The organism is uncultured Tateyamaria sp. (assembly GCF_947504105.1).
Classification (GTDB): Bacteria; Pseudomonadota; Alphaproteobacteria; order Rhodobacterales; family Rhodobacteraceae; genus Tateyamaria.
Genome location: NZ_CANNGP010000014.1, coordinates 1 through 92,264, shown reverse-complemented (window position 1 = coordinate 92,264; position 92,264 = coordinate 1). Strand labels below are relative to the sequence as shown.

General features: G+C 59.3%; 91 protein-coding genes and 3 pseudogenes. 50 read left to right on the top strand and 44 right to left on the bottom strand.

Annotated elements, in window-relative coordinates:
- Positions 1-75 precede the first annotated feature (75 nt).
- Positions 76-282, top strand: a pseudogene (locus Q1A75_RS11045) (transposase); the annotation flags it as partial.
- Here the strand turns inward: Q1A75_RS11045 and Q1A75_RS11040 are convergent.
- Positions 279-1,101 (bottom strand): annotated as a pseudogene (locus Q1A75_RS11040) (transposase). The pseudogenes Q1A75_RS11045 and Q1A75_RS11040 sit on opposite strands and share 4 nt — an antisense overlap.
- Positions 1,102-1,375: 274 nt before the next feature.
- On the opposite strand from Q1A75_RS11040, the gene Q1A75_RS11035 reads away from it, so the two are divergent.
- The 13 genes from Q1A75_RS11035 to folD all read left to right on the top strand — a co-directional run bounded on the left by Q1A75_RS11035 (position 1,376) and on the right by folD (position 14,339).
- Positions 1,376-1,768 (top strand): YbgC/FadM family acyl-CoA thioesterase, encoded by a 393-nt coding sequence (locus tag Q1A75_RS11035; RefSeq protein ID WP_299554352.1) that lies wholly within the window; start codon positions 1,376-1,378, stop codon positions 1,766-1,768.
- A 100-nt stretch (positions 1,769-1,868) separates the two neighbouring features.
- On the top strand, positions 1,869-2,564 hold the full coding sequence (gene tolQ / locus Q1A75_RS11030) for a protein TolQ (RefSeq protein ID WP_299554349.1): 696 nt from the start codon (positions 1,869-1,871) through the stop codon (positions 2,562-2,564).
- Positions 2,565-2,567: 3 nt separating this feature from the next.
- Positions 2,568-3,038 carry a protein TolR gene (gene tolR, locus Q1A75_RS11025; protein ID WP_299554346.1) on the top strand — a complete coding sequence of 157 codons (471 nt, stop codon included), beginning with the start codon at positions 2,568-2,570 and terminating at the stop codon, positions 3,036-3,038.
- A gap of 3 nt (positions 3,039-3,041) precedes the next feature.
- The gene (locus Q1A75_RS11020; RefSeq protein ID WP_299554343.1) at positions 3,042-4,145 is read left to right on the top strand and encodes an energy transducer TonB; all 1,104 of its coding nucleotides are present in this window, start codon (positions 3,042-3,044) and stop codon (positions 4,143-4,145) included.
- On the top strand, positions 4,142-5,458 hold the full coding sequence (tolB, locus tag Q1A75_RS11015; RefSeq protein ID WP_299554340.1) for a Tol-Pal system beta propeller repeat protein TolB: 1,317 nt from the start codon (positions 4,142-4,144) through the stop codon (positions 5,456-5,458). Before Q1A75_RS11020 ends, tolB begins: the two co-directional genes overlap by 4 nt.
- Positions 5,459-5,545: 87 nt before the next feature.
- A complete protein-coding gene (gene pal / locus Q1A75_RS11010; protein WP_299554337.1) occupies positions 5,546-6,061 on the top strand; it encodes a peptidoglycan-associated lipoprotein Pal in 516 nt (171 codons plus the stop codon).
- 16 nt (positions 6,062-6,077) lie between these two features.
- Complete coding sequence (locus Q1A75_RS11005; RefSeq protein ID WP_299554335.1) at positions 6,078-6,905, top strand: tetratricopeptide repeat protein; 828 nt, start codon at positions 6,078-6,080, stop codon at positions 6,903-6,905.
- Positions 6,906-6,908: 3 nt separating this feature from the next.
- Positions 6,909-8,156 (top strand): tRNA lysidine(34) synthetase TilS, encoded by a 1,248-nt coding sequence (tilS, locus tag Q1A75_RS11000; RefSeq protein ID WP_299554332.1) that lies wholly within the window; start codon positions 6,909-6,911, stop codon positions 8,154-8,156.
- 77 nt (positions 8,157-8,233) lie between these two features.
- Positions 8,234-10,153: an ATP-dependent zinc metalloprotease FtsH gene (ftsH, locus tag Q1A75_RS10995; protein WP_299554328.1), complete on the top strand. Its 1,920-nt coding sequence runs from the start codon at positions 8,234-8,236 to the stop codon at positions 10,151-10,153.
- Between the two features lie 168 nt (positions 10,154-10,321).
- Positions 10,322-10,921 carry a sulfurase gene (locus tag Q1A75_RS10990; protein ID WP_299554325.1) on the top strand — a complete coding sequence of 200 codons (600 nt, stop codon included), beginning with the start codon at positions 10,322-10,324 and terminating at the stop codon, positions 10,919-10,921.
- A 237-nt stretch (positions 10,922-11,158) separates the two neighbouring features.
- The gene (locus Q1A75_RS10985; RefSeq protein WP_299554322.1) at positions 11,159-12,835 is read left to right on the top strand and encodes a formate--tetrahydrofolate ligase; all 1,677 of its coding nucleotides are present in this window, start codon (positions 11,159-11,161) and stop codon (positions 12,833-12,835) included.
- A gap of 108 nt (positions 12,836-12,943) precedes the next feature.
- Positions 12,944-13,417, top strand: coding sequence for a hypothetical protein (locus Q1A75_RS10980; protein ID WP_299554319.1), 474 nt, complete (start codon positions 12,944-12,946; stop codon positions 13,415-13,417).
- A gap of 19 nt (positions 13,418-13,436) precedes the next feature.
- Positions 13,437-14,339: a bifunctional methylenetetrahydrofolate dehydrogenase/methenyltetrahydrofolate cyclohydrolase FolD gene (gene folD / locus Q1A75_RS10975; protein WP_299554316.1), complete on the top strand. Its 903-nt coding sequence runs from the start codon at positions 13,437-13,439 to the stop codon at positions 14,337-14,339.
- Positions 14,340-14,363: 24 nt separating this feature from the next.
- Here folD and Q1A75_RS10970 read toward each other — a convergent pair whose 3' ends face one another.
- The 18 genes from Q1A75_RS10970 to Q1A75_RS10885 form a co-directional block, all read right to left on the bottom strand.
- Complete coding sequence (locus Q1A75_RS10970) at positions 14,364-14,771, bottom strand: PaaI family thioesterase (RefSeq protein ID WP_299554313.1); 408 nt, start codon at positions 14,769-14,771, stop codon at positions 14,364-14,366.
- A complete protein-coding gene (gene pdeM, locus Q1A75_RS10965) occupies positions 14,768-15,439 on the bottom strand; it encodes a ligase-associated DNA damage response endonuclease PdeM (protein WP_299554310.1) in 672 nt (223 codons plus the stop codon). The genes Q1A75_RS10970 and pdeM overlap by 4 nt, the downstream gene beginning before the upstream one ends.
- 115 nt (positions 15,440-15,554) lie before the next feature.
- The gene (locus tag Q1A75_RS10960; protein WP_299554307.1) at positions 15,555-17,993 is read right to left on the bottom strand and encodes a ligase-associated DNA damage response DEXH box helicase; all 2,439 of its coding nucleotides are present in this window, start codon (positions 17,991-17,993) and stop codon (positions 15,555-15,557) included.
- 205 nt (positions 17,994-18,198) lie between these two features.
- On the bottom strand, positions 18,199-18,987 hold the full coding sequence (locus Q1A75_RS10955) for an NAD(P)-binding domain-containing protein (RefSeq protein WP_299554305.1): 789 nt from the start codon (positions 18,985-18,987) through the stop codon (positions 18,199-18,201).
- Complete coding sequence (locus tag Q1A75_RS10950; RefSeq protein ID WP_299554302.1) at positions 18,984-20,291, bottom strand: ATPase; 1,308 nt, start codon at positions 20,289-20,291, stop codon at positions 18,984-18,986. Before Q1A75_RS10950 ends, Q1A75_RS10955 begins: the two co-directional genes overlap by 4 nt.
- 77 nt (positions 20,292-20,368) lie before the next feature.
- Entirely contained in the window at positions 20,369-20,869 is a 501-nt protein-coding gene (locus tag Q1A75_RS10945; RefSeq protein WP_366142201.1) for a prepilin peptidase, read from the bottom strand.
- Positions 20,870-20,872: 3 nt separating this feature from the next.
- A complete protein-coding gene (locus tag Q1A75_RS10940) occupies positions 20,873-21,736 on the bottom strand; it encodes a tetratricopeptide repeat protein (RefSeq protein ID WP_299554300.1) in 864 nt (287 codons plus the stop codon).
- 106 nt (positions 21,737-21,842) lie between these two features.
- A complete protein-coding gene (locus tag Q1A75_RS10935) occupies positions 21,843-22,427 on the bottom strand; it encodes a tetratricopeptide repeat protein (protein WP_299554297.1) in 585 nt (194 codons plus the stop codon).
- A 76-nt stretch (positions 22,428-22,503) separates the two neighbouring features.
- Complete coding sequence (locus Q1A75_RS10930; RefSeq protein WP_299554294.1) at positions 22,504-23,484, bottom strand: type II secretion system F family protein; 981 nt, start codon at positions 23,482-23,484, stop codon at positions 22,504-22,506.
- A gap of 10 nt (positions 23,485-23,494) precedes the next feature.
- On the bottom strand, positions 23,495-24,460 hold the full coding sequence (locus tag Q1A75_RS10925; RefSeq protein ID WP_299554291.1) for a type II secretion system F family protein: 966 nt from the start codon (positions 24,458-24,460) through the stop codon (positions 23,495-23,497).
- Between the two features lie 14 nt (positions 24,461-24,474).
- Positions 24,475-25,905: a CpaF family protein gene (locus Q1A75_RS10920; protein ID WP_299554288.1), complete on the bottom strand. Its 1,431-nt coding sequence runs from the start codon at positions 25,903-25,905 to the stop codon at positions 24,475-24,477.
- A gap of 23 nt (positions 25,906-25,928) precedes the next feature.
- Complete coding sequence (locus Q1A75_RS10915) at positions 25,929-27,167, bottom strand: AAA family ATPase (protein WP_299554285.1); 1,239 nt, start codon at positions 27,165-27,167, stop codon at positions 25,929-25,931.
- A gap of 233 nt (positions 27,168-27,400) precedes the next feature.
- Positions 27,401-28,066 (bottom strand): OmpA family protein, encoded by a 666-nt coding sequence (locus Q1A75_RS10910; RefSeq protein ID WP_299554282.1) that lies wholly within the window; start codon positions 28,064-28,066, stop codon positions 27,401-27,403.
- A 10-nt stretch (positions 28,067-28,076) separates the two neighbouring features.
- Positions 28,077-29,504, bottom strand: coding sequence for a type II and III secretion system protein family protein (locus tag Q1A75_RS10905; RefSeq protein WP_299554279.1), 1,428 nt, complete (start codon positions 29,502-29,504; stop codon positions 28,077-28,079).
- A 198-nt stretch (positions 29,505-29,702) separates the two neighbouring features.
- Complete coding sequence (cpaB, locus tag Q1A75_RS10900) at positions 29,703-30,560, bottom strand: Flp pilus assembly protein CpaB (protein ID WP_299554276.1); 858 nt, start codon at positions 30,558-30,560, stop codon at positions 29,703-29,705.
- A gap of 195 nt (positions 30,561-30,755) precedes the next feature.
- On the bottom strand, positions 30,756-30,941 hold the full coding sequence (locus Q1A75_RS10895) for a hypothetical protein (protein WP_299554273.1): 186 nt from the start codon (positions 30,939-30,941) through the stop codon (positions 30,756-30,758).
- Between the two features lie 98 nt (positions 30,942-31,039).
- Positions 31,040-31,243 carry a hypothetical protein gene (locus Q1A75_RS10890; RefSeq protein WP_299554271.1) on the bottom strand — a complete coding sequence of 68 codons (204 nt, stop codon included), beginning with the start codon at positions 31,241-31,243 and terminating at the stop codon, positions 31,040-31,042.
- A 146-nt stretch (positions 31,244-31,389) separates the two neighbouring features.
- Positions 31,390-31,581 carry a hypothetical protein gene (locus tag Q1A75_RS10885; protein WP_299554268.1) on the bottom strand — a complete coding sequence of 64 codons (192 nt, stop codon included), beginning with the start codon at positions 31,579-31,581 and terminating at the stop codon, positions 31,390-31,392.
- A 29-nt stretch (positions 31,582-31,610) separates the two neighbouring features.
- On the opposite strand from Q1A75_RS10885, the gene Q1A75_RS10880 reads away from it, so the two are divergent.
- Positions 31,611-32,420 (top strand): lytic transglycosylase domain-containing protein, encoded by an 810-nt coding sequence (locus tag Q1A75_RS10880; RefSeq protein ID WP_299554265.1) that lies wholly within the window; start codon positions 31,611-31,613, stop codon positions 32,418-32,420.
- Positions 32,421-32,753: 333 nt separating this feature from the next.
- Here Q1A75_RS10880 and Q1A75_RS10875 read toward each other — a convergent pair whose 3' ends face one another.
- The 4 genes from Q1A75_RS10875 to Q1A75_RS10860 all read right to left on the bottom strand — a co-directional run bounded on the left by Q1A75_RS10875 (position 32,754) and on the right by Q1A75_RS10860 (position 35,529).
- The gene (locus tag Q1A75_RS10875; protein ID WP_299554262.1) at positions 32,754-33,380 is read right to left on the bottom strand and encodes a 3-oxoacid CoA-transferase subunit B; all 627 of its coding nucleotides are present in this window, start codon (positions 33,378-33,380) and stop codon (positions 32,754-32,756) included.
- A gap of 12 nt (positions 33,381-33,392) precedes the next feature.
- The gene (locus Q1A75_RS10870; protein WP_299554259.1) at positions 33,393-34,424 is read right to left on the bottom strand and encodes a PAS domain-containing protein; all 1,032 of its coding nucleotides are present in this window, start codon (positions 34,422-34,424) and stop codon (positions 33,393-33,395) included.
- A gap of 11 nt (positions 34,425-34,435) precedes the next feature.
- Positions 34,436-35,131 carry a CoA transferase subunit A gene (locus Q1A75_RS10865; protein ID WP_299554256.1) on the bottom strand — a complete coding sequence of 232 codons (696 nt, stop codon included), beginning with the start codon at positions 35,129-35,131 and terminating at the stop codon, positions 34,436-34,438.
- 230 nt (positions 35,132-35,361) lie between these two features.
- Positions 35,362-35,529, bottom strand: a complete 168-nt coding sequence (locus tag Q1A75_RS10860) for a hypothetical protein (protein ID WP_299554253.1) — start codon at positions 35,527-35,529, stop codon at positions 35,362-35,364.
- 101 nt (positions 35,530-35,630) lie between these two features.
- On the opposite strand from Q1A75_RS10860, the gene Q1A75_RS10855 reads away from it, so the two are divergent.
- Positions 35,631-36,077, top strand: a complete 447-nt coding sequence (locus Q1A75_RS10855) for a MarR family winged helix-turn-helix transcriptional regulator (RefSeq protein ID WP_299554250.1) — start codon at positions 35,631-35,633, stop codon at positions 36,075-36,077.
- 2 nt (positions 36,078-36,079) lie between these two features.
- Here the strand turns inward: Q1A75_RS10855 and topA are convergent, their stop codons facing one another.
- The 3 genes from topA to tldD all read right to left on the bottom strand — a co-directional run bounded on the left by topA (position 36,080) and on the right by tldD (position 41,557).
- Positions 36,080-38,647, bottom strand: a complete 2,568-nt coding sequence (topA, locus tag Q1A75_RS10850; protein WP_299554247.1) for a type I DNA topoisomerase — start codon at positions 38,645-38,647, stop codon at positions 36,080-36,082.
- 98 nt (positions 38,648-38,745) lie between these two features.
- The gene (dprA, locus tag Q1A75_RS10845; RefSeq protein ID WP_299554244.1) at positions 38,746-39,897 is read right to left on the bottom strand and encodes a DNA-processing protein DprA; all 1,152 of its coding nucleotides are present in this window, start codon (positions 39,895-39,897) and stop codon (positions 38,746-38,748) included.
- 238 nt (positions 39,898-40,135) lie between these two features.
- Complete coding sequence (gene tldD / locus Q1A75_RS10840; RefSeq protein WP_299554241.1) at positions 40,136-41,557, bottom strand: metalloprotease TldD; 1,422 nt, start codon at positions 41,555-41,557, stop codon at positions 40,136-40,138.
- A gap of 188 nt (positions 41,558-41,745) precedes the next feature.
- Here tldD and coxB point away from each other — a divergent pair, with 188 nt between their 5' ends.
- From coxB to Q1A75_RS10780, 12 genes are all read left to right on the top strand, one after another.
- Positions 41,746-42,627 (top strand): cytochrome c oxidase subunit II, encoded by an 882-nt coding sequence (coxB, locus tag Q1A75_RS10835; protein WP_299554238.1) that lies wholly within the window; start codon positions 41,746-41,748, stop codon positions 42,625-42,627.
- A 53-nt stretch (positions 42,628-42,680) separates the two neighbouring features.
- On the top strand, positions 42,681-43,619 hold the full coding sequence (gene cyoE / locus Q1A75_RS10830; protein ID WP_299554235.1) for a heme o synthase: 939 nt from the start codon (positions 42,681-42,683) through the stop codon (positions 43,617-43,619).
- On the top strand, positions 43,616-43,777 hold the full coding sequence (locus tag Q1A75_RS10825) for a cytochrome C oxidase assembly protein (RefSeq protein ID WP_299554232.1): 162 nt from the start codon (positions 43,616-43,618) through the stop codon (positions 43,775-43,777). Before cyoE ends, Q1A75_RS10825 begins: the two co-directional genes overlap by 4 nt.
- Entirely contained in the window at positions 43,777-44,355 is a 579-nt protein-coding gene (locus tag Q1A75_RS10820; RefSeq protein WP_299554229.1) for a cytochrome c oxidase assembly protein, read from the top strand. The genes Q1A75_RS10825 and Q1A75_RS10820 overlap by 1 nt, the downstream gene beginning before the upstream one ends.
- Before the next feature lie 10 nt (positions 44,356-44,365).
- Positions 44,366-45,223 carry a cytochrome c oxidase subunit 3 gene (locus tag Q1A75_RS10815; RefSeq protein ID WP_299554227.1) on the top strand — a complete coding sequence of 286 codons (858 nt, stop codon included), beginning with the start codon at positions 44,366-44,368 and terminating at the stop codon, positions 45,221-45,223.
- Between the two features lie 76 nt (positions 45,224-45,299).
- A complete protein-coding gene (locus tag Q1A75_RS10810; protein WP_299554224.1) occupies positions 45,300-45,974 on the top strand; it encodes an SURF1 family protein in 675 nt (224 codons plus the stop codon).
- A 13-nt stretch (positions 45,975-45,987) separates the two neighbouring features.
- The gene (gene thrC / locus Q1A75_RS10805; RefSeq protein ID WP_299554221.1) at positions 45,988-47,376 is read left to right on the top strand and encodes a threonine synthase; all 1,389 of its coding nucleotides are present in this window, start codon (positions 45,988-45,990) and stop codon (positions 47,374-47,376) included.
- A gap of 21 nt (positions 47,377-47,397) precedes the next feature.
- The gene (locus Q1A75_RS10800) at positions 47,398-48,660 is read left to right on the top strand and encodes a pitrilysin family protein (protein ID WP_299554218.1); all 1,263 of its coding nucleotides are present in this window, start codon (positions 47,398-47,400) and stop codon (positions 48,658-48,660) included.
- The gene (locus Q1A75_RS10795; RefSeq protein ID WP_299554215.1) at positions 48,660-49,244 is read left to right on the top strand and encodes a GNAT family protein; all 585 of its coding nucleotides are present in this window, start codon (positions 48,660-48,662) and stop codon (positions 49,242-49,244) included. Before Q1A75_RS10800 ends, Q1A75_RS10795 begins: the two co-directional genes overlap by 1 nt.
- Before the next feature lie 58 nt (positions 49,245-49,302).
- Complete coding sequence (locus tag Q1A75_RS10790; RefSeq protein WP_299554212.1) at positions 49,303-50,142, top strand: MBL fold metallo-hydrolase; 840 nt, start codon at positions 49,303-49,305, stop codon at positions 50,140-50,142.
- A 68-nt stretch (positions 50,143-50,210) separates the two neighbouring features.
- Positions 50,211-51,623 (top strand): FAD-binding oxidoreductase, encoded by a 1,413-nt coding sequence (locus tag Q1A75_RS10785; protein WP_299554209.1) that lies wholly within the window; start codon positions 50,211-50,213, stop codon positions 51,621-51,623.
- A 73-nt stretch (positions 51,624-51,696) separates the two neighbouring features.
- Positions 51,697-52,401, top strand: coding sequence for an SGNH/GDSL hydrolase family protein (locus Q1A75_RS10780; protein ID WP_299554207.1), 705 nt, complete (start codon positions 51,697-51,699; stop codon positions 52,399-52,401).
- A 28-nt stretch (positions 52,402-52,429) separates the two neighbouring features.
- Here Q1A75_RS10780 and Q1A75_RS10775 read toward each other — a convergent pair whose 3' ends face one another.
- The 3 genes from Q1A75_RS10775 to Q1A75_RS10765 all read right to left on the bottom strand — a co-directional run bounded on the left by Q1A75_RS10775 (position 52,430) and on the right by Q1A75_RS10765 (position 54,393).
- Positions 52,430-52,642: an SDR family oxidoreductase gene (locus tag Q1A75_RS10775; RefSeq protein ID WP_299554204.1), complete on the bottom strand. Its 213-nt coding sequence runs from the start codon at positions 52,640-52,642 to the stop codon at positions 52,430-52,432.
- A gap of 591 nt (positions 52,643-53,233) precedes the next feature.
- The gene (locus Q1A75_RS10770; RefSeq protein ID WP_299554201.1) at positions 53,234-53,764 is read right to left on the bottom strand and encodes an adenine phosphoribosyltransferase; all 531 of its coding nucleotides are present in this window, start codon (positions 53,762-53,764) and stop codon (positions 53,234-53,236) included.
- The gene (locus Q1A75_RS10765) at positions 53,761-54,393 is read right to left on the bottom strand and encodes a LysE family translocator (RefSeq protein WP_299554198.1); all 633 of its coding nucleotides are present in this window, start codon (positions 54,391-54,393) and stop codon (positions 53,761-53,763) included. The genes Q1A75_RS10770 and Q1A75_RS10765 overlap by 4 nt, the downstream gene beginning before the upstream one ends.
- A gap of 132 nt (positions 54,394-54,525) precedes the next feature.
- Here Q1A75_RS10765 and Q1A75_RS10760 point away from each other — a divergent pair, with 132 nt between their 5' ends.
- Positions 54,526-55,710, top strand: a complete 1,185-nt coding sequence (locus Q1A75_RS10760; RefSeq protein ID WP_299554196.1) for a pentapeptide repeat-containing protein — start codon at positions 54,526-54,528, stop codon at positions 55,708-55,710.
- Positions 55,711-55,720: 10 nt separating this feature from the next.
- On the opposite strand, the gene Q1A75_RS10755 is transcribed toward Q1A75_RS10760, so the two are convergent.
- From Q1A75_RS10755 to Q1A75_RS10745, 3 genes are all read right to left on the bottom strand, one after another.
- The gene (locus Q1A75_RS10755) at positions 55,721-56,593 is read right to left on the bottom strand and encodes an S-methyl-5'-thioadenosine phosphorylase (RefSeq protein ID WP_299554194.1); all 873 of its coding nucleotides are present in this window, start codon (positions 56,591-56,593) and stop codon (positions 55,721-55,723) included.
- A 141-nt stretch (positions 56,594-56,734) separates the two neighbouring features.
- Complete coding sequence (locus tag Q1A75_RS10750; protein ID WP_299554191.1) at positions 56,735-56,977, bottom strand: hypothetical protein; 243 nt, start codon at positions 56,975-56,977, stop codon at positions 56,735-56,737.
- A 51-nt stretch (positions 56,978-57,028) separates the two neighbouring features.
- Positions 57,029-58,621: a hypothetical protein gene (locus Q1A75_RS10745; protein ID WP_299554188.1), complete on the bottom strand. Its 1,593-nt coding sequence runs from the start codon at positions 58,619-58,621 to the stop codon at positions 57,029-57,031.
- A 208-nt stretch (positions 58,622-58,829) separates the two neighbouring features.
- Between Q1A75_RS10745 and Q1A75_RS10740 the strand changes: the two genes are divergently transcribed.
- Positions 58,830-60,455: a SulP family inorganic anion transporter gene (locus Q1A75_RS10740; protein WP_299554185.1), complete on the top strand. Its 1,626-nt coding sequence runs from the start codon at positions 58,830-58,832 to the stop codon at positions 60,453-60,455.
- Positions 60,456-60,465: 10 nt separating this feature from the next.
- Here the strand turns inward: Q1A75_RS10740 and Q1A75_RS10735 are convergent, their stop codons facing one another.
- The 4 genes from Q1A75_RS10735 to Q1A75_RS10720 all read right to left on the bottom strand — a co-directional run bounded on the left by Q1A75_RS10735 (position 60,466) and on the right by Q1A75_RS10720 (position 63,952).
- Positions 60,466-61,674, bottom strand: coding sequence for a calcium-binding protein (locus tag Q1A75_RS10735; protein ID WP_299554182.1), 1,209 nt, complete (start codon positions 61,672-61,674; stop codon positions 60,466-60,468).
- Positions 61,675-62,126: 452 nt separating this feature from the next.
- Complete coding sequence (locus Q1A75_RS10730) at positions 62,127-62,318, bottom strand: hypothetical protein (protein ID WP_299554179.1); 192 nt, start codon at positions 62,316-62,318, stop codon at positions 62,127-62,129.
- A gap of 399 nt (positions 62,319-62,717) precedes the next feature.
- Positions 62,718-63,350 carry a CatB-related O-acetyltransferase gene (locus Q1A75_RS10725; protein ID WP_299554176.1) on the bottom strand — a complete coding sequence of 211 codons (633 nt, stop codon included), beginning with the start codon at positions 63,348-63,350 and terminating at the stop codon, positions 62,718-62,720.
- Positions 63,347-63,952, bottom strand: coding sequence for a flavin reductase family protein (locus Q1A75_RS10720; protein WP_299554173.1), 606 nt, complete (start codon positions 63,950-63,952; stop codon positions 63,347-63,349). The genes Q1A75_RS10725 and Q1A75_RS10720 overlap by 4 nt, the downstream gene beginning before the upstream one ends.
- A gap of 89 nt (positions 63,953-64,041) precedes the next feature.
- Between Q1A75_RS10720 and Q1A75_RS10715 the strand changes: the two genes are divergently transcribed.
- Together Q1A75_RS10715 and Q1A75_RS10710 are read left to right on the top strand one after the other, a co-directional pair.
- Complete coding sequence (locus tag Q1A75_RS10715) at positions 64,042-64,527, top strand: N-acetyltransferase (protein ID WP_299554170.1); 486 nt, start codon at positions 64,042-64,044, stop codon at positions 64,525-64,527.
- A 31-nt stretch (positions 64,528-64,558) separates the two neighbouring features.
- Complete coding sequence (locus Q1A75_RS10710; protein WP_299554167.1) at positions 64,559-65,317, top strand: EcsC family protein; 759 nt, start codon at positions 64,559-64,561, stop codon at positions 65,315-65,317.
- Here Q1A75_RS10710 and modC read toward each other — a convergent pair.
- From modC to modA, 3 genes are read right to left on the bottom strand one after another with little or no spacing between them, the layout of a single operon-like run.
- Positions 65,310-66,377: a molybdenum ABC transporter ATP-binding protein gene (gene modC / locus Q1A75_RS10705; RefSeq protein WP_299554164.1), complete on the bottom strand. Its 1,068-nt coding sequence runs from the start codon at positions 66,375-66,377 to the stop codon at positions 65,310-65,312. The two genes, Q1A75_RS10710 and modC, sit on opposite strands and share 8 nt — an antisense overlap.
- Positions 66,374-67,066 carry a molybdate ABC transporter permease subunit gene (gene modB / locus Q1A75_RS10700; protein ID WP_299554161.1) on the bottom strand — a complete coding sequence of 231 codons (693 nt, stop codon included), beginning with the start codon at positions 67,064-67,066 and terminating at the stop codon, positions 66,374-66,376. Before modB ends, modC begins: the two co-directional genes overlap by 4 nt.
- Positions 67,063-67,794 carry a molybdate ABC transporter substrate-binding protein gene (gene modA, locus Q1A75_RS10695; RefSeq protein WP_299554158.1) on the bottom strand — a complete coding sequence of 244 codons (732 nt, stop codon included), beginning with the start codon at positions 67,792-67,794 and terminating at the stop codon, positions 67,063-67,065. Before modA ends, modB begins: the two co-directional genes overlap by 4 nt.
- A gap of 189 nt (positions 67,795-67,983) precedes the next feature.
- On the opposite strand from modA, the gene Q1A75_RS10690 reads away from it, so the two are divergent.
- From Q1A75_RS10690 to ptsP, 6 genes are all read left to right on the top strand, one after another.
- Complete coding sequence (locus Q1A75_RS10690) at positions 67,984-68,445, top strand: NUDIX hydrolase (RefSeq protein ID WP_299554155.1); 462 nt, start codon at positions 67,984-67,986, stop codon at positions 68,443-68,445.
- A 55-nt stretch (positions 68,446-68,500) separates the two neighbouring features.
- Positions 68,501-68,941, top strand: coding sequence for a DUF1178 family protein (locus Q1A75_RS10685; RefSeq protein ID WP_299554152.1), 441 nt, complete (start codon positions 68,501-68,503; stop codon positions 68,939-68,941).
- 5 nt (positions 68,942-68,946) lie between these two features.
- Positions 68,947-69,588, top strand: coding sequence for an SDR family NAD(P)-dependent oxidoreductase (locus tag Q1A75_RS10680; protein ID WP_299554149.1), 642 nt, complete (start codon positions 68,947-68,949; stop codon positions 69,586-69,588).
- Between the two features lie 263 nt (positions 69,589-69,851).
- Positions 69,852-71,090 carry an aspartate kinase gene (locus Q1A75_RS10675; RefSeq protein ID WP_299554146.1) on the top strand — a complete coding sequence of 413 codons (1,239 nt, stop codon included), beginning with the start codon at positions 69,852-69,854 and terminating at the stop codon, positions 71,088-71,090.
- A gap of 45 nt (positions 71,091-71,135) precedes the next feature.
- Positions 71,136-71,849 carry a DUF4344 domain-containing metallopeptidase gene (locus Q1A75_RS10670; protein ID WP_299554143.1) on the top strand — a complete coding sequence of 238 codons (714 nt, stop codon included), beginning with the start codon at positions 71,136-71,138 and terminating at the stop codon, positions 71,847-71,849.
- 144 nt (positions 71,850-71,993) lie between these two features.
- The gene (gene ptsP / locus Q1A75_RS10665) at positions 71,994-74,231 is read left to right on the top strand and encodes a phosphoenolpyruvate--protein phosphotransferase (protein ID WP_299554141.1); all 2,238 of its coding nucleotides are present in this window, start codon (positions 71,994-71,996) and stop codon (positions 74,229-74,231) included.
- 302 nt (positions 74,232-74,533) lie between these two features.
- Here ptsP and ugpC read toward each other — a convergent pair whose 3' ends face one another.
- The gene (gene ugpC, locus Q1A75_RS10660) at positions 74,534-75,595 is read right to left on the bottom strand and encodes a sn-glycerol-3-phosphate ABC transporter ATP-binding protein UgpC (RefSeq protein WP_299554138.1); all 1,062 of its coding nucleotides are present in this window, start codon (positions 75,593-75,595) and stop codon (positions 74,534-74,536) included.
- Between the two features lie 12 nt (positions 75,596-75,607).
- Positions 75,608-76,396, bottom strand: a complete 789-nt coding sequence (locus tag Q1A75_RS10655; protein ID WP_299554135.1) for an IclR family transcriptional regulator — start codon at positions 76,394-76,396, stop codon at positions 75,608-75,610.
- A gap of 203 nt (positions 76,397-76,599) precedes the next feature.
- Between Q1A75_RS10655 and Q1A75_RS10650 the strand changes: the two genes are divergently transcribed.
- The 12 genes from Q1A75_RS10650 (at position 76,600) to arsJ (ending at position 90,073) form a co-directional block, all read left to right on the top strand.
- Positions 76,600-77,829 (top strand): extracellular solute-binding protein, encoded by a 1,230-nt coding sequence (locus Q1A75_RS10650; RefSeq protein ID WP_299554131.1) that lies wholly within the window; start codon positions 76,600-76,602, stop codon positions 77,827-77,829.
- Between the two features lie 143 nt (positions 77,830-77,972).
- A complete protein-coding gene (locus Q1A75_RS10645; protein ID WP_299554128.1) occupies positions 77,973-78,968 on the top strand; it encodes a sugar ABC transporter permease in 996 nt (331 codons plus the stop codon).
- A gap of 1 nt (position 78,969) precedes the next feature.
- A complete protein-coding gene (locus tag Q1A75_RS10640) occupies positions 78,970-79,818 on the top strand; it encodes a carbohydrate ABC transporter permease (protein ID WP_299554126.1) in 849 nt (282 codons plus the stop codon).
- Positions 79,815-81,899 carry an alpha-galactosidase gene (locus Q1A75_RS10635; protein ID WP_299554123.1) on the top strand — a complete coding sequence of 695 codons (2,085 nt, stop codon included), beginning with the start codon at positions 79,815-79,817 and terminating at the stop codon, positions 81,897-81,899. The genes Q1A75_RS10640 and Q1A75_RS10635 overlap by 4 nt, the downstream gene beginning before the upstream one ends.
- A gap of 23 nt (positions 81,900-81,922) precedes the next feature.
- Positions 81,923-82,693: an SDR family oxidoreductase gene (locus Q1A75_RS10630; RefSeq protein ID WP_299554120.1), complete on the top strand. Its 771-nt coding sequence runs from the start codon at positions 81,923-81,925 to the stop codon at positions 82,691-82,693.
- Complete coding sequence (locus Q1A75_RS10625) at positions 82,693-83,583, top strand: 2-dehydro-3-deoxygalactonokinase (RefSeq protein ID WP_299554117.1); 891 nt, start codon at positions 82,693-82,695, stop codon at positions 83,581-83,583. The genes Q1A75_RS10630 and Q1A75_RS10625 overlap by 1 nt, the downstream gene beginning before the upstream one ends.
- Positions 83,580-84,182, top strand: a complete 603-nt coding sequence (locus Q1A75_RS10620; RefSeq protein ID WP_299554114.1) for a 2-dehydro-3-deoxy-6-phosphogalactonate aldolase — start codon at positions 83,580-83,582, stop codon at positions 84,180-84,182. The genes Q1A75_RS10625 and Q1A75_RS10620 overlap by 4 nt, the downstream gene beginning before the upstream one ends.
- Entirely contained in the window at positions 84,182-85,015 is an 834-nt protein-coding gene (locus Q1A75_RS10615; RefSeq protein ID WP_299554111.1) for an SMP-30/gluconolactonase/LRE family protein, read from the top strand. The genes Q1A75_RS10620 and Q1A75_RS10615 overlap by 1 nt, the downstream gene beginning before the upstream one ends.
- On the top strand, positions 85,012-86,925 hold the full coding sequence (locus tag Q1A75_RS10610) for a beta-galactosidase (protein WP_299554108.1): 1,914 nt from the start codon (positions 85,012-85,014) through the stop codon (positions 86,923-86,925). Before Q1A75_RS10615 ends, Q1A75_RS10610 begins: the two co-directional genes overlap by 4 nt.
- A 60-nt stretch (positions 86,926-86,985) precedes the next feature.
- Positions 86,986-87,825, top strand: coding sequence for a helix-turn-helix domain-containing protein (locus Q1A75_RS10605; protein ID WP_299554357.1), 840 nt, complete (start codon positions 86,986-86,988; stop codon positions 87,823-87,825).
- Entirely contained in the window at positions 87,822-88,814 is a 993-nt protein-coding gene (locus tag Q1A75_RS10600; protein ID WP_299554106.1) for an ArsJ-associated glyceraldehyde-3-phosphate dehydrogenase, read from the top strand. The genes Q1A75_RS10605 and Q1A75_RS10600 overlap by 4 nt, the downstream gene beginning before the upstream one ends.
- Positions 88,811-90,073: an organoarsenical effux MFS transporter ArsJ gene (gene arsJ / locus Q1A75_RS10595; RefSeq protein ID WP_299554103.1), complete on the top strand. Its 1,263-nt coding sequence runs from the start codon at positions 88,811-88,813 to the stop codon at positions 90,071-90,073. Before Q1A75_RS10600 ends, arsJ begins: the two co-directional genes overlap by 4 nt.
- Here arsJ and Q1A75_RS10590 read toward each other — a convergent pair.
- The 3 genes and pseudogenes from Q1A75_RS10590 to Q1A75_RS10580 all read right to left on the bottom strand — a co-directional run.
- Positions 90,042-90,788, bottom strand: a complete 747-nt coding sequence (locus tag Q1A75_RS10590; RefSeq protein WP_299554100.1) for a TIM barrel protein — start codon at positions 90,786-90,788, stop codon at positions 90,042-90,044. The two genes, arsJ and Q1A75_RS10590, sit on opposite strands and share 32 nt — an antisense overlap.
- Positions 90,785-91,684, bottom strand: coding sequence for an L-threonate dehydrogenase (gene ltnD / locus Q1A75_RS10585; RefSeq protein ID WP_299554097.1), 900 nt, complete (start codon positions 91,682-91,684; stop codon positions 90,785-90,787). The genes Q1A75_RS10590 and ltnD overlap by 4 nt, the downstream gene beginning before the upstream one ends.
- Before the next feature lie 96 nt (positions 91,685-91,780).
- A pseudogene (locus Q1A75_RS10580) lies at positions 91,781-92,188 on the bottom strand (molybdopterin cofactor-binding domain-containing protein); the annotation flags it as partial.
- Positions 92,189-92,264 lie beyond the last annotated feature (76 nt).

The following is a 92,264-nucleotide window of genomic DNA, read 5'->3' as shown; positions in this document are numbered from 1 at the left end:
GATGCCCAAAGGTCTTCCTCTCAGCAATCGCACTCGCCGCAATCGTTACTTACTGGTTATGAGTCCTGAGCCTAGGAGCATAGCTATTGCGAGAGCTTCAACGGGCGCATGCGCGACGAACTGCTGAACGGAGAGGTCTTCTACTCGCTGCACGAAGCCCAGATCATCATCGAAAGGTGGAGGAAACACTACAATACCAAACGACCCCACAGTGCTCCGGGTTACCGCCCACCGGCGCCAGAGTTCATCGTAGCAATAGACCAAAGGCCAACCATGCACTAACACTCAAACTCAACCACACAGGTGGGGCTGCTCACTAGCGAGGGGGCGGTTGCGGCGAGGAGGAATTTGTCGTTTGTGCCACATGGACCGTGTAACCGGAGCCGTCCCAGGCCGAGGATGCGTTTGAGGTGGGCAAAGAGCATCTCGACCTTTTTCCTGAGCTTCATCGAGATGTCGAATTGGCGGGTCTTGGCGATGTCGCGCGCGACCTGGCGGGTGTCTTCATGTTCTTCACGGGTGATCTTGCGAGCATTAGCGTTGGGGCAGTATTTGGATTTGGATGGAAAGGCCAAGCAGACCTCTTTCAGGGCACGATAGCAGGCCGCGCCTTTGTAGGTCGGCCTCCGGTTTGGGTCTGAGTAATTTCGGCAGAGCTAAGGCATGACCCTCTGGGCAGATGTATTGATCATTCTCGGCATCCCACTCGAAGTCAGCGAGGATCCAGGTCCCATCGTTGCGACCAGACTTGTCGAAGACAGGGACGTGCGGCACGATCTTGCGGTCGACCAGCCAGCCCAGAAGTGGCCCGGTGCCGTAGGCGGTGTCGGCGATCAGCCGCTCGGATCGAGACGGCAGAACCAGCGGTAGGCGAGGTTCAGGTGTACCTCCTCGCAAAGTTGCCGCTCGGACCGGATGCCAAAGCAATATCCCACCAAGAGCATGCGGATCAGCAGTTCGGGATCGACCGACGGGCGGCCAGTGTGACTGTAGAAATCAGTTAGATACTGGCGGATGTCGCTCAGATCGACAAACCAACCAATTGATCGCAGCAGGTGATCATTTGGCACATGATCCTCGAAAGAGAACTCTTAACAACAGCGCAGCTTGTGCCTCCTACCGCGGTCTCATCATCGCCAATCCCTCCTTGCAGGCCGAATTGAATCAGCGACTTACCATTCGATCAAGTCAGGATTTTCCAACAAAATACGCCCGAAAGCAGACAACCTGCAACGCGCGCTGATGTCCGCTTCGAGCTTAACACAACTCGTATTCGGTTGCTATCCAAGCAAGTGCCTCGTCTCTCGTCCGACATGGGCTTGCACGCCCTCCGTTGGTCAGTATCTATGACCTCACCCAATCCGAGCAGGTGCCCATGACCCCCCATCGATTTCCGATCATCGTCTACTACGAAGACACCGACATGGCCGGTGTTGTCTATTACGCCAACTACCTGCGGTATATCGAGCGTGCCCGTTCAACGATTGTCGAGGAGATGGGGCTGGATCAGAACGCGATGCGCGAGAAAGACATCGTTTTTGTCATCACGCGGGTGGAGGCTGACTATATCGCGCCCGCGCGCATGGCAGACCGGTTGGAGGTGGTGACCACGCATCAGGCCGCCAGCCCGGTTCGCTGGACGTTTGATCAGGAAGTACAGCGGGATGGTCAGGTGCTGTTTCGTGCGCATGTTGTCGCTGTCACCATGACGACAGAGGGAAAATCGATGCGTTTGCCTGCGGAAATCCGCGCAGCAATCGCAAAATAAGGGCGTTCTGACGCTGAAGTGATAGCATTCCCCTTGGGTTTGCCCTAATCTTTGCGCCAGACAAGAGCCGAACAAGCGGCCAAACAAAAGAGCAGGCAGTATGGAAGCAGAAACGCTCGCCCTGGCGCACGAGGTTGATTTCTCGATGTGGGGGCTTTTCTTGCGCGCGACCTTTACGGTGAAACTGGTGATGATCGTGCTGATCGTTGCATCGTTCTGGGCGTGGGGCATCATCATTCAGAAATTGCTGGTCTATCGCAGCGCGCGGGCCGAAGCTGACCGCTTTGACCGGGCGTTCTGGTCGGGCGAGCCGCTTGACGGTTTGTTCGAGAAGATCGGGTCGGACCCGAATGGGCCGGCAGAAAAGGTTTTTGCCTCGGGCATGATCGAATGGCAGCGGTCCCATCGCGAGGATGGCGGGCTGATTGCCGGAGCCACCAGCCGGATTGATCGCAGCATGGACGTTGCGATTGCCAAGGAGGCCGAGAAGCTGCAGGGCGGGCTGACCGTGCTGGCGACTGTGGGGTCCTCCGCCCCGTTCATTGGTCTGTTTGGCACCGTGATCGGTATCATGAACGCGTTTATCGAGATTGCCGAACAGCAGAACACCAACCTTGCGGTCGTGGCCCCCGGTATTGCCGAGGCGCTGCTTGCCACCGGACTGGGCCTGCTGGCCGCTATTCCGGCGGTGATTTTCTACAACAAGCTGAGCGCGGACAGTGACCGGATCGTGGCGGGGTACGAGGCGTTCTCGGACGAGTTTGCCACCATCCTGAGCCGCCAGTTGGACGGCTGAGCCATGGGCGCGGGTGTCATGCAGAAGGACGAAGGCGCGTCGCGGCGGCGCAAGCGCAGCCGGGCGCGTCCGATGTCAGAGATCAACGTCACGCCGTTTGTCGACGTGATGCTGGTGTTGCTCATCATCTTCATGGTGGCGGCGCCACTCCTGACTGTAGGCGTGCCGGTCAACCTGCCGGAAACGGCGGCCAATGCGCTGCCGACGGATCAGGAGGAACCGCTGACCATCACCGTGACATCAGCGGGTGAGGTGCAGATCCAGACCACGGCGGTGGCACGGGATGAGCTGATCGGCCGTCTGCGTGCCATTGCGTCTGAACGGGACAGTGATCGTGTGTTCCTGCGTGCCGACGGGGCCGTGCCCTATGAGCAGGTCATGCAGGTCATGGGCGCCCTCAATGCGGGTGGTTTTTCCAACATTGGCCTTGTGACGGATATTGGCGGTCCGACGCTGGATGGCGAGGGGGAGTAACCCTTGAACACCGGGCAGGTCATATCGGGCATCGGGCATGCGGGCCTGATCGGCTGGATGCTGTTTGGCGGATCCTTTCAGTCCGAGCCGTTGCCCTTCGAGGTGACGGAAGTGTCCGTGATCTCGTCTGACGCGTTCGAGGCCATGTTGCCGAGCGGGTCGGTGCCGGACCCATCGGTTGATGTGGCGCTGCCGGTCGAGCCCGAAGTTACACCAGACCCAGTGGAGACGCCCGTGCCGGACGAGGCGGTAGAGGTCGAGCCACCAGAGCCGACTCCTGCGCCGGAACCTGAAGTGGTGCCGGAGCCCCCGGCGCCAGACCCGGAACCCGAAGTTGTCGATGACGCGCCCGTGCAACCCGCTCCGCAGGATCAGGCCGTCGTTGTGCCCGAGGTCGCTCCGCGTCCCATCCCGCGTCCGTCAGAGCGTGTTGCACCCGACCCTGTTGCCCCGCCCGAACCGGAGGCAGCACCTGATGATGTACAGCAAGACGCAGTGACCGAAAGTGAGACAGGCGAGACGCAGGTCGAGGAGCAGGAGGCAACGGCCCCCGAAGAAGCCACGACCGAGATTGTCACCGAGGCCGAAGAGCCAGCAAGCGCGCCCACCGCATCCCTGCGCCCGCCTGCCCGGCGGCCCAGCCCGCCCGTGCAGACGGCGGAGCCTGCACCGGAACCGGAGACACCCAGTACGCCGACGGCCGAACCGGCTGACACCACCGACGATGTGAACGATGCGCTGCGCGAAGCGTTGGGGGGCGCCGAGGAAGAAGTGCCGCAAGGACCGCCCCTGTCTGCGGGCGAGAAAGATGCCTTGCGCGTGGCCGTTTCGAATTGCTGGAATGTGGGTTCGCTGTCGTCCGATGCATTGCAGACCACCGTGGTTGTCACCGTGGACATGTCGCAGGATGGTAAGCCAGTGGTGCCGTCGATCCGCCTGGCCTCAAGCTCGGGCGGCAGCCAGGCCGCGGCGCAGCAGGCATTTGAAGCCGCGCGCCGCGCGATTATTCGCTGTACACGCGATGGATATGACCTGCCCGCCGAGAAGTACGGGCAGTGGCAGGAAATTGAGATGACGTTCAATCCCGAAAGGATGCGTATCAAATGATGGTTCGAGCGCTTTTTCTGATCCTTATGTGTCTGATCCCTGCATGGGCTCTGGCGCAGAACGGTCCCTTGCGGATCGAGATCACGGAGGGGGTCATTGAACCCTTGCCCGTTGCCATACCTGATCTTGTGCTCGAAGGCGGCGCTGCGGGCGATTTGGGCCAGCGCATTGCGCGCGTCGTGGCCGAAGACCTGACAGGTACAGGCCTGTTCCGGGAGATCCCGTCGAGTGCATTCATCAGCCAGGTCAGTGATTTCGCGGCACCGGTTCAATACGCCGACTGGAAGGCGATCAATGCGCAGGCGCTGGTTGCCGGTGCCGTCAGTGTGAACGGTGATCAGATTTCGGTGAAGTTCCGTTTGTATGACGTTTTCTCTGGTGCGGAGCTGGGCGAGGGCCTGCAACTGGCGGGGACCACGGACGGATGGCGCCGCATCGCGCACAAGATGGCGGATGTTGTCTATAGCCGGATCACGGGTGAGACGGGATACTTTGACAGCCGCGTCGTTTTTGTCAGCGAAACGGGCCCCAAGGACAGCCGCCGCAAGCGTCTGGCCGTCATGGATTATGATGGGGCCAACGTGCAGTACCTGACAGGATCCGAAGATATCGTGCTGGCCCCCCGCTTTTCGGTGGCCGGGGATCGTGTGCTTTACACCAGTTACGAGACCGGCTTTCCCCGCATCTATGTGCTGGACGTCGGCAGCGTGCAGCGCCGCGTGCTGGAAAGCCAGCAGGGCACAATGAGCTTTGCGCCCCGCTTTGCCCCGAATGGGCAGACGGTGGTCTATTCCCTGACCCAAGGGGCCAACACGGACATCTGGGCGATGAATGTTGCGTCGGGCCAGTCGCAGCGCCTGACCTCTACCCCGGCAATCGAGACGGCCCCAAGCTTTAGCCCGGATGGAGGCCAGATCGTGTTCGAAAGCGATCGGTCCGGCACCCAGCAGCTTTATGTCATGCCCGCAGGTGGGGGCGAAGCACGTCGCATTTCCTTTGGAGAAGGCCGCTATGGCACGCCGGTCTGGTCGCCGCGTGGTGACCTGATTGCATTTACCAAGCAGTCGAAGGGCCGCTTTCATATTGGTGTGATGCGCACGGATGGCAGCGAAGAGCGGCTTTTGACCGCGTCCTTCCTCGATGAGGGGCCGACATGGTCCCCCAATGGCCGCGTCATCATGTTTGCGCGTGAAACCCAGGGTGCGGCTGGGCGATCGACGCTCTATTCGGTTGACATCACCGGTCGTAACCTGCGCCCTGTGCGCACGCCCGACGGCGGGTCGGACCCGTCATGGGGACCGCTACAACGATAAAGGCCCACGTTTTCTTGTGTGCAAGAACGTGGTAAACAAACCGAAAGACGCCAAACAGACGGCGCGACAAACAGAGAGACACAGGCCATGAAACTGAAATCTTCGATCATGATGATCTGTGCGGCCCTGAGCGTGGCCGCATGTACCAATCCGGCCCGTTTTGGCGGCGCGGATGGGGCAACCGATCCGCTGGCCAATAGCGGCGGTGTGGTCCCGGGCAGCGCATCTGATCCCGCATCCCCTGCTTACTTCCAGCAGGCCGTAGGCGACCGTGTGCTGTTTGCCGTGGACCAGTCCACGCTGACGCCCGAAGGTCGTGCCACGCTGGACGGACAGGCCGTTTGGCTGTTGCAGAACGCCGACTTCACGGCCGTTATTGAAGGTCACGCTGACGAGCAGGGCACACGCGAATACAACCTCGCCCTTGGCGCGCGTCGCGCCGATGCCGCCCGCGCCTACCTGGTCGGCCAGGGCGTGCAGTCCAGCCGACTGCAAGTGGTGAGCTTCGGGAAAGAGCGTCCGATCGAAGTATGCAGCGAAGAAGCCTGCTATGCCAAGAACCGTCGGGCTGTTACGGTGCTGGCGGGTGGCTTGACCAGCTAGGCAAACACGACGGGGAATGTTTTTGGTGAAACGGTATTTTGTCGCATTGGCGCTGGCGGTTGGTCTGACAGGGCCAGCGCTGGCGCAGGACCAGACCCTGGCCGATATCCGGCAGGAGCTTGTGGTGCTCAACACCGAGGTGCAGCGCCTGAAACGCGAGTTGTCGACAACCGGCGGCGTTGGTGGCGGTGCGGCTGGCGGGTCTGTTCTGGACCGTGTGAACACGATCGAGGTCGAGTTGCGGCGCCTGACCGACAAGACCGAGCAGCTGGAGTTTCGCATCAGCAGCGTCGTGACCGATGGCACCAACCGGGTCGGCGATCTGGAGTTCCGTTTGTGTGAGCTGGAAGAGGGCTGTGATATCTCTGCCCTCGGTGACACTTCGACATTGGGCGGGGGCGAGGCGCCGCCCACAGCCGCGCCCGTCGTCCAGCAACCCGCGACGGATGCGCCACAACTGGCAACACAGGAAAAAGCAGACTTCGAGCGGGCGCAGGAGGCGCTCGCAGCCAGTGACTTTCGCACCGCCGCAGACCAGTTTGCGACCTTTAATGAGACCTACCCCGGCGGACCGCTCGCAATAGAGGCGGAGCTGCGCCGCGGAGATGCGCTTGAGGGGCTTGGCGACGTGCGGGAGGGTGCTCGCGCCTTTCTGTCCGCCTTCACGCTGGCGCCGGAAGGTCCGCTTGCACCCGAGGCGTTGTTCAAGCTGGGTGCGGCCTTGGGCCGTTTGGGCCAGACCCAGGAGGCGTGCGTGACGCTGGCCGAGGTCGGTGTTCGCTTTCCCGGCGCGGCTGTCATCACCGACGCCCAGAACGCGATGCGCAATATCGGCTGCTCCTGATCAATGATTGCCCCCCTGATCGCGGCGATTGAGGCGCAGATGGGGGCGAATCCTCCCGAACGTGTGGCTGTTGCCGTGTCGGGCGGCGGAGATTCGGTCGCGTTGCTGGCAACCTTTGTCGAGTATTGCCGTGACCATGATGTCCAGCTTCATGTGATCTCGGTCAATCATGGTTTGCGCGAGGAGGCCCGGGACGAGATCGCCCTTGTCACTGACCTGTGCGTTCGCTGGAACCTGCCACATCACGTCGAGTATTGGACGGGATGGGATGGGCAGGGCAATCTTCAGGCTGCCGCCCGCGAGGCGCGATACGAGATCATGGCTGATTGGGCCTATGCCAACGGCATCGGCTATGTTGCCTTGGGTCATACTGCGGACGACCAGGCAGAAACCTTTGTCATGCGTCTGGCCCGGGGATCGGGGGTGGATGGGTTGAGTGCCATGGCACCACGGCGCGTTCATCATGGCATCACTTGGATCCGTCCCTTTCTTGAGATCGAACGTGCGACGTTGCGCGACTACCTGCGGGCGGCTCGGATCAATTGGTGCGACGACCCCAGCAACAGCTCGCATGATTTTGAGCGTGTGCGTGTGCGCGAGGCGCTCACGGTTCTGGATAAGCTGGGCGTGACCACCTCGAAACTGGTCGAGGTGGCCGACCACATGGCACGTGCCCGCGAAGCACTGGATTGGCAGACCTTTCTGGCCGCCCGAGACATGGCAGAGTTTGTGCACGGCGTCGTTGCTATTGATTTGGCCAAGTTTCGGTTGCTGCCACAGGAAACCGCACGCCGGTTGATGTTGCACACCCTCAACTGGACGTCGCAACACATCTATCCCCCGCGCAAGGATCCGGTGGCGCGTACTATTGCGGCGGTGCGTGCAGGGCAGTCGGCGACCCTGGATGGCTGCCATATCTGCGTCGAAAACGGGATGATCTGGGTGTTCCGCGAGTTAAATGCGGTCAAGGACATTGTGTGCGAAGTGGGCGACATGTGGGACGATCGATGGATGATCACGGGCCCCGAGGACGACCCGGATCTGGAAGTCCGTCCGCTTGGTTACGACGCGCTTGCCGACATTGAAGGCTGGCGCGACATTGGTCTTCCGCGCGCTGCGTTGGCAGCCTCTCCGGCCGTTTGGTATGAGGAACGCCTGGTGGCGGCGCCCTTTGTAGGCCTTGATGATGAGTGGAGCGCTGAGTTGGACGGCGGGAAGGACGCCTTTTTTGCTGCACTTTTATCGCATTGAACATGTGCGCAGCATCTCTATCTTAGAGGAAACGGTGCGTGTGAAGTCCGCGTGCCGGTATTATCAGGAGATTTTCCTTGGGAAACGCACGTAATATCGCCTTCTGGGTTGTTCTGTTTCTGCTGATCCTCGCGCTGTTCAACCTGTTCGGCGGGTCGGGCAACACGCTGCAAAGCCGCGAGATCACTTATTCCGAGTTCGTGGCGGCCGTTCAAGACGGATCCGTCACCCAGGTCACACTGGATGGCGAGCAGGTGCGCTTTCGCCGTGGAACCGAAGATTATGTGACCATAAAACCCGAAGATGCGTCCATCACCGAACTGCTGATCGCCAACCAGGTGCCTGTGCAGGTTGAGCCGCAACAACAGTCGGGTTTCCAGACCTTTATCTTGTCACTGCTGCCCTTCCTACTGCTGATCGGCGTCTGGATCTACTTCATGAACCGGATGCAGGGTGGTGGCAAAGGCGGCGCAATGGGCTTTGGCAAATCCAAGGCCAAGATGCTGACTGAAAAGCAGGGTCGTGTCACGTTCGACGACGTCGCGGGCATTGACGAGGCCAAGGACGAGCTTGACGAGATCGTAGAGTTCCTGCGCAACCCTCAGAAATTCTCGCGTCTTGGCGGCAAGATCCCCAAGGGCGCGCTGCTCGTTGGCCCTCCCGGTACCGGTAAGACTTTGCTGGCCCGTGCTGTGGCCGGTGAGGCAGGCGTGCCGTTCTTCACCATTTCCGGCTCGGACTTTGTTGAAATGTTCGTGGGTGTGGGTGCCTCCCGCGTCCGTGACATGTTCGAACAGGCCAAGAAAAACGCGCCTTGCATCGTCTTCATCGACGAGATTGACGCGGTAGGCCGCCATCGGGGCGCCGGCTATGGCGGCGGTAACGACGAGCGCGAGCAGACCCTCAATCAGCTGCTGGTCGAGATGGACGGTTTTGAAGCGAACGAAGGCGTGATCATCATCGCCGCGACCAACCGTAAGGATGTTTTGGACCCTGCGCTGCTGCGCCCGGGCCGCTTTGACCGTCAGGTCACTGTGGGCAACCCAGACATCAAGGGCCGCGAGAAAATTCTGGGCGTGCACGCCCGCAAGACCCCGCTGGGTCCTGATGTTGATCTGCGGATCATCGCGCGCGGTACGCCTGGCTTCTCGGGGGCTGATCTGGCGAACCTTGTGAACGAGGCGGCGCTGATGGCAGCGCGGATCGGACGGCGTTTCGTGACGATGCTGGATTTCGAAAGTGCCAAGGACAAGGTCATGATGGGCCCCGAGCGCCGCAGCATGGTGATGACGCCGGAGCAAAAGGAAATGACCGCGTATCACGAGGCCGGTCACGCGCTGGTGGGACATCTGCTGCCCAAATGTGACCCGGTCTACAAGGCGACGATCATTCCGCGTGGTGGTGCCTTGGGCATGGTGATGAGCCTGCCCGAGATGGACCGTCTGAACATGTTCAAGGACGAATGCCACCAGCGTCTGGCCATGGCCATGGCGGGCAAGGCGGCGGAAATTCACAAATACGGCCCGGATTCGGTGTCGAATGGGCCCGCTGGCGATATCCAGCAAGCCTCGGCTCTGGCCCGCGCCATGGTCCTGCAATGGGGCATGTCGGACAAGGTCGGCAATATCGACTATTCCGAAGCCGCCCAGGGTTATCAGGGCAACACTGCCGGTTTCTCTGTCTCGGCCAACACCAAGGAGTTGGTGGAACAGGAAGTTCAGAAGTTCATTCAGGACGGCTATGACTGGGCACTGAATGTCATCACCGAGAACGATGACAAGTTCGAGCGTCTGGCTCAGGGCCTGCTGGAATACGAGACCCTAACCGGGGAAGAGATCGAACGCGTCATGAACGGCGACCCACCGCATGCGCCCGACGACGAAGATGGTGGATCGGCGGTCGAGGACAAGAAGCCCAGCCTGACAGCCATTCCCAAGGCCAAGAAAAAGCCGGGTCCGTCCGGTGACGGGGGCATGGAGCCTGAGCCGACGGGCTGACCGGCATTTAAACATGATGAGGCCCGCCTTTGAGCGGGCCTTTTTCTTTGAAACTATCGTCAGCCACTATGTCATCAGGGTTTGTGTGCAACAGTGAGTAAAGCGTCATTGGCCAAGGGCACGGCGCGCTGGTACGACCAGTGTAAATCACTTGCCTGAGAGGTTGAGATGCCCGCGCTGAAACCAACATCTTTTACCGCCAGAATCACATGGTTGGGCCATGTCCCAAGCCGGGTAGCCAGCTTGCGCGCTGTGTCGGCGCAGGCCGTTGAAGTCACATTGAATGGCTTTCCGGACGAGGATCACGGTGGGCCGCCGCGCCCCTCGTGTGTGCGCGTACGGTCGCAATACACACCTGGCACTGAAATCCGCAATACCCGCCAATTGTCGATCCTGAGCGCGGAAGAGCTTGCACAGACGGCGGCGTCCATGGGGCTGGACGGTATCGATCCGGCGTGGGTCGGGGCGTCGATCGTGATCAAGGGTATTCCCGACTTCACCCAGGTACCACCGGCCTCGCGCCTGATGTCTGAACGTGGCGTTGGCATAGCCATCGACATTGAAAACCGGCCCTGTATCTTTCCAGGCAAAGAGATCGAGGAAGAGGCACATGGGTTTGGCAAGCTGTACAAGCCAGCTGCAAAGGGGCGACGCGGCGTAACAGCATGGGTAGAACATGGCGGGCAATTGGCTGTGGGTGATGTGTTGACACTGCATGTCCCGGACCAACCGGTCTGGCCCCATCTGGAGGCCGCGCGCGCAGGCTAAGCGGGCGCGGTGCAGGGCACCTGCGCCTTACGTGCGTCTTTCCGATCCGTAAGGTGGAGGTGTCCTCCGCCCCGCGTCAGGTTTCGCGTTCCCGCCTACCGTTTCCGAAATGAAACCGCTGACTGCGATTGGGCCGCTGTAACGTCCCAAAATGTCGGAATCGCGCGCATGGCCCCTAGGCATGCGGCTGTATGCAGGCCACGAAAGACGTACCCATTCAGGACTGCGGGGAGCATCATGGCCTATAAATCCGATATCGAAATTGCGCGCGAGGCGCAGAAGAAGCCGATCCAGGAGATCGGGGCCAAGCTGGGCATCGAAAGTGCCGATCTGCTGCCCTACGGCCACGACAAGGCCAAGGTAAGCCAGAACTTCATCAACTCGGTCCAGGACCGCGAGAACGGCAAGCTGATCCTCGTCACGGCCATCAACCCTACGCCTGCGGGCGAGGGCAAGACGACCACCACTGTGGGTCTAGGCGATGGCCTGAACCGCATCGGCAAGAACGCTTGCGTTTGCATCCGCGAAGCATCCCTTGGCCCGAACTTCGGCATGAAGGGCGGCGCCGCGGGTGGCGGCTATGCCCAGGTTGTGCCTATGGAAGAGATGAACCTGCACTTCACCGGTGACTTCCACGCCATCACCTCGGCCCACTCGTTGCTGTCGGCCATGATCGACAACCACATTTACTGGGGCAACGCCCTTGAGATCGACACCCGCCGCGTCGTGTGGCGTCGCGTGGTTGACATGAATGACCGGGCCCTGCGCCAGATCACTGCCTCGCTTGGCGGCGTGGCCAACGGCTTCCCGCGTGAGGCAGGCTTTGACATCACCGTGGCATCCGAAGTCATGGCGATCCTGTGTCTGGCGAAGGATCTAAAGGACTTGCAGAAGCGCTTGGGCGACATGATTGTGGCGTACCGCCGCGACCGCTCACCAGTATTCGCGCGCGACATCAAGGCTGACGGTGCGATGACGGTGCTGTTGAAGGATGCAATGCAGCCAAACATCGTGCAGACACTGGAAAACAACCCGGCCTTCGTGCACGGCGGCCCGTTTGCCAACATCGCACACGGTTGTAATTCGGTCATCGCAACGACCACTGCCCTCAAGCTGGCTGACTACGTTGTCACCGAGGCAGGCTTTGGTGCCGATCTGGGCGCCGAGAAATTCATGAACATCAAGTGCCGCAAGGCGGGTCTTGCCCCGTCCGTCGTCGTCTGCGTGGCGACTGTGCGCGCGATGAAGATGAACGGTGGCGTGGCCAAGGCTGATCTGGGTGCCGAAAATGTCGACGCGGTCAAGGCAGGCTGCCCGAACCTGGGTCGTCACATCGAGAACCTGAAATCCTTTGGTGTTCCCGTCGTTGTGGCGATCAACCACTTCGTCACCGACACGGATGCAGAAATTCAGGCGGTCAAGGACTTCGTGGCCGAGCAGGGCGCCGAAGCCATCTTGTCGCGTCACTGGGAGCTGGGCTCGGAGGGTTCGGCTGATCTGGCGACCAAAGTGGCGGAACTGGCTGATGCGGACACCGCGAACTTCGCGCCGATCTATCCCGATGACATGCCGCTGGCCGAAAAAATCCAGACCATCGCCAAGCGCATCTACCGCGCGGACGAGGCATTGATGGACCAGAAGATCCGCGATCAGTTGAAGCTGTGGGAAGAGCAGGGCTATGGCCACTTGCCGGTTTGCATGGCGAAGACACAGTATTCGTTCTCGACCGATCCGAATCTGCGTGGCGCGCCCACGGGCCACTCGGTGCCGGTGCGCGAAGTGCGTCTGAGTGCGGGTGCGGGGTTTGTCGTCGCTGTCTGTGGTGAGATCATGACCATGCCGGGTTTGCCACGCGTGCCATCGGCTGAAAACATCATGCTGAATGATGAAGGTCAGATTGAAGGTCTGTTCTGATCCAACACCTGTTTCAGCCCCGTCACAAAGCGATGACGAGGCTGAAATCCCATTGACCGATGGTCGTCTTGGCAGTCAGCGTGCGAGCTATCATTCGGAGGATTGTTCATGACCAGATTGCTTGCCTTGATTGCTACCGTCGTTTTCACCGCCATGACGGCCCACGCACAGGAGCGTTACGAGGGGTATTACTATCCCGACGTGACATCGAACGAGGATTTCACCCGCGTGATCCGACAGGCGCCTGATTCAAGCAAGGGCGTGCGAGTCGAGTTCGTGACCAACCTGACCGTGGCTCAGCTTGCGGCCCCGGAAAGTCCGCGCTTCGTCTTCTTTGCCAAGGGGGCGGATGCCAAGCATCTGACCGTCATCGCATTGGATGACGAGGTGTTTTCCACACTGTTCCGTGCCCGCGCGGTACTGGCGCAAATGACGTCCAACATGCGCAACAACGACTTCTTTCGTGCGCAAGAGCTGCAATTTGTAGCGACCTTTTTTGACCTGCTGCAACTGATGGAATTCGACACGCTGGTGATCAGCGATGGCGAAACCTGGGCGCATCAGGTGAACTTCATCCGATAAGTGAGGAGATCCAACCGACATGACCGCGACTGTAATTGATGGCAAGGCCTTTGCGGCCAAAGTGCGGGGCCAGGTGGCCGACCATGTGGCCCGCCTGAAAGAAGCGCACGGGGTCACGCCCGGTCTTGCGGTCGTGTTGGTGGGCGAAGACCCGGCAAGCCAGGTCTATGTCCGGTCCAAGGGCAAGATGACTGTCGAGGTCGGTATGAAGAGTGTCGAGCACAAGCTTGATGCCGACACATCCGAGGCTGATCTGCTGGCTGTCGTCAAATCGCTAAACGAAGACCCGGAGATTCACGGTATCCTCGTTCAGTTGCCGCTGCCTGGGCATTTGAACGAGGATCTTGTGATCAACTCCATCGATCCGGCCAAGGATGTTGACGGGTTCCACATCTCGAACGTGGGTCTGTTGGGCACAGGGCAGAAGTCGATGGTGCCTTGCACTCCGCTGGGCTGTTTGATGATGTTGCGGGATCATCATGGATCTTTGTCGGGTCTGAATGCTGTGGTGATTGGCCGGTCGAACATCGTGGGCAAGCCGATGGCGCAGTTGCTGCTGGGTGACAGCTGTACCGTGACGATCGCCCATTCGCGCACCAAAGACATTCAGGATGTCGTGCGCGCTGCGGACGTGGTTGTGGCTGCCGTGGGACGGCCCGAGATGGTGACCGGTGAGTGGATCAAACCTGGGGCGACCGTGATCGACGTGGGCATCAACCGTATCGATGCGCCTGAAAAGGGCGAGGGCAAGACACGCCTCGTGGGCGACTGTCACTATGACAGCTGCGCCGAGGTGGCGGGTGCCATCACCCCTGTTCCCGGTGGTGTGGGGCCGATGACCATCGCATGTCTGCTGGCGAACACTGTGACCGCTTGCTGCCGCGCGAATGGCTTGGCGGAACCGGAAGGGCTGACAGCCTGATGGAGGGCGGAGGACACCTCCGCCTTACAGGTTGACTGGGACCATCGTGCCTTGAAGCACGGCGACCAGCGTCTCGGTACCATTTGTCATGGTGAAGACCTCTGAACTGACAACGATGAGGCGACGGCCGGGTTTGATCACCCGGCCTTTCGCGATCAACCGCTCTCCGTTGGCGGGGGTGGTGAGGTTGATCTTGATTTCCGCCGTCACGACCTCCTGATCCTCGGGGAGCGTGGTGAGGGCCGCGTAGCTTGCCGCGCTGTCGCCAAGGCCAAAGGTAAGGGCGGCATGGGCAAACCCTTGTTGTTGACGGCTGCCGGGCAGGATGGGCGCGGAGAGGATCACGCGCCCTTCCCTGACCTCGTCCAACTTGGCACCGAAGGTTTTCATCATGCTTTGCCGGGCAAAGCTGGTTGCGATCCGGTCCTTCATGTGACCCCGCGTGGCATTGGCACCCGCACCGGTTTCGGTCCGGTGAGGATGGCGTTGGCATCGGGGCGCATCAGCTTGCTGAGGGTCTGGCCATCACTGCGCAGCCCACCGGTATAGGTGCCGTAGGCGGGCAGGATTAGCTTGTCGCTATCGATCAGAAAGGCAGGGCGCGAGATGGCCCGTGCGCGTGTCTGGAGCGTTGCCTTTGGGTGGTAATGTCCGGACACTTCGCCGCTCGCGCCGGGTTTGGCGATGTGGCGAAAGGTCAGTGCGCCAATGGGCAGTTCGGCCAGGTGTGTGCCGCCGAACTCGATGGGGCCGGGGTCGTGGTTGCCTTCGATCCAGACCCAGCGACGGCCCGCCTGCAGCTTCGTGATCCAGAGCCGTTCCTCCTCGGGCAGGCTGCGGGCGGCGGTCAGATCATCGAAGCTGTCACCGAGGCAGATGACCGTGCGCGCGCTTGTCGCGTCGAGGTCGGTAGCGAGGCGGGTGAGGGTATCGCGCGTCTCGTAGGGAGGCAGCTGCATACCGATGCGTCGGGCGATACGTTCGGCCTTGCCTAGATGCAGGTCCGAGATGCAGAGCAGGTGTTGGTCAGGCCAGTAGAGTGCGCCGGAGCCAAGCGCCTTAAGCGCTGCGCCGGCGAGGGAGACGTCGCAGGTGTTCATTTTTTGTTCATAGCCTTGGGGACAGGGCGCATCAAGATATGCCTTACTGTTGGGGCTCTGCCCCCGGCGCGGAGCGCCTCCCCCGTCGTATTTTCCGTCAGAAGAAGCAGGCGGGTTAGAAGGGAACGCGCCATTCCCTTTTCTTGGGTTCAGGTGGTAATCCGGCGGTGGTCATCAGGCGTTCGGCCTCTTCCGCGAGCAGTTTTTCTTCGGCGAGACCCTTGATGGGTACGCGGCCGACCTCGAGCATCAGGGGGGCGGCGAGTGGTGTAATGCGATCATATTCGGTCAGGTCGATGCGGTCGCCGATACGGGCGCACATTTCCTCAATGCGACCAAAGTCGACAAGGCCGCGCATGGCCTCTTCGCGTGTGATCTGCAGCATGAGGTGATCGGGATCATACTTGGCAAGCGTGTCATAGAGGATGTCGGAGCTGAAGGTGGCCTGCCGCCCGGTCTTGCGGTTGGAGGGCAAGTTGCGTTCGATCAGCCCGGCGATGGTCGCGGAAGCGCGAAAGGTGCGTTTCATCACGGCGTTGCCAGCCAGCCACCGGTCGAGCCCGTCGCGAAGCGCTTCGATATCAAAAAGAGGGGCTGGATCCGTGATCTTGTTGAGACCCCAGATGAGAGTGGCGTAGTCTGTGGCAAGGAAGCCGAGCGGGTTAAGGCCTGTTTCCTCCATCCGCTTGGTCAGTAGAAGCCCCAGTGTTTGCATGGCGTTACGGCCTGCAAAACCGTAGACGGCGGTGTGGATACGGCTGTCGTAAGGGAAGCTTTCGATCAGCAGGCGACCGGGTTCGGGCAGGCGGCTGACGCCTCGTTGGAGGCTGAGCCATTCAGCGGTGTGTTGGGGCAGGGACGGCCACGTGTCCTGTTGAAACATGTCGATGATGCGGTGGCTGAGCTGTGTGGATGTGGCGAATTTGGTGCCGAGGAAGGTGGCGATCTTGGGCTTCTTGGCGGCGTCGCGGGTCACCTGGACGGTCATTTCGCGCAGTGAATCGTAGCGTACGATCTGGCCGCCGATGAGGAAGGTGTCGCCTGGGGTCAACGAGGCCGCAAAGCCTTCTTCGATCTCGCCGAGTGGTTTGCCGCCGCGGCCCTTGAACCGCACCTTGAGCGTATCGGTATCTTGAATCGTGCCGATGTTCATACGGATCCGTTGGGCACTGCGGGGATCGCGCAATTGCCATTGGCCGTCGGGTCGTTGTTGCAGTCGCTTCCATTGATCGTAAGCGCGTAGGGCGTAGCCGCCGGTGGCGCAGAAATCGAGGCAGGCATCAAATTCCGCACGCGACAACGACGTATACGCGCCCGTGGTTGATATTTCGTCAAAAAGCGCATCTGCATCGAATGGACCGGCGCAGGCGGCAATCAGAATGTGTTGGCAAAGCACATCGCGGGGGCCGGGGCCGCGTGGGTCGCCGTCGAGCGCGCCCTCCTTCACCGCATCGAGCGCGGCGACGCATTCAACCACTTCGAAGCGGTTGGCGGGCACGAGCAACGCCTTTGATGGGGCGTTGTAGCGGTGGTTGGCGCGACCGATCCGTTGAACCAGCCGTTTGACGTTTTTCGGCGCACCGACCTGAATGATGAGGTCAACGTCACCCCAATCGATCCCAAGGTCGAGCGTCCCGGTACAGACGATCGCCTTGAGCTGGCCGTCGACCATCGCCTGTTCGACCTTTTCGCGTTGCTGGCGGTCGAGGGACCCATGGTGAATGCCGATGGGTAACTGGTCTTCGTTGGCGAGCCAGATGTTGTGGAAATACAGTTCGGCCTGGGCGCGGGTGTTGTGGAAGATGAGGGTGGTCTTGTGTTTCTTGACCTCTTCCAGCACCGCGGGGATGGCGTATTTGCCGCCCGAACCGGACCATGGAGGCGGTTCGTCCGTCACCAACATCTTGATGTCTGGGGGTGGCCCGGGGTCTGCATGGAGTATGTCGCAGGGATCGGGATGCTTGGCGAGGAGGTGGGCGATGGCGTGCGGATCTTCGACCGTCGCCGAGAGGCCCACACGCTTGAGGTCAGGGCGGAGTGCTTGCAGGCGTGAGAGGGCCAGAAACATCTGGTCGCCGCGTTTGCTTTCGGCCAGCGCATGGATTTCGTCGACAATGACCCGTTTTAGGCCTGCAAACATGCGCGGTGCATCCTCGTAAGAGGTGAGCAGCGCGAGGCTTTCGGGCGTCGTCAGCAGGATATGGGGCGGGTCGGCACGCTGGCGTTTTTTCTGGGTTTGGGAGGTGTCGCCGGTGCGGTCCTCGATCCTGATGTCGAGACCTATCTCAGCAACCGGCGTGCGGAGATTCCTTTTGATATCAGCGGCTAATGCTTTGAGGGGCGAGATGTAGAGAGTATGCAGACCCTCGTGATCATTCTCTGCAAGGTCGGCCAGCGTGGGCAGGAAACCGGCCAGTGTTTTACCGCCACCCGTGGGTGCAATGAGAAGAAGGGCGGGGTCGTCTGCGCGGTCCAGCATCTGCTGCTGATGGGGGTGGATGCTCCAGCCTTTGGAGGCGAACCAACCGGTGAAGATGCAGGGGAGGGAGGTCATGGCCGACACTGTAGCGGATGGTGTGCTTGTGGGAAGTGCGGGAGCCTCCGGCGGGAGTTTTTTTGGCAAAGTGAAGAGAGTCGTGTGTCGCGCAGAATCCCCCCAGAATTCAGTGAGTTTAAGGGCGTATGGCTTGGTGTCACCATCCGTACACCTCCTGTGCATCTGGGGCGGTCGTTCGGTGGTTAACGCAGCGCGCGGTGAGTCATTTGCGCGGGGTGAGCGCGCGGATGCTGTTCTGGATTGCTTGGGGCAAGGTTGTATCCGCCCCATCGGGCGCTGCGTCCAGTGCGGCAGCGACATCCTTGACCAGGATGCCGATGGAGTTGTCGGGGGCATAGCCGTGTTTGGCAAACTCGATGGTGTCGAAGCCTGAGGCCAACCAGTTCTGGCCCGATGACGTTTCGATCAGTTCCAGTAAGTGCTGTGTATCCAGCCCGGCCCCGTCCGCCCAATCCAGCACAAGCCGTGTCATGGCGGTGTGGGATGCCGCAAGCAGGTTGTTGAGCACCTTGGCTTGCATGCCTGCGCCGTAGCGGCCCATGTGATGGAAGTGCTGCCCCATGAGGGCAAGCAACGGCTTGGCGTCGTCGATGTCAGTATCTGTGCCCCCCAGCATGAAGCTGAGCGTTCGATTTTCGGCAGCGATGACGGCGCCCGACATGGGCGCGTCTATCAGGGTGATGTGATCTGGCACCCGGTCCCGCAGGCCCTTGACGTAGCGGGGCGAGAGCGTGGAGCAGACGAAGATGCGCCGCAGTTTGGATGCGGTGCCCATCAGGTTCTGCGTATCGAAGAGGAGGGCGTTTGTCTCATCTTCGTCCCTGACAACAGAAAACAGGGTTTCGAGATCGGGGGCGAAGGCCATGATGTTGGTTGTGATATGCGGAATGCCTTTGTCCACCACGTCAAAGCCGTTGGCACGCACGCCCCCGTCGCGCAGAGCGGTCAGCATCGGCAACCCCATGCGTCCGCAGCCCGCGAGCCCGATCATTTGACGATATGTTCGTCCTTGACGAACATGTTGGCCCAGGCCCGGTCAATCAGTTCGGGCGTCATTTGCAAGGGGATGCCTTCGAAATTGCAGGTCGCCGCCATCTGATCCACCAGGAAGTTCGGCTGGTAGTTGGCATAGATGTTGTCGATCGTCGGGTATTTGACCTTGAGAAGATAAACGAGCGCCTCTTCGTTCAGGGTCATCCCTTTCTTCTTGGCCACCATGGCAAAGATTTTCAGGAAGTTCGCCTGATTGGGTCCGTCGATCTTGATCTTGAAGAAGATCCGGCGCAGAGCCGCTTGGTCGAAGATTTCATTCGGGTGGAAGTTGGTCGAGAAGACGACCAGCGTGTCGAAGGGGACTTCGAATTTTTCACCTGATTGCAGGGCAAGGATGTCCTTGCTTTCTTCGAGCGGAACGATCCAGCGGTTGACCAGCGCCTGCGGCGGTTCGGCCTGGCGGCCAAGGTCGTCCACGATGAAGATGCCGCCGGTGGATTTCAGCTGCAGTGGAGCTTGGTAGGTGCGCGCGGTCGGGTTGTAGACGAGGTCCAGCATGTCGAGCGACAATTCACCCCCGGTGATCACGGTTGGGCGTTCGCATTTGACGTAGCGTTTGTCATAAGGCGTCTTGCGCCGCAATGCAGTCGGATCTTGCGCCTCTTCCGGGGCGATGACGTGTACGATCGGGTCATAGACGGTGATGACCTGACCGGCATATTCGATGGCGCGGGGGACATAGACGTTGTCGCCAAGCGCGTCGCGGATGCCGTTGGAGATCGAGGATTTACCGTTGCCCGGCGGGCCATACATCAGGATCGACCGGCCGGCCGATACGGCAGGGCCAAGCTGACCCAGGAGATCATCGGGCAGCACGAGGTGCCCCATGGCGCCGATCAGTTGCTGTCGGGTGACCATGATGTTGCGGATGGACTGGCGTTTGACCTGTTCGCGATAGACCTCAAGCGGGACTGGCATGGCCCCAAAATATTCGGACTGCGCCAGCGCATCCAGTGCGCGCGCCTTGCCGCCATCGGTCAGCTGATAGCCCATTTCATTGCCATTGTTGGCGTTAAGGGTACCTGTCGCCTCCATCAGCCGCTGGTCGCGGCACATGTCGATCAATTCCTGCACAACAGGGATTGGAAGGCACATCGCCACACTGAGGTCCGAGACCATGTCCAGCGTCTTGCGGAACATGGTTTTCAGCAGAATATCCCGCATCATCACAACGGGCAGTTTCATGTCCTGAATCCGCTTGGGAGCCGGGGGTGCAATCACGTCTGACACTTGCATGTTCATGGGGCAGAGCCTGTTTTATCTGCGTTTGTTTCGGCTGTTTTAGCGCAGCTATTCGGCCAAATTGTGGCTTTAACGGGTCAAGAGCCGTACAGCGCAGCTAGTCCGAGGTAGATTACAAGCGTGGGGCCAAGAGCAAAGCCCATTGGGAATTTGCGCCCTTCCTGGCGCCAGCTGGCCCAGTTGGGGGCAAAGCTGTGCAGGGGGGTGCGTTTTGCGATGGTGTGGGCAGCATAGGCCGCCAACAGGACCGCGGCAAAGAGCGCCATCAGCAAGTGGATATCGCCAAGGGCAACATAAGGTGCTGCAGCGGCGAGGAATTTGGCATCACCGGCACCCATGGCGCCGGCTGCGTTCAGACAGATTCCGACCACAAGCACGATAGCCAGATGAGCGAGTTGCCACAGATAGGCGTCCATCGGATAGAGAAACGGCCCCATAACCGCGAAGATCGCGGCCATTGTCACCACCGTCGGGTTGGTGATCCGCATCTCTGCCAGGTCGGTATAGGCGACGTAAAGGCAGATCGGCACCAGAAGCGGTAGGAACCACAGGGCCACCGTGGCCGAAAGCGCCATCATATCTTACCCGTTCGAGACGTTGTTTTCGAGCGCGCGCAGCGAACGCACTGCCGCTTCGAAATGCTGTGGGTGGGTGTCGATTGCATCGCGCAACAAGCCTTTGCCCGTCTCAAGGTTGCCTTGTTTCACAGCCGCGAGGCCAAGCGTATGCAGCAATTGTGCGCGTTCCGTCTGGTCCATGGGGATGACGGGCAGGCTGTAGTTGCCTTGGGCGCCGCGGGCCAGGATCAAGTTGTTCTTGGCGGTAAACAGGCTTGGGTCCTGCCGGATCGCATCGGTGAACAGACGTTCGGCATCGTCAAAGTCACCGCGCGTCAGCTTGGAATAACCCCAGTTGTTCAGCACACCGGAGGGGCGCGTCGTCAGGCCAACGGCTGTTTCATAGAAGCTGTCGGCCTTCTTCCATTCCTTGTTGCTGTCGGCAACCAATGCTTCGAGCCGGTAACGCTTGAATGTCTCTACTGTGGGCGGAACCTTGTCCAATTGCTCTTCGGCCTGGGCCCAGTCGCCCGAACGCAACAGCGCATCGGCAAAATCAACACGATCATCATTGGTGACACCGTCGAGCTTCACCAGTTTAGCGTAGGCAGAGCTTGCTTCGGTATAGCGTTTGGCACGTACGAGACTGATAGCAAGACCGCGTTGCGCGTCGATGCGGCCAGGATTGTCCTTGGCCGTGCGGCTGAAATAGGTGACAGCTTCGTTGGGATCCGCGACCGTGAGCATCACGTCGTTCAGGTCGCTTTCATCCACGACATTTACGTCCTGAAAGGCCCGTTCGACGGTTTCTTCGGCGTTTTTCTGATCGCAAGCGGCAAGGGCCATAGCGCCCGAAAGAGCGACAGCCAGAATGACGGGGTGGCGCATGTTTGCGTCCTTTTTCCTGCTCGTTCGCGCCGCGCTTTTTGCTGCACGGTCGCATCCTTCGCGCTGATGACAGCGCACCCTCAAACCCACCGGAAGGGCGGGCAAATTAAGATGCAGTGCGGATCAAAAAGTCACTGCTGCCTCGACGGACCAGTTTATACTGGCTCTCATTGGGTTCCACGGTAGCAGGATTTTCAGATTTTGCGAGGGCCAAGCGCAAATTATCCCGGATAAGTGTGCTTTCTCCGTCATCCAGCGCAAAGGCGCGGCGAAAGATCTGCACCGCTTCGGCCGTTTCGCCCTGTTCCATCAGCGCGACGCCAAGGTTGTTGAGGTCTGAGGGAACCGGGTCGTATTCGGTGGTGGCGCGGCGCAAGAGCTTTTCGGCCTGGTTCAACCGCCCGAGTCCGAGGTTCGCGGTGCCAAGGCCGGACAGAATTTCGGCATCCAGCCCGCCCTGGTCGAGGGCGGCGCGGTTGAAGGCTTTGATGGCCAGTTCAAATTCACCCGCGGCAATCAGGCGGTGCCCCACCTCAATGCCGTCGACCCCGTCGGCCCGGCGGTCGATGCCGGGAGCAAAGGGCCCGGTCTGCGAGGCATCAATCCCCTTTTGTCCGCAGGCGGTCAGGGCAAATGCGAGGGGAAGAGCGAGAAACGCCCGGATGCCTGTGATCATGGTGGTCTTTGCCACGTCTACTTATTGACTGCACCGCCCGCCCAGAATGGGCGCGCGGTGCAAGTGTTGTAACACGGGTTAGACCGTTGGCCTAGTTGCCGAGTGCATTCATGTTGCCAAGTTGTGTGATGCCGTGTGCGGATGGCCCCACGAGGATCAGAAGCAATGGTGGCACCGTCAGCATCATGGTGGCAAGCGTCATCTTGGTCGGCAGTTTGTTGGCGGCCTCTTCGGCGCGCATGACACGCTTGTCGCGCATCTCTTCTGCATAGACCCGCAACGCTTCGGCGATCGACGTACCGAAACTGGTCGACTGCACCAGCACGGTCACGAAGCTGGCGACATCCTGTACGCCGCAGCGTTCACCCATGTCATTCAAAACGGTCACCTTGTCCTTACCGGCCTTCATTTCGTAGCTGATGACCGAGAATTCGTCGGCGAGGGCAGGGTAGGACGCATGCAGTTCCGAGGCGACACGGTTGATCGCCTGATCAAGCGACTGACCCGCCTCAACGCAGACCAGCAGCATGTCGAGCGCGTCTGGAAAGCCTTGCGTGATCTCTTCCTGTCGCATCGCGACCCGCCGGGTCACCCAGTATTGGGGCAGGTAGTAGCCGGCGCCACCGGGACCGATGGTGAACATAATGATCTTCTGGGTGGTCATGTTGTCGGTGCCAACGACGAAGTTGGTATAGACAACACCCAATGCCAGGCCGACAACGCCCAAGACAAACTGCGCGGCGTGGAACATGCGCACCGCGTCACGGGACTGGTAACCGGCTTGGCGCAAGGTCAGCTGGCGCTTGGAGAGTTCGGCCACGTCCTCGGGTTCAAGGAACTTCGAGAACCGTTCGAGCTGTTCATTCCGGGCACCCTGCCGCAGACGTTCCTTGCTTGGACCGCCTGCAGTCGCTGTCTGTCTGGATTTTTTCAATTTGGTCAGCGGATCCTCGGGCTGCCGCAGCATCATGATGAGGACGATGGCGACCATCATCACGCCAAGTACGCCGGCGAGCACGATAAAGCCAAGCGGGCCGAGCATGTCCGTTATGGGTTGCAATAGGGCGTCCATGTTAGCCTCCTTACACCTTGATGTTGGTCAGGACGCGCATCACCATCAGGTTCGCGGCCAGGAAAATGCCCACGGCAAAGCAGGCAGGAATGAAGTATGCGTGATCGCGGACGTCGTCGTAGTAGTGCGGGTCGGTCACGTTGATCACGATCAGCGCCACGATGGGGAAAGCGGACAGGAACTTGCCTGACCATTTGGCTTCGGCCGTGATCGCCTTGACCCGGCGGAACAGGCGGAAGCGCGCGCGGATCACCTTGGCCAGACCGGCGAGGATTTCGGCGAGGTTACCACCTGATTGCTGCTGGATCGTCACAGCGACAGCCAAAAAGCGCATATCCTGCATATCGAGACGTTCAGCCATATCCTTGAGGCTTTCGCCCACATCCCGCCCAAAAGCGCTTTCATCCGCGATAAGTCCGAATTCCGAAGCCAGGGGGTCCTTGACCTCTTTCGACACGATCTGGATGGCCGAGCTGAAGGGGTGCCCCACGCGTAAGGAGCGCACCATGAGCTCAACGGCGTCTGGCAATTGTTCTTCGATCATGCTCAGCCGTTTGTTGGCCTTGGAAGATACCCAGAAGTAAACCGCGCCGATGCCAATGCCGATGGACATCAGGATGCGGACGGGCGTGTCCGTTTCGGTGCCTACGCTGAGGCCGACAAAGGCGACGACCGATAGGCCACCCATGATCATCATCAGCTGTTTGGGGGTGAATGCGATGGCCGCCTTCTGTGCCTTGTCCGCCAGAAGTGAATAAAGCGGGATCGACCGCGCGCCCATGTGCTGCTGCATTTCCTTGCGAAGCTGGTCCAGCACTTCCTCGCGTCGGCCACCGGCCTTGTTCAGCATTTCGAGGCGGCGATTCACGCGGCTGTTGAGGCTGATGGATTTACCAAAGGCCACAAGGTACAGGCCCTCGACCAGCACCAGCACGCCGATAAAGATCAGCCCGTAAATAATTGGTTCTGCGCTCATAATCCCTGCTCCTCTTATTGGGCCGCGACGGGTTCGTAGATGGATGCGGGCAAATCATATCCCCACAGACGGAAGCGTTCGGAATAGTGCGAGCGCACGCCGGTTGCTGTGAAGTGACCGATAATCTTGTTGTCAGGCGTCAGGCCCACGCGCTGGAAGCGGAAGATTTCCTGCATCGAGATCACGTCGCCTTCCATCCCGGTGATTTCGGTGATCGACGTCATCCGGCGCGACCCGTCCTGAAGGCGACTGGCCTGTACGATCAGGTTCACAGCGGACGAGATCTGGGACCGGACTGCCTTGATCGGCATCTCGATCCCGGCCATGGCAATCATGTTTTCCAGACGTGAGACACCATCGCGGGCAGAGTTGGCGTGAATTGTCGTCATTGACCCGTCGTGACCTGTGTTCATGGCCTGAAGCATATCGATGACTTCCTCGCCCCGTGTCTCACCCACGATGATGCGGTCGGGGCGCATACGCAGCGCGTTTTTCAGACAGTCACGGGGGCTCACCTCGCCCTTGCCTTCCACGTTTGGCGGTCGGCTTTCCATCCGGCCCACGTGGGTCTGTTGGAGCTGGAGTTCGGCGGTGTCTTCGATTGTCAGGATGCGTTCGGCATTGTCGATGAAGGAGGACAGGGCGTTGAGTGTGGTCGTTTTACCGGACCCAGTACCGCCCGACACGATGACATTGAGGCGCGTGGCGACCGCGGCCTGCAAGTATGCGGCCATCTCCTCGGTAAAGGCGCCGAAATTCACCAGGTCATCGATGCCCAGTTTGTCCTTTTTGAACTTACGAATGGACACAAGGCTGCCGTCTACCGCAATGGGAGGCACCATGGCGTTGAAACGCGAGCCATCCTGCAAACGGGCGTCCACATAGGGGTTCGATTCATCGACACGACGGCCCACGGCGCTCACGATCTTGTCGATGATGCGCAGAAGGTGGCGTTCGTCCTTGAACGTAACGTCGGTCAGTTCCAGTTTGCCGGATCGTTCGACAAATATCTGTTGGGGGCCGTTCACGAGAATATCGTTGACGCTTTCGTCTTTCAAAAGCGTTTCAAGGGGGCCGAGCCCCGTCACTTCGTCAAACAGCTCCTGGTTGAGGGTCTGACGATCCTCGCGGTTCAGGATGATGTTCTTTTCCGTCAGAACCTCGGACGAAATGGCGCTGATTTCCTGGCGCAGGTCAGCTTCGCTCGCGTGTTCGAGGGCTGCGAGGTTGAGGTTGTCCAGAAGCGCACTGTGCAGTTCGAGCTTGATCTCTCCCATGCGTTCCTTGCGCTTGCGCTCCTTGTCCATTGGCGTGACGGTTGCAGCCTTGGATGGGTTCGCCTTGCGCGTGACTTTCTTGGACGCATCCGCCGCAGGCATCTCGGTGACCTTTTCCGCAGGTGCGGCGACTGGCTTGGCTTCGGCTTTTTTGTACTTGGAAAACATCGAGGGACCCCCGGGTTATCGGATCACGCCGCCTTGGCGTGGTCCTCGCTGAGTTCGTGGATGGAGGCCGCCAGCTTCGCGATTTCACGGCGCAGCGGGTTCTTGGTGGCCGAGCTTGCCAACGGCATGCCATGATCAGCACCCTGGCTGATCGGCTTGCCGCCGTCTGGAAGTTGCACTTCGACTGCGATATCAAGGCTTTCTGAGAGGCGCTTGACCCTTGCCTTACCCCCCAGATCGGTGAACTTCGGTGCGCGGTTCAGTACGTAACGCAGTTTTTCGATGGGGAGGTCTTCGGCTTGCAGGGCGCGTTTGAAGCGCAACGTGTTCTGAGCCGAGCGCATATCCATCTCGAGCGTTGTGAAATAAAGATGCGACGCGTTCAGCACGGTTTCGGTCCACTGAACAAGGGTCGAGGGCATGTCGACGACAACGTAGTCGAAATGCGCGCGGGCCATTTCGACGATCCGGCTGATGTCTTCAGGCGTGACAAGGTCCAGTGGGATCATGTCCGCAGGTGCGGTCAGAACCTGCAGCTTGTCTTCGAATGTCAGAAGGGACTGACCAAAGATCTCGTCATCCATGCTTTCGGTGTCGGACAGCATCTCAAACACTGCTTCGCGCCTTGGCAGGTCGAGATAAGTCGACGCCGAGCCAAACTGGAGATCAAGGTCCAAAAGGCAGACTGAGGGTGTTTCGCTCTCGCAAAGAAGTGCCAATTCCCAAGCGAGGTTTACAGCCAGTGTCGTGGCACCTGTGCCACCTGCCGCGCCATGGCTCACGAAAATGGCGCCTTGCTTGTCTGTTCCCGATCTCAGATTGGCAGTCCGCTCATCGCTGGCTGGTTGTGGTCTATCACTGGCTTGCAAACGATCAATAGCTTGCTGCAATTCGCCTTCGGGAAGCGGGTAGGGGACGAATTCGTCGGCCCCCTGACGCAACAACTGGTGCAAGGATGCGGGCGTGACGTCCTCGGCTATCAGGATGACCTTGATGCCGTGGGTCTTGGCCTGAGTGATGATCTCGCCCAGAAGAACAAGGTTGTCTTCATCTTCTTCGTTTAGCGCCAGCGCCACAAATTCCATGGCTTCTGCATCGGGCTGACTGAAAAAAGCCAAGGCTTCTGCAAAGCCAAGATCGCCCCAGGCTTCGCCCAGGGCCTGTTCCATGTCCTCGATCAGCAGATCGAAGTTCTGCACGTCGCGGCTGATGGTACAGGCCGTGATTGGTGCAGTTTCCGGTTGCGGCATTACGCTGCTCATTGCCCACTCGTCCTTTGCTCATTGGGCGTAGCATCCGGTTTGCTGTTTCAGCAGGTGGATGCGTCGACCCTCGCCCGGTGCTCTTTTGCCGGGCATACGTGTCCTCAGGGGGAGTTGTCGCAATGAATTCAGGCGAGATTTGGGCCAAAAAACTCCAATTGTTGGGTATCTCAGAACGATAAAGGGCCCGGAGACAGGATTGTCTGCGGGCCCTTGGCTAAATTTGAGCTGATTTACTGCTCGGTTTGGAAGTCAGCGCCGGTGGTTCCGGTCAGAGTACTGGTTGCCTCGGCTGATTGAACGTAGTCGCGATATACGATCTGGGCGTATTTCCCATCCAGCACAGATGGGTGTGTTTTGACGAACCCGCTGACTTCAGTCACGGTACGGCGGTTGCGCCGCTCGCGGCCCTGCGTAACGATCAGCGGCTGGGTTTCCCCAAATGAGGCCACAGCCTCGAGGCGCGAGCGGCTGATCCCCTGCGTTGTCAGGAATTGTACGGCCGCATTCGCGCGGGCAAGGCCCAAGCGCTTGTTGTAGGCGGCGGACCCAACCGCATCGGTATGGCCGTAGACACGGAAGCGGATTTCTGGGAACTGACGGATCCAAACCGCCTGTTCCCGCAGTGCATCGCGGGCCCCTGCATCAAGTTGTGCGGAGTTGAAGGCGAAATTGACCGTTGTACCAACTTCTGTTGCGAAACGCTGGGCGAGATCGAAGGTGTATTGCCGTTCGCCCGTCAAAAGCAGGGTGTTGTTTGCCGTCGCGTTGCCAAACTGCCCCGTATCGACCAGAGCGCCGGCTTCCCGGTAGAACTGTGTATAGACAGGATCATTGGATGGGCCACAGGCGCCAAGGGCCAAACTGCTTGCCAATGCGACGGTGAAGATCGGTTTCATGACCCTGTCCTTAGTCCAACACGTAGCCATATGAGCCGGAGAAGTCCTGTTTGGCAACCTCGCCCGCACCGCCTTGTTTGGGTGTGCGTGTACCGGCGGCAGTCCGACCAAACAGGAACAAGTCCCGCTCGCTTGGAGGTTTGATCCGATCCGTTGGCAGCGCCAGCGTGTCGCCCCGGACCGGGGAAACGAGATGTGCTGTGATGATGATCACCAGTTCGGATTGGTCGCGCTGATAAGAGGCGGACCGAAACAGGGCGCCCAGTACGGGCACATCACCGAGCCATGGCAGTTGCTGGTTCTCGTCGATGAAGTTGTCTTCGAGCAGACCAGCGATTGCAAAGCTTTCGCCATCGCGCAACTCAACGGTTGTGGCTGTTTCGCGGCGGCTGAAGGCATCGATGGTGAAGCCATCAAACGTCAGGCCGTTGTTCGTATCGATATCGGACACGGCAGCCTCAAGCTCGAGGTTGATCAGATCCTTGTCGACAACTCGGGGGATAAAGTTCAACTGGATACCGAAGGGTTTGAATTCAACGGTGATAACGCCGTCTTCTTGTGCAATCGGAACCGGGTATTCACCACCTGCGAGAAAACGCGCCTCTTGACCCGATAGGGCAACGAGATTTGGTTCGGCCAAAGTGCGCACAACCCCTTTGGTTTCAAGGGCTTCAAGCAAAAGACCGACGCGCGTGCTGCCGGCATTGAAGCCAAAGACGATTGCGCCATTATTTTCGTTTGCGGCGGGTACGTTGTTGTCCAGCGATCTTTGAAGCGCGCCCGAACCTACAGTTGTCCCGCTGCCACCGTTCACATCAATGTCGCCAGAGAACAGCGAACCGTTCAGTGACAGTGACGAGCTGAGTGACTTCGAGACGCTGCGATTCATTTCTGCGAAGCGCACTTTCAACATGACTTGCTGAATGCCACCAACGCTCATCAGGTTGCTGACGCGCCCTTCGGCGTAGCGCTCAGCCAGATCCAGCGCCCGCTGCAAACGTGCGCTGGAGGATACAATACCTGACAGCACGATACCGTCATTGGCGGTCCGCACCTCAATCTTTTCACCGGGTAGGATCTGGCGCAGCCGTTCCTTGAACTCCGAGATGTCAGCCGACACGCGGACATTCACGTTGGTGATCAACCGACCATTTGCATCGAGCAAGGTCAGTGTGGTCAAGCCAGGTGCTTTGCCCAAGACATAGATCGTTCTGTCGCTGAGCGATGAGATGTCTGCGATGGCCGGGTTGGCGATGCTCAGTTCGGCAAATGGTGTATCGCTTTCCACCACAACCGCGCGGTTCATGGGAACGCCCAGTGTCGATTCCGTCGATTTGCGAACCACCCGCAAGTTTTCTGCCTGCGCCATTTCCGCGATGGGGCCTGCTACAAAACACAGCCCCAAGAGGGCCGCTTTGAAAAATCCGTCAATTTTCATGTGACCTGCCTTTTTGATCACGCCTCGGTGCCGGGTCTTGGTGCCCGTGATGCGATGCACAATGCGTCAGTTTGGATTTTTTTGCAAGAATCAATGGGTTCAGGTGATTCTTTTATGTGGAGAACTGGCAACAGAGGACAAAATCAAAACCGGTGCCAAATAACGCGACACCGGTCTAAGTGCTTGAAATGGAGGCAATCAGTTGGTGCAGGGGATCGGGATCTGCACAACCTCTGCGCCGCGTCGCGTGCGGATGGAACAGGTCTTTTTCTCTTCTACTTCGGCTTTGACCTCCTTGGTTTCAATACCAAGCAAGGACCGCTGATCGACTTCGATGGCGGCTGCGACGGTGTCGTCCTCGGCTCCGACGAGCGACAGGGACAGACGTCCGGTAGATTGGGCCTGGGCCAGTTTGGCTACTTGCGCAGGTGCGACCGCGACAGTCACGGTTTGTGCGATAACGGTTCCATCAAGGTCGCCAGCGGCGTTCTGGTCGATGGCGATCAGTTGGATGGCGGGTTGGATCAACTTGGTCACCTCGCCGCGGCTTTGATCAAGTGCCTTGTTCACACGACCGGTCCAGTAGACATCTACGCGATCACCCGGGCGCAAGAAGCCCGACACGCCGGATGCCACGTCGACGCGGATGGCAAAGGCACGCATACCACGCTCGAGCCGCGAGGTCAGGCCGGCTTCCTCGCCGGGCTCGGTTACCTTGACGGCGAGGATCGCCTCGTCCTTTTCCATCGTACGGAGAACGACGCGATGATCGATCACGCCTTCTGGGAATAGCGGATTGTCTGCTGTGAAGGCGCCTTCGGGGATCGCGTTTTCCGGCCAATCAACCGTTCGCACGTCGACAGTACCGAGCGCTTCACCGTATTTTAGCTGTCGCTCCGCAACGTAGACGGGAATGGTCGGTACGACCTTTTCGCGTTGGGCACGTTCGGTGGCCAATGCGACCTGATACTTCCCGATGTAATTCTTGGCCATATAAACGGCTCCGCCAGCCAGGGCGATCCCGGCGAGCAAAACCAATCCGAATACCATTCGCATTTCAGTACCTCATTGCTTGGGCTCCTGCTCCGGAACGGGCGGAACCTCTTGCGATAATAATGGCACTGGAATGTGGCGATTTCGGGGAACAGATGAGGAAGGTCCGGGGCATTCAGAACCGCGCTGACCAGAAAGCAAAAAGACCCGGCGCGATCAGCGGTCGGGTCTTTTGGAGAAAGATCTGTGACGCTGGCGCTATTCGTCGGCGAAGAAATGTGTATCGAAGAAGGTTCCGACATTGTCAGCGAGTGTCAACGCGCCGGACTGCATGGTGGTGACGATCACAATGGCCAGACCAACGATGGCCGCACATAGTACAACCCAGTCGACTGTCACTGCGCCGCATTCACTGCGGTGAAAGTTTTTCAGGAAGCGGATCATCTTCGACCTCTATACATGCTCGAATGCCATAATGTGAAAATAGGGGCCGCGCCCGGTTGCGGTCACGGCCCCTGTGTTCAGACGATTACGCCCGAATATTATTCGCCAGCAGGTGCGCCGATCGAACCAACAGTTTGCTCACCCAGGAACGTCTCGGTGGCTGCGGTCAGGTCTGTGGCACCGGATTGGATCGAACCATAGGCTGCGATCGCCAGGCCAACAACGGCTGCGGTCAGAACAACCCAGTCAACTGTTACGGCGCCGTCTTCGTCGTTGCGGAAGTTTTTGATGAACTTGATCATGATAGTGTCCCTCCAAAGGATCAGTAGATTTACATTAACCTCGCCGTCCTTTGTGAGCCGCTCTCTCTCATTGGCCCGTGTCCGACTTGGTATGCCGCTATATAGTCGGGGGATTGGGGCACGAATTTGGCGTCAAATTGAGGATTTCACGTCTGGGCTGGATTTTTTTGAAGAGATTTTTCAAGTCTTTGTTTTTTATATATTAATTCGGGTGGTTGGGTTTGGATTGGTGTAATTTTCGTTAATCGGCATGTTAAATGTGGCAGCTTTGCCATTTTTTGCACGCGCAGGCTGGCCTGAAATCCCTTTTTTTGCGATAATTTGGGAAAGTCTGCCATAGAGCAGGCGTCAAGATGAGAGCAGTTTCATGGTTCGTTTGTCTGTTGCGCTCCTGACAGCGCTGACTTTGATGTGCGGCGGTGGCTTTGCCGATGAGCCGCCACCCTTCAAGGATTTTTCTGCGAAACGTGTAAAGCCGCCGCAGCCGGGATCGAAGAAATTGATCACGGTGCAGATTGAACCTGAAGCCCCGGCGACAGAAGTAAGTGTGCCTGAAGCATCCGATGTGGCAGCGGCTCCCAAAGCGCCTGTGACGCGCTTTGATTGGTTCTGGCAAGATGTTTCGCCCGAGATAGACCAAGCCGGGCCTGGGCGATTGGATCTGGCGTTGAGGGCATTGGCTCGAGCCGAGCCGCCTGTGCCGGTGCCACGCCTGCAACAAATGCAGGCGCTGGCGCAAGCACAGGGTATCGACATCCTTAAGGCCACCATAGGTACGGATGTATCGCCTGCATTGGTGTTGGCAGTCATGATGGTGGAGTCTGCAGGTAAGGCAGATGCGTTAAGCGGCGCAGGTGCGCAAGGGCTGATGCAATTGATGCCTGACACGGCTGCGCGTTTTGGCGTGCAAGACAGCTTTGCCCCGGCCGAGAATATTGCAGGTGGTGTCAAATACCTGGATTGGCTGATGGATACGTTCGAGCGCGACCCCGTTCTTGTTCTGGCCGGGTATAATGCGGGAGAGGGGTCTGTGCGCACCCACAATGGTGTCCCGCCCTTTGCTGAGACGCGAGATTACGTACCCAAGGTTCTGGCGACATTCCAGGTGGCGAAGGGTTTGTGTGTTACGCCGCCCGAACTTGTCACGGACGGGTGTGTCTTTGCCGCATTGAATTGATGGCAGTGCACTTCGGAAGAAATTCCAGGCCGTACTCAACATCGGAAGATGCTCTGTTCATACGTTGAATGCGTCGGCCCGATCCGGTTGCATCGCCCGCTGGGCATTCACGGAAGGGCACAATGGCACAATCTTCCATCCTTCTGCCCGCGCGCCTTCCGCAAGCTGCTTCAAGAGTATTTGTAGGGCGCGAATGCTGCGCATCACATCCCTTATGATCCGCGATGCACGTATGCGCTTATAGGACCGAATAGGCTGGTTCGGTTTCGGCCCGATGACGGTTCAGGATATATAATGCTTTTCGACCCGTCCGCTTCTCGATGAATGTCAAATTCAAACAAGAGTGGCTTGGGTGGCCGCGCGCAACTTGTCTTCTGTCACACCGTCCGCGACTTCGACAATCTTCAGGCCGCCATCGACGACATCGAGCACGCCAAGATTCGTGATGATGCGATCAACCACGCCTTTGCCCGTCAGGGGCAGGGTACATTCCTTGAGTACCTTGCTGTCACCATGCTTGTTCGTATGGTCCATGACGACCACCACGCGACCCACGCCAGCCACGAGGTCCATAGCGCCGCCCATGCCCTTGACCAGTTTGCCGGGGATCATCCAGTTGGCCAGGTCACCGTTCTCTGCCACTTCCATCGCACCCAGAATGGCCATGGCGATCTTGCCGCCGCGGATCATACCGAAGCTTTGTGCGCTGTCGAAATAAGCAGTCTGAGGCAGTTCTGTAATTGTTTGTTTGCCGGCGTTGATCAGGTCCGCGTCCTCTTTGCCCTCAATGGGAAAGGGGCCCATGCCGAGCATGCCGTTCTCGGATTGCAGCGTCACTTCGATCCCCTCGGGGATATAGTTCGATACCAGCGTAGGGATTCCAATCCCGAGGTTCACATACCAGCCGTCTTCAAGTTCCTGTGCGGCACGCGCCGCCATTTGGTTGCGATCCCAGGGCATCGATTGTCCTTATTAATATTCGTCGGTGAGTGCCGCGCCGGCAGGCACGTCAATGGTAATGAAGCTTCCTGCGGCGCCACGGCCCAGGTGCAATGTGCCTTCGAGGCCCTCGATCAGGCCAGAAACTATACGCCCGCCAACGGTTTTGCTGTCGGGCCATTCCATATCTGGCGGGACGCCTACACCATCATCAGCAACGATAAGGCGCAGGCCACCTGCGCTGAGCCGACTCATTCGTACTTCAACCAGCCCCATATCGATGCGGTCAAAGGCGTGCTGGAAGGCATTTGTAAGAAGTTCGGAAAGTACCAGTCCGACACGCGTCGCCGTTTCGATAGGGACTTCCAGAGATTCAATCTGAAGCGACACGCGGATACCCGAGCGACCTTCAATGTGAGCAATCGCCGCCGCCAATCGAGAAAGGTAGCTGCCCATCTGGATACTGTCGCGGTTGGATTGCTGATCGCTCAGCTTCATTTCTTCATAGAGTAGTTGAAGCGTTTCGATCCGGCGGCTTAGTGCTACGAAGTCTTCCGGCACTGACGTGGTACCTGATTGCTGCCGGATCATACCGATGATCATCGACAGGTCAGAGGCAACACGGTTCTGAATCTCGATCAGTTGCGCGTTTACGTCCTCGGCGCTGGTTGTCATTTCGCTTTGGCGCAGCTCTTTCTGAATACCCACGAAATACTGTGTTTCGCCGCGTGAGTCCTGGACCGGTGCAACAATCAGACGGTTTGTGAATGGTTCGCCATTCGCACGGTAGTTCAGAATGTCGACCGTCACGCTTTCCTCGGTTTCGACTCCACCGCGCAGTTTGTCTACATCGGACTTGCGCGTCCCTTCACCTTGAAGGAACCGGCAATTGCGCCCGATAGATGCAGATCGCGCGTACCCGGTGGAGCGTGTGAACGCCTGGTTTACGTACACTATTGGATTGTCTTCGAGATGCGGATTGGTCACCACCATGGCGACCTGTGCACGCGAAAATCCGTCAAAGGATTTGTCGTCCTGCAGAAGTTCTTCGATGGTGTCAGGCATGGCCTGGCTCCTCACGCGGCGCGCGTTGTCCGTTGTTCGATGCGCTTTTCATGTTCGCCCTGAATCAGGCGGTGGACGTAGATACCAGGTAGGTGGATTACGTCAGGGTCAAGGCTGCCGGTCGGAACAATCTCTTCCACCTCTGCGATACAGACCTTGCCACACATTGCAGCGGGCGGGTTGAAGTTACGGGCCGTTTTGCGGAACACTAGGTTACCCGTTTCATCGGCTTTCCAGGCTTTGACGATGGAAAGGTCGGCAAAGATGCCTTCTTCCATGATGTAAGTCTCGCCGCGGAAATCCTTATGCTCTTTGCCGTCGGCGATCACGGTTCCAACGCCGGTTTTCGTGTAGAAACCAGGGATGCCGCAGCCGCCAGCGCGCATGCGTTCTGCCAATGTGCCTTGGGGGTTGAATTCAAGCTCAAGCTCGCCGGACAGGTATTGGCGCATAAACTCAGCGTTTTCGCCCACATAGGACGAAATCATCTTTTTAACCTGGCGTGTTTGCAACAGGATGCCAATGCCGAAATCATCCACACCAGCGTTGTTCGATGCAAAAGTCAGGTCCTTGGTGCCTGCATCCTTGATCGCATCCAGAAGCAGCTCGGGAATGCCGCACAGGCCAAATCCCCCGGCCGCAATGAACATGCCGTCAAACAAAAGCCCATCCAACGCTTCGGAAGCTGAGCCGTAAATCTTCTTCATGTTATTCCCCAAGAGGGCCCGTGGGAGGGCAGTCGCACTGAGTTCAGTATGTGAATGTATGCACTGTCAAAGTCAACGAAGAGGACAGCGTGCGCGTTATATCACACCATACCTGCCGATACCGGTACGGACGGTGTGGAATAATTCATATTTGTGGCGAGCGGGGCTGAATTTCTTGGGTCATCAATGACGGTTAGCGCGTCCGACTGGCGGCCGGACGCGCTAAGTCTTTACTTTTTCTTGGAGCTTTTGAAGCCGCGGTTGGTCAGAGGATCGCTGTCCGTATCACTCTGAACAGCGATATCTGGTGGGAACGTGTACGTCATCGCTGCGGAAGACGTGATAGCCACAAATGTCAGGGCAAGGGCGACACCAGTTGCAATGATCGAGCGTTTCATGGTCAATTCCTTTTTATACGATTTTCGCAGTTGTTGCTGCGAATATCGTAGTATTTAAGAAGCCCTCTTGCAGGTTCAAGGGGTCTGCGCGATTTTTAGGGATGACTAAGAAACATGACCTTCTGCGCCACGTGAAAACGGTGATGCGCGTGATGCTGATCAGTGAACGGACTGGACCCGAGCACCAGCACATCATCAAATTCAATCCACTGGATTTTCATACACTGGGCATGGTGCGCACCGATCCGGGTGTGCGTGCATCTGTCGTGGCTGGATCACTCGGTATCGCCGCGACGACGGCCAGCAGTGTAATAGGACGTCTGATCAACAGAGGGTGGATCGAACGCAGGCAATGCACCGGTGATAGACGCGCCTATCAATTGACCTTGACGCCGGAGGGACAGCGGATCGCGGATGCTATCCACGATCAGGACTTGAACGACATGCAGGTGTTTCTGTCCGCGTTGACCGTGACCGAGCAGGATGAATTGATCAGACTGCTCGGTAAAGTTGCCGACCGTGTCGAGGCGTTGGAGGTCAACGACTGAATTCAGGCGCTTTTCTTGGCTGCCTTTTTCGGAGCAGCCTTTTTGCGCGTGGTTTTTTTCTTGGGCGCCTTTTCCGCGATCAATTGAACGGCCATGTCCATCGTCACGTTTTCGGGTTCCGTTCCCTTGGGGATCGTTGCGTTGACCTTGCCCCATTTGACGTAAGGCCCGTACTTGCCTTTCATCACGTTGACCGGTCCGCCTTCATCCGGGTGTTCACCCAATTCGTGCAGCGGCTTGGCGGCTGCACCGCGTCCGCCCCGGCTTGCCACCTTTTCGGCCAACAATTGGACGGCACGGTTCATGCCGACGGTCCACACTTCATCAATGCTTTCGAGATTTGCATTGGTGCCGCCGCGATCAGACGTGCTTTCCGCATGTTTCAAATACGGGCCGTAGCGTCCGATATTGGCCCAGACCATGACCCCATCTTCGGGGTGCGGCCCCAGTTCGCGGGGCAGGGACAGCAGCATGACTGCCCTGTCCAGCTCCAGTTCCTCGGGGGTCCAATCCTTGGGGATCGACTGGCGTGGTGGTTTTTTGTTCTCTTCGGTGACCGCGCCGCGTTGTACGTAAGGACCGAAGCGACCTTTGAATATGCGGATTTCGTCGCCGTGATCCTCGCCCAGCAGCTTGCCCTCGGGCGGGATGGCACTGGCTTCGGCTTCTGGATCCGGCGGGCCGAAGGGGCGAGTGTAACGGCATTCGGGATAGTTCGAACAGCCGATAAACGCACCACCCGAACGGGCAGTTCGCATCGAAAGACGGCCAAGTCCGCAATTCGGACACAGGCGTGGATCGCCGCCATCTTCCAATGGCGGGAACAGATGCGGTTCCAGCACCTCGTTGATCTTTTCCAGCACGTCCGTGATGCGCAGCTCGGATGTCTCCGCAATCGCAGCCGAGAAATCCTGCCAGAAGCGACCCAGAACATCCTTGTAGTTGCGGTCACCCGCGCTGACGTCGTCCAGCTCTTCCTCAAGCCCTGCGGTGAAGTTGTAGCCGACATATTTGCGGAAGTAGTTTTCGAGGAAGGCGATCACCAGCCGCCCCTTGTCTTCGGGGATCAGGCGGTTGCGATCCTTGCGGACATAGCCGCGGTCCTGAATGGTCGTGACGATGCTGGCATAGGTCGAGGGACGCCCGATGCCCAACTCTTCCATCCGCTTGACCAGCGTCGCCTCGGTATAGCGGGGCGGAGGCTGGGTGAAATGCTGCTCGGGTGTGACCGAGCGCTTGTCGGCGGCTTCACCTTCGCTCACTTGCGGCAGGCGTTTGTCATCGTCATCGACGACAACGTCATCGCGGCCTTCCTCGTAAACGCGCAGGAACCCGTCGAACAGAACGACCTGACCCGTGGCACGCAGACCGACCTGGCCGTCGTCGCTGCCAATCTCGACCGTGGTGCGTTCCAGCCGCGCGCCTTCCATCTGGCAGGCGAGGGTCCGTTTCCAGATCAGGTCATAGAGCTTGCGCTGATCGTCGTCTGTGATTTTCAGGCTGGCCGCATCGCGTGCCATATCCGTGGGGCGGATACACTCGTGGGCTTCCTGAGCGTTCTTGGCCTTGTTTTTGTACATGCGCGGCTGGCCGGGGACGTATTCGGCGCCATAGCGGTCCTTGATTGCATCCCGGGCATTTTGAACGGCCTCGGGTGCCATATCAATGCCATCGGTCCGCATGTATGTAATATAGCCAGCTTCATACAGCCGTTGGGCCGATGACATACACTGTCGTGCGCCCATGCCGAATTTGCGGCTGGCTTCCTGTTGCAGGGTCGACGTCATGAACGGGGCTGACGGGTTGCGGGAGGCGGGTTTTGCCTCGACCGACTGGATCTTCAGGTCGCGGCTGGTGATAGCCTGCTGGGCCATTTCCGCCTGTGTCTGGTTCTCCAGATCATATTTCTCAAGCTTCTTGCCTGCCAGGTTGACGAGGCGCGCCTCGTATTCCTGTCCCCGCGGGGACGCAAGAACGGCTTTGACGGACCAGTATTCGCGGGCACGAAATGCTTCGATTTCCATCTCGCGTTCGGTGATGAGGCGCAGGCAAACAGATTGAACGCGCCCAGCGGATTTGGCACCGGGCAGCTTGCGCCACAGAACCGGCGACAGGTTGAAGCCGACCAGATAGTCGAGCGCGCGGCGCGCCAGATACGCTTCTACCAGTGGCATATCGACCTGACGCGCATTCTGCATCGCTTCGGTCACGGCGGTCTTTGTGATGGCGTTGAACGTGACGCGTTTAACGTCCGTGTCCTTCTTGATCGACTTGCGCTTGGTCAGCGCCTCTTGCAGGTGCCAACTGATTGCTTCGCCTTCGCGGTCGGGGTCTGTCGCGAGGATCAGGGCGTTGTCATCTTTCAGTGCGTCCGCGATAGCTTTCATGTGCTTTTTGCTGTCGCTTGCCACTTCCCACAGCATTTCGAATTCATTGTCCGGGTCGACTGATCCGTCTTTGGGCGGCAGATCGCGCACGTGCCCGTAACTGGCAAGAACGGTATAGTTGTCGCCCAGATACTTGTTGATCGTCTTGGCTTTGGCAGGGGATTCTACAACGACGACAGGCATGTACTGGGGTGACCTCAAACGGGATAATTTGCTGCTCTATGGCGGCGCAACATGTGGGGCGCAAGGCCCGAATGTCAACATGGCACAGCGGGGTGCGGTCAACTGGCGCGGGTCAGAAGACCGCCCGGGGCACGGTCGATGCTGCCGTCAAGCTCTAGTTCCACCAGTACCGGCGCCACTGCGGCAGTGGGCGCACCGAGATCGCGGATCAACTGATCTTCGGCCAGGGGCGAGGGACCCAGACGTGAAAGGATCTGTTGGTGTAGCGCGGCGGTTTCCTTAAGGTTGCGGCGATCTTTGGGCGCGCTTGATGGAGTTTCTAGCGGCAATTCTGGCGTTTTGGCGCGCGCGATCGGTGCCAGTGCCTCAAGCACATCCGAAGCATCACGTACCAGGGTGGCTCCGTCGCGGATCAGCATGTTACACCCGGATGCACGGGCATCCATGGGGTGGCCCGGGACCGCAAGGACATCGCGACCCAGATCGAGCGCATCGCGTGCAGTGATCAGGCTACCGGATTTCGCCGCCGCCTCAACCACGATTGTGGCTTGGGCCAGACCCGAGATGATGCGGTTGCGCGCAGGAAAATGCCGGGCCATCGGTTGCAAGCCCATGGGTTGTTCACTGATCCTCGCGCCTTTGGCTGCGATGTCTTCGGCCAGAGTGGTATTTTCCGCGGGATAGATTGTATCAACCCCGCCAGCCTGTACCGCAACGGTACCCGTCTCAAGCGCTGCGAGATGTGCGGCGGCATCGACACCGCGCGCCAGCCCCGAAACAACAATATAACCTTCCGCTCCAAGATCACGCGCAAGCGAGCGCGCCATGCGCGTACCCAGCGATGACGCATTGCGCGCACCCACGAGTGCAATCATTGGTTTGCGCAATAGAGACGTTTTGCCGAGTACCCACAGAAACGGCGGCGCGTCGCTGAGTTCCGCCAACGGGGCGGGGTAGTCTGCGTCACCGAGCGGAACGAGTCGTGCGCCGGTGGCACGCCCGGCTTTCAGCTCGGCGTGCACTACGCCTTCTGGGCATATCTGGTAATTCTGAACGCCGGCGGCGCGCGCTACCTCAGGCAGCGCGGCCAGCGCGTTTTGCGCGGTGCCGTGTTCGATCAGCAGGCGTTTATACGTAGAAATGCCGACCCGGCGTGAGCGCAACAGACGGAGACGAGCAAACTGGTCATCTTCCGAGGTGGGTGGGAGTGGGGGGTGAGTGGAAGAAGGATGGGTATCCTTTTCAGTCATCCGAGGCTCCGTCCGTTGCTGAGAATGTTGTAGAATAGGCAAGGTTAACAACGCATGAAGACTTGCCACATTCATATCAATGTGCCCGCTTCTTATTTGATTTTGTTGCGAAATTTCTGATCAGGAATCTTTTCTGTTCCGGTGCCCAAAAAAACGCGCGTTGCGTGCGCTCCCCGTGTAAAACCACGGAGAAACGCTAAATCTTCATGCATTTTAAACAATTGGAATCAGTGCCTGTTCAGGCCGCAGATCCGCCAACGGTCAGCCCACCGATCATCAGGGTTGGCTGACCAACGCCGACAGGCACCCACTGACCTGCCTTGCCGCAATTGCCCATGCCGGGATCAAGCGCCATGTCATTTCCGATTCCTCGGATTTGTTTGAGCGCTGTGGCTCCGTCGCCAATCAGCGTTGCCCCCTTGACCGGTGCGCCGACCTTGCCGTTTTCCACGCGGTAGGCCTCGGTACAGGAAAACACGAACTTGCCATTGGTGATATCGACCTGCCCGCCTCCAAAGCCCACGGCATAAATCCCATCCTTGAGGTCGGCCACGATGTCTTCTGGCGTGCTGTCACCGCCCAACATGTACGTATTGGTCATGCGCGGCATCGGTGCGTGTGCGTAGCTTTGTCGCCGCCCGTTGCCAGTTGCTTTCACGCCCATCAGCCGAGCGTTTTGGCGATCCTGCATGTAGCCAACAAGGATGCCATCCTCGATCAGTGTATTCTTGGCCGAAGGTGTGCCTTCATCATCCACGGTGATCGACCCGCGTCGGTCTGGAATTGTGCCATCGTCCAGCACCGTTACACCGGGCGCAGCAATCCTTTCGCCCATCAAGCCGGCAAAGGCCGAGCTGCCTTTACGATTGAAGTCTCCTTCGAGCCCGTGGCCAATCGCTTCGTGCAGAAGAATGCCGGGCCAGCCGGGACCAAGAACGACGTCCATAACACCAGCAGGGGCGGGTACCGCATCAAGGTTCACCACTGCGACCCGAAGTGCCTCACGTGCCTTGGCCTGCCAATCACTGCGGTCGATCAGGCCATCCAGGCCCACGCGCCCACCGCCACCAGCGCTGCCACTTTCGCGGCGTCCATTCTGTTCGACGATGACGGAGATGTTCAGCCGGGTCATCGGGCGGATATCACGCACCGAATGACCCTCGGGACGCAAAATCTCGACCTCCTGAATCGAAGCGGCGAGGGAGGCTGACACTTGAACGACGCGCGAATCAAGATCGCGGACATAGGCGTCGATTTCCTTCAGCGTCTCCAGCTTGATCGGAAAGCTGGCCCCGGCGATCGGATCGTCCGAAGTATAGAGTTGCGAGTTGGTTGATCGTGGCGCGTCTGCCAGTGTACCGCCGCCGTCCCCTACAGCGAGGCGCGCAGTCTCTGACGCGCGGCGCAGCGCGGATTCAGAAATTTCGGTGGAATGCGCGTAACCAGCCACTTCTCCTCTTACTGCGCGCAGGCCAAAACCCTGCGCTGCATCATAGCTGGCTGTCTTGAGGCGACCGTCATCGTACACCAGTGCCTCTGATCGGCGGCGTTCAAGGAACAATTCGCCGTCGTCCGCGCCAGCTGTGGCGTCGCGCAACACCTGCAAGGCCACTGTGCGGTCAATATCCCGATCCAGCGGTGCAAAAGGGGCGTCGGTCATATGGTATACTCCGGTGTGCTGTGGGGCATTTCGCCACGGCAAGCGTCCGTTTGACGCGCCCCTTATGTCTTTATCTTGCAGCCAAGATATGATTGTAAGTCGCGACAATACAACGGGAGGCGAACGCAGCGTGTACTGCGGCCTTTCTCCGAACCAAAATATTGATCACTCAAGATCAGGACGACCAGATGAAAAAGCTTTTCTCGATTTCGGGTGTGCTGAGCGCCCTTGCTGCCGCCCCGGCCTGGGCCCAAGACGGCCTTGAGGTGATTGGCCGCCCCGTGGATGGTGCGATGGGCTTTCAGCCTGCAGCCACGGAAATCGCCCGTCGCCTGCAGTGGCTGGACGGCATGATCCTTGTCATCATCACCTTGATCACTCTGTTCGTGACCGGTCTGATGGCTTGGGTGATTGTGCGGTATAACCGCAAGCGCAACCCGGAGCCTGCCAGCTTCACCCACAACACCTCGGTCGAGATTGCTTGGACAGTTATCCCGATCGTTGTTTTGGTGTTCATCGGTGCGTTTTCGCTGCCCACGCTGTTCCACCAGCAAGAAATCCCCGAAGCAGACGTGACCATCAAAGCGACTGGCTACCAGTGGTTCTGGGGATACGAGTACGTGGACGAAGGGTTTGCGTTTGACAGCTACATGATCGGCGCACCCGCAACTGGTGGTGACAATTCCCTGACGCCCGATACTGAGCAGGCGCTTGTTGATGCAGGGTACAGCCGCGAAGACTTCCTGCTGGCAACTGACAACGCTGTCGTTGTGCCGGTTGGCAAAACCATCGTTGTACAGGTGACTGGCGCTGACGTGATCCACGCCTGGACCATTCCCGCCTTTGGTGTGAAGCAGGACGCCGTACCTGGCCGCCTGGCTGAACTGTGGTTCACGGCAGAGAAGGAAGGCATTTACTTCGGTCAGTGTTCTGAGCTGTGCAGTATTGCGCACGCTTACATGCCAATCACCGTCAAAGTGGTGAGCGAGGAAGCATACGCCGAGTGGTTGTCCGGTGCGAAGGCAGAATTCGCCGGCACACCGCAAGATTTCCAAGTCGCATCAAACTAATCGGGTAGGGCGGAGGACACCTCCGCCTTACGATTTTTCAGGCAGAGACGCATATGACGGACGTCAGCTACCAGCATCAGACCCACGAGGCCGAAGCAAGCCTTGGTGACTATTTCGCGCTGCTAAAGCCGCGCGTTATGTCGCTTGTGGTGTTTACGGCTTTGGTCGGTTTGCTTGCTGCGCCTAGTTCAGTGCACCCTGTCATCGCATTTGCATCCATTTTGTTTGTTGCCATCGGAGCCGGGGCGTCGGGTGCGCTAAACATGTGGTGGGACGCGGATATCGACGCCGTGATGAAGCGGACCGTCAAGCGCCCCATTCCTGCGGGCAAAGTCACACCGGACGAGGCCAAGGTTCTGGGCGTGGCCCTGTCGGGCATGTCGGTCGTGATGCTGGCGCTCAGCGCCAATCTGCTGGCCGCAGGTCTTCTGGCATTCACCATCTTCTTTTACGCCGTGATCTATTCGATGTGGTTGAAGCGGTCGACACCGCAGAACATCGTGATCGGTGGCGCTGCTGGTGCATTCCCTCCGGTCATCGGTTGGGTCATTGCAACTGGCTCCATGTCGGTCGAGGCATGGTTGATGTTCGCCCTGATCTTCATGTGGACGCCGCCGCACTTCTGGGCGCTGGCGTTGTTCATGAAGTCAGACTACGACGACGCAGGCGTGCCGATGCTGACCGTCACGCATGGGCGCAAGGCAACCCGTCTGCATATTTTGATCTATACGGTACTGTTGGTCGCGCTTGCGGTTGGCACTGCATTTACGGCCATTGGTGGTCCAGTCTATCTGACCGTGGCTGTGGTTCTGAATGTACTGTTCCTCAAGGGGGCTTTCGATATCTGGCGCCGGGATGAGGGGCAGGCCGAGGCCGATGGCTATGCTGTAGAAAAATCGTTCTTCAAACTGTCGCTGCTGTATCTGTTCCTGCACTTTGGCGCGATCTTGGTCGAAGCGATGCTGCCAGCGGTCTGGGGAATCTGGGCATGAGCATCAAGGCTGAGCATGAGATCCACCAACGTCGCAAAGGACGCAATGTAGGCGTAGGCCTGATGCTGGCGGCGTTCGTTGTTTTGGTACTGGCTTTGACATTTGTAAAAATTACGGGCGGCGCGTTCGAGCTGCCCAGGAACGAGGAGACACAGTAATGCGCCACCTCTCTGGGCCACAAAAGACGGTTTTTCAGACATTGGGTCTGGTCATGTTCATGGGCGGCCTCGCTTGGGCCTCCGTCCCATTCTACGACTGGTTCTGTCGCGTCACAGGTTTCGGTGGCACGCCGGGCATATCCGAAGTCGCCAGCGACGACATTCTGGAGCAAACGATCAAGGTACGCTTTGACGCGTCGCTTGAGCGATCCATGCCGTGGCAGTTCAAACCGGAAGTCCGCGAGATGGAGTTGCGCATCGGCGAGACAGGGCTTGCCTTCTACGAAGCCTATAACCCGACGGACAAACCCATCGCAGGCTCGGCCAGCTACAATGTGGCGCCGTATGAGGCGGGTGGCTTTTTCTCCAAGATCGACTGCTTCTGCTTTGAAGAGCAGGTGCTGCAACCGGGTGAACGCGTGATGATGCCGGTCACGTTCTATGTCGACCCCGAGATCGTTACTGATCGCGATGCAAAATACGTGCACACCATCACGCTGAGCTACACTTTTTACCAAATCGACCTGCCCGAAGGCTTTGCCACCCTTGAGCAAGAGAACGATACAAACCTGAACTGAGGGACGGACAATGGCCCACGCAAAAAACCACGACTACCACATTCTTGCGCCATCGACCTGGCCCCTGCTGGGTGCCTTGGCCGGTTTCACCATGCTGTTTGGCGCTGTCGCCTGGATGTCCGGCGGCATGACCATCTTTTTCAAGTCGATCGAACTGAGCGGCCCCTGGCTGTTCCTGATCGGCTTCGTCGCGGTCCTTTACACCATGTTCGGCTGGTGGACTGATGTGGTTGCAGAAAGTAAGGTCGGGGATCATACGCCCGTGGTTCGTATCGGCCTGCGCTATGGCTTCATCCTGTTCATCATGTCCGAAGTGATGTTCTTTGCTGCGTGGTTCTGGTCGTTCTTCAAGAACGCCATGTACCCTATGAGCGAATATGTCGGCACGGAATATGTACAGCCCGAGATTTACCACGTGGACGCGTTCCACCTGCCGCTGATCAATACGCTGATCCTGTTGTTGTCGGGATGTGCCGTGACATGGGCGCACCACGCGCTGGTGCATGGCGGCGCACGCAAGGCTGTGATCAACGGTCTGGCCATCTCTGTTGTACTCGGTGTGGCGTTCACCGCGCTGCAAGCCTACGAATATTCCTACCTGCTGTATCAAGGTTGGGAATTCGGCGGCGACAAGTTCTTCTCGAACTTCTTCATGGCCACCGGTTTTCACGGCGCGCATGTGATCATCGGAACGATCTTCCTGTTCGTGTGCCTGTTGCGCGCGATGAAGGGCCACTTCTCCGCTGAGAAACACATCGGGTTCGAGGCGGCAGCTTGGTACTGGCACTTCGTGGATGTTGTCTGGCTCTTCCTGTTCTTCGCCGTTTACATCTGGGGCGTGGGTACAATGCCGGGCCTTGACCACTAGACCGCGTCTTACGCAAGAATGATCAAAGCGCGCGGTCTCCGCGCGCTTTTCACTTTAGGGCAGGGCAAACGGACGCATGCGTCGCTTACTCTTTCTGATGACATTCGGGTTGATGGGGGCGGGAATCCTGATCAGTCTTGGCACCTGGCAAGTTCAGAGGTTGTCGTGGAAGCAAGACTTGCTTGCGCGGATCGAGGCGCAGATTTCTGCGCAGCCCGTTCCACTTAAAGAGGCTCTGGAACCCTCCTTTCAACGGTATGCACCTGTTGAAGTGACAGGTGCATTCGGCTCAGAACATATCCGTATGCTCGCCTCCCGTAGAACGACGGGCGCCGTACACCGCATTATTCGCCCGTTTGACGTTGAGGGCTTTGGCCCGGTGCTTGTTGATACTGGCTGGCAGATGGACGAGCTCGACGTGCGAGGCGCGCCACAGATGCGCCTTACGCTTATTGGCAACCTTGATGCACCGAACGAAGCCGACAAGTTCACACCGGCGCCCGACATTGAAGCAAAGCTCTGGTTTGCCCGTGATGTGCCTGCAATGGCCGAGGTGCTGAATACACAGCCCATCATGGTAGTTCTGCGCGACGCGCCGGAAACAGACCTTGGCGTGACGCCTTGGCCTGTAGACACCGCTGGCATTCCGAACGATCACCTGCAATACGCAATCACCTGGTTTTCGCTTGCGGCGATCTGGGTGCTGATGACCGCCTACTTCGTGCTGCGCACCAACCGCAGCCCGCGCTGAGAAAGACGAACCCATGCGCTATATCTCCACCCGTGGACAGGCCCCGGTGCTGACCTTCGAAGACACGATGCTGACCGGTCTTGCCCGTGATGGTGGTCTGTACGTTCCCGAGGCGATTCCGACCTTGGATGCGGCAAAAATTAACGAGATGGAGGGGCATCCTTACGAAGAGATCGCCTACACCGTCATGCGCCCGTTTGTGGGTGACACCTTCACCGATGACGAGTTTCGGTCCTGCATTGATCGCGCCTATGCAGGTTTTGACCATGCAGCGCGTGCGCCAATGGTGCAACTGGATCAGGGGCATTTCCTGCTTGAACTGTTCCACGGGCCAACCTTGGCGTTCAAGGATTTTGCCATGCAGCTGATTGGTCAGCTGTTCCAGACGGCGCTGAAACGTCGCGGACAGAGGGTGACAATCGTCGGGGCGACAAGCGGTGACACTGGCTCCGCCGCTATCGAAGCATTCCGTGGCCTCGACAACGTCGATGTGTTCATTCTTTACCCACATGGTCGCGTGTCTGAAGTGCAGCGCCGCCAAATGACGACGCCGACGGAAAGCAATGTGCACGCGCTTGCGCTGGACGGCGACTTTGATGACTGCCAGGCGCGGCTGAAAGACATGTTCAACGATTTCGAGTTCCGGGATGGTGTTGGCCTTGCCGGCGTAAACTCCATCAACTGGGCGCGCGTGCTGGCGCAGGTCGTATACTATTTCTCATCCGCTGTGGCCCTTGGTACACCGCATCGCAAAGTCAGCTTCACAGTTCCCACCGGCAACTTCGGCGACATCTTTGCGGGCTATATCGCCAAGCGTATGGGACTGCCCATTGAGCGTCTGGTCGTTGCAACAAACCAGAACGACATCCTGCACCGGTGTCTGAGCGGGCAGGGCTATCACAAGGGCGAAACCATCCCGTCGATCAGCCCGTCCATGGACATTCAGGTCAGCTCGAATTTCGAACGCGCGCTGTTCGATGCCTATGACCGCGACGGGGCGGCTGTGTCGCAGTTGATGGATGAGCTGAAGGCGGGTGGCTTTGACATCAGCCAAGGTGCAATGCAGGTGCTGCAGGAACACTACGCGTCGGGCCGGGTGTCCGAGGATGAAACGAGTGCCCAGATCGCCACCTCGCTTAAAGCAAGCGGCGAGCTGTTGTGCCCGCACAGCGCAGTTGGCGTACATGTCGCTGACATCGAGCGGCAGGTGGGTACGCCCATGATCACGCTCGCCACCGCACACCCAGCCAAATTCCCCGCGGCGGTTGAGGCAGCGACAGGAATCATGCCCCCCCTTCCACCCAGGATGGCAGACCTGTATGAACGCCCGGAACGGCTGACACGCGTGCCGAATGATCTTGAGGCGCTCAAGGCCCACATAATGACGCACCGCGCGCAGTAACAACATAATAGCGAGACGAATTTGACCACGCAGACCCATCGCCTGAGCAACGGCTTTCGCATCGTCACTGAACACATGCCGGGGCTGGCTTCGGCCTCTATCGGCATCTGGGTGGGCGCAGGCGCCCGCCATGAAACTCCCGAACAGAACGGCATTGCCCATTTCCTCGAACACATGGCGTTCAAGGGAACCAAGCGGCGTAGCGCGTTGCAGATCGCCGAGGCGATCGAGGATGTGGGCGGCTACATCAACGCCTATACCAGCCGCGAGGTGACTGCTTACTATGCCCGCGTTCTGGAAAACGATGTGCCGCTGGCACTGGATGTTCTGGCGGATATTCTGCTGAACCCGGTCTTTGATCAGAGCGAGATCGAGGTCGAGCGCGGTGTGATACTGCAAGAGATCGGGCAGGCACTGGATACGCCCGACGACGTGATCTTTGATTGGCTGCAGGAACAGGCCTATCCCGAACAGCCGTTGGGCCGTACCATCCTTGGCCCGTCCGAACGGGTATCGTCCTTCGGGCGCGCTGATCTATCCCGTTTCGTTGACGAGCATTATGGCCCGGAACAGATGATCTTGTCGGCGGCCGGTGCGGTGGATCACGACGCCATTGTGCGATTGGCCGAGGAGCTGTTCGGTCATCTCAGCCCACGGCTAAAGCGCGTTGCCGACTTTGCCACTTTTGCCGGCGGCGAAGAACGGCGCAGCAAGGCGCTGGAACAGGCGCATTTCGCGATGGCGTTTGAATCGCCCGGCTATCGCGATGATGCGATCTATACTGCACAAATCTACGCCAGCGCTTTGGGCGGCGGAATGTCCAGCCGGCTTTTCCAAGAGGTGCGCGAGAACCGAGGTCTTTGCTATACCATCTTCGCGCAAGCAGGGGCATATGCAGACACCGGCATGACGACGGTGTACGCCGGTACGTCAGCAGAACAGGTTGCCGACCTGGCCACCATCACTGTGGACGAAATCAAGCGTGCGGCTGATGACATGACAGTCGCCGAAGTCGATCGGGCACGTGCCCAGATGAAGGCCGGTTTACTGATGGGCCTCGAAAGCCCGTCGAACCGGGCAGAACGGCTGGCGCGACTGGTGCAGATCTGGGATCGGGTGCCTGCGCTAACCGAAACCGTTGCATTAATCGACAGCGTTACGGTGGAGGATGTCCGCGCATTCGCGGAGCATATGGCAACACAAGCCCCAATGGCGCTTGCGCTTTATGGTCCGATTGACGCTGCACCGACACGCTTTGCCCTGCAGGAGCAGCGCGCCGCCTGATGATCCTGAACAAGCGGAAATTGCGGATCGAGACGGAGCGCATGACGCTGCGCCCGCCCACGCATTCCGACTTTCGGGACTGGGCCACGCTTCGTGCTACAAGTGCGACGCACCTGACCCCTTGGGAACCAAGCTGGGCAGGGGATCACCTGACACGCAAGGCCTTTACCAATAGGGTCTATTGGGCACAGCGGTCGGTGACCAGCGGAACCGCGATGCCATTGTTTCTTTATCGGCGTAGCGATGACACGCTGCTTGGCGCAATCACGCTGGACAATATTCGACGGGGCCCTGCACAGGCTGGAACTCTCGGCTACTGGACCGGGGCTGCGCATGCGCGCCAAGGTTACATGCGCGAGGCGATCCTTGCCGTCGTGCACCATGCGTTCACGCGCCTGGATCTCAGTCGGATCGAGGCAGCGTGCTTGCCCGAAAACGTAGCGTCGCGCGGATTGTTGGAAACCTGTGGGTTCAAGTACGAGGGGGTGGCGCAAAGCTATCTTCAGATCGACGGGCGCTGGCGGACGCATGTGCTCTATGCTGCTTTGCGTATGGATCGTCGTGGCCGCACTGACGCGGGATAAAAGCCTCATACGATTTCTTGCGAAGGTTTTTGCAAAAAATCTGTACAACACTAAGCTGATGTACATGCGCTTCATATTTTTTGCCCTCGCTTTTGTGATCGCGCCCGCGATAGCCGTTTCACAAGATGTGCGAACGCCCAGCCATTGCATTGCCTTGGCTGATCAGATTGACGGCGCCACTTACATACAAAAGGCCAGTTACAACGTCGAAGTGGCTCCTGAGACGGTGCGGATTCACTACATCGCGCACGCGTCCTTCCTGATCCGAACGGCGGGTGGGCTGAACATGGTGACCGACTTCACAGGCTTTGTCGGAAGCTCTCCGATGATCCCCGATGTCGTCACGATGAACCACGCACACGAGACGCATTGGACTGCATTTCCGGACCCGGCTATTCCGCATGTTTTACAGGGTTGGAGCGAGGAGTTCGGTCAAGGCATTGATCACCATGTCGATCTGGGGGAGGTGCTTGTCCGCAATGTCTCGACCGACATCCGCTCGCAATGGTCCGGTGTCGAAGAAAACGGCAACTCCATCTTTATCTTCGAAGTGGCAGGCCTGTGCATTGGGCACCTTGGTCATCTGCATCATGAACCCAGTGCAGAACAATACGCTGCCATTGGGCGGCTGGATGTTGTGATGGCGGCGGTCGATGGCGGTATGACCGTGGATTTGCCCACGATGATGCGCATCGTGTCCCGGCTGAAATCCTCGATCGTGATCCCGATGCATTGGTTTGGAGACTTCACACTGGATGCATTTCTTACCGGCATGAGTGACGAATTCCAGGTGGTCGAAGTTGGGGGACCTTCCCTTGGTGTGTCGCTGGAGCGTTTACCCCGCCGCCCCACGATCATGGTCCTGCGGCCCGAATGGTTGCGAGAGGGTGGTGAGTAAGCGGGGCTTTCCCGTTGTCGTCGCTACAGGTTTCTGGCACCAAACATATGCACTGGCAGGGGACGGGCATGTTGAATTCATTGACAGCGGATCGGGTGGAAGCGATGCGCGCCACCTTGCCGGAGGATCGCTTTGCGGCGGCTGATGCCGCACATTTGCAAGAGCCACGCGGCCGCTATTCCGGGCAGGCGGGGCTGCTTGCGTTGCCCCGCACTACTGACGACGTCGCAACCCTGGTGCGCAAAGCCTCGGATATGCGGATCCCGGTTGTTCCCTATGGCGGTGGCACCGGCCTGGTTGGTGGGCAAGTGGTCGAGAATGGCCCTGTTCCGCTGATCCTTTCCCTTGAGAAGATGACTGATATTCGCACCGTCTTGCCCGAGGAAAATGTGCTCATTGCCGACGCTGGTGTCATCCTCGCGGATATACAGTCCGCGGCCGAGAAGGTGGACCGGCTCTTTCCTCTGTCGCTTGCCGCCGAAGGGTCTGCGCGGATTGGCGGCAATCTCAGCACGAACGCAGGCGGCACGGGGGTGTTGCGTTATGGCAATGCGCGGGATCTGTGCCTGGGGGTCGAGGCCGTTTTGCCCAGTGGCGAGATTTATCGTGGCCTCAGCCGCTTGCGCAAAGACAACACCGGGTATGATCTGAGGCATCTTCTGATCGGGGCGGAAGGGACGCTTGGGATTATCACTGCGGCTGCTCTCAAGCTTTTGCCGCGCCCCTTTGCCGCTGGCACCGCGCTGATGCAGGTGGTGTCTCCGTCTGCTGCTCTGTCGTTACTTGCCTTGGTGCGAGACCATGTCGGCGAAGGTGTGTCCGCTTTTGAATTAATCCATGCGCAGGGCTTTGCCTTTCTGGCGGAAACCTTGCCCCACGTTCGAAACCCGTGGGCCCAGACGCCAGAATGGTCTGTCTTGATCGAACTGGGTTTGTCGCGTGGTCAAAACCCGTCCGCTGCATTGGAAGAGATCTTTGTTACTGCGTCAGAGGTTGGACTGGTGCGGGACGGTATGATCGCGCAAAGCGCCCAACAGGCGTCAGACTTCTGGGCAATCCGCGAAAGCATCCCTGAAGCAAACCGCCGGATCGGATCCATCAGCTCTCACGATATTTCGGTGCCGTTGGGCGCACTTGCGGATTTCATTGCCGAAGGGGGGCGGCGCATTGCCCGACTTGGTGATTTCCGCGTCAACTGTTTTGGACATGTTGGGGATGGCAACCTGCACTACAATGTCTTTCCGGTTCCTGGCAAAAGCCGTACGGATCACGAGGCGGAGCGTGCTGAGATCAAGCGAACGGTCCATGATCTTGTGCACGAGATGGGCGGATCGGTGAGCGCCGAACACGGCGTCGGCCGGTTGAAGGTTGAAGACCTTGAACGCTATGGCGATCCGGCGAAGCTGGCGGCGATGCGTGCGATCAAGAATGCACTGGATCCCCACGGTATCATGAACCCCGGTGCCGTGCTGCGGGCATGACGTCGCTAGGCGGTTCTGTTCCGCGGGCTGCGCCCGCGAAAGGCGCCCGCCCACCGACCCAGCTGCGCGCTTGATGTCCCGTCTGTCAACATACGCCCTAGCCCCGATCCTGTTGCCGCAGGCGATCTGGGTTGCGGCGCGGGCCATGCGCTTGCCTGAGGCGGACGGACCGCGGAGCGGGCAGGCTGGGGCCGGTCCGCCGTTGCGGATACTCATACTGGGTGACAGTTCGGCAGCGGGTGTGGGTGTTCCCCATCAAGAGGAGGCGTTGGTTGGTCGTCTGGTCGCGCATTTGCACGCCGACTACGCCGTGCAGTGGACGCTGTGGGCACGGTCCGGCTTGACCACATCTGGCATGCTACGACTGCTCAGTGCAAAGTCCGCGCACGTATTTGACGTGGCGGTGATTGCGCTGGGGGTGAACGATACCAAAAACGGGATGCATCCAACCCGCTGGCAAGCCAACTACACGAAGCTTCTGAAGCAATTGCGCGCCCGGCACGGCGTGGGGCGGATCTATGCGTCCGGTGTGCCGCCGCTCGGAGCCTTTCCACTTTTGCCGCGCCCCTTGCGTGATGTGCTGGCCGCGCGTGCGGCACGGTTTGACGCCATGCTGTCTGGTATATGCGTCGACCAAGACGGGGTGAAACATATGCCTTTTGACCTGCCGGTGGAGCCAGAGCTGATGGCGGCTGATGGGTTTCACCCCGGTGTGCAGGTCTATGACATCTGGGCCCGGCGGATCGTGGATGCGCTAAGAGTCGACCCTCCCGGATGATCCGGATCTGATGTTGGCGCCATGGCCGTCAGGACGCCATGAAGCCCCCATCGACACATAGCACATGTCCCACCACATAGGCGGTCGCGTCAAAGGTCCGCCAGAGCACCGCATCGACGACCCCGTTGGGCGTACCCATGTGAGGCAGGGGTAGGGTTGCGGCAACCGCATCGAGGTCGAGCCCCGTTTCCATTGCCATGTCGCGCACCACGCGCCCGGCTGAGACCAGGTTGAGGCGCACTCTGTGTCTATCGCGGCGCTACGGGTCATCGAGATCACGGCGACCTCGGATACGGAGTAGTGCCTAAATCCCGGATGGGGCTTACGCAGACCGCTGATCTAGGGGGTGACCACGATGGCGCCCGCACCTTGCGTGCGCGCCGCGGCAATCTGGTGATGTCGGCAAGCCAACACCCCGCGGACATTGATGTCGAAAACGCGGGTGTAAGTGTTGAGCGATGGACGCGCGACCCTTGCGGTAGCCTGAGTTGATAAAGGCGATATCAAGCCAACAATGTTCTGTCAGAATTTCCGTGTACAGAGCTGTCACCGCATAAGTATCGGTTACGTCGTTTAGGATGGCATGAGCACTGTCTCCCCGTGCTGCGATGTCCGCCACAACACTGTCGGGTATAAAGGCGCGACGCCCCGTCAGGAGCAAATGCGCGCCTGCGGCCGCAGCGCCGTTGCTTTGCCGCCGCCGAGTGCGGTTTCGTGGCGCGTTTCCTGTTTCGGCATGTGGTCCGATCAGCGTGGCCCGTCCGGCTTACGCAGACATACGGGATGTGGGTGCTTTCAATAGCCTCGGCCATAGATACCCGATTTCGCGACGCTAGTCGCCGTCAAAGGCGCACAGTGCGTGCACGTCCATGCCCATTGCCTTGAGCCGCGCGCGCCCGCCCAGATCCGGTAGATCAATGACAAAGGCGCAGGACACGATCTCACCCCCGAGACGTTCCACCAGCTTGATCCCGGCTTCGGCCGTGCCGCCCGTCGCCAACAAGTCATCGACGAGCAGGATTTTCTCGCCTGCCTTGATTGCGTCGTCATGCACTTCGACAATCGCTTCGCCATATTCCAGAGTGTAGGCTTGGGAAATGGTAGCCCCGGGCAGCTTTCCTTTCTTACGGATTGGTACAAAGCCCACAGAAAGCTGGTGCGCGATTGCCCCACCAAGGATGAAACCGCGCGCCTCAAGTCCTACGACCTTGTCGATTTCGAGCCCCGCATAGGGATGAAGCATCTGGTCAACGGCAATACGGAACCCGCGCGGATCAGCAAAAAGTGTGGTCACATCGCGAAACATGATCCCTTCATGGGGGAAGTCGACGATGGTGCGAATGTAATCTCGAATGGTCTTCATGTGGCTCTCCGAAGGGTGGCTGTCAGCAGGCCCATGCCCACAAGCGTGGCGCCGCCTGCGCGGGTCAGCCACATCTGGACAATGGGGCGCGTGATGCGGGTACGCATGGCATTCGCCGCCAGCGCAAAGATCAGCGCATTGATACCTGCGATCATGACAAAAGTTGTAATCAGGAGTGTGGCCTGCGGGGCAAATGCGACGCCCGGGTCTATGAACTGCGGCATGAAGGCCACGAAGAACGTGTTCGACTTCGGGTTCAGCGCTGTAACAGTGGTCAGATCGCGAAACACGCGCCGCGCACTTTGGCCTTCGGGTTTGTTCATTAGTGTGGTTTGGATCGGCCCGCGCGCACTAAGCAACATGCGTATGCCAAGATAGACAAGGTATACGGCGCCTACCCATTTCAGCACGGTAAACGCCAATGCTGAAGTCAGGAACAGCGCGCCCAGCCCGATGACAGAAAGCGTCATGGCAATCAGGTCCCCGGTCGCGACCCCGAGGGCCGAGGCGATGGCAACCCGCCGTCCCTGGGTCATCGCGTAGCTCAATACCATCATAAGCGTGGGGCCGGGAATGACCAGCAGTGCGGTAGAGGCGACAACGAATGTCAGCCAGACATCAAAAGGCATCAAGAGGCTCCGGTTGTCGCTGTCCGTTGTGACAGAACACTAACTTTGGAACGGGGAAAAGACCCCACCGTACGATATCTGTCATTTGTGGTACCCTCATGCCGCAACAGATGCTGAGGGGCGAGGGCGCGTATGAATCAGCAGCGCGATGAAAAAGGGGATGGGTCACCTGCTGACAATGCCCAACGCGAGGCCTTTGCAAAGCAGTTCGGGCACATGCCGACCGACGCAGAGCTTGCTGCATTTCTGTCCGACTGGCGAGAGGTGATTTCGAATCCTGATGTGTGGCAGCATCTGCATGAACGGGCGATATCGGAAGATGTCGATCCAAGTGAGCGGTACGAAGCCCGCCGAGCGATCCTGGTCCATCGCAAGGCCATTCGCATGCAGCGTCCGGACAACTATGTTGCACCAGAGAGCTTTGCGGAAGTTCAGAGCCGCATGGCCGCAGGTGAAGCATATTTCAAAGGTGCATCCTTCGAAGGGCTGCACTATTCGCCATATCAAAATACAGAACCGCCCATAGTTGATCTGGAAGAGTGTAATTTCAGCGACGTAAAGCTCAACGGTGTATATTTTCCGCCATCTACAATGGCCGGAGGCGCCGTGTTTGGCGCGGCAAAGCTCTACGGATGCCACGCATATGCGAGTGCCGATTTCGAACGTGCAGACTTTTCGCGAGCAGTGTTCCACAAAACATCGTTCTTTTCAGGCGTCCGGCTCGAAGATGCGTCATTCGAGGACGCGCGGTTTCACTATTACTGCTCGATTGAATTTGACCGGAACCGTGTGCGGTGTGCTGATTTGCAAAAGGTGCGCAGTAAATGGATGGCGCTAAAGCGCGCGTTTACCGGGATCGAGCAATTTCTCAATGTCGCGTTCTGCCTTGCCTACTTCACGCTGCTTCTGGCTAAGGTTTACGTGCTGAGCACGGTGGGCGACATACAGACCGCGGTTCTGAAAAGACAAGCGGAGCTTGGTCTTGGAGAGGGAGCGGTTCTGTTCGAGGAGGGCGTATCCGTCTGGCAGATGGTGTTTGCCGGCGGCACGCCCACAGCCTATTCGTTGGGCGTTGCCGTCATCATCCTACTTTATCAGATCGGGCGTTACCGATTGACGCGCAAAATAGGTCCAATGATCGAAGATCAGCGCACGGACGGCCGGACGCCCGCCTTTCGCGACTATGCCAGCCTGTTCACCTGGCATCGACGTGTGCAGGTGTTGGGGTTCGTCGCGTTGGCGGTCTTTGTGATCGACCTGTACTATGCGCTTTCAAACACGGTGTACCCGGTGAACTGGTCTGCCCTGACGCGTTGACTCCAAGCGTTCAGAGCACTCGACCCGCAACTGCGTCCAGTTTGGCGATCATTGCGGGATCGCGGGCTTCCGGGGCGGTGAGGATAGCGTGTTCCAGTGCGCGGTCACAGCCATGGGGGCAGGGTGCACGGTCTGCACCCAGCAGGGTCGGGAGGCGCTTGACCAATGCGCGACCTTTGTCCGCATTTCCCATAAGTGTTTGAATGATTTTGGTAACATCGACTTCGCCATGGTCGGGATGCCAGCTGTCATAGTCGGTGATCATCGCGACAGAGCCGTAGCATAGCTCGGCCTCGCGGGCGAGTTTTGCCTCGGGCATATTGGTCATGCCAATCACATCCGCACCCCAGCTTTCCCGGTACATTTTTGACTCGGCCAGAGTGGAGAATTGCGGCCCTTCCATCGCCAGATAGGTTCCATCACGGTGCACATTGATGCCAGCGTCTTTCGCGGCTCTTTCGCAGGCATCCGACAGACGCGGGCATGTTGGGTGGGCAACCGAGACATGGGCTACGCAGCCCGTACCGAAGAAGGACTTCTCGCGGGCAAAGGTCCGGTCAATAAATTGATCTACAATGACAAAATCGCCTGGCGCCATCTCTTCGCGGAACGACCCGCATGCCGAGACCGAGATCACGTCCGTCACACCCAGCCGCTTGAGCGCATCGATATTGGCGCAGTAGGGTACGGTGGTTGGCGAATGCACATGACCCCGCCCATGACGCGGTAGAAATGCCATGTCGACACCGTCCAACGTGCCGGTCAGGATCTGGTCCGATGGTGCCCCCCACGGCGTATCGACCTGTACCCATTCAGCGCCTTCAAGCCCGTCGATATCATAGATGCCTGAGCCGCCGATTACGGCGATTTTGGTGTGCGTCATGAGGGTCTTTCTTGCCGGAACAGAAGAAAATTTTCGAGCCAAAACAGGCCGTCACCACCCGTACACCAGCCGTGCACCATGCGTACACCCCCTATGCAGCGCCACCGCGCGCAGAGGTGGAGAAGGGCGCAACGGGTGCCTTTATTCGCGGCGGATGATTCCGGTGATGGCGGCGGCGCCGAGGGCGGTGACGATCCAGCCCATCACGCTCAGCACCCAGCGTCCCCACCACAGATGCCAGCCCCAAAGTCCGCGATTGGTGGAGGGTGCCCATGCGTCAGTCTGACCGAAATCGATGATTGGGATGACCACATCGAAACCGTAAGCATATCGGTTGAAGGTCTCCCAATCGCGACCCGGCGCAACGGCTTTCCATTCGGGCAACGTAAGGTTGGTGTCCTTGGGCAGTTTGTCGCCCGACCAAACAGTGGCGGGTTAGCTTTCGGTGCTGGCGAGAGTGGTCCAATGTTCTGAGACGAGGACAGGCGCAGCGTTCGGGGCAAAGCTGCCTTCCTCCCATGCATAGTGAGCTGGGATAACGGTGCAGCAAATGAGCATCGCCAGCGCGGCAACACTGCGGAACGGGTGGTGACCGTAGCCAACCACTAGGCGCAACAAGATGTCCCAGAAACCGGCCCAGAGGTTTAGCGGTCCGGCAAAGCTGTGACCGGATGCATTGAGTTGCGCGCGCGTGCTGGCGCGGCGCTTGCGTTCACGCGTGTAAAGGACGTGCCGCGCATCTTCGTCATGGCCAGTGTCGCGCAGGAACTTGGCATATTGGGAGTAGGGCTGCGGGCGAAACTCGTCGCCGAAGTAGCTACCGCTCTTTAACCAATCCATGCGCGCGGGTGAGGTGGAAACCGTGCCCTTGATCCGATCGTAGGTAAACCCGTCTAGAAACAGTCTGTCGCTGTTTGGCCAGTTGTCTGGGTGATCGTCCAGTTCTGTGACATGCGCGCCGTTAAGGCTGACGGCACCTGAGTGATGTTCGACCTTTTTCCAGACAAAAGAGTGTTCAACCCGCATGGCTTGCCCGTTGAAGGCGTGGCCGTTGTCGTTTCGGAGTTTGAGCCGTTCGCAGGTCAACCGGCCCGAGATTCGAGACCCCGCCAGAAGGATTTCGCCGGTTGTACTGCATCCATCAAGCCGTACCGAGCCATTCACAGTCGCGCCGCCCAGGGACAGCGATTGACCCGTTGATGTTGCAACAAGTGTTGTTTGTTGCGCATAAAGACCGCCGATGGTCGCACCATTTAGCTGGATCTCTCCAGTACTACGAAATGGCGTCTGAACTACGCCTTTGTCCTCTTGTGATCTGGGATGCAGAATTACTCCACCGTCTATTTGTGCGTCAGACGCGATCACTGAGTAAGCGCTTTGCGACTTTACAAATGCGCCAACGCAAACGAGCGTTCCGCCAATGGTTGCGCCGCGTAGATCAACAGTACCGGTGGCCTGGACGTTTTGGAGTGTGGTGGTGCCGCCAATCTCAGCTGAATGAAATGTGAGTGCTACGTCCTTCGTAGCAGTAAGTTCCGCGCCTTCGCAGGCAAGCTGCCCGCCAATCGTGGAACTGTTTAGACGAATGGTATCTGAGTTAGAGGTGTCCCGGAGAAAGACTGAGCCTTCGATCTTGGCGCCTTGGGCAAACAAACCATTCAAGTGGCTGCCGCTGAGATTGAACAATTGGAATTGGGTTTGAACGCTGTCAAAACGGGAGGCAAAGAAGCACTTCTCAAGCATCGTTGCCCCATGAGCTGCCGCAAAGCTGGTGTCGAGTGAACCGATTATGTAACCACCGACGAGGTGCACGCCTCGTTCGCCCACCTGACATTTCTCACATCCACCTACAATCAGATACCGCAAGATGTCCGCACGGATGGTGCGGGCACTGTCGGGCGTGTCGGGACGATCCGGGCCCAGGGTGCACTGTTCCCCCGCTTTGCAGGCATCTATCAACTGTTGCTCGGCCTCCGTAGGCCCACCATCGAACGCCAAAACATCCTCGTAGGTGCGCAGAACCGCCATACCCATACACTCCCGTTCCCCGAGAGAAACCATACCAACACGTGACGCCAAATAAAGTCAGTTTCTGCATACTCAGAAATACCGTGCCATTCCCGTACAACCTGCTATGTGCAGCGCTCATGACAGCCCCGCGTCCGGTGCAATGGCTATTAACCTTCTGATGGTTTAGATGCCACCGATCGCGCCCCTACGAGCAGACGGATTCCGCATGGCCTTTCTTGAGAACCTCAACACCAAGACTCGCTTCGGCGATTTTTCTATCGCGCCGGGCGACACCAAGCTGACCCCAGGCCAGATCAAAACCGACCTGTTGTCGGGCCTGACCGTGGCGCTGGCACTGGTGCCCGAGGCTGTGGCCTTTGCCTTTGTCGCTGGAGTGCATCCACTTGTCGGCCTTTATGCCGCGTTCATGGTGGGTCTGATCACCGCCCTTTTCGGAGGTCGCCCGGGTATGATTTCGGGTGCAACGGGCGCTTTGGCGGTTGTCATGGTTGCCCTCGTTGCGCAACACGGGGTCGAGTATCTGTTTGCCACTGTCGTTCTCATGGGGCTGTTGCAAATCTTTGCCGGTGTGATGCAGTGGGGCAAGTTCATCCGGCTGGTACCGCACCCCGTGATGCTTGGTTTCGTGAACGGTCTGGCCATCGTGATCTTCCTGGCCCAGTTGACGCAGTTCAAGGTGCCCGGGTCCGCCGAGGCATCGGGCCATGGTATGGCCGGGGGCGAGTGGCTGACAGGCCTGCCGCTTTACCTGATGCTGGGCCTTGTAGGGCTGACCATGGCAATCATCTGGCTTGCCCCGCGCGTAACGCGTGCCATCCCGGCGCCGCTTGCTGGCATCGGGATTGTCGCTGCCATCGTGATCTTCTTTGGCCTTGATGTGCCGCGTGTGGGTGATCTTGCCTCGATCGAGGGGGGCTTGCCGCCGTTCCACATTCCGTCCGTTCCGCTGACATGGGAAACGCTCGAGATCATTCTGCCCTACGCCGTGATCCTTGCAGCGATTGGCCTTATCGAAAGCTTGCTGACCCTGAACCTTGTGGGTGACTTGACCGGCCAGCGCGGCGGGGCCAGCCAAGAGTGCATCGCGCAGGGTGTTGCCAACACCGCCACCGGCTTTTTCGGAGGCATGGGCGGGTGCGCCATGATCGGTCAGTCGATGATCAACGTGAAGTCCGGCGGGCGGACGCGCATCGCTGGTGTAGCCGCCGCGCTGTTCCTGCTGGCCTTCATCCTTGTGGGGTCATCCATCATCGAACTGATCCCGCTGGCCGCTCTGGTTGGCGTGATGTTCATGGTGGTGATCGGGACCTTCGCCTGGAACAGCCTCAAGATCCTGCGCAAGGTGCCGTTGACTGATGCCTTTGTCATCGTGCTGGTGACCGTCGTGACGGTGATGGAGGACCTTGCCGTGGCCGTTGTCGTGGGCGTCATTGTGTCGGCGCTGGCCTATGCGTGGAACAACGCGCGCCGCATCCATGCCAAGACCTATGCCACGCCTGAGGGCGCGCGTGTCTATCAGGTGCAGGGGCCGCTGTTCTTTGGTTCGGCGACCGGATTTATCGAGATGTTCAAGGTCGAAACGGATCCGCGCGAGGTGATCATCGATTTCGCCGACAGTCGTGTAGTCGATCAATCCGCGCTGCAGGCGATCGAGGCGGTGGCGGCGAAGTATCAAGAGGCTGGCAAGCGCGTGCAGCTTCGCCATCTGACGCATGACTGCCACAAGCTGCTGACCAAGGCGGGACACCTGATTGTCGACAGCGACGATGACCCCGACTACGAGATTGCAACAGATTACGGAGTGCGGACGGGTATTCTGGGAGGGCACTGACCGAGGATGGTCAGGCGAGGCCGAAAAAGTCCTCGCGGCTCATGACCACTACATCGTCGATCGTCAAATCCTCTGCTCTTGGCCCGTTCACCTGAATAGAGTTGCCGTCGCCGTATCTAATGTAGTTGCCATCCAAGATGAAATCAGTGCCATCCAGTAGAACGATCTGATCAACAGAGCGGTCGTAGTCCAAGAGGTGGTCAAGCTGGTCGTTGTCGGTGAAGTAAAATACGAAGACATCGGCACCTTGTCCGCCGACCACAATGTCGCTGCCCTTGCCGCCTATGATGGTATCGTTTCCCGCCTCGCCGACCAGCACATCGTCGTGCAGACGACCATCGAGGAAATCGTCGTCCTGACCTCCGAAAATCGTATCTCGTCCGTCGAATCCAATAAGTGTGTCATTGCCCGCCTCACCGCGCATGTGGTCCCGGCCTGACCCTCCTTGCGCCAGATCATCGCCGACCCCGGCACGGATTACATCGTCGCCCGTCTTGCCAAGAATTGTGTCGTTTCCGGTGCCGCCGATGAGCGTATCGTAGCCGTAATTGCCTTCGATATGATCATCGCCCGCCCCGCCATAGATAAGGTCGAACCCGTCATTGCCCCGCAGGCGATCGTTTCCCGCCCCACCGTCGATCGTGTCGTTCTGCCGCCCGCTGTTTACGATGTCATCGCCATCCCCCGCAAACACCTGGTCCCGCCCAAAGAAGGTGTTGATGCGGTTGTCGCCTGACAAATCCGCCGACACACCATCCGCCGTCGTCGCCGTGTCGAGAATGAGATCGGCGGCAGAGTTTCCGTTGTATTCCCAAGGCAATCGGTAGGCGAAGTCTTCCATCGCGTCTGTCAGGCCACCGAGTTCATCAATAGCGGCTTGCAAAAGCGTCGAGACATCGAAATTCAATTGCGAAAATGTCACGGCATAGCTGGACTGCAAGGTCCACGTAATATCGGTGATGATCCCACCAGCAAGTACGGGCAGGCTGCCGTCTGTGCTGTAGGTCAGGCCTATGCCCCGCACAGTAAAAGCCGGAGTTTGTCCGCTGGGCAAAGGTGTGTCTACTTGCAGAATTGCCGTCGTAATCGGATTCGGCGTTCCGCCTGTGACCGAGCTGAGCAGCGTGGTCTCCAGCATCATGCTTTCCAGCAGGTTGCCGATGATGCCCTGATCCGTGGACAGGCCTTCAGAGATGGTAACAACGGGTCTGGGCGGCATGATTGGTTTCGTGCTCCGGTAGATACGAAATATCTTCGCGTGCCGTACCCTGTTGCGTCAATGGCTTCGTTTTTGGTTGGATTGGTGGCGCGTTGTTTGATGGAGATGCGCGGAGGATCTCCATATTTGTCTTCCGTCGGTCCTCGTATGCCGATGATATAGGTGTATGGGGTGGTGAGGTGCGGCCGGACCAACGGGCTGAATTATGTCAGGGCATAACGTGTCTCTGGCCCGACGAAATGGCGGTACCGCAATATGTTAGAGATGACGTCACCACTTGAGTGCAGGGAAGTTTGCCTCTCACTCTATCATGATGATCCGGGTTGTGCGTTTGTAACAGGCTTGTCTAGACGCACGTGCGTAACGAGGTGGGAAAGACTTCTACGGAAAATGACTCGGGCCGGTATCATCCGGCCCGTACCTTGTTCTGCTTTGTAGCACTGTCGTGCGCTTTAGTTGGTGATCACACCAACGCCGGCACCGACTACAGCGCCTTCGACGCAACGGCCATCGGCCAGAACTTCACCAGCGGCACATCCGATTGCGCCCCCAATGGCGGCCCGTTGCAGGCCATTGTCCACATCTCCACAGGCTGCGAGCCCTGTAATGGACACAACTGCAGTGAGGGTAAGAAATCTTCGCATGGGCCGAACTCCTGAGCCATTAGTATTATGTTACGCTAGCACGAGGTTTGGCGCCGTTCGAAAGGTTTGCGACCGGTGCGATGAATTGCGCGCCAAATCGCCGATCGGATGCGCATGGTTTCACGACGCCTGCGTTTCCCCGCCCTCCGAAAGATCATTCATTGTCGAATGGACGCGCCGTATGAATTAGACGCCAAGGCGCAATACGAGCCGCAAAAGGCACTTGGACCCGCGCTGCAACTCAGGCTGGAGAACGTCTAACGGCAAATCGGCCTGTCGTTACGCGACGCCGTTCTGTCTGCGCGTGTTGCGTCCACCCAGCCCGGCATTGCGGCAGGGGGGTGGTTCCGGGTGGGCGGTACTGCGCACCAAACCAAGGGCGCGCACCATCCCGCCGGATCAGCAGGATGCCAATGCATTGACGTCACCGGCCATGAGTGCGGGTACCGCAGCGGCGACCCTGTCTACGGGCCAGTCCCACCAGGCCAGCGTGTTAAGTGTTGCAATATCGGCATCGGAAAAGCGCATCTTGACCACCTGTGCCGGGTTGCCAGCAACAATGGCGTAGTCCGGAATGCTGCCCCGTACCACTGCCCCGGCCCCGACGATCACACCGTTGCCGATCCGCGCACCGGGGCAAACGATTGCGCCGTACCCCAGCCAGACGTCGTTTCCGATCACCGTGTCGCGGGTGTCCGGTTGAAAACCCGCCATTTGCGTTTGGTCGAAGATGGGAAAGGGATAGGTGGTTAGTCCATCCATGGCGTGGTTGGCGCCGGATGTGATGAACCGCACCCCGTGTGCGATCTGGCAAAACCGGCCGATCCGCAGCTTTTCGGGTCCGTATCCGAACATGTAGGGGGCCAGATGCGCCGCCCAATCCGCTACCGGGGCAAAGTTTGAGGCGTAGGTGTAGTCACCGATCTCCCACCCAGGGTGATCGATCACTCTGTTCAGAAACACGGTGCCCTGATGCTCTGACCCGTCGGGCAGGGTGATGGGATAGGCGCGTCCGGCGTCTGGAAGGGTCATTCGCCGGGTCGTTTCAGGCTAAACTTCTCGCGCACAACCGAATAGTCGCGGTATCCCAGCCGCGTGAGTGGGTTGTATTGCAGCACGTCAAAGATGCCGTCGACGATGCAGTCTTCGCGCAGGTGCACGCCCACGACCTCGCCGAACACGACATAGTTGGCTTCCCCCTCGATTTTGGTGATTTGAGTCATGCGGCATTCCAGTGAGGCCGGGGATGCGGCGACACGGGCACAGTTGATCTCGGAACAGTCCGCCTTGTCGATTTGGGCAAGCGCAAACTCATCCGTGTCCGCTGACCATTCGCCCGATGTCTGGTTCATTGTGTCCTTCATCGCGTACTCCACCACGTTCACGCAGAACACGCCCGTATCTCGGATGTTCGCCACGCTGTCCTTGGTGCCATCACGGTCGGGCTTGGTGCTGGTCGAGGCGAACATAACCTGCGGCGGGACATAGGCCACGCCGTTGAAGAAAGAATAGGGCGCAAGGTTGTCCGATCCGTCGCTGCCCCGGGTGGAAATCCAGCCGATGGGCCGGGGGGTGACGATGGCGTTGAACGGGTTGTGGGGCAGGCCGTGGCCATCGGCGGGGCGGTAGAACATACGGGCTCCGTTTCGTGCGTTTGCGCAACGGTTACCTGCATGCTAGGGCGGGTTCCAGCCCATAAGACCCCGGACCAAACGCACCGCCCATGTATCATCTGAGCACAGAGACGCCCGACGATCGGTGGGAGGTCGAGGCCCTGTATGACCTTTGCTTTGCACCGGGGCGCGAGGCACTGTCGTCTTATCGTCTGCGTGATGATGTGCCACCCGTGGCCGGTTTGAGCCATGTGGCGCGCGACATAGATGGCATCCTTGCAGGTGCGATCCGGTATTGGCCGGTACGGATTGGTTCGCAGACGGCGCTGCTGCTTGGCCCTGTGGCTGTGCACCCCACACGGCAGGGGGAGGGGCTTGGCGGTGAGTTGATCGAAACTTCGCTTCGGCAGGCGGTGCATTCCGGCTGGGACCGGGTGATGCTGGTGGGTGATGCCCCCTATTACAGCCGTTTCGGGTTCCAGAAACTGCCCGGTATCATCATGCCGCCGCCGACCAACCCTGAACGTGTATTGGGCCGTGACCTGACGGCCGGTGCGTGGACTGATTTGCGCGGCGACGTCATGCGTTTTGGTTGATAACGCACCCATGCCTTCCCATGTTGAAGGCATGAACGAAATTATCCTTGTTCCCAAACCCTTGGACACAGACGCAGAACTGGACCGACTTGCCCGCCGTTACAAGGCTGCGGGGGGGCTTGGCATTCAGATTCTCAACACTCTTGGTACGCGGGCCGACGGACTGCTGGGTCGACTACCCGGTCCTGTGCGTGACCAATTGGACGGGGCGACCCGCGCGGCCTTGGTGCAGGCGCTGGGCGCGGCCAGCAAGTCGCGCGGCATGGTGCCAGATCAGGCCGAGTGGCTGAACGCGACCGTCAGTGCCGCAATGGGCGCGGCAGGTGGCTTCGGTGGTCTGCCCACTGCATTGGCTGAGCTGCCCGTGACCACAACGCTGCTGTTGCGCGTGATCGAAGGTGTGGCCGTGGAACACGGATTCGATCCCGCCATGGACTCTGTCCGATTTGACTGCGTGCAGGTCTTTGCCGCTGCTGGCCCGCTTGAGCATGATGATGGGGCGGATATCGCCTTTCTGTCCGCCCGTATGGCGCTGAGCGGCGCTGCCATGCAGGCGTTGGTCGCACGCGTTGCTCCAAGGCTTGCCGTGGTGATGGGGCAAAAGCTGGCGGCACAGACCGTGCCCGTTCTGGGCGCTGTGGCCGGGGCTGCCACGAACTACGCCTACACCAGCTATTACACCGACATGGCCCATGTGCATTTCGGACTCCGCCGCCTCGCGGTCGAGGCGGATCAACCGCACGAAGCCATGGTCGAGCGGCTGCGGACCGAGGTGCTGGCGCTCAAGTAGCGCCGCCTGAGATAGCCGATTGCGCAACTGAGGTTGCCTTGATCACGGCGAACACAGACTGCCCTTCGCGCAGACCCATGGTCTGCACCGCCCGCGCCGTGATCCTTGCAAGCAACGCGTCACCGCCTGCGTCCAGTGCGATCGCTGCGCCCGGGCCGTCGCCCGCACGAATGGCGGTGATGGTCACCGGCAGAATGTTTTGCGCGCTCAACCCTTCGGGACGTGACAAGGACAAGAGTACATCCTGCGCCAGCACGCGCAGGCGCACTGCTGCCCCAACGGGGGCTTGCACACCCATCAACTGGACCCTGCCTGCAGCAAGCTGGAGGGTGCTCAGACCATCTTCTCCATGTGCCTCCACCCGCGCTCGGAGTACTGCACCAGCCTCACGTACACCCAGTAGTGGTACGGCAGCTGGATCGGCCATCACGTCAAAGATCGGCCCCTGCCGCGCCACGCGCCCCCCGGCCAGCAGCATCATGTGATCGGCCAACCGTGCAACCTCGTCCACGGCATGGCTGACATAAAGGATCGGCACGCCCGCTTCGCGCTTGAGCCGATCGAGATAGGGTAGGATCTCGGCCTTGCGAGGGCCATCCAGCGCGGCCAGTGGTTCGTCCATGAGCAACAGGCGCGGGTTCGACAGAAGCGCGCGCCCGAGGGCCACGCGCTGTTTCTCTCCGCCTGAAAGCGTTGCGGGGCGGCGGTCTAGCAACACCCCGATCCCCAGCATCTCAATGATCCGGGGGCGATCCGACGCCCGCGCACCATAGCGGCTGGCGTAATCCAGATTGTCGGCGACGGTCATGTGCGGGAACAGGCGGGCATCCTGAAACACGTAACCCACACGGCGTTTGTGGACGGGCAACGTGTCAAAGCGCAGACCATCAAGGGTGATGTGCGCATGATCAGGGCGCAGCAGGCCGGCAACGGCATTCACGATTGTCGTCTTGCCTGCACCCGAGCGGCCAAAAAGGGCGGTCACACCCGGCCCGGCCTCGAACGCGACATCCAGTGCGAAATCACCAAAACGGTGGCGGACGGCGACCGACAGCGTCATGTGCCCGCAATCCGGCGCGCAACTCTGCGGGCCAGCCATTCCGACAGGACCACGGCCCCCAGTGCGATGATACAGGCCCAGAGCACCAGCCGGATCGCCGCATCTTCGCCCCCCGGCACTTGCAACAGGGCGTAGATGGCCGAGGGCAGGGTCTGCGTCTCTCCGGGGATGTTGGCGACAAAGGTGATGGTGGCCCCGAATTCGCCCATGGCCTTGGCAAAACCCATGACCGCACCGGCCAATACACCGGGCAGGATCAGGGGAAGGGTAATCGACCCAAAGACGGCCCAACCGGGCGCGCCGAGGGTGCGGGCCGCATCCTCGATTTTGGGATCCACGGCTTCGATGGCAAGGCGAATGGCGCGAACCATCAGAGGGAAGCCCATGACCATGGCGGCCAGTGCCGCACCGGTCCAGCGAAAGGCGAGGACAAGACCGAATGTCTCTTCTAGAAAGCGCCCCGCAGGGCCGTTACGGCCAAAAGACAGAAGCAGAAGGTAGCCGGTGACCACCGGGGGCAGGACCAGAGGCAGATGGACCAGCGCGTTCAGCACCGATTTGCCCCAGAAATCCCGGCGGGCAAGCAGCCACGCGATCCAGATGGCAAGGGGCAAGGCCAACAGCGTGGCGGTCACGCCAACCAGCAGTGACAGGCGCAGGGCGGTCCATCCGGCTTCATCCAGCATCATGGCAGACGAAACCCGGCGGCGACAAAGATGTCGGTTTGCGCCGCCACATGATCCAGGAAGGCGGATCCGGCTGGCGTCAGGGCGAGGCCCGGATACAGGATTTGCGGATGGGCGGTCGCGGGAACCTCGTAAACCACCGAGACGGCGTCGCTGGCCGCGGCGTCCGAGGCATAGACGATGCCCAGTGGGGTTTCTCCTCGTGCGACAAGGGCAAGGGCGGCCCGCACATTCTCGGTCTCGGCCAGACTGGGGCGGAGCATGTCCCACGCACTGATCGTTGTCAGCCACGCCTGAGCGTAAATACCGGCGGGGACGGACTGATGCTGACCCATCGCCAACCGCCCGCCGTCAAGGCGTGCAAGGATCGTATCTGCGGTTACATCGGGCAGGATGGGTGCACCTGCCGGACCGATAACGACAAGCGCGTTCGACAGCAGGGCGCGCGCGTCGCGCGGTGCGTGCCCGTTTTCCACCAGCCAATCGGACCATGCGGCGTTTGCCAGGATCACGGCGTCGGCAGGCGCGCCCTGACTGACCTGACGCGCCATGGCCCCACTGCCGCCATAGCTGATCACGACATCACCGACCCAGGCCTCGGCCACATCATCCAGCGGGCCTTGCAACGAGGCCGCTGCAAAGATCCTGACGGTGTCCGCTGTACCGGCCGTCGCGGCAAGCCAGGTCGCACATGCGAGGGACAAGCCCTTGATCCATCTTGGAGTTTTCATCGCGTCAAACTATTGGACAATGGCGGCGAACGCTCAAGTCCAAAAGCAGTGCGCCCGACGCATGCTGTTCCTTGCGCGAGTAACGCTTTTTTCACGTTACGGTGCGTAGTTATGGGCCGAAACTGGTCTTTCTTGGTTAATTCCAGTATAAAGACTGGAATAACGGAGGGCAGGGCAGTGACGGCCCCGATGATCAAGCAGCTTCCCCTTTCACTGGGACGCGCCAAGAAAGCGGATGTGCGCACACAGTTTGCGGCGCTGTGCTATCGCATCAAGAACAACAAGGTGCAGGTCCTTCTGGTGACTTCGCGCCGCACGCGGCGCTGGATCATTCCCAAAGGTTGGCCGATTGATGGTCAGACACCGGGCGACAGCGCGGCACAGGAAGCGTGGGAAGAAGCCGGCGTGATTGGTCGCGCCGATCAGCGCCCACTTGGCATGTTTTCGTACAACAAGCATATGGGCGATGATGATGGGCTGCCCGTTGCGGCCATGGTTTATGCGCTCAAGGTCAAATCGCTGACGACTGATTATCCCGAAGCGGCGGAACGCAAGCGCAAGTGGGTGAGCCGGAAAAAGGCGGCCCAAATGGTGGATTCACCGGAATTGTCGCGCATCCTGCGGGACTTTGACCCAAGGTTTCTGGCCTGATTTCCGACCTTTATGCCTTTGACCGCAGCGCCGGGTCGCATATGTGTAATGCACCATGATCAAATACACCCTCAAATGTGCCGATGGGCACGGCTTTGAAAGCTGGTTTGCAAGTGCCGAGGCCTTTGACGGCCTTAAGGCAGCCGGGCATGTGTCTTGCGCAATGTGCGGTATCACGGAAGTTGAGAAGGCGATCATGGCACCGCGTGTGCGCACTGCACGCGCGGCGTCAGATGACGGCGCGGAAGGCGGCGCAGGATTGAGCCAGCCTTCGTCCGAGGCAGAAGCGGCGCTGGCACAGATGCGTGAGGCGGTCGAGAAGAACGCCACATATGTGGGCGGCGATTTCGCATCCGAAGCGTTGGCGCAGCATCTGGGTGAACAGCCGGACCGTCCGATCTGGGGCGAGGCGAACCGGGAAGAGGCCAAGCGCCTGATCGACGACGGTGTCCCGGTGGCACCGCTTCCCTTCATTCCATCACGCAAAGCGAACTAGTTTTTATGCATATTCTGATTACAGGGGCCACCCGGGGTATTGGTGCCGGGTTGGCTGCGGCCTACCGCGCGCAGGGTCATGACGTCACGGGCACAGGCCGGTCCTCGGGTGCCGAGGTGACGCTTGACGTCACACAACCATCTGATCATCGCGCCATGGCGGCACAGCTCGAGGGGCGGCCTATCGATTTGCTGGTCTGCAACGCTGGTGTCTATCTGGACAAGGGCAATGCGCTTGAGACTGGCTATGCCCCGGATTTGTGGGCGCAGAGCTTCGCGGCAAATGTCACCGGTGTCTTTCTGACCATACAGACCCTTTTGCCCAACCTGCGCGCGGCCCCTGCGCCGCGTATCGCCATCATCTCGTCACAGATGGCGTCACATACCCGCGCCCCGGGCGGCAGCTATATCTACCGCGCGTCCAAGGCAGCTGCGCTCAATCTGGGCCGCAACCTTGCATCTGATCTGGCGGGCGAGGTGGCCGTGGGCATCTATCATCCGGGCTGGGTACAAACCGATATGGGAGGCGGAGCTGCCGACATCACGGTGGATGAGGCCGCCGCTGGCCTGATGGACCGATTTGCTTCACTGAACCATGAAACAACGGGCTGTTTCGAGACGTGGGACGGACGCACGCACGCGTATTGAGCGCTCTGTCAAATGGCTGTTGTTGCATTGACGCGCGGCTGTGCGGCTTGATTTTATTTTGAGACGCCTTTTCAGGCGGGTATTTGGGGATCCGAGACGGAGCACGCTCCTCGAACAGGGGGCGGTGGATCAGCACATGGGCTGGTAGGGGTAACGCGCCCCGGGACTGCCTGTCGCTTGCACGTAGGCTGCGCCAGTGACCACTTCTTGCAACTTTGCAGGCGGGGGGATAAAGGCAGGCGGACGGAAATTTGAGGCCTTTCATGCCTGTTCTCGTGATGAAATTCGGTGGCACATCGGTAGCCACTTTGGACCGCATCCGGCGCGCCGCCAAGCGCGTGGGTGTTGAGGTCGCCAAGGGCTATGATGTGATCGTCATCGTGTCCGCCATGTCCGGCAAGACCAATGAACTTGTGGGCTGGGTCAATGAAACGTCGCCCCTGTTTGATGCGCGCGAATATGATGCCGTGGTGTCGTCCGGCGAAAACGTGACAGCGGGCCTGATGGCTTTAACCTTGCAGGAAATGGACGTACCAGCGCGCAGTTGGCAGGGCTGGCAGGTGCCGCTCAAGACCAACTCTTCGCATTCCAGTGCCCGTATAGAAGAGATCCCGCCCGACAATATCAACGCCAAGTTTGGCGAAGGGATGCGTGTTGCCGTGGTCGCGGGCTTTCAGGGGATCAGTCCGGAGGGCCGGATCACCACGCTGGGTCGCGGCGGGTCGGACACAACCGCGGTTGCCTTTGCCGCCGCGTTCGAGGCGGAGCGGTGCGATATTTATACGGATGTTGACGGTGTCTATACCACCGACCCCCGGGTCAGTCCCAAGGCGCGCAAACTGGACAAGATCGCGTTCGAAGAGATGCTTGAGCTTGCCAGCTTGGGCGCCAAGGTGCTGCAGACCCGGTCTGTAGAGCTGGCGATGCGTTACAAGGTCAAACTGCGTGTGCTCAGCAGTTTCGAGGAACAATCCGACGCGGCCGGGACACTGGTCTGCGATGAGGAGGATATCATGGAAAGCAATGTCGTGGCCGGTGTGGCCTTTTCCCGGGACGAGGCGAAGATGACGCTGGTGTCGGTCGCGGACCGTCCGGGCATCGCGGCCACCATCTTCTCGGCGCTCAGCGATGCCGGAGTGAACGTGGACATGATCGTCCAGAACATCTCGGAAGAGGGGCGCACAGACATGACCTTCTCCTGCCCCACAGATCAGGTGGCGCGTGCCGAAAAGGCGATGGCCGAGGCCAAGGGCGAAGGGATCATCAATTTTCATGAACTGATCGCCGACACGGATGTCGCCAAGATCAGCGTTGTGGGCATCGGTATGCGCAGTCACACAGGCGTCGCGGCCAAGATGTTCCAATGCCTGAGCGCCGAGGGCATCAATATCAAGGTCATCACCACGTCCGAGATCAAGATCAGCGTACTGATTGATCGCAAGTACATGGAGCTGGCCGTACAGGCCCTGCATGACGCTTTTGAATTGGACAAGGCTGCCTGACATACCTAGGTTTGCAGCATCCGGACCGTCACAAGGGACGACCCGATGCTGAGAATGCTAAAGGCCCTTCTTCTGACGATCAGTGCGATACCGGCAACAGCGCAACAGTTGCCGGAGCCTGTCGGCCACGCCCTTCTGCACGTCATTGCACACGAGGCCGGGCACGCCGTTCTGCGTGAGTTCGACCTGCCTGTCCTTGGTCCGGAAGAGGATATTGCCGAGGATTTCGCCACTGTCTTTGTCTATCTCACCCTGCCTGATCAGGCCGAGGCCATCGTTGAAGCGCGAGCTGCGCAACACCGTGCTGACGGGGCGACGCCTGGCCCTTTTTCAGCATACAGGGCCGATGCGCAGCTGGCCGGGCGCATGATATGTTTACTCTATGGGTTTGACCCGGATCGCTTCAATGCGCTTGCGGATCGGCACGATATGGATTCGGATGCGCGCGACACATGCGCTGACCTGGCACCAGAGGTGTTGCGCAGTTGGCGCCGCACGCTCGCACCGCTTTGGATTGATCCGGAGGCACGCGTGACCGAAGTCGGTTTTCGTGTTGATCCTGCGTTGCAAGTTCAAGCCGAGGGAAATCGCGAATTGATCAACACGGCACTGGGCGTACTGGCGCGTATTGACTGGCATTCGCGCGTCACATTGAACTTTGCTCAATGCGACGGCACGGCAGGTTGGCGGCGAAATGGGCGCGTTATTTACGTCTGTAGCAGCTACATTGATCGTATGATTGGCCAACTGGATCGCTGAATTTTCGTAACATGTCAGTGGATTGTTGCACAAATTCTACCTTTACGTGAGTACTTGCGGTAACAGAAGCGCTTTGGCGTTTCGCTTTGCCGGTTGCTGTGATCTAAGCTGATCCCGCAGGACGGACGTGGGGATGGCGTGGCAATGGCCGAGCGCTTTGAAACGGAAAGCCGCAAGCTGCTGGGCCGCTTGCGAGACGCCATGGCGGGGGATGACCCTGGTCAGGCGCGGCTTGACAAGATCACCCATCTGATTGCGAACAGCATCGGATGCGAGGTCTGTTCGATCTACCTGTTCCGCGATGAAGAGACACTTGAGCTTTGCGCAACCGAGGGGCTGAACCCTGACTCAGTTCACCAGACACGGATGCGTCTGGGTGAAGGGCTGGTGGGGCGCGTGGCTCGTAGCAGGCAGGTTGTGAACACGGCTGACGCCCCCAGTGCGCGCGGATTCCGTTACATGCCCGAGACGGGGGAAGAGGTATTTTCCAGCTTCCTTGGCGTTCCGGTCCAGCGGCTGGGCGAGTCGATGGGCGTATTGGTGGTGCAGTCAAAGCAGGCGCGCGAATTCTCTGCCGATGAAGTCTATGCGTTGGAAGTGGTGGCAATGGTCCTGGCCGAGATGGCGGAGCTGGGCGCCTTTGTGGGCGAAGGCGCGGCCATGGGCGCGCGCCATTCACAGCCGGTGATGTTGCGCGGTACCGTCGCACAAGAGGGGGTGGCCGAGGGGCATATCTGGCTGCACGAACCGCGTGTTGTCGTCACGAACCCAATCGCCGACGATCCCCACCGCGAGCTTGAGCGGCTGACCGAAGCGGTCGAGGAACTGCGCGTTGGGGTCGACAAGATGCTCACGCTGGCTGCCGACAAGGAACAGGCGCAAGTGCTGGAAGCCTATCGTATGTTCGCCAATTCCAAGGGTTGGATGCGGCGCATGCAAGAGGATATCAGTAATGGCCTGAGTGCCGAGGCCGCGGTGGAAAAGGAACAATCGCTGGCCCGCGCGCGTATGGGGCAGGCAACAGATAGCTACTTGCGAGAACGGCTGAGCGATCTGGATGATCTGTCAAACCGGCTGTTGCGCATTCTGACCGGGCAGGGGGCCGATACAGGGGCCGAGATGCCCGCAGACCCGATCCTTGTGGCGCGCAATATCGGACCTGCCGAGTTGCTGGATTATGGGCGCAATCTACGAGGCATCATTCTCGAAGCGGGGTCGGTGGGCAGCCATGCGGCCATCGTCGCGCGCGCGCTGGCTATTCCGCTGATCGTCCACGCGGAACGCGCGACGCTCGAGGCGCTGAACGGCGACCACGTGATGGTGGATGGCGAGCAGGGGATCGTGCACCTGCGCCCGGACGACACGGTTGTCACGGCATTCCGCGACAAGATGGCGATGCAGGCGGCTGCGGTCGAACGCTATGCGTCCATTCGGGACAAGGCTGCGGAAACCCTGTGTGGTTCCGTCATATCGCTGCACATGAATGCCGGTTTGATGGCGGATTTGCCTTCGCTAGAAGGGTCCGGAGCCGAGGGCGTGGGCCTGTTCCGTACGGAACTGCAGTTCCTTGTTCGCAACCAGATGCCGAAACGGTCCGAGCTTTCGGCGCTCTATGCCCGTGTGCTGGATGCGGCGGGTGGCAAGCCGGTAATCTTCCGCACCCTCGATATCGGGTCTGACAAGGTCCTGCCCTACATGAAACCCAATGATGAGCCGAACCCGGCCTTGGGTTGGCGTGCTATCCGCGTTGGCCTGGACAAGCCGGGCGTGATGCGGATGCAGTTGCAGGCGCTTATCCGCGCGGCAAACGGGCGTCCGTTGACGGTGATGTTCCCCTTTGTCGCGCAATACGAGGAATATACCCTGGCCCGGGCCGAGGTGGACAAGGCCATGGAGCGCGAAGCGCGGCTGGGGCACGTGCTGCCCGAGACGCTAAAGGTGGGGGCGATGCTGGAAACACCCAGCCTGGCCTTTTCCCCGCAGAAGTTCTTTGAAGAAGTCGGTTTCCTGTCCATTGGGGGCAATGACCTCAAGCAGTTCTTCTTTGCTGCCGACCGCGAGAATGAGCGGGTGCGGCGGCGCTATGATACGCTGAATGTATCGTTCCTATCCTTCATCGAACGCATTGTTGAGCGCTGTAACCAGACAGACACGCCGTTGTCCTTTTGTGGCGAAGATGCCGGTCGGCCGGTAGAGGCTTTGTGCTTTGCCGCCATCGGCTTGCGCAGCCTGTCCATGCGCCCAGCCTCTATCGGTCCGGTCAAGTCCTTGTTAAGACGGTCTAATCTGGACGAGGTGCGCAAAGTGATCGCTGACGCGCGTCACAGGGGCGATATGAGCGTCAGACCAGCGATAATGGACTATTTGCGCGATCAAGGCTGATACACCGTAAAACCATTTGAGATCAATGTCCTGCCGCCCCAAGTGAAGGTTTTGGGTCGAGCGCGTCGATTGCGGCAGTTTTCGCAGCACGGTGACATTGCCAGCGGGTCTGTCGGTGATTTTTGCGACAAGTACTAATTTTATTTCGATTGAAATTATAACTTATCCCTGAGTTTATCTTCAAAACTTTCCTTATCATTACAATCGTTGCAAACACTCACATTATACCCCCACCAAAGCTCTCGGCACAAAAAACCGCCACCTGCAGCGCAGATGGCGGTCTGTTTCGCGTCAAAAATAGCTTAACGCAGCCGTTGTTCCGATGTGGCGTCAAAGAACATCACGCGGTCATCATCAAAGCTGACGGTTACCTCGGTGCCCTCATCCATCGCCATGTCACCACGCGATTCGACGATTAAACGTTCGCCGGTTGGGGTGGTCAGGTAATCATAGGCCACACCGCCCAGACGCTCGCGGATGTCCAACTTAATGGGAGACGCTCCCTGATCCAGGGCCATATCCTGTGGACGGACACCCACAGTCACCTCGGTCCCCGCGGCGGGCAAAGATACGGATGTCGGTATCACGCGGTCAGCCAGACCGGGCACGCGCACACTGCCTTCCTCGACCACACCCTTGATGAAGTTCATTGCGGGCGATCCGATGAAGCCCGCAACGAACTTGTTGTCCGGGTCTTGGTAAAGATGCATGGGGCTGCCCACCTGCTCGATATAGCCCGCGCGCAGCACGACGATCTTGTCGGCCAGCGTCATCGCCTCGACCTGATCGTGGGTCACATAGATCATCGTGGTGCCCAGTTCCTTGTGCAGGCGGGCAATCTCGACCCGCATGTCCACGCGCAACTCGGCATCGAGGTTCGACAGAGGTTCGTCGAACAGGAATACCTCGGGCCCCCGGACGATCGACCGGCCAATAGCGACACGCTGACGCTGACCACCGGACAGGGCAGCGGGCTTGCGGGCCAGATACTCGTCCAGCTTCAGGATCTTCGATGCGCCATCGACCTTGCGTTTGATCTCGGCCTTGTCGACACCGTTCATTTTCAGGCCAAAGCCCATGTTTTCTTCGACGGTCATGTGGGGATAGAGGGCATAGGTCTGGAACACCATAGCCACCCCACGCTCGGCCGGGTCCATATGGGTCACATCGCGGGCGCCGATGTTGATCTGCCCGTCGCTTGTTTCCTCCAGCCCTGCGATCATGCGCAACAAAGTCGACTTGCCGCAGCCCGACGGGCCGACAAAGACGCAGAATTCGCCATCCTCAATGGTCAAGTCCACGCCATGGATGACCTGTGTGGCTCCATACCGTTTAATGGCCTTTTGCAATGTAACACCGGTCATGGTGGTCCTCCCTTATTGAGTTGGAAACTGCCAATTGGCAGCGGCACTCGCGATGTCGCGCGCAGTGGATTGAAGATGCGGCGCAAGCTGGCTCAGATCAGCAAGTGACTTGCGCATGGTGGATGTGGTGACGCTCAGCGCGCCGATAGAGCGGCCCGCCTCCGACAGTATCGGGGCGGCAATACAGATGATGCCCGGCTCGTGCTCTTCCCGGTCATAAGCGACGCCCTCGGACCGAATCGCCTCGAACTCGGCGCACAACGAATCGCGGCTGGTGTGGGTGTTGGCCGTGTGCGCAAACCACGCCTGTTGGGACAGGGCCACTTCCAGTGCCTCGTCGCTCAGAAAGGCGAGCATCGCCTTGCCCACGCCGGTGCAATATCCCGGGCCAACCTTGCCTGCTTGGCTGAACATCTCAAGCGGCTCGGCGGCGTTGCGCTTATCCACATACAGAACCTGCCCTCCATCCATCTGGGCAAGGTGTACGGTCTCGCCCACACGCGCGCTCAGATCATCGATAAAGGGGCGGGCAATCGGGGCCAGCGAACTCTGTCGCCAAGCCGCATGAGCCAAGCTTACAAGGCGCAAACCGGGTGCATAGGTCTGCCGATCTGCATCATAGCGCAACATGCCAAGGGCGGTAAGGGTCTGCACCAAACGGTACAGTGTCGCCTTGGGATGGGAAGACAGGGCCAGCAGTTCGGAAAACCGCACAGGACGCTCCAGCTGGGCCACAAGGTCCAGCACGTCAAGCGCCTTGGCAATTGTTCCTTCCCCCGTACGGGGAGCTGCCGTGTTCATCTGTCTCCTCCCAAAGACAAGCCATGAAACCTGTTGACGTGTCGGTCCTGTCCCTCGTAGGGTTCCAATAGTTGGAAACCGGTTTCACTATGTGGAACTTCCACAATGCAGGGGCCGGTGTCAAAGAAAAACTGACTTTTCGTCGTCGACAGGAAAATGCACGCTCGGCGGCAAAGCGTAATGGAACCAACGGGAGGAGAACCATGTTCCTTAATCTTAAAACCGCAGTTGCGGCCATTGCACTGTCGGCTGTTGCCGGCACCGTATTTGCCCGTGACCTGGTCATCAACTTCGATGACCTGAACCCTGGCCCCAAAAAGGGCTTTGAAGATGCAGTAGAGATGTTCAAGGCTGAAAACCCTGACATCAACGTCATCGTCAACATCAACGACCGTGAAGCGCACAAGACAGCGATCCGCAACTTCCTGACCGCTGATGCGCCCGACGTGACCAGCTGGTACCCGGGCAACCGCATGGCACCCTTTGTTGACGCAGGATTGTTCCAGCCCGTCGATGACGTGTGGGAAGAAAACGGCTTCTCCGAAGATCTGTCGGCGATCAAGGCAACCATGAGCCGCGACGGCAAGATCTGGGGTGTGCCCTATTCCTACTACCAGTGGGGCATCTACTACCGCAAAGACATCTTTGGCCTGCTTGAGCTGGAAGAGCCCCAGACATGGGACGAGTTGCTGGCGGCCTGCGGCAAGATGAAAGAGAACGGCGTCACGCCCTTCACCATCGGCACCAAGTTCCTTTGGACCGCCGCCGGTGTGTTCGACTACATCAACCTGCGCACCAACGGCTATGACGTGCACAACGCACTGACAGCAGGCGAGATCAAGTACACCGATCCGCGCATCGTTGCGACCTTCGACAACTGGGAGCAGCTGATCAACGAGTGTGGCTTTGTCGACAACCACGCCTCGATGTCCTGGCAGGACGCGATTGCGCCTTTCGCCAACGGTGATGCGGCGATGTACGTGATGGGCAACTTCTCGGTCGACGGCTACAAGAACGCCGGCCTGACCGAAGACCAGATCGACTTCATGCCGTTCCCGACAATCGACGCCAACGTGCCTCCGGCTGAAGAAGCGCCTGCAGACGCATTCTTCATCCCCACCAACGCCAAGAACGTCGAAGACGCCAAGAAGTTCCTGGCCTTCGTTGCGCGCCCGGACGTGCAGACCGAATGGAACAAGACCATGGGTCAGCTGCCGATCAACTCCAAGGCTGGCATCTCGGATGACAAGTTCATCCAAGAAGGTTTTGCCCTGTTGAACGGTGCCACCGGTCTGGCTCAGTTCTATGACCGTGACGCACCTGCGGCGATGGCCAAGGCTGGCATGGAAGGCTTCCAGGAGTTCATGCTGGACCCGTCCAAGAAAGACGCGATCCTGAAGCGCCTGGATGAAGTCCAAGCCGAGGTTTACTAAAACCTTTTGGGGGTGGGCATTACGTGCCCACCCTGCTCTTTGTTTTTGCGATTAACCTTCTGTAAGCACAGATTAATCCTTGTGTTTTCCAAAGGTTAGACATGTCCCCGCGGGGACAGATGCCCAAGCTTAGGAGTGTGCCCATGACACATGCGGTCTTGCCCGACACGAATTCCCGGCCCGAACCGGGTTGGCTCAAGCGCAACAAGCTAGCCATCGCCCCTTGGATATTCTTGATCCCGGCCCTTATCTTTTTCTCGATCTACGTGGTCATACCGATTTTTGAATCGCTCTGGCTGTCGCTCTACAAGTGGAACGGTCTCTACGATGTAGATGGGAACTCCACCGCTGTTTGGGTCGGGTTTGAGAACTATGCGAAGCTTTGGTATGACCCGAATTTCTGGACGTCCCTGCGCAACAACATCGCTTGGCTGATCCTTTACATGTTGGCCGTTCCGCTGGGCCTGTTCATCGCGCTGTTCCTGAACCAGACGGTCACGGGGATGCGGTTCTACAAGTCGATGTTTTTCTTTCCATTCGTGATTAGCCAAGTGGTTGTCGGTCTGATCTTCGGCTGGTTCTACAACCCGGATTTCGGCGTGGTGGGGACCTTGTGGAAGGCAGTTTTCTGCGAGGAAACAACAAACATTCTGGGCAACACGACCTTCGTATGTTCGCGCCCTGCGCCCGATATCCTGTCCAGCCCTGAATGGGCTACCTACGGTATCATCGCCGCCGGTCTGTGGCCTCAGATCGCCTACTGCATGATCCTGTATCTCACTGGCCTGAACAATGTCGCCGCTGACCAGATCGAAGCGGCGCGCCTTGATGGCGCGAAGGGTTGGAAGATGCTGTGGTATGTCGTTGTTCCGCAGCTGAAACCCGCGACCTTCATTGCCGTGGTTGTGACGGTGATCGGAGCGCTGCGATCGTTCGATATGATCGCCATCATGACCCAGGGCGGCCCGTTTGGATCGACCAACGTACTATCGCATTACATGTTCGAGGTCGCGATCTCGGAATATGGTGAGCGGTATGGGTACGGGTCATCCGTGGCGACTGTTCTGTTCGGCATCATGCTGTTTTTCATCAGCTACTTCCTGTGGCGCATGTACCAAGACGAGAAGGGGGGCCGCTGAGATGTTTCCGCGTCCTATTGAAAAGTCGGGCCCCGGTGCCAAGGCAGCCTACCAAGCGTTCCTGCCCGTTGCCCTGATTATGTGGCTTCTGCCTTTGTTGGCGATTTTCCTGACGTCGATCCGGTCGGCGGCGGACATCAACTCGGGCAATGTGTTCGGCTGGCCGTCTGAGTTTGCCATCGTCGAAAACTACACAGCTGTTTTCACGCAATCGGCTGCGGCGCAGTACATGATCAACTCTGTGCTGATCACCGTACCCACCGTTATCATTTCCGTAGCCCTTGCATGCCTTGCGGGCTATGCGCTGGCAATCTACCGGTTCCGGGTCGCACTGCCGTTGTTCTTCCTGTTCGTGGCGGGCAACTTCATTCCTTTCCAGATCCTGATGGTGCCGGTGCGGGACATGTCGGTGCAGACGGGCCTCTATGATACGATCGCCGGGCAGTTCCTGTTCCACGCGGCGTTCCAGACGGGCTTCTGCACGCTGTTCATGCGTAACTTCATTAAAGCGCTGCCGTTCGACCTAGTGGAATCTGCGCGGATCGAGGGTGTCGCGGAATGGCGTATCTTCTGGTACGTCGTTCTGCCGCTGGTCCGGCCCGCCATCGCGGCGCTCGCCGTGCTGATCTTTACCTTTGTCTGGAACGACTTTTTCTGGGCCAACGTGCTGACCCAAGGCGAAAGTGCCAAGCCGATCACGGCGGGTGTGCGGGCGCTGAACGGGCAATTCGTGAACAACTGGCACCTGGTGTCTGCGGCGTCCTTGCTGGCGGCGATCCCACCGGTTGTCTGCTTCTTTCTCATGCAGCGGCATTTCATTGCCGGTCTGACGCTGGGGGCTGTTAAGTGATAAGATGTTGGCGCCTGGATGACGGGCGTCAGACTTTGGTCCTCGGCTCCGACAGGGGTCGATTGGCAGAGGTTGTCTATTGGGGACCGCATCTGCCGGACGAAGAAGATCTGACGACTCTCTACGAGGCTTATACACTTGATGTGACGGGCGGCATGCTGGATGCGAATCCCGAACTCAGCATCTGTCCGGAGGCGACACGATCTTTTCCCGGTCAGCCGGGCCTGATCATCAGGCATGGGGACGGCACGCCGTTCCTGCCCAAGTTCTGCCTGGAACAGGCGGATCTGGCCGACAACGTGCTGGTGCTGACCTACATGGACGGCGACCGGGTGCTGACATACCGCGCCCGGTTCGCCATAGACGCCGATACGCATATGATCGAGGCGAGCGCGGAGCTGCATGCTTCGGAACCAATGCACCTGCACTGGCTGTCTGCCCCCGTCTTTCCAGCGCCGCAACTTGCGGACGAGATGATCGACTTTGCCGGGCGCTGGTGTGGTGAATTCCAGATGAACCGCACGCCATGGTCGCCCGGTATTCGCTATCGCGAGAACCGGACAGGTCGGACGGGTCACGAACACTTTCCAGGCCTGATCGTGCCTGTGCGTGGCGCATCCAATGCATCTGGCCATGCGTATGCCTTCCACTATGGCTGGTCCGGCGGGCACCGTATGGTGGCGGAGGAATTGCCCGATGGACGTCGACAAATTCAGTTTGGTCACGCGGCGCGTGTTGAAGGGGCGGCGCAGAAGCATTTTGCCACGGGCAAGGTCTATGCCGTGTTCTCAGATGATGGCTTGAACGGCTGCGCCGTCGCCTTCCAGCGCCATCTGCGCGACCGGATCGTCACGTTCCCGCGCCCTGATGCGCCGCGTCCCGTGCACTATAATTGCTGGGAAGCCGTCTATTTCGACCACAACCTGGATGAGTTGAAGGATATTGCCGAGCGCGCCGCCAAGCTGGGAGCAGAACGCTTCGTGCTCGACGATGGCTGGTTCGGGAACCGGGACGATGACACGCAGGCGTTGTCCGACTGGGAGGTTGACCCGCGCAAGTACCCGCAAGGCCTGACCCCGCTGATTGATCACGTGAAGTCGCTGGGCATGACATTCGGCATCTGGTTCGAGCCAGAGATGATCAACCAGAACTCCGACATCTTCCGCGCGCACCCGGATTGGGCGCTGGGGGGCGAGGACCAGATCATGGGCCGTCAGCAGATGGCGTTGAACATGGCGCTGCCAGCGGTGCAATCGTTCCTGTTTGCGCGGATGAGCGATATTCTGAGCCGCCACGACATCGAATACATCAAGTGGGACCACAACCGTGTGCTGCCCATGCCCGATGCGGCACAGACGCGTGGGTCTTACACCTTGCTGGACCGCTTGCGGCGTGAGTTTCCGGATGTTGAGATTGAAAGCTGCGCCTCGGGCGGTGGCCGGATCGATTTCGGCATCATGGAACGGACGCAGCGGGTGTGGCTGAGTGACAGCAATGATGCGGTTGAGCGGCTGCGTATTCAGCACAATGCGTCGATCTTCTTACCAATGGCTGTCACCGGGTCCCATGTCGGGCCGCGCACGTGCCATACGTCCGGACGCACGCTCGACATCCGTTTCCGGGCGTGGGTCGCGGCCCAGCGGCACATGGGGTTCGAGATGGACCCGCGCGAGTTGACCGACGAGGAAGCGCAGGTTCTGACCGAGGTGACGGGGTGGTGGAAGTACAACCGCGACTGGATGTATGGCGCAGACATTTTGCGCCTCGATAGCGCTGATCCGGCCGTCTTTGCCGAGCAGCATTTGGAAGAGGGTGGCGGGCAGTTTGTCGTCTTTGCGGGCAAGGCCGCGACCTCGGATCAGATTGCGCCGCGCCCCTTGCGGCTGACCCGTCTCAGCCCCGATGCCAAGTATCGTGTTGAGCTGATCAACCGCGCGGATGCAGACGCGTTATCGCGCGGCCAGAATGCGCTCAAAACCGGGCCGTTCGTGGTGAGCGGGGCGTATCTGATGTATCATGGCCTAACGCTGCCATGGAGTTTTCCTGAACGGATGTGGGTGATCAAGGGTGACCTTGCCTGACCCTTTGAATTGAGAGTGATGCCATGAAAGAGACAGCCACATTTCACGATCTGAAGGGCGCGTCGGTGTTTATCACTGGCGGTGGCGCTGGCATTGGTGCGTCACTGACGGAAGGCTTCATGGAGCAGGGGGCACAGGTCGCTTTTGTCGGTCGCTCGGATGCCACTGAGTTCACGGACGAGATGGAGCAGAAGCACGGGGTGCGTCCGCTGTTCATGCAATGCGACATCACCGATACAGAACTGTTGAAGTCTTGCATTGCGCAGGCGGCAGAGGCCCATGGTCCGATCACCGCGCTGGTGAACAACGCGGCCAATGACAAGCGGCATGCCACGATGGACGTGGATTCCGAGTTTTGGGATTGGATGATTGCCATCAACTTCAAGGCGTATTTCTTTGCCTGTCAGGCGGTGATCCCGGGGATGCAGGCCGCCGGTGGCGGGTCAATCATCAATTTCTCCTCCATCAGCTACATGATGGGGAATGCAGGCTATCCGATCTATACGGGGTCGAATAGCGGCATCAACGGGATGACCCGGTCGTTGGCACGCGAGTTCGGTCCCGACAAGATCCGGGTGAATGCGCTGGCGCCGGGTTGGGTGTTGACCCAGAAGCAGCTCGACAAATGGGCGACGCCCGAGGGATTGGCGGCGCATATGGAACGTCAGTGCCTGAAAGAGCATCTGGAGCCGCGCGATATCGTTGGGGCGACGCTTTTTCTGGCGTCGAAGACCAGCCGCATGATGACGGGTCAGTCGATGGTGATTGATGGCGGCGTTGTGGTGACGGGCTGATGGCGGATGTTGCGTGGATTGCGGTGGATTGGGGAACGTCGCATGTGCGCGCGTGGTTGATGCGCGGGGATGGGTCGGTTCTGGATCGACGGTCGTCTGCGCAGGGGATGGGGACACTGGACCGGGCCGGGTTTGAGCCTGCGTTACGGGATCTGGTTGGTGATGTGTTGCCCGCACCGGTTCTGGCCTGTGGCATGGTTGGCTCGCGGCAGGGGTGGGCCGAGGCGCCTTACAGTGCTGTGCCTTGTGCGCCGCCTTCGGCTGCGGAGGCTGTTCGGGTGTCCGGCACTGACCTGGATGTGCGTATCCTGCCTGGTGTGAAGCAGGCCAAGCCTGCCGACGTGATGCGCGGGGAAGAGACGCAGATCGCCGGATATCTGGCGATGTCCCCTGGCTTTGACGGGGTGATTTGCCTGCCTGGCACACACACGAAGTGGGTACATGTGAGCGCGGGCGAGATCGTGAGCTTCCGTACGGCCATGACGGGCGAGATGTTTGGCCTTTTGTCCAAGCAGTCCGTGTTGCGCCATTCGATGGGCGAGGGCTGGGATGCTGAGGCGTTTGCATCCGGCGTTGATCAGTCCCTGTCTCGGCCCGAAGGGCTGGCGGCGGCGCTGTTTTCGCTGCGGGCCGAGGGGTTGCTGGATGGTTTGGCCGGAGATGCGGCACGTGCACGTTTGTCTGGCCTCTTGATCGGGGCCGAACTGGCGTCTATGCGTCCCTATTGGCTGGGCCAGCAGGTGGCGCTGATCGGGGCGGATCGCTTGTCTGATGCCTATGCAACGGCCCTTGCGGCGCAGGGCGTGCCGTGCCAGCAAGCCGATGCCGAAGATATGACATTGGCGGGCCTGACCGCCGCATACACCCAGATATATGGAGAGGCCGCATGAGCCGTGAGATCATTGCCATCCTGCGGGGCGTGACCCCGGACGAGGCCCTTCCGATTGCAGATGCCTTGGTCAAGGCGGGGATCACGCGGATCGAAGTCCCGCTGAATTCGCCTGATCCCTTTGACAGCATTGGGAAAATGCTGGAGGCGCATGGCGATCACGCGATGATCGGGGCGGGCACGGTATTGGATGTCCAAGCTGTCGAACGCTTGCATGAAATGGGCGCGCATATGGTTGTCTCGCCGGATGCCAATGCCAGCGTGATCGTGGCGACAAAGCAGGCGGGGATGATGTCGTTCCCTGGTGTGATGACGCCAACGGAATGTTTTGCGGCGCTGCACGCGGGGGCTGATGGTTTGAAGCTGTTCCCGGCCTCGCTGCTTGGCCTTGAAGGGTTGAAGGCGATTGGTGCCGTGTTGCCCAAGGGAACCAAGACCTATGCCGTGGGCGGCGTGGAACCGGCCAATTTTTCGGAATGGTTTGCCGCCGGGATCACCGGTTTTGGCATTGGTTCTGCCGTGTTCAAGCCCGGTATGTCGGTGACCGACGTGGCATCGCGCGCAGCGGACATGGTGGCGGCCTACGACGCGGGGGCGTGATGCAGGTCTTTGATCACACGGCGTGTGCGCTGGGCGAGGGGCCGATGTGGCACCCCGAACGGGGCGAGCTGTTCTGGTTCGACATTCTGGGCAAGCGCATGTTCGCAAAAGGTGCGCAGCGCCGCGAATGGCAGTTTGACGAACATGTCTCGGCCTGCGGCTGGGTGGATCGAGACACCCTGTTGATGGCGTCGGCCTCTGGCCTCTGGCGCTTTGACATTCCGACGGGTGACCGCGAACTGGTCACAGCGTTGGAGGCGGACAATCCAACCACGCGATCCAATGACGGACGGGCCGACCCGCAGGGTGGGTTCTGGATCGGGACCATGGGCTTGAATACTGAAGCCTATGCCGGGGCGATCTATCGCTACTACAAAGGTGAGCTGCGCAAGCTGTTCGATCGCATCACCATTTCCAATGCGATCTGCTTTGCGCCTGATGGCACGCGTGCGTATTTCAGTGATACGTTTTCTCAGCAAATACAGTCAGTTGTGCTGGATTCAGATGGCTGGCCCGAGGGGGAGCCAGAGGTCTTTCTGGATCTGAAGGGCAAGGGGCTGAACCCCGATGGCGCTGTCGTGGATGCAGATGGAAACCTTTGGAATGCGCAGTGGGGGGCCAGCCGTGTGGCGGGTTATAGCCCGGCGGGTGCGTTTGTGCGCGCCATTGATGCGCCCGCATCGCAAACAAGCTGCCCGGCCTTTGGCGGGCCGGATGGTACCACGCTTTTCGTCACAACCGCGGCAGTCGGGGTGGACGAGGCAGAGGGAGGGAAAACCTTTTACGGACCCGCTGGCACAACAGGCCAGCGCGAACATCGGGTGATCCTATGAAACGAACATTGGGGGTGTGTTATTACCCTGAACATTGGCCCGAGGCGCAGTGGGCCGAGGACGCACAGCGCATGGCCGAACTGGGCCTGACATGGGTGCGGATTGGCGAATTTGCCTGGAAGCGGATGGAGCCGCGCGAGGGCGAATACGACTGGGGCTGGCTGGACCGCGCAATTGAGACGCTGGGAGCTGCGGGCCTGAAAGTCGTGCTGGGCACCCCAACAGCCACACCACCGAAATGGGTGTGCAAGAAGCATCCGGACATGTTTGCAGTGGACGAACAGGGCCATGTGCGGGGCTACGGTTCGCGTCGGCACTACTGTTTTTCGCATCAGGGCTTTCTTGAGGAATGCCGTGGTGTCGTGCGTGCCATTGCGGAACGCTATGGGCGCAACCCGCATGTGGCCGCTTGGCAGACCGACAATGAATATGGCTGCCATGATACGGTCATCAGTTATTCCGATGCGGCGCGGGACCGGTTCCGCGGCTGGTTGCGCGGGCAGTTTCCGGGGCAGGGCAATGACGGCGATATCGACGCGCTGAACGCTGCCTGGGGCAATGTGTTCTGGTCGATGGATTATGATGATTTCGACGAAATCGGCCTGCCGAACCTGACAGTGACCGAGCCGAACCCGGCCCATGTGCACGCCTTCCGGCGGTTTGCCAGCGAAGAGGTCGTGGCCTTCAATCGGGCACAGGTTGAGATCATTCGGGCCCATTCCGATGCGCCCATTGCCCACAATTATATGGGCCGCGTGACCGAGTTTGACCATTTCAAGGTTGGCGACGATCTGGATATCGCGTCTTGGGACAGCTATCCGCTTGGGTTTCTTGAGGATCGTGTGGGGGCTGATGCAGCGGATCAACGGGCGTACGCGCGACAGGGTGATCCGGATTTTCAGGCCTTTCACCACGATCTGTACCGCGCTGTCGGCAAGGGCCGTTGGTGGATCATGGAGCAGCAACCGGGGCCGGTGAACTGGGCGCCCTACAACCCGTCCCCCTTGCCGGGAATGGTGCGGTTGTGGACGTGGGAGGCCTTTGCCCACGGGGCAGAAGCCGTGTGCTACTTCCGCTGGCGGCAGGCCCCCTTTGCGCAGGAGCAGATGCATGCCGGGCTGTTGCGGCCAGACTCAGTTGCGGCGGAGGCATTTGGCGAGGCCGCGCAGGTTAGGGATGAGCTGGCCGATGCGCCGGATGTTGCGTCTGCGCAGGCACCGGTGGGCATCGTTTTTGACTACGATGCTGATTGGGCATGGTCGGTGCAGTCGCATGGGGCGGGCCTGAGTTACTTCGGGTTGGTGTTTGATTGGTACCGGGCGTGCCGGAAGCTGGGACTGTCCGTCGACATTCTGCCATCGTCGGCCCGTGAGTTTTCTGGCTATGCCGCTGTGATTGTGCCGGGCATGATGCATGTGCCGATTGACTTGAAGGTTGCGCTGCAAGCCTCTGATACAAAATCCATTCTGGGGCCGCGCACGGCTGCGCGGGATGCCGACTTCAACATTCCGACCCCGCTGCCGCCCGCATGGGCCGGCAGTGATCTGGTGGTCAGCCGAGTGCAATCCATGCGCCCCGATCTGCCTGTCCCGATTGAGGGCGGTGGTCACGTTCATCTGTATCTTGAGCAGGTTGAGGGTGGTGGCGAGGTCGTCTTGCACACTGCCGATGCGCCGGTGGCTGTGCGTCTGGACGCCCAGACAACCTATGTCGCGGGCTGGGGCGATGATGAGGCGCATATGCGTCTGATCGAGGCGGTCGCGCCTGATCTGGCAACCATGCACATGCCAGAGGGCGTGCGATGCCGCGACACGGGGACCGAACGGTTCTGGTTCAACTACACCGATCAGCCGGTGCAGGTAGAAGGGCATACGTTGCCCGCTGCGGGGGTTCTTCGGCTGAGGCTGTAACGTTTACGATTGAGGGGCGGGCACCTCCTGTCATATATATTTCATGGAATCGTGAAATAGATATGGGCCATGCTGCTTGACCAACTTTCAACCCTCAGCCATCCCGAGAGGATGCGCGTGTTTCGCCTGCTGATGCGGCGCTGTCCTGATGCGGTGCCAGCGGGTGAGGTTGCACAGGTGCTGGGGTTCAAGCCCTCGACCACCTCGGTCTATTTGTCGGCTTTGCAGAAGGTCGGATTGATCCATCACACCCGCGATGGGAATTCTCTGCGCTATGCTGTGAACTTGGGCGGGGCGCGGGACATGGTAGCGCAGCTTTTCACGGATTGTTGCAATGGTCGGCCCGATTTGTGCCCGACTGCAATGGTCGATCCGCTGCAAAGGATGCTGCCCATGTCTGACTACAAACATAACGTCCTGTTCATCTGTACTGGCAATTCGGCCCGGTCGATCCTCGCCGAGGCGATCATGCGGCATGAAGCGGGTGACCGGTTCACCGTCTATTCTGCCGGAACGAAACCATTTTCCGAATTGAACCCTTTCGCCGTTGAGATGCTTGCGCAGAAGGGGATCGAAACGAGCAGCTTACGGGCAAAGAACGTCTCGGAGTTTCAAGGCCCGGACGCGCCGCATCTGGATTTCGTCTTTACCGTTTGTGATCTGGCCGCGAACGAGGAATGCGCGGCATGGGAAGGGCAACCCATCAGCGCGCATTGGGGACTGCCCGATCCGGTCAAGGCGGAAGGTACAGATGCCGAAAAGCGGCTCGCCTTCCAACACACCTTTGGCGCGATGCGCAACCGCATCATCGCCTTTACCGCGCTGCCGCTGGACACGCTAAGCCGCGCGTCATTGCAGAACGAGGTCGACGAGATCGGCCGCACCAAGGAAGACACATGACGACATACGCGCTGAACGGCTTGGGCCGGATTGGAAAACTGGCTCTGAAGCCGCTGCTGGACCGCGGATGCGAGATTGCGTTTGTCAACGATGCGGTGGGCGATCCGGCCATGCATGCGCATCTGCTTGAATTCGATACGGTGCATGGGCGTTGGGATGCCAATTTTGCGGCAGATGCAGACAGCATCACCATTGATGGCACGCGTATACCTGCGCTGTCTGTCCGAACCATCGAGGATCTGCCACTGGACGGTGTAGACGTTGTCATTGATTGCACCGGCGTATTCAAAACCGAAGCCAAGCTGACCCCGTACTTTGAAGCGGGCGTAGAGAAGGTTGTTGTGTCTGCGCCGGTCAAGGACGGAGAGACCGCGAACATTGTCTATGGCATTAACAATGACGTCTACACTGGGCAGCCTATCGTAACGGCTGCATCCTGTACAACCAATTGCTTAGCGCCCGTTGTTAAAGTGTTACACGAAGGGTTGGGTATCAAACATGGGTCCATCACGACGATCCATGATGTGACCAATACGCAGACCATCGTGGACCGACCGGCCAAGGATTTGCGGCGTGCGCGGTCGGCATTGAATTCGCTGATCCCCACGACCACCGGGTCTGCGACCGCAATCACGCTGATCTACCCAGAGCTAACCGGCAAGCTGAATGGCCATGCCGTTCGGGTGCCGCTGTTGAATGCATCCCTGACCGATTGCGTGTTCGAAGTTGAGCGGGAGACAACTGTAGAAGAAGTGAACGCGCTGTTTGAAGCGGCGGCAAACGGTCCGCTAAAGGGGATTCTTGGCTATGAAACCCGCCCGCTGGTGTCGACTGACTACGTGAACGATGCGCGGTCGAGCATCGTGGATGCCCCCAGCACCATGGTGGTGAACGGGACGCAGGTGAAGGTCTATGCCTGGTATGACAACGAATGGGGCTATGCGCAGAGGCTTGTTGACGTGGCGCAGATGGTTGGTGACAGCCTTTGACCCGACCGGACGGGTTTGCAGCCTATGTGGCCGTGACGGCGGCCTACTGGGCGTTCATGCTGACCGATGGCGCCTTGCGCATGTTGGTGCTGCTGCACTTCAACACGCTGGGCTTTTCGCCGGTGCAGCTGGCCTATCTCTTTGTGCTGTACGAGATCGCGGGTGTTGTAACCAACCTGAGTGCGGGATGGGTTGCCGCGCGGTTTGGGCTGACCTCGACGCTCTATGTCGGGCTAGGTTTGCAGGTGATTGCGCTGCTGGCCTTGGCGCAGCTTGATCCAGCATGGTCCGTCGCTGCATCGGTTGTTTTTGTGATGGCGGTGCAGGGGCTGTCGGGCGTGGCCAAGGATCTGGCCAAGATGTCATCGAAATCTGCCGTAAAGCTGCTGGCGCCCGCCGAGGGCGATGGGTTGTTTCGTTGGGTGGCGCTGCTGACTGGATCGAAGAATGCGGTCAAGGGCTTTGGCTTTCTACTAGGGGCCGGGGCGCTGGCGCTGTTTGGCTTTGCGCCAAGCGTGCTGGGGATGGCCGCGATCCTTGCCGTGATCCTGCTGGTGGTTTTGCTACGCATGCCCGGCGGCCTGCCGGCCGGTCGGAAGGATGCGAAGTTCAAAGAGGTATTTTCGAAGAACCCGCGAGTGAACTGGCTGAGTGCGGCCCGCGTGTTCCTGTTCGGGGCGCGAGACGTCTGGTTTGTCGTGGGTATTCCAATTTATTTCTATTCGGTGCTGAGTGATGGCAGCCCGGAAGGGCAGCGGGCCGCGTTCTTTATGATTGGCATTTTCATGGCTGTTTGGGTGATCCTTTATGGCGCCGTGCAGGCCAAGGCACCAGCTATGCTGCGCAGCGCGCAGAGGAGCGAGGCGGATTTGGCACGCGCGGCACGGTTTTGGGTCGGAACACTCTTTTTCGTGCCCGCTGTTTTGGCTGTGACCGTTTGGTCCGTGGGAACGCCGACGCTGTGGCTGACGGGTTTTGTCGTGCTCGGATTGTTGGTCTTCGGCGTGCTTTTTGCGCTCAACTCGTCGCTGCACTCGTATCTCATCCTTGCCTTTACCGATGCAAAACGGGTCACGATGGATGTGGGGTTCTATTACATGGCCAATGCGGCGGGCCGGTTGATCGGCACCGTGTTGTCAGGACTGGCCTACCAGCTTGGCGGCGTGTCCCTGTGCCTTGCAGTGGCGGCTGTGATGATTGTGCTGAGCTGGCTGTCGATTGGCCGGATCAGCGATAGGCCTGCATCCAGCCCAGCGTAGTGTCGGTATCATCAACGGGTTTGTATTCCGCACCCAGCGGATGTGGCCAGTCTTTGAGCGCGGCGAAGATGGTGGTGTAATCCAACTCTCCGTGATCCGGCGCGCCGCGGTCGGGGACCGAGGCGAATTGGATGTGCCCGATTAGATCGCCAAGATCTGTGATGCGGGTCAGGATGTCGCCCTCGGTCCGGCCAACGTGATAGCAGTCGAACATCAGTTTGAGGTTGGGTGCGTTGACCTCGGCGATGATCGCGCGGGCTTGATCTGTCGTTTGCAGGAAGTAACCGGGCGCGTCGTGGCGGTTGAGCGGTTCGATCAGGATCTGGCGCGTGGTCGCTGCGCAGACGTAGCGCAGGTTTTCGATGAACGTCGCGTGGGCTTTGGGGCCGTTTGCAAAGCCGCACATGACATGGATCGCGCCAGCGTCGACGATGCCGGCATAGGCAATCGCCTGATCTATGGCCGCGCGGGCATCATCCGTGCGCCCCGGCAGGGCGGCGAGACCGTTTTCACCGCCAGCCACGTCTCCGCACGAGGTGTTGAGACCCAGCATCGGCAGACCCGTTGCGTCGAGCGCGGCGCGCACGTCTTCCGCTGGAATTTCATAGGGCCAGTGGCATTCGACGGCATCGAAACCGGCCGCCTTGGCGGCATGGATGGCATCGGGCAGGGGGCGGTCGTTCCAGAGAAAGCCCAGATTGGCCGAGAACTTCATGTGCCTTCTCCGGGTAGGGTAAGGCTCGCGTTGCGTGCATAGACCTTGGCCACAGCGGCGTCGTCCTCGCCCCCGAGCCCCATGCCTGCGGCAGCAATGAACTGCTGGAGGGCGGCGGCGGTGATGGGGGCGGAGAAGCTGGACGACTTGGCGATGTCGAGCACGATGCCCAGATCCTTGGGCCAGATGTTGACCGATGAGAGCGGAGTGTAGTCTCCGTTCACGATATGAGGTGCGCGGTTTTCCAGCATCCAGCTGGAACCTGCACATTTCGAGATCACCTCGACAAACTGCTCGGGGGCGACCCCTTGGGTCATGCCGAAGGTCAGCGCTTCGGCCATCGTGGCGATATGTACGCCCGCCAGCAATTGATTGACGGCTTTCATGGCCGAGCCGGGGCCTGCATGATCACCCAGTTCGAAAACGGTTTCGGCGGTGGCATCAAAAATGGGCTTTGCGGCTGCAAAGGCCTCCGGGGTGCCGGACGCCATGATGGACAACGCGCCTTGGGCTGCTTTCACGGACCCGCCGGAAATCGGTGCGTCGAGGTAATGGATGTTGTGCGCGTTGCAGCGCGCTTCCATGTCTTTTGCGAAGTCCGGCGGAACAGTCGCGCAAGCTATCACCACGGTGCCGGATTTCAGGTGCGGAACAATCCCGACCTCTCCGAACAGGACTGCTTCGGTTTGGGCCGCGTTCAGGACAACCACGATGGCTGCATCGAGTGTGCCCGCAATGTCGGTGAGGTCCCCGGCTGCACCGCCTTCGGTGCGGAAGCGTTCGACCTGCGTCGGGGCGATGTCACATCCGTGTGTTGTATGCCCAGCAGCCAGACAGGATTGCGCAATGCCATAGCCCATTGAGCCAAGGCCGATGACGGCGGTGGTGTGGGGCATATGCGTCTCCTGTCCCTGTGTTTAGCGACATCATGGGCATCGCGACCGGAAGGGCAAGAGAGTGTGGCCCCCGGCGTTGACGCCGGGAGCTTTGGGTCAGGCGAAGAACACGCCGTTGTCTTCCATGGGTAGTGCCGCGACGCGCAGACTACTGGCTGCAGCGATGGCGTTTGCGAGCGCCGGGGCTGCGGGGGGTGTGCCCGGTTCGCCCACGCCTGTCGGTGCCTCGGCCGAGGGCACGATGTGCACTTCGATCTCACCGATGTCGGAGATCCGCAGCGGTTCGTAATCGGGGAAATTGAACTGATCCACGACACCGTCTGTCAGCGTGATTTTGTCGCGCATGTTGTGGCCGATGCCGTAGCCGATCCCGCCTTCCATCTGTGCCTTGATCACGTCGGGGTTTACCGCGACGCCGCAATCGACGGCACAGGTTACTTTTTCGATCCTGATTCCGTCTTCGGCATTGCCCGAGATTTCGACCACCTCGGCCACGTAGGACCCTGTCTGACGTCAGCGCCTATGGGTCCAAATAGCGGTATTTGCTAAGAGAGGGTTTGTTGCTCATCGTGGCCACCAA

Coding starts and splice junctions, on each gene's coding strand:
- Q1A75_RS10810 (WP_299554224.1), top strand. CDS start 45,300: ATGCGTCGCTTACTCTTTCTGATGACATTCGGGTTGATGGGGGCGGGA.
- Q1A75_RS10650 (WP_299554131.1), top strand. CDS start 76,600: ATGTTCCTTAATCTTAAAACCGCAGTTGCGGCCATTGCACTGTCGGCT.
- Q1A75_RS10915 (WP_299554285.1), bottom strand. CDS start 27,167: ATGAGCAGCGTAATGCCGCAACCGGAAACTGCACCAATCACGGCCTGT.
- Q1A75_RS10865 (WP_299554256.1), bottom strand. CDS start 35,131: ATGAAGAAGATTTACGGCTCAGCTTCCGAAGCGTTGGATGGGCTTTTG.
- Q1A75_RS10940 (WP_299554300.1), bottom strand. CDS start 21,736: ATGCGCCACCCCGTCATTCTGGCTGTCGCTCTTTCGGGCGCTATGGCC.
- Q1A75_RS10895 (WP_299554273.1), bottom strand. CDS start 30,941: ATGATCCGCTTCCTGAAAAACTTTCACCGCAGTGAATGCGGCGCAGTG.
- ptsP (WP_299554141.1), top strand. CDS start 71,994: ATGGCCGAGCGCTTTGAAACGGAAAGCCGCAAGCTGCTGGGCCGCTTG.
- thrC (WP_299554221.1), top strand. CDS start 45,988: ATGCGCTATATCTCCACCCGTGGACAGGCCCCGGTGCTGACCTTCGAA.
- dprA (WP_299554244.1), bottom strand. CDS start 39,897: ATGACTGAAAAGGATACCCATCCTTCTTCCACTCACCCCCCACTCCCA.
- Q1A75_RS10630 (WP_299554120.1), top strand. CDS start 81,923: ATGAAAGAGACAGCCACATTTCACGATCTGAAGGGCGCGTCGGTGTTT.
- folD (WP_299554316.1), top strand. CDS start 13,437: ATGACCGCGACTGTAATTGATGGCAAGGCCTTTGCGGCCAAAGTGCGG.
- ugpC (WP_299554138.1), bottom strand. CDS start 75,595: ATGACCGGTGTTACATTGCAAAAGGCCATTAAACGGTATGGAGCCACA.
- tldD (WP_299554241.1), bottom strand. CDS start 41,557: ATGACCGACGCCCCTTTTGCACCGCTGGATCGGGATATTGACCGCACA.
- Q1A75_RS10710 (WP_299554167.1), top strand. CDS start 64,559: ATGAACGAAATTATCCTTGTTCCCAAACCCTTGGACACAGACGCAGAA.
- modB (WP_299554161.1), bottom strand. CDS start 67,066: ATGATGCTGGATGAAGCCGGATGGACCGCCCTGCGCCTGTCACTGCTG.
- Q1A75_RS10855 (WP_299554250.1), top strand. CDS start 35,631: ATGACTAAGAAACATGACCTTCTGCGCCACGTGAAAACGGTGATGCGC.
- Q1A75_RS10675 (WP_299554146.1), top strand. CDS start 69,852: ATGCCTGTTCTCGTGATGAAATTCGGTGGCACATCGGTAGCCACTTTG.
- pdeM (WP_299554310.1), bottom strand. CDS start 15,439: ATGAACACCTGCGACGTCTCCCTCGCCGGCGCAGCGCTTAAGGCGCTT.
- Q1A75_RS10620 (WP_299554114.1), top strand. CDS start 83,580: ATGAGCCGTGAGATCATTGCCATCCTGCGGGGCGTGACCCCGGACGAG.
- Q1A75_RS10970 (WP_299554313.1), bottom strand. CDS start 14,771: ATGAAGGACCGGATCGCAACCAGCTTTGCCCGGCAAAGCATGATGAAA.
- Q1A75_RS10820 (WP_299554229.1), top strand. CDS start 43,777: ATGCGCCACCTCTCTGGGCCACAAAAGACGGTTTTTCAGACATTGGGT.
- Q1A75_RS10945 (WP_366142201.1), bottom strand. CDS start 20,869: ATGATGGCGCTTTCGGCCACGGTGGCCCTGTGGTTCCTACCGCTTCTG.
- Q1A75_RS10950 (WP_299554302.1), bottom strand. CDS start 20,291: ATGAACATGCAAGTGTCAGACGTGATTGCACCCCCGGCTCCCAAGCGG.
- Q1A75_RS10985 (WP_299554322.1), top strand. CDS start 11,159: ATGGCCTATAAATCCGATATCGAAATTGCGCGCGAGGCGCAGAAGAAG.
- Q1A75_RS10690 (WP_299554155.1), top strand. CDS start 67,984: ATGATCAAGCAGCTTCCCCTTTCACTGGGACGCGCCAAGAAAGCGGAT.
- modC (WP_299554164.1), bottom strand. CDS start 66,377: ATGACGCTGTCGGTCGCCGTCCGCCACCGTTTTGGTGATTTCGCACTG.
- Q1A75_RS10730 (WP_299554179.1), bottom strand. CDS start 62,318: ATGCGAAGATTTCTTACCCTCACTGCAGTTGTGTCCATTACAGGGCTC.
- Q1A75_RS10790 (WP_299554212.1), top strand. CDS start 49,303: ATGTACATGCGCTTCATATTTTTTGCCCTCGCTTTTGTGATCGCGCCC.
- coxB (WP_299554238.1), top strand. CDS start 41,746: ATGAAAAAGCTTTTCTCGATTTCGGGTGTGCTGAGCGCCCTTGCTGCC.
- Q1A75_RS10655 (WP_299554135.1), bottom strand. CDS start 76,396: ATGAACACGGCAGCTCCCCGTACGGGGGAAGGAACAATTGCCAAGGCG.
- Q1A75_RS10715 (WP_299554170.1), top strand. CDS start 64,042: ATGTATCATCTGAGCACAGAGACGCCCGACGATCGGTGGGAGGTCGAG.
- Q1A75_RS10785 (WP_299554209.1), top strand. CDS start 50,211: ATGTTGAATTCATTGACAGCGGATCGGGTGGAAGCGATGCGCGCCACC.
- Q1A75_RS10960 (WP_299554307.1), bottom strand. CDS start 17,993: ATGACCTCCCTCCCCTGCATCTTCACCGGTTGGTTCGCCTCCAAAGGC.
- Q1A75_RS10640 (WP_299554126.1), top strand. CDS start 78,970: ATGTTTCCGCGTCCTATTGAAAAGTCGGGCCCCGGTGCCAAGGCAGCC.
- Q1A75_RS10760 (WP_299554196.1), top strand. CDS start 54,526: ATGAATCAGCAGCGCGATGAAAAAGGGGATGGGTCACCTGCTGACAAT.
- Q1A75_RS10870 (WP_299554259.1), bottom strand. CDS start 34,424: ATGCCTGACACCATCGAAGAACTTCTGCAGGACGACAAATCCTTTGAC.
- modA (WP_299554158.1), bottom strand. CDS start 67,794: ATGAAAACTCCAAGATGGATCAAGGGCTTGTCCCTCGCATGTGCGACC.
- Q1A75_RS10910 (WP_299554282.1), bottom strand. CDS start 28,066: ATGAAACCGATCTTCACCGTCGCATTGGCAAGCAGTTTGGCCCTTGGC.
- ltnD (WP_299554097.1), bottom strand. CDS start 91,684: ATGCCCCACACCACCGCCGTCATCGGCCTTGGCTCAATGGGCTATGGC.
- tilS (WP_299554332.1), top strand. CDS start 6,909: ATGATTGCCCCCCTGATCGCGGCGATTGAGGCGCAGATGGGGGCGAAT.
- Q1A75_RS10740 (WP_299554185.1), top strand. CDS start 58,830: ATGGCCTTTCTTGAGAACCTCAACACCAAGACTCGCTTCGGCGATTTT.
- Q1A75_RS10610 (WP_299554108.1), top strand. CDS start 85,012: ATGAAACGAACATTGGGGGTGTGTTATTACCCTGAACATTGGCCCGAG.
- Q1A75_RS10890 (WP_299554271.1), bottom strand. CDS start 31,243: ATGATCAAGTTCATCAAAAACTTCCGCAACGACGAAGACGGCGCCGTA.
- Q1A75_RS10875 (WP_299554262.1), bottom strand. CDS start 33,380: ATGCCCTGGGATCGCAACCAAATGGCGGCGCGTGCCGCACAGGAACTT.
- cpaB (WP_299554276.1), bottom strand. CDS start 30,560: ATGCGAATGGTATTCGGATTGGTTTTGCTCGCCGGGATCGCCCTGGCT.
- Q1A75_RS10720 (WP_299554173.1), bottom strand. CDS start 63,952: ATGTTCTACCGCCCCGCCGATGGCCACGGCCTGCCCCACAACCCGTTC.
- Q1A75_RS10980 (WP_299554319.1), top strand. CDS start 12,944: ATGACCAGATTGCTTGCCTTGATTGCTACCGTCGTTTTCACCGCCATG.
- Q1A75_RS10860 (WP_299554253.1), bottom strand. CDS start 35,529: ATGAAACGCTCGATCATTGCAACTGGTGTCGCCCTTGCCCTGACATTT.
- Q1A75_RS10680 (WP_299554149.1), top strand. CDS start 68,947: ATGCATATTCTGATTACAGGGGCCACCCGGGGTATTGGTGCCGGGTTG.
- tolB (WP_299554340.1), top strand. CDS start 4,142: ATGATGGTTCGAGCGCTTTTTCTGATCCTTATGTGTCTGATCCCTGCA.
- Q1A75_RS10685 (WP_299554152.1), top strand. CDS start 68,501: ATGATCAAATACACCCTCAAATGTGCCGATGGGCACGGCTTTGAAAGC.
- topA (WP_299554247.1), bottom strand. CDS start 38,647: ATGCCTGTCGTCGTTGTAGAATCCCCTGCCAAAGCCAAGACGATCAAC.
- Q1A75_RS10600 (WP_299554106.1), top strand. CDS start 87,822: ATGACGACATACGCGCTGAACGGCTTGGGCCGGATTGGAAAACTGGCT.
- Q1A75_RS10990 (WP_299554325.1), top strand. CDS start 10,322: ATGCCCGCGCTGAAACCAACATCTTTTACCGCCAGAATCACATGGTTG.
- Q1A75_RS10880 (WP_299554265.1), top strand. CDS start 31,611: ATGGTTCGTTTGTCTGTTGCGCTCCTGACAGCGCTGACTTTGATGTGC.
- Q1A75_RS10625 (WP_299554117.1), top strand. CDS start 82,693: ATGGCGGATGTTGCGTGGATTGCGGTGGATTGGGGAACGTCGCATGTG.
- Q1A75_RS10745 (WP_299554188.1), bottom strand. CDS start 58,621: ATGGCGGTTCTGCGCACCTACGAGGATGTTTTGGCGTTCGATGGTGGG.
- cyoE (WP_299554235.1), top strand. CDS start 42,681: ATGACGGACGTCAGCTACCAGCATCAGACCCACGAGGCCGAAGCAAGC.
- Q1A75_RS10615 (WP_299554111.1), top strand. CDS start 84,182: ATGCAGGTCTTTGATCACACGGCGTGTGCGCTGGGCGAGGGGCCGATG.
- Q1A75_RS10770 (WP_299554201.1), bottom strand. CDS start 53,764: ATGAAGACCATTCGAGATTACATTCGCACCATCGTCGACTTCCCCCAT.
- Q1A75_RS10930 (WP_299554294.1), bottom strand. CDS start 23,484: ATGGACGCCCTATTGCAACCCATAACGGACATGCTCGGCCCGCTTGGC.
- Q1A75_RS10925 (WP_299554291.1), bottom strand. CDS start 24,460: ATGAGCGCAGAACCAATTATTTACGGGCTGATCTTTATCGGCGTGCTG.
- Q1A75_RS10755 (WP_299554194.1), bottom strand. CDS start 56,593: ATGACGCACACCAAAATCGCCGTAATCGGCGGCTCAGGCATCTATGAT.
- Q1A75_RS10780 (WP_299554207.1), top strand. CDS start 51,697: ATGTCCCGTCTGTCAACATACGCCCTAGCCCCGATCCTGTTGCCGCAG.
- Q1A75_RS10670 (WP_299554143.1), top strand. CDS start 71,136: ATGCTGAGAATGCTAAAGGCCCTTCTTCTGACGATCAGTGCGATACCG.
- Q1A75_RS10905 (WP_299554279.1), bottom strand. CDS start 29,504: ATGAAAATTGACGGATTTTTCAAAGCGGCCCTCTTGGGGCTGTGTTTT.
- Q1A75_RS10590 (WP_299554100.1), bottom strand. CDS start 90,788: ATGAAGTTCTCGGCCAATCTGGGCTTTCTCTGGAACGACCGCCCCCTG.
- Q1A75_RS10795 (WP_299554215.1), top strand. CDS start 48,660: ATGATCCTGAACAAGCGGAAATTGCGGATCGAGACGGAGCGCATGACG.
- Q1A75_RS10815 (WP_299554227.1), top strand. CDS start 44,366: ATGGCCCACGCAAAAAACCACGACTACCACATTCTTGCGCCATCGACC.
- Q1A75_RS10885 (WP_299554268.1), bottom strand. CDS start 31,581: ATGGCAGACTTTCCCAAATTATCGCAAAAAAAGGGATTTCAGGCCAGC.
- Q1A75_RS10765 (WP_299554198.1), bottom strand. CDS start 54,393: ATGCCTTTTGATGTCTGGCTGACATTCGTTGTCGCCTCTACCGCACTG.
- Q1A75_RS10955 (WP_299554305.1), bottom strand. CDS start 18,987: ATGATCGGGCTCGCGGGCTGCGGACGCATGGGGTTGCCGATGCTGACC.
- tolR (WP_299554346.1), top strand. CDS start 2,568: ATGGGCGCGGGTGTCATGCAGAAGGACGAAGGCGCGTCGCGGCGGCGC.
- Q1A75_RS10645 (WP_299554128.1), top strand. CDS start 77,973: ATGACACATGCGGTCTTGCCCGACACGAATTCCCGGCCCGAACCGGGT.
- tolQ (WP_299554349.1), top strand. CDS start 1,869: ATGGAAGCAGAAACGCTCGCCCTGGCGCACGAGGTTGATTTCTCGATG.
- pal (WP_299554337.1), top strand. CDS start 5,546: ATGAAACTGAAATCTTCGATCATGATGATCTGTGCGGCCCTGAGCGTG.
- Q1A75_RS11035 (WP_299554352.1), top strand. CDS start 1,376: ATGACCCCCCATCGATTTCCGATCATCGTCTACTACGAAGACACCGAC.
- Q1A75_RS10920 (WP_299554288.1), bottom strand. CDS start 25,905: ATGTTTTCCAAGTACAAAAAAGCCGAAGCCAAGCCAGTCGCCGCACCT.
- Q1A75_RS11005 (WP_299554335.1), top strand. CDS start 6,078: ATGTTTTTGGTGAAACGGTATTTTGTCGCATTGGCGCTGGCGGTTGGT.
- Q1A75_RS10725 (WP_299554176.1), bottom strand. CDS start 63,350: ATGACCCTTCCAGACGCCGGACGCGCCTATCCCATCACCCTGCCCGAC.
- Q1A75_RS10825 (WP_299554232.1), top strand. CDS start 43,616: ATGAGCATCAAGGCTGAGCATGAGATCCACCAACGTCGCAAAGGACGC.
- Q1A75_RS10735 (WP_299554182.1), bottom strand. CDS start 61,674: ATGCCGCCCAGACCCGTTGTTACCATCTCTGAAGGCCTGTCCACGGAT.